Origin of the sequence: Paramylibacter kogurei (genome assembly GCF_002742285.1) — a bacterium.
GTDB classification, from domain to species: Bacteria; Pseudomonadota; Alphaproteobacteria; order Rhodobacterales; family Rhodobacteraceae; genus Amylibacter; species Amylibacter kogurei.
Genome location: NZ_MDGM01000003.1, coordinates 1 through 115343, shown reverse-complemented (window position 1 = coordinate 115343; position 115343 = coordinate 1). Strand labels below are relative to the sequence as shown.

At 47.9% G+C, this 115343-nt stretch carries 95 protein-coding genes and 1 tRNA gene (1 of these 96 running past the window's edge); 56 read left to right on the top strand and 40 right to left on the bottom strand.

Going from position 1 to position 115343, the window contains the following annotated elements; genetic code table 11:
- Nucleotides 1-589: the 3' portion of an L-aspartate oxidase gene (locus tag BFP76_RS01195; RefSeq protein ID WP_099591346.1), read on the top strand. Its footprint begins 962 nt before the window's first position; the window shows 589 of its 1551 coding nt (coding positions 963-1551); its start codon lies beyond the left edge, outside the window; the stop codon is at nt 587-589.
- Nucleotides 590-600: 11 nt separating this feature from the next.
- Entirely contained in the window at nt 601-1449 is an 849-nt protein-coding gene (gene nadC / locus BFP76_RS01190) for a carboxylating nicotinate-nucleotide diphosphorylase (RefSeq protein WP_099591345.1), read from the top strand.
- A 118-nt stretch (nt 1450-1567) separates the two neighbouring features.
- Here the strand turns inward: nadC and trxA are convergent, their stop codons facing one another.
- The 8 genes from trxA to regB form a co-directional block, all read right to left on the bottom strand.
- Nucleotides 1568-1897, bottom strand: a complete 330-nt coding sequence (gene trxA / locus BFP76_RS01185) for a thioredoxin (RefSeq protein ID WP_099591344.1) — start codon at nt 1895-1897, stop codon at nt 1568-1570.
- Nucleotides 1898-1941: 44 nt separating this feature from the next.
- A complete protein-coding gene (gene addA, locus BFP76_RS01180; RefSeq protein ID WP_099591343.1) occupies nt 1942-5331 on the bottom strand; it encodes a double-strand break repair helicase AddA in 3390 nt (1129 codons plus the stop codon).
- Nucleotides 5328-8267: a double-strand break repair protein AddB gene (gene addB, locus BFP76_RS01175; RefSeq protein ID WP_165775624.1), complete on the bottom strand. Its 2940-nt coding sequence runs from the start codon at nt 8265-8267 to the stop codon at nt 5328-5330. The genes addA and addB overlap by 4 nt, the downstream gene beginning before the upstream one ends.
- Nucleotides 8260-8958 (bottom strand): nucleotidyltransferase family protein, encoded by a 699-nt coding sequence (locus BFP76_RS01170; RefSeq protein ID WP_099591341.1) that lies wholly within the window; start codon nt 8956-8958, stop codon nt 8260-8262. Before BFP76_RS01170 ends, addB begins: the two co-directional genes overlap by 8 nt.
- Nucleotides 8948-9964, bottom strand: a complete 1017-nt coding sequence (locus BFP76_RS01165; protein ID WP_099591340.1) for an aminoglycoside phosphotransferase family protein — start codon at nt 9962-9964, stop codon at nt 8948-8950. Before BFP76_RS01165 ends, BFP76_RS01170 begins: the two co-directional genes overlap by 11 nt.
- On the bottom strand, nt 9957-10451 hold the full coding sequence (gene tsaE / locus BFP76_RS01160) for a tRNA (adenosine(37)-N6)-threonylcarbamoyltransferase complex ATPase subunit type 1 TsaE (protein ID WP_099591516.1): 495 nt from the start codon (nt 10449-10451) through the stop codon (nt 9957-9959). Before tsaE ends, BFP76_RS01165 begins: the two co-directional genes overlap by 8 nt.
- A 57-nt stretch (nt 10452-10508) precedes the next feature.
- Nucleotides 10509-11579: a PAS-domain containing protein gene (locus tag BFP76_RS01155; protein ID WP_165775623.1), complete on the bottom strand. Its 1071-nt coding sequence runs from the start codon at nt 11577-11579 to the stop codon at nt 10509-10511.
- Nucleotides 11580-11771: 192 nt separating this feature from the next.
- Entirely contained in the window at nt 11772-13187 is a 1416-nt protein-coding gene (gene regB, locus BFP76_RS01150) for a sensor histidine kinase RegB (protein ID WP_099591338.1), read from the bottom strand.
- Nucleotides 13188-13284: 97 nt separating this feature from the next.
- Here regB and BFP76_RS01145 point away from each other — a divergent pair, with 97 nt between their 5' ends.
- Nucleotides 13285-13890, top strand: coding sequence for an SCO family protein (locus BFP76_RS01145; RefSeq protein ID WP_099591337.1), 606 nt, complete (start codon nt 13285-13287; stop codon nt 13888-13890).
- 68 nt (nt 13891-13958) lie between these two features.
- A complete protein-coding gene (locus BFP76_RS01140; protein WP_099591336.1) occupies nt 13959-14513 on the top strand; it encodes an ActR/PrrA/RegA family redox response regulator transcription factor in 555 nt (184 codons plus the stop codon).
- Here the strand turns inward: BFP76_RS01140 and BFP76_RS01135 are convergent.
- The gene (locus BFP76_RS01135; RefSeq protein WP_099591335.1) at nt 14510-15397 is read right to left on the bottom strand and encodes a LysR family transcriptional regulator; all 888 of its coding nucleotides are present in this window, start codon (nt 15395-15397) and stop codon (nt 14510-14512) included. The genes BFP76_RS01140 and BFP76_RS01135 overlap by 4 nt on opposite strands.
- 97 nt (nt 15398-15494) lie before the next feature.
- Here BFP76_RS01135 and BFP76_RS14595 point away from each other — a divergent pair, with 97 nt between their 5' ends.
- On the top strand, nt 15495-15671 hold the full coding sequence (locus BFP76_RS14595) for a hypothetical protein (protein ID WP_165775622.1): 177 nt from the start codon (nt 15495-15497) through the stop codon (nt 15669-15671).
- A 13-nt stretch (nt 15672-15684) separates the two neighbouring features.
- Here BFP76_RS14595 and BFP76_RS01130 read toward each other — a convergent pair whose 3' ends face one another.
- A complete protein-coding gene (locus BFP76_RS01130; RefSeq protein ID WP_099591334.1) occupies nt 15685-16275 on the bottom strand; it encodes a YfbR-like 5'-deoxynucleotidase in 591 nt (196 codons plus the stop codon).
- Between the two features lie 225 nt (nt 16276-16500).
- Here BFP76_RS01130 and ahcY point away from each other — a divergent pair, with 225 nt between their 5' ends.
- Entirely contained in the window at nt 16501-17892 is a 1392-nt protein-coding gene (gene ahcY, locus BFP76_RS01125; RefSeq protein WP_099591333.1) for an adenosylhomocysteinase, read from the top strand.
- 21 nt (nt 17893-17913) lie between these two features.
- Here ahcY and BFP76_RS01120 read toward each other — a convergent pair whose 3' ends face one another.
- From BFP76_RS01120 to BFP76_RS01105, 4 genes are all read right to left on the bottom strand, one after another.
- Nucleotides 17914-19041: a hypothetical protein gene (locus BFP76_RS01120; protein ID WP_099591332.1), complete on the bottom strand. Its 1128-nt coding sequence runs from the start codon at nt 19039-19041 to the stop codon at nt 17914-17916.
- Nucleotides 19042-20001: an NAD-dependent epimerase/dehydratase family protein gene (locus BFP76_RS01115; RefSeq protein WP_099591331.1), complete on the bottom strand. Its 960-nt coding sequence runs from the start codon at nt 19999-20001 to the stop codon at nt 19042-19044.
- Nucleotides 19998-20564: a sugar transferase gene (locus tag BFP76_RS01110; RefSeq protein WP_099591330.1), complete on the bottom strand. Its 567-nt coding sequence runs from the start codon at nt 20562-20564 to the stop codon at nt 19998-20000. Before BFP76_RS01110 ends, BFP76_RS01115 begins: the two co-directional genes overlap by 4 nt.
- A gap of 411 nt (nt 20565-20975) precedes the next feature.
- The gene (locus tag BFP76_RS01105) at nt 20976-21845 is read right to left on the bottom strand and encodes a branched-chain amino acid aminotransferase (protein ID WP_099591329.1); all 870 of its coding nucleotides are present in this window, start codon (nt 21843-21845) and stop codon (nt 20976-20978) included.
- A gap of 154 nt (nt 21846-21999) precedes the next feature.
- On the opposite strand from BFP76_RS01105, the gene BFP76_RS01100 reads away from it, so the two are divergent.
- From BFP76_RS01100 to BFP76_RS01070, 7 genes are all read left to right on the top strand, one after another.
- A complete protein-coding gene (locus BFP76_RS01100) occupies nt 22000-22503 on the top strand; it encodes a MarR family winged helix-turn-helix transcriptional regulator (RefSeq protein ID WP_099591515.1) in 504 nt (167 codons plus the stop codon).
- Nucleotides 22504-22505: 2 nt separating this feature from the next.
- The gene (locus BFP76_RS01095; protein WP_099591514.1) at nt 22506-23207 is read left to right on the top strand and encodes a response regulator; all 702 of its coding nucleotides are present in this window, start codon (nt 22506-22508) and stop codon (nt 23205-23207) included.
- 3 nt (nt 23208-23210) lie between these two features.
- Nucleotides 23211-24146, top strand: a complete 936-nt coding sequence (locus BFP76_RS01090) for a histone deacetylase family protein (RefSeq protein ID WP_099591328.1) — start codon at nt 23211-23213, stop codon at nt 24144-24146.
- The gene (locus BFP76_RS01085; RefSeq protein WP_099591327.1) at nt 24143-24382 is read left to right on the top strand and encodes an exodeoxyribonuclease VII small subunit; all 240 of its coding nucleotides are present in this window, start codon (nt 24143-24145) and stop codon (nt 24380-24382) included. Before BFP76_RS01090 ends, BFP76_RS01085 begins: the two co-directional genes overlap by 4 nt.
- A 5-nt stretch (nt 24383-24387) precedes the next feature.
- Complete coding sequence (locus BFP76_RS01080; protein ID WP_338064484.1) at nt 24388-25263, top strand: polyprenyl synthetase family protein; 876 nt, start codon at nt 24388-24390, stop codon at nt 25261-25263.
- Nucleotides 25264-25291: 28 nt separating this feature from the next.
- Entirely contained in the window at nt 25292-27220 is a 1929-nt protein-coding gene (dxs, locus tag BFP76_RS01075) for a 1-deoxy-D-xylulose-5-phosphate synthase (protein WP_099591326.1), read from the top strand.
- 64 nt (nt 27221-27284) lie between these two features.
- The gene (locus tag BFP76_RS01070; protein ID WP_165775621.1) at nt 27285-27935 is read left to right on the top strand and encodes an androgen-induced gene 1 family protein; all 651 of its coding nucleotides are present in this window, start codon (nt 27285-27287) and stop codon (nt 27933-27935) included.
- Here BFP76_RS01070 and BFP76_RS01065 read toward each other — a convergent pair.
- From BFP76_RS01065 to hslO, 6 genes are read right to left on the bottom strand one after another with little or no spacing between them, the layout of a single operon-like run.
- Nucleotides 27922-29151 (bottom strand): class I SAM-dependent RNA methyltransferase, encoded by a 1230-nt coding sequence (locus BFP76_RS01065; protein WP_099591324.1) that lies wholly within the window; start codon nt 29149-29151, stop codon nt 27922-27924. The genes BFP76_RS01070 and BFP76_RS01065 overlap by 14 nt on opposite strands.
- Before the next feature lie 2 nt (nt 29152-29153).
- The gene (locus tag BFP76_RS01060) at nt 29154-29726 is read right to left on the bottom strand and encodes a LysE family translocator (RefSeq protein ID WP_099591323.1); all 573 of its coding nucleotides are present in this window, start codon (nt 29724-29726) and stop codon (nt 29154-29156) included.
- Nucleotides 29723-30331 (bottom strand): LysE family translocator, encoded by a 609-nt coding sequence (locus BFP76_RS01055; protein WP_099591322.1) that lies wholly within the window; start codon nt 30329-30331, stop codon nt 29723-29725. Before BFP76_RS01055 ends, BFP76_RS01060 begins: the two co-directional genes overlap by 4 nt.
- On the bottom strand, nt 30321-31469 hold the full coding sequence (locus BFP76_RS01050; RefSeq protein WP_099591321.1) for a CCA tRNA nucleotidyltransferase: 1149 nt from the start codon (nt 31467-31469) through the stop codon (nt 30321-30323). The genes BFP76_RS01055 and BFP76_RS01050 overlap by 11 nt, the downstream gene beginning before the upstream one ends.
- On the bottom strand, nt 31459-32079 hold the full coding sequence (locus BFP76_RS01045) for a CoA pyrophosphatase (RefSeq protein WP_420818645.1): 621 nt from the start codon (nt 32077-32079) through the stop codon (nt 31459-31461). Before BFP76_RS01045 ends, BFP76_RS01050 begins: the two co-directional genes overlap by 11 nt.
- Before the next feature lie 48 nt (nt 32080-32127).
- A complete protein-coding gene (gene hslO, locus BFP76_RS01040; protein WP_099591320.1) occupies nt 32128-33126 on the bottom strand; it encodes an Hsp33 family molecular chaperone HslO in 999 nt (332 codons plus the stop codon).
- A 96-nt stretch (nt 33127-33222) separates the two neighbouring features.
- Here hslO and BFP76_RS01035 point away from each other — a divergent pair, with 96 nt between their 5' ends.
- Nucleotides 33223-33663, top strand: a complete 441-nt coding sequence (locus BFP76_RS01035; protein ID WP_099591319.1) for an NUDIX hydrolase — start codon at nt 33223-33225, stop codon at nt 33661-33663.
- A 2-nt stretch (nt 33664-33665) separates the two neighbouring features.
- On the opposite strand, the gene BFP76_RS01030 is transcribed toward BFP76_RS01035, so the two are convergent.
- On the bottom strand, nt 33666-35255 hold the full coding sequence (locus BFP76_RS01030) for a peptidoglycan-binding protein (RefSeq protein WP_099591318.1): 1590 nt from the start codon (nt 35253-35255) through the stop codon (nt 33666-33668).
- Nucleotides 35252-36535, bottom strand: a complete 1284-nt coding sequence (locus tag BFP76_RS01025; protein WP_240513951.1) for a SpoIIE family protein phosphatase — start codon at nt 36533-36535, stop codon at nt 35252-35254. Before BFP76_RS01025 ends, BFP76_RS01030 begins: the two co-directional genes overlap by 4 nt.
- Nucleotides 36536-36758: 223 nt before the next feature.
- On the opposite strand from BFP76_RS01025, the gene BFP76_RS01020 reads away from it, so the two are divergent.
- From BFP76_RS01020 to BFP76_RS01010, 3 genes are read left to right on the top strand one after another with little or no spacing between them, the layout of a single operon-like run.
- Nucleotides 36759-38510 (top strand): glycosyltransferase family 2 protein, encoded by a 1752-nt coding sequence (locus BFP76_RS01020; protein WP_240513950.1) that lies wholly within the window; start codon nt 36759-36761, stop codon nt 38508-38510.
- Nucleotides 38510-39850 carry a DUF3131 domain-containing protein gene (locus BFP76_RS01015; protein ID WP_165775620.1) on the top strand — a complete coding sequence of 447 codons (1341 nt, stop codon included), beginning with the start codon at nt 38510-38512 and terminating at the stop codon, nt 39848-39850. The genes BFP76_RS01020 and BFP76_RS01015 overlap by 1 nt, the downstream gene beginning before the upstream one ends.
- Nucleotides 39847-40194 (top strand): Hpt domain-containing protein, encoded by a 348-nt coding sequence (locus BFP76_RS01010; protein ID WP_099591315.1) that lies wholly within the window; start codon nt 39847-39849, stop codon nt 40192-40194. The genes BFP76_RS01015 and BFP76_RS01010 overlap by 4 nt, the downstream gene beginning before the upstream one ends.
- On the opposite strand, the gene BFP76_RS01005 is transcribed toward BFP76_RS01010, so the two are convergent.
- Together BFP76_RS01005 and ilvA are read right to left on the bottom strand one after the other, a co-directional pair.
- Nucleotides 40170-40943, bottom strand: coding sequence for an alpha/beta fold hydrolase (locus BFP76_RS01005; RefSeq protein ID WP_099591314.1), 774 nt, complete (start codon nt 40941-40943; stop codon nt 40170-40172). The genes BFP76_RS01010 and BFP76_RS01005 overlap by 25 nt on opposite strands.
- A 6-nt stretch (nt 40944-40949) precedes the next feature.
- A complete protein-coding gene (gene ilvA, locus BFP76_RS01000; RefSeq protein WP_099591313.1) occupies nt 40950-42200 on the bottom strand; it encodes a threonine ammonia-lyase IlvA in 1251 nt (416 codons plus the stop codon).
- Between the two features lie 108 nt (nt 42201-42308).
- Between ilvA and BFP76_RS00995 the strand changes: the two genes are divergently transcribed.
- Nucleotides 42309-43385 carry a transporter substrate-binding domain-containing protein gene (locus BFP76_RS00995; protein WP_240513960.1) on the top strand — a complete coding sequence of 359 codons (1077 nt, stop codon included), beginning with the start codon at nt 42309-42311 and terminating at the stop codon, nt 43383-43385.
- A gap of 76 nt (nt 43386-43461) precedes the next feature.
- Nucleotides 43462-44685, top strand: a complete 1224-nt coding sequence (locus BFP76_RS00990) for an argininosuccinate synthase (protein ID WP_099591312.1) — start codon at nt 43462-43464, stop codon at nt 44683-44685.
- Here BFP76_RS00990 and BFP76_RS00985 read toward each other — a convergent pair.
- A complete protein-coding gene (locus tag BFP76_RS00985; RefSeq protein ID WP_099591311.1) occupies nt 44682-45398 on the bottom strand; it encodes a sulfotransferase-like domain-containing protein in 717 nt (238 codons plus the stop codon). The two genes, BFP76_RS00990 and BFP76_RS00985, sit on opposite strands and share 4 nt — an antisense overlap.
- Before the next feature lie 123 nt (nt 45399-45521).
- Here BFP76_RS00985 and msrA point away from each other — a divergent pair, with 123 nt between their 5' ends.
- Nucleotides 45522-46151: a peptide-methionine (S)-S-oxide reductase MsrA gene (gene msrA / locus BFP76_RS00980; RefSeq protein ID WP_240513949.1), complete on the top strand. Its 630-nt coding sequence runs from the start codon at nt 45522-45524 to the stop codon at nt 46149-46151.
- A gap of 56 nt (nt 46152-46207) precedes the next feature.
- Here msrA and BFP76_RS00975 read toward each other — a convergent pair whose 3' ends face one another.
- Entirely contained in the window at nt 46208-46486 is a 279-nt protein-coding gene (locus tag BFP76_RS00975) for a YggT family protein (protein WP_099591309.1), read from the bottom strand.
- Nucleotides 46487-46616: 130 nt separating this feature from the next.
- Here BFP76_RS00975 and BFP76_RS00970 point away from each other — a divergent pair, with 130 nt between their 5' ends.
- The 4 genes from BFP76_RS00970 to BFP76_RS00955 all read left to right on the top strand — a co-directional run bounded on the left by BFP76_RS00970 (nt 46617) and on the right by BFP76_RS00955 (nt 50315).
- Entirely contained in the window at nt 46617-47147 is a 531-nt protein-coding gene (locus BFP76_RS00970; protein ID WP_099591308.1) for an acyl-CoA thioesterase, read from the top strand.
- Nucleotides 47148-47225: 78 nt separating this feature from the next.
- Nucleotides 47226-48548: an MFS transporter gene (locus BFP76_RS00965; protein ID WP_099591307.1), complete on the top strand. Its 1323-nt coding sequence runs from the start codon at nt 47226-47228 to the stop codon at nt 48546-48548.
- A 4-nt stretch (nt 48549-48552) separates the two neighbouring features.
- Nucleotides 48553-49446, top strand: coding sequence for a penicillin-insensitive murein endopeptidase (gene mepA / locus BFP76_RS00960; protein WP_205661343.1), 894 nt, complete (start codon nt 48553-48555; stop codon nt 49444-49446).
- Nucleotides 49443-50315: an esterase-like activity of phytase family protein gene (locus BFP76_RS00955; protein WP_099591306.1), complete on the top strand. Its 873-nt coding sequence runs from the start codon at nt 49443-49445 to the stop codon at nt 50313-50315. The genes mepA and BFP76_RS00955 overlap by 4 nt, the downstream gene beginning before the upstream one ends.
- On the opposite strand, the gene BFP76_RS00950 is transcribed toward BFP76_RS00955, so the two are convergent.
- A complete protein-coding gene (locus BFP76_RS00950; protein WP_099591305.1) occupies nt 50312-51124 on the bottom strand; it encodes an LOG family protein in 813 nt (270 codons plus the stop codon). The two genes, BFP76_RS00955 and BFP76_RS00950, sit on opposite strands and share 4 nt — an antisense overlap.
- Before the next feature lie 122 nt (nt 51125-51246).
- Between BFP76_RS00950 and dapD the strand changes: the two genes are divergently transcribed.
- The 6 genes from dapD (at nt 51247) to BFP76_RS00920 (ending at nt 54976) form a co-directional block, all read left to right on the top strand.
- Nucleotides 51247-52074 (top strand): 2,3,4,5-tetrahydropyridine-2,6-dicarboxylate N-succinyltransferase, encoded by an 828-nt coding sequence (gene dapD / locus BFP76_RS00945; RefSeq protein WP_099591304.1) that lies wholly within the window; start codon nt 51247-51249, stop codon nt 52072-52074.
- Between the two features lie 5 nt (nt 52075-52079).
- Nucleotides 52080-52658 carry a hypothetical protein gene (locus BFP76_RS00940; protein ID WP_133117362.1) on the top strand — a complete coding sequence of 193 codons (579 nt, stop codon included), beginning with the start codon at nt 52080-52082 and terminating at the stop codon, nt 52656-52658.
- 86 nt (nt 52659-52744) lie between these two features.
- Nucleotides 52745-53458, top strand: a complete 714-nt coding sequence (locus BFP76_RS00935; RefSeq protein WP_099591302.1) for a cytochrome c biogenesis CcdA family protein — start codon at nt 52745-52747, stop codon at nt 53456-53458.
- An 18-nt stretch (nt 53459-53476) separates the two neighbouring features.
- Nucleotides 53477-53890 (top strand): thioredoxin family protein, encoded by a 414-nt coding sequence (locus BFP76_RS00930; protein WP_099591301.1) that lies wholly within the window; start codon nt 53477-53479, stop codon nt 53888-53890.
- Nucleotides 53891-53929: 39 nt separating this feature from the next.
- On the top strand, nt 53930-54295 hold the full coding sequence (locus BFP76_RS00925) for a hypothetical protein (protein ID WP_099591300.1): 366 nt from the start codon (nt 53930-53932) through the stop codon (nt 54293-54295).
- Between the two features lie 24 nt (nt 54296-54319).
- The gene (locus BFP76_RS00920; RefSeq protein WP_099591299.1) at nt 54320-54976 is read left to right on the top strand and encodes an HAD hydrolase-like protein; all 657 of its coding nucleotides are present in this window, start codon (nt 54320-54322) and stop codon (nt 54974-54976) included.
- A 67-nt stretch (nt 54977-55043) separates the two neighbouring features.
- Here the strand turns inward: BFP76_RS00920 and serA are convergent, their stop codons facing one another.
- Both serA and BFP76_RS00910 read right to left on the bottom strand, forming a co-directional pair.
- Nucleotides 55044-56633, bottom strand: coding sequence for a phosphoglycerate dehydrogenase (serA, locus tag BFP76_RS00915; protein WP_099591508.1), 1590 nt, complete (start codon nt 56631-56633; stop codon nt 55044-55046).
- 56 nt (nt 56634-56689) lie between these two features.
- Nucleotides 56690-57850, bottom strand: a complete 1161-nt coding sequence (locus BFP76_RS00910; RefSeq protein WP_099591298.1) for a phosphoserine transaminase — start codon at nt 57848-57850, stop codon at nt 56690-56692.
- A 165-nt stretch (nt 57851-58015) separates the two neighbouring features.
- Here BFP76_RS00910 and serB point away from each other — a divergent pair, with 165 nt between their 5' ends.
- From serB to BFP76_RS00870, 8 genes are all read left to right on the top strand, one after another.
- Complete coding sequence (gene serB / locus BFP76_RS00905) at nt 58016-58894, top strand: phosphoserine phosphatase SerB (protein WP_099591297.1); 879 nt, start codon at nt 58016-58018, stop codon at nt 58892-58894.
- A 121-nt stretch (nt 58895-59015) separates the two neighbouring features.
- Nucleotides 59016-60785, top strand: a complete 1770-nt coding sequence (gene xsc / locus BFP76_RS00900; RefSeq protein ID WP_099591296.1) for a sulfoacetaldehyde acetyltransferase — start codon at nt 59016-59018, stop codon at nt 60783-60785.
- A gap of 162 nt (nt 60786-60947) precedes the next feature.
- Nucleotides 60948-61040: transfer RNA gene (locus tag BFP76_RS00895), tRNA-Ser, on the top strand.
- A gap of 151 nt (nt 61041-61191) precedes the next feature.
- Nucleotides 61192-62379, top strand: a complete 1188-nt coding sequence (locus BFP76_RS00890) for a tyrosine-type recombinase/integrase (RefSeq protein ID WP_099591295.1) — start codon at nt 61192-61194, stop codon at nt 62377-62379.
- A gap of 7 nt (nt 62380-62386) precedes the next feature.
- Nucleotides 62387-63250, top strand: coding sequence for a hypothetical protein (locus BFP76_RS00885; protein ID WP_099591294.1), 864 nt, complete (start codon nt 62387-62389; stop codon nt 63248-63250).
- Nucleotides 63251-63373: 123 nt separating this feature from the next.
- Entirely contained in the window at nt 63374-63679 is a 306-nt protein-coding gene (locus tag BFP76_RS14705) for a hypothetical protein (RefSeq protein WP_240513948.1), read from the top strand.
- Nucleotides 63676-64068, top strand: coding sequence for a helix-turn-helix domain-containing protein (locus BFP76_RS00875; RefSeq protein WP_099591293.1), 393 nt, complete (start codon nt 63676-63678; stop codon nt 64066-64068). Before BFP76_RS14705 ends, BFP76_RS00875 begins: the two co-directional genes overlap by 4 nt.
- 64 nt (nt 64069-64132) lie before the next feature.
- Nucleotides 64133-65203 (top strand): tyrosine-type recombinase/integrase, encoded by a 1071-nt coding sequence (locus BFP76_RS00870; RefSeq protein WP_099591292.1) that lies wholly within the window; start codon nt 64133-64135, stop codon nt 65201-65203.
- Nucleotides 65204-65260: 57 nt separating this feature from the next.
- Here the strand turns inward: BFP76_RS00870 and BFP76_RS00865 are convergent, their stop codons facing one another.
- The gene (locus BFP76_RS00865; protein WP_099591291.1) at nt 65261-65914 is read right to left on the bottom strand and encodes a GntR family transcriptional regulator; all 654 of its coding nucleotides are present in this window, start codon (nt 65912-65914) and stop codon (nt 65261-65263) included.
- A gap of 40 nt (nt 65915-65954) precedes the next feature.
- Between BFP76_RS00865 and BFP76_RS00860 the strand changes: the two genes are divergently transcribed.
- The 11 genes from BFP76_RS00860 (at nt 65955) to BFP76_RS00810 (ending at nt 77500) form a co-directional block, all read left to right on the top strand.
- Nucleotides 65955-67049, top strand: a complete 1095-nt coding sequence (locus BFP76_RS00860; protein WP_240513947.1) for a TRAP transporter substrate-binding protein — start codon at nt 65955-65957, stop codon at nt 67047-67049.
- 64 nt (nt 67050-67113) lie between these two features.
- Nucleotides 67114-67677: a TRAP transporter small permease gene (locus tag BFP76_RS00855; RefSeq protein WP_099591289.1), complete on the top strand. Its 564-nt coding sequence runs from the start codon at nt 67114-67116 to the stop codon at nt 67675-67677.
- Nucleotides 67674-68954, top strand: a complete 1281-nt coding sequence (locus BFP76_RS00850; RefSeq protein WP_099591288.1) for a TRAP transporter large permease — start codon at nt 67674-67676, stop codon at nt 68952-68954. The genes BFP76_RS00855 and BFP76_RS00850 overlap by 4 nt, the downstream gene beginning before the upstream one ends.
- The gene (locus tag BFP76_RS00845; RefSeq protein WP_205661334.1) at nt 68951-69967 is read left to right on the top strand and encodes a 4-hydroxythreonine-4-phosphate dehydrogenase PdxA; all 1017 of its coding nucleotides are present in this window, start codon (nt 68951-68953) and stop codon (nt 69965-69967) included. Before BFP76_RS00850 ends, BFP76_RS00845 begins: the two co-directional genes overlap by 4 nt.
- Nucleotides 69968-69982: 15 nt before the next feature.
- Nucleotides 69983-71158, top strand: a complete 1176-nt coding sequence (locus BFP76_RS00840) for an L-rhamnonate dehydratase (RefSeq protein ID WP_099591287.1) — start codon at nt 69983-69985, stop codon at nt 71156-71158.
- A gap of 3 nt (nt 71159-71161) precedes the next feature.
- The gene (locus BFP76_RS00835) at nt 71162-72076 is read left to right on the top strand and encodes a dihydrodipicolinate synthase family protein (protein ID WP_099591286.1); all 915 of its coding nucleotides are present in this window, start codon (nt 71162-71164) and stop codon (nt 72074-72076) included.
- A 1-nt stretch (nt 72077) separates the two neighbouring features.
- On the top strand, nt 72078-73610 hold the full coding sequence (locus tag BFP76_RS00830) for an aldehyde dehydrogenase (NADP(+)) (RefSeq protein WP_099591285.1): 1533 nt from the start codon (nt 72078-72080) through the stop codon (nt 73608-73610).
- Nucleotides 73611-73670: 60 nt separating this feature from the next.
- Nucleotides 73671-74630: a tripartite tricarboxylate transporter substrate binding protein gene (locus BFP76_RS00825; protein ID WP_099591506.1), complete on the top strand. Its 960-nt coding sequence runs from the start codon at nt 73671-73673 to the stop codon at nt 74628-74630.
- Nucleotides 74631-74661: 31 nt separating this feature from the next.
- On the top strand, nt 74662-75138 hold the full coding sequence (locus BFP76_RS00820) for a tripartite tricarboxylate transporter TctB family protein (RefSeq protein ID WP_165775617.1): 477 nt from the start codon (nt 74662-74664) through the stop codon (nt 75136-75138).
- Nucleotides 75135-76625 carry a tripartite tricarboxylate transporter permease gene (locus BFP76_RS00815; RefSeq protein WP_099591283.1) on the top strand — a complete coding sequence of 497 codons (1491 nt, stop codon included), beginning with the start codon at nt 75135-75137 and terminating at the stop codon, nt 76623-76625. The genes BFP76_RS00820 and BFP76_RS00815 overlap by 4 nt, the downstream gene beginning before the upstream one ends.
- On the top strand, nt 76622-77500 hold the full coding sequence (locus BFP76_RS00810) for an amidohydrolase family protein (RefSeq protein ID WP_099591282.1): 879 nt from the start codon (nt 76622-76624) through the stop codon (nt 77498-77500). Before BFP76_RS00815 ends, BFP76_RS00810 begins: the two co-directional genes overlap by 4 nt.
- Nucleotides 77501-77644: 144 nt before the next feature.
- Here the strand turns inward: BFP76_RS00810 and BFP76_RS00805 are convergent, their stop codons facing one another.
- Both BFP76_RS00805 and BFP76_RS00800 read right to left on the bottom strand, forming a co-directional pair.
- Nucleotides 77645-79567 carry a bifunctional 5-dehydro-2-deoxygluconokinase/5-dehydro-2-deoxyphosphogluconate aldolase gene (locus tag BFP76_RS00805; protein WP_099591281.1) on the bottom strand — a complete coding sequence of 641 codons (1923 nt, stop codon included), beginning with the start codon at nt 79565-79567 and terminating at the stop codon, nt 77645-77647.
- Nucleotides 79568-79580: 13 nt separating this feature from the next.
- Nucleotides 79581-80426, bottom strand: coding sequence for a MurR/RpiR family transcriptional regulator (locus tag BFP76_RS00800; protein ID WP_099591280.1), 846 nt, complete (start codon nt 80424-80426; stop codon nt 79581-79583).
- A 129-nt stretch (nt 80427-80555) separates the two neighbouring features.
- Here BFP76_RS00800 and BFP76_RS00795 point away from each other — a divergent pair, with 129 nt between their 5' ends.
- From BFP76_RS00795 to BFP76_RS00775, 5 genes are read left to right on the top strand one after another with little or no spacing between them, the layout of a single operon-like run.
- A complete protein-coding gene (locus tag BFP76_RS00795) occupies nt 80556-81587 on the top strand; it encodes an L-idonate 5-dehydrogenase (RefSeq protein ID WP_099591279.1) in 1032 nt (343 codons plus the stop codon).
- On the top strand, nt 81584-83023 hold the full coding sequence (locus tag BFP76_RS00790) for a mannitol dehydrogenase family protein (RefSeq protein WP_099591278.1): 1440 nt from the start codon (nt 81584-81586) through the stop codon (nt 83021-83023). Before BFP76_RS00795 ends, BFP76_RS00790 begins: the two co-directional genes overlap by 4 nt.
- A 46-nt stretch (nt 83024-83069) precedes the next feature.
- Entirely contained in the window at nt 83070-83513 is a 444-nt protein-coding gene (locus tag BFP76_RS00785; protein ID WP_099591505.1) for a TRAP transporter small permease, read from the top strand.
- A 6-nt stretch (nt 83514-83519) separates the two neighbouring features.
- Entirely contained in the window at nt 83520-84812 is a 1293-nt protein-coding gene (locus BFP76_RS00780) for a TRAP transporter large permease (protein WP_099591277.1), read from the top strand.
- Nucleotides 84813-84833: 21 nt separating this feature from the next.
- On the top strand, nt 84834-85838 hold the full coding sequence (locus BFP76_RS00775; protein WP_099591276.1) for a TRAP transporter substrate-binding protein: 1005 nt from the start codon (nt 84834-84836) through the stop codon (nt 85836-85838).
- Between the two features lie 148 nt (nt 85839-85986).
- Here BFP76_RS00775 and BFP76_RS00770 read toward each other — a convergent pair whose 3' ends face one another.
- Entirely contained in the window at nt 85987-91017 is a 5031-nt protein-coding gene (locus tag BFP76_RS00770) for a RecQ family ATP-dependent DNA helicase (protein WP_165775633.1), read from the bottom strand.
- Nucleotides 91018-91634: 617 nt separating this feature from the next.
- Between BFP76_RS00770 and BFP76_RS00765 the strand changes: the two genes are divergently transcribed.
- Nucleotides 91635-92774 carry an SRA domain-containing endonuclease gene (locus BFP76_RS00765; protein ID WP_099591274.1) on the top strand — a complete coding sequence of 380 codons (1140 nt, stop codon included), beginning with the start codon at nt 91635-91637 and terminating at the stop codon, nt 92772-92774.
- A 304-nt stretch (nt 92775-93078) separates the two neighbouring features.
- Here BFP76_RS00765 and BFP76_RS00760 read toward each other — a convergent pair whose 3' ends face one another.
- The 7 genes from BFP76_RS00760 to BFP76_RS00730 form a co-directional block, all read right to left on the bottom strand.
- Nucleotides 93079-93681, bottom strand: coding sequence for an HNH endonuclease family protein (locus BFP76_RS00760; RefSeq protein ID WP_099591273.1), 603 nt, complete (start codon nt 93679-93681; stop codon nt 93079-93081).
- A complete protein-coding gene (locus BFP76_RS00755; RefSeq protein ID WP_099591272.1) occupies nt 93674-95245 on the bottom strand; it encodes an AAA family ATPase in 1572 nt (523 codons plus the stop codon). Before BFP76_RS00755 ends, BFP76_RS00760 begins: the two co-directional genes overlap by 8 nt.
- A 298-nt stretch (nt 95246-95543) precedes the next feature.
- Nucleotides 95544-98177, bottom strand: coding sequence for an AAA family ATPase (locus tag BFP76_RS00750; protein ID WP_099591271.1), 2634 nt, complete (start codon nt 98175-98177; stop codon nt 95544-95546).
- A gap of 440 nt (nt 98178-98617) precedes the next feature.
- Nucleotides 98618-100231: a carbamoyltransferase C-terminal domain-containing protein gene (locus tag BFP76_RS00745; protein WP_099591270.1), complete on the bottom strand. Its 1614-nt coding sequence runs from the start codon at nt 100229-100231 to the stop codon at nt 98618-98620.
- On the bottom strand, nt 100228-102456 hold the full coding sequence (locus BFP76_RS00740) for a family 16 glycosylhydrolase (RefSeq protein WP_099591269.1): 2229 nt from the start codon (nt 102454-102456) through the stop codon (nt 100228-100230). Before BFP76_RS00740 ends, BFP76_RS00745 begins: the two co-directional genes overlap by 4 nt.
- A complete protein-coding gene (locus BFP76_RS00735; RefSeq protein WP_099591268.1) occupies nt 102453-103325 on the bottom strand; it encodes a glycosyltransferase family 32 protein in 873 nt (290 codons plus the stop codon). Before BFP76_RS00735 ends, BFP76_RS00740 begins: the two co-directional genes overlap by 4 nt.
- A 614-nt stretch (nt 103326-103939) precedes the next feature.
- A complete protein-coding gene (locus BFP76_RS00730; RefSeq protein WP_133117361.1) occupies nt 103940-104377 on the bottom strand; it encodes a hypothetical protein in 438 nt (145 codons plus the stop codon).
- A 910-nt stretch (nt 104378-105287) separates the two neighbouring features.
- On the opposite strand from BFP76_RS00730, the gene BFP76_RS00725 reads away from it, so the two are divergent.
- The coding region (locus tag BFP76_RS00725; protein ID WP_165775616.1) for a beta strand repeat-containing protein at nt 105288-115343 on the top strand (10056 nt) is incomplete at its 3' end.

Here is a 115343-nt window from a genome sequence, read left to right as displayed (position 1 = left end):
TGACCCGACAAAACAGCCGATCCCAATCGTTCCTGCCGCGCATTATCATATGGGCGGCGTTTTCACGGATCAAACTGGTATGTCGTCAATTGATGGTCTTTGGGTTGCTGGCGAAGCCTCGTCAACGGGTCTGCACGGTGCTAACCGCCTCGCATCTAACGGTTTGCTGGAAGCGTTGGTTTACGCCGCGACATGTGCAACGGGTATGTTGAATAAACTTAATGATAACAAGGGCATGCAATATCACTCTAACCTTAAAATTCCAGAAATTGGGCATGCTTTGGTTGATGAGGACGCGGTGCTAAAGCTACGTGAAACTATGTCGGCCCATGTTGGTGTTATGCGTGATGAACAGGGTTTGGCCGCTGCGTTGCGCAAATTTAAAGAGCTGGATGCGCAATATGGTCATAAATCCACCAATTTCGATAATATGCTGGCCGCGGCCACGTTGATCGCTGCGGCCGCGTATAATCGCAAAGAATCACGCGGTGGTCATTATCGCACGGACTATCCCGAAAAAAATGACACGTTGCGCCATCGCACAGAAATCACGCTAACTGATGCAATTGCGCTGCGTAATAGCCTGTAAGGATTAGATAAATGGAACATCCCGCCGTCCCTGATTTTTTGCTGGAAGACTTGATTAAGCGCGCTTTGGACGAAGATCTTGGCGGTGCGGGTGATGTCACCAGCCGTGCGGTCATTCCCGATGGCACACAATATTCGGCGCGATTAAATGCCCGCGATCCAGGTGTGATCAGCGGCATGCAACTGGCGCGCATTGCTTTTCACACAGTGAATCGTGATCTTGAGGTTAAAACCTTTATCGCTGATGGACAGGTTGCCAAAAAAGGTGACGTTTGCATGACCATTGATGGCGATGCAAAATCGATCCTGATGGGTGAACGTGTAGCGCTGAACCTTGCGGGTCGTCTGTCCGGAATTGCCACGATGACTGCGGCATTTGTCGCCGAAACCAAAGGTCACAAAGCAAAAATCACATGCACACGCAAAACAACACCTGGCCTACGCCTGGTTGAAAAAGAGGCCGTACGTCACGGTGGTGGTTCAAACCATCGTTTTGGTCTTAACGATGCGATCATGATCAAGGATAACCACATCGCCGCCGCTGGTAGCATCAAAGATGTGCTTGAACGCGCACGTGAATTTGCATCACATATGCGCATGATTGAAATCGAAGTTGATAACCTGAAACAGCTTGAAACGGTGCTTAAGGTTGGCGGTGCAAATGTCGTACTGCTTGATAATATGTCCAACGCGGATATGAAAACCGCGGTTGATATGGTCAATGGTGCCCTCACTGTCGAGGCATCGGGGGGCATGCAGCTTGATCGTATTGCATCGGTTGCGGCGACAGGCGTTGATTATATTTCGGTTGGGGCGCTCACGCATACGGTAACAAACCTAGACTTGGGTCTTGATTTTTAACCAAGGCCCATCTCCATTTTGTTCAAATATCCAAAATGCAATTGTCGGCAAAAGCCTGTGCCATCGGCACAAAAAAGGGCGACAAATGCCGCCCTTTCGAAATCAAATTTGGATAAGTTTAAACGCTAACGCTTTCTTTGATCCAATCGGCAAGTGCGGCTTTTGGTGCGGCACCTGTTTTGTTTGATACGATTTGACCGTCTTTGAACATGAACAACGCTGGAATGCCGCGCACACCAAGCTGTGCTGGTGATTGTGGGTTTTCGTCCACGTTCACTTTTACGATCTTAACTTTGCCGTCATATTCTGCGGCCAATTCTTCCAAAGATGGGCCGATTTGTTTACATGGACCACACCATTCGGCCCAAAAATCCACCAATACAGGAATTGTGCTGTTGGTAACTTCTTCTTCGAATGTGTCGTCTGTTACTTTAACTGTTTCTGACATTTGGTCTGCCTCCTGACCTCAAGAATCTTTCTATCTCTATCAATCTAAGAACGCGTACCGACAGGGTCAAGATGTTGTGCGTCGTTCAGCGCATTCATCACGATATCGTGGTGTAAATTCATCAGTTTCGCGTTTCGTGTCCACAAAATCGCCAATTCAATTTCATGTTGTGGATAAATCTGTTTGATCGCCACCAAATACGCACCCATTTGCGCGAGTATCCCAGCAGGCGTTTGTTCGGGATGCGCGGGCACAATGGCATTGGTTTTATAGTCAATCACCCAAAGTTTTTCGGGCGTCACAACAAGGCGGTCAATAATCCCATCCATTATCAACCCGTGGGCCCCCATCAATGGTGCGGTGATATTTACCTCTGCCAAAGAATTGGGAGCAAATAAAAATTCCAGCTCTTGTGCGGATGTCACCGCGATGGCCTCTTGGCAAAGTTTGGTAATCTCACGTTCATGCAAATCGTCATAACGCGTACGTAACAAATTTTCGCCAAATGCAAATTGCTCTCCGCGTGGAACACGAGGCAAATGTTCCAATAATAAATGAATTTGAGTGCCACGTTCCATGGCCTGTTCAACGCTTAAACCGTCATTTTCACCCGATAGCGCCTTTGCACCCGGCAGGCTGCTTGGGCTGATGGGTTGTGCGGGGCGGGGTAATTTTTTGGCAGTGGTTTTTGCCCAGATTGGCGGATCAATCTGTTGATCGTCGCTGTTTTCATCCGCTGTGCCAACGCCGTGCCACGCTTCATTGCAAACAGATTTAATATCGCCAAGCACTGGATGCGCAATCGTTTCCACAGGCATATGTTCCATCCCGCTAGAGATAAGTTCATACCAAGTTTCACCTGATTTTCCCAAATCACCAGCACCACAAATGATCAGCCAACTTTCAGCGCGGGTCAGCGCCACATACAACAGGCGCATCCGTTCGCGTGTATCCAGCGATTTTTGTGTTTGGCTCGCCGCCATTTGTGCTTTGTTTGCGTCATTGCTCAGTGTCTTCCAGCTGATCAAGCCGTTTTCCAGTGTGATAAGCTGATTGCGATCGCGTTGTTTTTCTTGCGCCGTATCTGGCAAAATCACGATCGGCGCTTCCAAACCTTTGGCGCCGTGAACTGTCATCACCCGCACAGTATTTCCCGCGCTGTCCATTTGGCGTTTGATTTGCATTTCATCAGACGCAAACCAGTGCAAAAATCCTGTAAGTGTGGGCGCTTCTGTTTGTTCGTATTGCATCGCTTGGTACAAAAGCTCATCAATCCCATCTTCGGCCTCTGGGCCAAGACGCGCGATCAGGTTTTGACGTCCGTTGTGATCGATCAATATGCGTTCGATTAAATCATAAGGGCGTTCAAAATCTGCTTTGTTGCGAATATCGCTGACAATTTTATGCGCGTTTGCGAATTGATCTGATTTGGTACGCAATTCTTGCCAGAGATATCCTTTACGCCCGTGTGCCAGCGAAAATAATTCGCCCTCGCTGATCCCAATGATGGGTGATCGGAGCGATTCTGCCAAAGATAAATCATCCTCTGCGGTCGCAGCGAATTTCAGCAATGACATGATGTCTTGTACTGCTAATTCTGCGCCGACCTCAAAGCGATCCGCGCCTGCAACCGGCACCATTGCAGATTTTAACTCTTTGATAATTGCTTTGAATAACGCGCCACGACTACGCACAAGAATGAGAAAATCGCCTGCTTTGACGGGGCGGATTTTATTATCAACTTCGATCAACTGACCGCTTTTGATGATGGTGGATATTTCGTCGGCAATTTGGCGCGCCAACAAAATGCGCGGATCATCAGGTGCAGGTGAATTATTAGGCTGATACCACGGATTTTCCGCAGGTTTTTCACCCTTTTCAATCACCGGCCATAAATCGATACGCCCTGCCATTTCTGATTTAAAAGCAATATGTTGCACATCGTTTTGAAATCGATTTTCCGGCAAGTTTTGAAACACATTATCAACCAATCGCATAATCGGTGCGGCGGATCGGAATGAATACAGCAAATCTTGGGATGCGAGCGGATTGTTTACCTGCGCAAGCTGAGTAGAAAAATGGTTTTTGATATCGCCAAATATGCGCGGATCAGCGCCCTGAAATGAATAGATGGATTGCTTTTCATCGCCGACAATAAACAACGTGCGCTGCGCATCATTTGCAGATTCTCCGCTGGTAAATTCTGCATGCAACTGTTGAACCACATCCCATTGTTGGGCACTGGTGTCCTGTGCTTCGTCGACCAATATGTGATCAATACCGCCATCCAGACGATATAACACCCAAGATGCCATGCTTGATTGTGTTAACAATTGTCGTGCTCGGTTGATGAGATCATCATAATCCAACAGGCCGGTTTGCATTTTATATGCATCAAACTGTTCCAAGAAAATGCCCGCAAACCGATGAAGCGCCTTGGTGCGTTGAAAGGACAAAAGAGATAAGCGTTGATCACGAACTGCTTCAACCATGCGCATTAAATCATTGATTTCATTCCTGAATGGATCACCTTTTTTAAGCGCTGCTTGTCCTGGAACCTTGTCAATTTTTGCACTAAATGGTCCAGTTGTCTTTGCCCCAGCACCGGTAAGCAATACGCTTTCAAGTTTTTGTAAGGCGTTGTTGGTATCGCTTGTGCTCAGCGCGGCTAGGATCGTTGGGGCATTTTTTATGTCTGTGACTCCACCACTTTCCATCAATTCAGCCAACTTCGAAAGGATTGCGCGGTTTTGATCTGTGAAAACGGCCGCAGATATCATTTCTAATGTTTCATCGCCAGACAGACCAAAATCATGGGGTTTCGGCTTGCGATTAAAATCATCTCGATTTTTAACAATTTCCGCTAGAAGTTCATCACTATCCGCGCCTGTAAAAAATTGGGCGAATTCGTCAAAAACGTTTTGAAATTCGCCTGATGCCATATTTTCTAAAATATCTGCGCAAATCTGTGCTTTTTGGCGATCATTCATCATTTCAAATTGGGGTGAAACGCCGGATTCAACGGGGAATCGTCGCAACAACGCGTCGCAAAAACTGTGAATTGTTTGAATTTTTAGCCCACCAGGCGTTTCCAGCGCACTGGCAAACAAAGTCCGTGCAAGACGAAGCTTGTCATCCGTCAAAACTTCTTTCGGTTCACCCAGTTTTAACAACGCGTCGCGAAGGTCGGATTCTTCCATCATCGCCCATTCGCCAAGGCGTTGAAACAATCGAATTTGCATTTCAGCGGCGGCCGCTTTTGTATAGGTCAGACAGAGGATTTTTTGCGGATCTGTACCGTGTAATAGTAGTCTGGCAACGCGATCGGTTAATACACGCGTTTTCCCAGATCCCGCATTTGCAGATACCCACGTGGATTTTGCAGGATCAGCCGCGCGAATTTGGGCGAGCGTTGCATCATCAAATGCGATCATGGCACTTCCTTTGGATCAGGGTCATCGGTAAGTTCCCATTCACCCTTGCGCGATAAGTGATCATAATCAGAAAAATCGTTTTCTGATAATAGCTTATCACGCGCAGTGAAACCTGTTTTGGTCAGTTTGTAGTTTGAAATCAATTGGCGAAATTCTTCCCACACCTGATCGATCGGCGGGCTATCTATGGGGATTTCACGGGTTTCTTGATCTTGATGCATGCCAATATATTCAAGATGAACAACCTTTGCTGAACCAAGGTCATCAAATTTACCTTTGCCCGCGATTGCCGCTTCTAACTGTAACTGTTTGTCAAAATCGGCAATCGATTTCGCTGTGGGTGGTTTGCCCGCTTTGTAATCGTAAATCGCATAATTTCCTGCGTCGTTCATGTCGATACGGTCCGCTTGAACCGAAAGCGTAAAATCCAGTTCAGCATCATAAAATTTACCACGGCGTTCCTGTGCGATCACGGTGCCAAATTTTTGTCGATCAACCTCGCCCTCTACAAACCATTGCGCGACACGTTGCAATCGCGCCAACCAAAGACGCTGCATCGCGGGCCATGGGACCTCTTTCGCCAAAACGGATTCGGCAAGATTTATGAAATATTCTGAATTTAATTTTTCTTTGTTTTCAATTGCTTCTGAAACGTAGTTCTCCAGAAATGTGTGTATGGAAATACCGCGTACCAATGCATCTGGTTCGCGTCCAACATCATCCAATTTGCGTAAACCAAGAACATGTTTTGCATAAATTGCATATGGATCGCGCACCAGATTTTTGATTTCAGTTACGGATAGCCTGTCTGGGCGCGCGGATGCTGGTGGCATTGGCGAAGGTCGTGTTGCACGCGGTTCGGTGTTTTCAACCCGATCAATCGCATTGGCAATCGCGATCCAATGGTTGCCACGCGATTGCATTGATTGGAATTGCGCATTACTTTCATCATCTATGCCTTTGATAAGGTTTGATAACCTTATCATCCAGCGCGACGCAACAGTCGGGGATTCATTGTCCCGTATTGCACGGGATAACACCACATTGGGTGATCCGATCGCCAGTTGAAAATCATGTGCCGACAACCCGATTTGCCGATCAGGAAGCGCGAGCCCAATTTGCCCGCGCATATTGCGATTTAGCCAAGGGTCGGGCGATGGTGTTTTGGGCCAAATTCCCTCGTTCAAGCCACCGAGAATGACAAGCTCGCTGCCTTGAACGCGCGCCTCCATCGTTCCCCATATGGAAATGAGCGGGTGCGCTTGGGTTGCGCCGCGAATTTCACCTTTGGATAATACCAAGCGTAGCAATGCGCGATATTCGGTGATGTTTAATATGCCGCCATATTTGGATTCTGCACTGAACTCTTGCCAAATTTTGCCGGCTTCGATCCCTGCCTCTTTGTCCCATAACGCACCTGTGGCGTCTTTATCCGCACCCCTTGATAATGTCTGCGCTAGCGTTTGGTGATCATGAATCCACTGCGTCAAATCACGTGGGGCGGCATTTTCAACCGTTTTGAATGCTGATTCCAGCCATGCAACCCATTGGATGCTCGCAGGATCGTTAAGTTTTTGCGCCCAATTACGCATGGTGTCGAAATTCACCTCCGGATCGCCACCGCGTAAAATTTTAAGCTCGATTTCACTGATCCGACGCTGGTGTTCGCCGCGGTCACCACCGCTATGGGTTAGCGGGTGTTTCAAAATTGCAAGCAGACGCTGAGGTGAAAGTTTTTGTCCCATCACATCGGCGGCCAAACGCAAAAACACACCCGGTGGCGACAGATCAAGCGGCTGACCAGCGCTATCATCAGGGATAATTCCCCAACGCCCAAGCGCAGTTTCAACACGACGTGTAAGATTACGATCGGGTGTAATCAGAACGGATTGCACGCCGTCTTCGGCGGCCTTTCGCAAACGTACCGCGATTGCCAATGCTTCCTCTTTGGGTGATTTTGCCTCTATAAAATCAATATTTATTGTTGAATTATAAATATTTGGCGAAAGTTTTTTACCCTCTTTTCGCCATTGATCGGTAACCGGTGCGGGCCGCAGGGCGAGCGAAACAAGTTCATTTCGATCAATATTAAATGGCGCTTTGTCATGCCAATGATCAATATCGGCTGGGTTCACTTTCAATCGGGTAAGTAGTTTTGCAAAACCGGCCTGTGGGTGATCAAGGGCAGAGTTGGATTTGCATAGGGTTTGCCAAACGCCAGTTGGCATATCCTTGTCAAAACCAGGTAATACAATTGCACCTAATGGCAAATTGGCAACCGCTTCCATGAACAACGCTGTGTGCCCACGCGAACCGGTAGAACCCGCAACGATAATGGGGTGGTTTGGTGGATTTTCGCGCCAATAATCTGCGTATGCTTGTGCAACATGATGTTGTCGGTCATTGGGGTCGGTACGGGCGTTTTCTGTCCAATGTGTTGCGATAATTTGCAAAAACTTTAACGAACGATTCCAATGTTCTGATTGGTTTTCCAGAACAATACCTTCAAGAGCGGAAAGCGGCACCGCTTCGCCTTGGAATTCATCCATCAACGCGGCCAATGCATCGGCCAAATCATAAGCCGCCGATTGCGGCGCAAGCGATGGGTCCGATTTGATCAATGCCTGAACCAGCTGACCCAATTGTAAACGCCTGCGCAACGCTGGCACTGGTTTTGGAAGCGAGATCGGCGCAAGCGGATCATTCGCCAAATCGGTGATCAATCGAATGCGGGGCAATAAACAGGCACCAGATTCGATGAAAAGCTGTTTTAATCTGCGCGCCGCGCGGGTTGTGTTCACGAATATTTCGATTGTCGCCAAATATTCGGGCGGCTTATCCGATGTTCTTTCAAGAAGTCCCGCAACAAAAGCGTTAAAAAAGTCTACTCCAATTGATTGGGAAAATACTCTTGGGGTTTTTGTTGGCTTAAACATGTTTTGCCAATTCGTTTTCTGCGGTGATGATGCCGTTGGGATGGCCGACATCCACCCATCCACCATGATGAACAACGCCATGTAAGCGATTGTTTTTTAACATTTCATCCCAAAGGATATTCAATGAAAAGCTTGTCTTATTGATGGATTGCAACATATCTGTTTTGATAATTTGTGCGCCAGAAAAAACAAATGGGGCGGTTTTTGATGTTCCACGGCGGCGTAAGGACCCGTGTTGATCAAGGAAAAAATCACCGGCACCAGCGTATTCTTGGGCGTTTTCCAATGGGATCAGCGCCAAAAGACCATCCATCGTTTCGGGATTCCAATGATCACGCAAAAGCGTTAATGGGTTTGCCCCAGTCCAAACCGCATCGGAATTAAGTGTGAAAACTGGATCATTTCCCAATATTGGCAATGCGTTTTTCAATCCTCCGCCTGTTTCCAAGATATCAGGAGCTTCACGAAGCGTTTTTACCTGCGTATTTTCCAAATGACGTTCAATTTGTTCCGGTAAATAGTGAAGATTAACCACGGTTGTTTTCACATCTGCCGCGTTCACCAAATCCAAGGCGTAATCAATTAGTGGTTTGTTGGATATTTTTATCAACGGCTTGGGCGTTGATTTCGTAAGCGCGCCCATACGCGTGCCAAAACCCGCTGCAAATATCATCGCGGCATCAGGCTTCATGATGGTAATCCACAAGTTTTTTCATTACAGATTCATTTGGCTGGGGCAAATTTTCTGCGACCCAATTTGCCAAATCGTGCAATGCTGGATGGGAAAGATCATGCATTAAATGGTTCCAAACGCGTTCGATGAGTTCAAGATATTGCACCTTGCCATCACGCGCGGCAAGCCGGGTAAACAAGCCAATGATTTTCAAATTTCGTTGGGCGCCAAGCGTGTGATACGCTTGGTTAAACGTGGATTCATTGATCCCTGATTGAGCAATGAAATAAGACTTCATTTCGTTTTGTAATTCGGGTGATGTATCGCGCCGCGCATCTTCGAGCAATGACACCACATCGTATGCAGGATGACCTGCAAGCGCGTCTTGGTAATCAAGCAAACCGACACGTTTTACGCCGCTTCGTTGTGGCAACCAAAGCAAATTTTCCGCGTGAAAGTCGCGCAAAATTGTACATCTGTCGAAAGGTTCGAGTGCATCTGTTGTATCTTTGATCAATGCGCGCAGCGTTGAAAATTGAGCGTCTAGTGGTTGGTTTCCTATTGTCGCGGGATAATACCATTCCAGCGCAAGATCGGATTCGCGTTGATATGTAGCCAGATCATAAGGTGGCAATGATTCACAGGACGCGTTTTTTTGAACCTGAAGCAATACGTCAATTGCGGCGCGGTACAGATCCATTTCCATTTCCGGATTTGTGCGGCACAAATTTGCAAATAAGTCATTTCCGAAATCTTCGATCAATAAAAAGCCACGATCAAAATTTGCCTTAAAAATTTTGGGAACCGAAACACCCGCATTGTGCAAAAGCGTGGTGACATCAGCGAAAATTTTAACCGGCAGATTTGTTTCAGGCGGTGCATCCATTAATATAGAAATGTCAGCATTATTTTCGATCCGCTCATACCTGCGAAAGGATGCATCAGCCACCAATGATGTGCGTGTCGCAGCACCCATTCCATTTGATTTCAAAAATGCGATAATTTCGGTTTCACGATTATGCATCAATTGGGTTTTCCAGTGTTTTTATTACATCGTGTAACATGTCATCCCATTTTTGATGTTGCCATTCCAGAACAACATTTCGCGTATTTTCATCACAGGTTTCAAGATGAACTTGCAATGCATGCGCTGCCAAATTTTCTTGGATTTTTTCGGGCCATTCGATCAAACAAATTGCATCACCGATGGAGTCTTCAAGACCAAGCTCGTCAATTTCATCAATTGATGTCAGGCGATAAAGATCGGCATGCCAAATTTCGCCCTGTGTCGTTTCATATGTTTGTACCAAAGTGAAAGTAGGCGAGGGAATATCTTCGTTTATTCCATCAACGGCCAGTCGCGTGGAAATTATTTGTCGTGCGAAATGCGTTTTGCCCGCACCAACATCGCCATATAACAAAATCGTATCGCCATTTTGCAATCGGCTCGCCAATTTTTGCGCAAGCGCAGTTGTCGCATCAACAGAATCCAAAAATAGCTTAATTTGCAATGTGACTGCCTCGTTACCCTTTGGGGTTACGATAACTGTGTGCAATGCGACGTGCAATCACGCTTTGGCAATAGATTTTTCATGCGTTTCGAAAACAGGGGGCTGTGCGCCATAAGCCTTGCGTTGAAATACGCAAAAGGTTTGGCCATTGATCAACGGGGTAAATGTTGCCTCTAACGCCTCGCCGGTTTTCAATGTTAAATCAGCAGTCCAAGTTTCTTTGTCATCCAGTTGAAAAACAAAATCACGCAAATCGCCAAAGGTTGGCGATGGCATACATTGTTCGGACCAAAATCGGCTTACGGCGATGATATCTGGGACAACCACAGAGCGGGAAAATTCCTTGCCCCATAATTTATCAAATTCTTGATTAGCGAATGCCATTTCGCCAGAGCGTTCAAACATAATCACCGCACAATCAAGTGCATCAAACGCGTTATAAAGATTATCAAGATGTGATCGATATTCACGTTCGACCAAGACCCGCCCCGATATATCTTCAAAATAGAAAGTCACGGCACCATTGGAATTGGGATAGGCGGAAACATTGTAAATGGAACCATTGGGCATGTTCCAATCATCTTGATATTGGAAATCTGGATCGTTGAGATCGCTGATAAATTCGGTGCGCCATTTGTTGAAATCGCGCGGTTCTGGCATTGCGCCGTGATAACGAAGTTTGCTTAAAAAATCTTCAATACTGGGCGAACTGGCAAGCCAACTGGGCGGGATATCCAACAGCTTTGTCAAAGCGGGGTTAAACATTGATAACCCGTGTTGTTGGTCGAATACGGCAATTCCAGTGGGTGAATTTGCAAAACTTTCAGAGATGTTTTCAACAAATCGTTGACGCTCGATCCTGGCATTTTGTACTGAATCTGCGGTGAGCGCAAAATAAAATTCTCGCCCTTCGTATTCAAATAGACAAATTTCATAGTCCCGCGCATCTGGTTGTGTGGGAATCGAGAGAGTTGCGCCAACACTTGGCCCGTTCAGAACAATCGGCGCATGTAAATTGAACGCATCAATGGTGAATTGATCCTTGCCCGACTGTTTCCACAGAGACAGATGATTTTCGTTCGCCCAAAAAACTTTACCATCCAGCTCGCACCAAATGGAAATGGGCAATTTATCCGCAAGTTTGGTAATATTGTCAGACTGCGTTGATTGATTTTGACGAATTAGAATCGCACACATACTCGCAATAAGTGCCAGTGTCGCCAACAACGAAAGATTGGAAATTGTCAGATCGGAAAGAATTTTAGGTCCTCTGTGCGTTTTTCATTCATTAACTGATGAAATATTAACGAACAGTTAACCTTATATCTCAAACCGTTGATTTTCACCCAAAACCTTGGATTGTGTTTCAATATTGGCACGTGCCCATCGGACGGTCACGATTGCACCTACGGCGTCTTTCATCAAAGCCAAATTTGGCGGTGTTTCGGGGGTGTTATTTGTTTCGTTACGCGCATTCGAAAACGTAAGTTCCGCACCCGATCGTTCCAAGAGTGTTTTTGCAATGAACAATCCCAATCCCATGCCTTCGTATTCCGGGCGTTTTTGTGCATTTTGTTTTTTACGTGAACGTGATCCCAAAAATGGATCACCGATACGGTGGATCAGTTCGGCTGAATAACCTTTGCCATCATCACCGACCAAAATGCGAATGGAATTTTCGGTCCATATGGTGTGTACCCAAACCTTGGATTGTGCAAAATCCACGGCGTTTTGCACCAAATTCCGCAGGCCGTGAATCACCTCTGGATGGCGTTGTACCAAGGGAACGCCGAACAAATTTCCTTGTTCAATTGTGCCATTGGACAGATAAATAATCTCTTTGCCGCGGCCTTCGTGTGGTTCTGCGGCTTCGCGCAATATGCTGGTGACGGGGGCTGATTTAAGATGCAAATCATCCTTACCCGTGCGACCCATGTCCTTTAGGATTGTGCTGAGCCGATCTGCTTGGCTATGAATGAGTTGCATATCTTCTAGCATATCAGGTGAATCTGACAGCTCGGATTGCAATTCGGATGACACCAATTTGATTGTTGCAAGGGGTGTGCCCATTTCATGTGCCGCTGCGGCCACAACACCACCAAGCATCGACAATTTATATTCGCGATCCAGCGCCATTTGCGTTGCGGCCAACGCTTGTGACATGGAAAATGTTTCCATTGTCACGCGCCGCGCATATGCCGCCAAAAACACGATACCAATCACAAGTGCTGTCCAATTTCCCCAGTGGAACAAATCGGGCAAGGTAACAAATTCGCCGCTGTTGGTCATTAATGGAACATATGCAATTGTTATGGTTGTAATCGACAATACCGCCAATGTGCCAATGGCAATCGTGGCTCGTAACGAAAGCGCAGTGGCGGAAATGGTTACGGGTGCCAAAATGAGCAGGGCAAACGGATTGTTGATCCCGCCCGTGAGGTACAACAATATCACAAGCTGACACAGGTCAAAAACCAGGGTCAGCAGGGTTTCGCGTTCTGAAAGCCGTTTATTCGCAGGCAGAACGAATAACGAAATCAGGTTCAACAAAACAGATGACCCAATCGCCAATGCGCAAAGCCCGACATTCAACGATAGATCTAACAAAAACACAGCAACGATCATTGCCAGTGTTTGACCCGTAATTGCCAGCCAACGTAAAATGATCAATGTGCGCAATCGCACCCATTCGCTTCTGGCGGAACGATTGAACAAATCAGGTTGTTTAACTGGCATCATGTCCCCTAACGCGATTGTGACGATATGGCCGCTTGCGCTTTGTCGTCAAACGCTAGATCAAATTCACAGGATTTGCCAGAAAGAGAGAGACGTTATGTCAAAGAATTATGCGATATTGGCCGCATCGGTTGTCACCATTGGTTTGGCGGCGGGGGCTGGGTTTGTGTTGCTCGGTAAATCTGGTGATCAATGTTCCGACTCTGCAATTGCGGGGGGTGCGGCTGCGATTGGCGGGCCGTTTACATTGGTAAATCAGGCCGGTGAACAGGTCACAGAAAAAGATGTCATCAAAGATTATAGCCTGATCTATTTTGGCTACACATATTGCCCTGATATTTGTCCGTTGGACACGGCACGCAATTTGGAGGCCGTGGATATATTGGATGCACGGGGGATTAAAATCGACCCTGTGTTCATTACCATTGATCCCGCGCGTGACACGCCACAGGTTCTGGCAGACTATGCCGAAATCATGCACCCACGTTTGATTGCCTTAACAGGGTCAGAGGAACAAATTTCCGCAGCGTCCAAAACCTATAAAACCTATCGCGCCAAAAATGGCGAAGGTGATGCGGATTATCTGATGGATCATTCAACATTTACGTATTTAATGTCGCCATCTGGTTTTGTTGACTTTTTCCGTCGCGAGGCAACACCCGAAGACATGGCAGACAAGATTGCATGCTATACCAAAGGATAGCGATGATCTATTTGACCAATGTGATGCTTGCACTTAAAAAGGTGCGACAGCCACATTAGGACATAGCAATGACGGATCGTGAATTGACAGATATTGGGCCTGATACATCCCTGCTCATTTTGGATGATGACGAACCGTTTCGCCGCCGTTTGGCACGCGCCATGGAAAAACGAGGTTTTACTCCAACCGCACTTGAAAGCGTCGCCGCTGGGCGTGCGTTTTGCACTGCAACGCCACCTGCCTATGCGGTTGTTGATCTGCGACTCGAAGATGGCAATGGCTTGGATGTGGTCGAAGTGTTGCGTGAAAAACGACCGGAGGCAAAGGTCATTGTGCTTACGGGATATGGTGCGATTGCCACCGCGGTTGCGGCAGTGAAAATCGGGGCGACGGATTATCTTTCAAAACCTGCCGATGCCAATGATGTAACAAATGCATTGCTGGCCACTCCAGGGGACCGCCCGCCGCCACCTGAAAATCCGATGTCTGCGGATCGGGTGCGCTGGGAACATATTCAACGTGTGTTTGAACTTTGTGATCGCAATGTTTCGGAAACGGCGCGTCGTTTGAATATGCATCGGCGAACACTGCAACGTATCTTGGCCAAGCGTAGCCCGCGTTAATCGCGGTTAGATTCCACCGCCGCGCGGCGCAGCCATTTTTGAAACACACGTAGCGCCGGCGTTTCCCGCCCAGAACGCGTGACCATATAATATCCCAACCCATCATCACGCAGGGCACATATTTTTGCCAGCTCACCCGATTGAATTGCGGGTGTAACCAACGCTTGAGGTTGAAGCGACATCCCCAAACCAGAACGCGTTGCAGCGAGTACAAGTTCGCTTGTGTTCAACATGCTGACCTTACAGTCACGCAAATCGATCCCTTCGTTTTCGACCAAGGCTTTGCGCTCTAACATATGGCTTTCAAATAACCAGGTCAGATCACAGACATCATGCAAGGTTTTGATTTTTCGCCCCGCCACCAGATCGGCACGGGCGACAACGATGATATTGCCACTGGTTAAATGTTCGGATTCCAACCCTGCCCAATCGCCATTGCCAAATCGAATACCCATATCAAAACCATCTTTTGCCAAATCCACCAATTGCGTTGTCGGGCTGAGATTCACCGTAATGTCTGGATGCGCCGCCCAAAATTCCCCGATGCGCGGCATAAGCCAACTTGCGGCAAAGGCAGGTGTGATCGAGATATTCAGCGGGCGCTGTGTATTATGGCTGTGCAATGTTTCCACCCCATCCGCGATAAGCGAAAAGCCATTTGCCAAACTATCGGCAAGCGCGCGCCCCTCTGCGGTTGCCACCATGCCCCGTCCGCGCCGCATCACCAATGTTTGCGCGAAATAGTTTTCTAAGGCACGCACATTTTGCGCAATCGCTGCATGGGTCACGTTAAGCTCTTGTGCAGCGCTTGAAAAACTGCCGAGCCTTGCAGTGGCTTCAAATGCGCGCAACCAAGATAACGATGGTATCGTTGCCCAATCCATATGTTAGTTTTCCTTACATATTGAAAATCTTATAAACTCGATCCAACCCTTAAATCGTGTCACAAATGATTCAACGAAACAAGGAAAGGAAAATAAAATGTTAGGAATTTTTTCAAACGCGTTCAGAATTGCAAGCCGCACAGAACCACAAAATTCGCAAAATAAAACCGAAGACTACTATTCACAAATGCGTCGTTACCGAAACGCAGAAAAGGCGGAACGCGATCAGGCACGCCGCCGGTTGGATCGCGCATATTTGCAAACATTCTGGTAAAATCGCCGGGCGCTTAAACGCTGTCGATTAAATCATGAAATACTTCTAAAAATTGTCCCTTCACCTCCATCGGGGGGTGGGGGCGCAAATTGCGATTGGGTAAATCTTTCAGCACGGGTTTGCCGAATAATTTGTCGGCCTCATCGCTGCTAAACCCTGCCAATTGCACGGCTTCAAGCCATGCCGAAAGCGTATCCGCGCGTTTGATTTGGCGCTTGATCAAATCAGGAATTTTTGCAGGCAGCCCAAATTTTTGATGGATGGCGGCGGTGAGGCGATCATCCATCTCTTTATAGGCGGGGCCAACCGCGCTTTTGACGGGGCTGATCATATCGCCGATAACATATTCTGGCGCATCGTGCAGCAACGCAGCCAATCGCCATTTGCGGTCTATACGTGGATTCAATCGGGTGAATAACTCGGTCACAAAAACCGAATGCTCTGCAACCGAATATGGATAATCGCCGTGTGTTTGCCCATTCCAACGCGCCACAAACGAAAGCCCATGCGCGATATCTTCGATTTCAATATCCAGCGGGGATGGATGCAATAAATCCAAACGCCGCCCAGATAACATGCGCTGCCATGCGCGTTTACTTGTCATAATCAAATGTCTCGTAGTCGTTAAAGTGTTTCTTTAAATTTGGACAAATGCTCCGCTGGGCATTTCGAAACGATGATTTAAGCGCCGCTTGAACTTGTTTTTGCCGTTTAAATTCCATGTTTCGCGCTTCAAGCCTTTGTCGATAATTCTTGCCCTACTTGCCGATTGACTATCCTAGTGATAGGCAGCAAGCAAGATTGTTAATCCCCATATACGGTAGAGACCATGACACAAGATTACATTGTAAAAGATATTTCTTTGGCGGAATTTGGCCGCAAAGAATTGGATATCGCAGAAACAGAAATGCCAGGCTTGATGGCGTTGCGTGATGAATACGGCGAAAGCAAACCATTAAAAGGTGCGCGCATTGTTGGCTCATTGCACATGACAATTCAAACCGCAGTGTTGATTGAAACGCTGGTGGCACTGGGCGCGGATGTGCGCTGGGCATCTTGTAATATCTTTTCAACCCAAGACCACGCAGCGGCATCCATTGCGGCGGCTGGTATTCCTGTGTTTGCAATCAAAGGGCAAACATTGGTTGAACATTGGGATTATTTGGATCGTTCATTCATGTTCCCAGATGGTGCGAATTTGATCCTAGATGATGGTGGTGATGCGACATTATATGTGCTGCTTGGCGCACGTGTGGAAGCAGGCGAAAATGATTTGATCGAGGTCCCAACATCCGAAGAAGAAGAAGCAATTTTTGCGCAAATCAAGAAACGTATGGCGGCCAGCCCCGGTTGGTTCACCAAAACACGCGACGCGATCCAAGGTGTTTCAGAGGAAACAACAACAGGCGTTCACCGTCTGTATGATCTTTTCAAAAAGGGTCAATTGCCGTTCCCTGCAATTAACGTGAATGATTCCGTGACCAAGTCGAAATTTGATAACAAATACGGTTGTAAGGAATCGCTGGTTGATGGCATTCGCCGCGCAACCGATACGATGATGGCGGGTAAAACTGCTGTGGTGTGCGGGTACGGTGATGTGGGCAAAGGTTCGGCCGCATCTTTGCGCGGTGCAGGTGCACGCGTCAAGGTGACAGAGGTTGATCCAATCTGCGCGCTACAAGCGGCAATGGATGGTTTCGAGGTGGTCACATTGGAAGACGCCGTATCCACCGCCGATATTTTCATCACCACCACTGGCAATAAAGATGTCATTCGTATCGAGCATATGCGCGAAATGAAGGATATGGCGATCGTGGGCAACATCGGCCATTTTGACAATGAAATCCAAGTGGCTGCGTTGAAAAATCACAAATGGACCAATATCAAAGATCAGGTCGATATGATCGAAATGCCATCTGGCAACCGTATGATCCTGTTGTCGCAGGGGCGTTTGTTAAACCTTGGCAATGCGACGGGTCATCCGTCTTTTGTGATGTCTGCATCATTTACGAACCAAGTTTTGGCACAGATCGAATTGTGGACTAAAGGCGATGAATATAAAAACGAAGTGTATATTTTGCCCAAACATCTGGACGAAAAAGTTGCACGCCTGCATCTGGATCGCATTGGTGTGAAGCTGACCGAGCTGTCCAAAGAACAGGCCGATTACATCGGTGTCACACCTGTTGGCCCATTCAAGCCAGAACATTATCGTTATTAATAAATTGAATTGCTTTAACGCTTAAAAGGCGCCCGCGATTTGCGAGGCGCCTTTTGTATTTTGAGTGGACAATTCGTACGCTGGCACAGTTACGAACCGGTGCATCAAGGGCAAGCTGAGCAGCAGATATAGATATGGCGTGCTGATCGAAATATTTGTCACTGCGAAATACGCAATTGCGGCAATCAAAAACAAGCGAGCCTTTGCGATTAATATATACGCAGCGATAAGTGGAAAACTTGTAACCCCAAAGACATAAATCATTACCGTTGCAAGGCTGGATAGTCGTTCGATTTCTGTGTCTGCTGTTGCCGATAGAAATTCGAAATTTACATCTATGTCACCAGGTGTGGGGAATGCGTGGGGTAAGAAACCTGATTGCCAAGCGCTGGCAATCGGAGCCAAGGCGCGCGCAATTCGGTTTGAAAAACTTTGGTCCTGCCAAATTAAATCGAAATCACGTGATACATCGCGCAACAACACGCCCATGCGTGTGTCTGTTTGAATAATCGCAAAATAAAAAACAGCTACGCCCAACAGGGTAATCGCCACAATATGGATTTGATCTTGGCGCAAATTTGCCAATACCAAGATCACCACAAGCGGTGCAATTGCGGTTAATGACCCCGAAGCAAGTGCCAGTAAACACGACAATATCACCCAGAAATATGACTGATGAAAATGCAGCAACGCAACGACAAAAGCCAAAGCAATCAAGCCAAGATACGAGGGTTCAGACGTAAACGATGTCATCCCACGCGCAAAGCTGCTGCGCTGGTTGGAAACAATATTGTGAAGCGTGTTTGGGACGATGATTTCCAAACACAAACCAATCAGATAAATGATGATGGCACATTTGATAGCCCACAGAAACGAGCCACGATCCTGTCGGGCAAAGAATGCGATCGCAATTGGAAATGTAAACAATGCCAAGGTGTTTACCCCTGCACCAAGCGCGATACCTGCACCGCCAGTGATTATCGCAACGAAGAGCACGCTACCAGAAAACGGCATTACCCCGTCATCCAAAATTTTAAACGCGATATACCCCGCCAATGCGATATAAAAATGTGGCTGAATATCCGAACCAAGCGGACTTGTTTGAATATAGGGTAGTAACGCGGCAAGAATTACAAATCGTGCAAACATCTATGGATTTTGTTGATGGGTTTCGCTTGCGGCCATCAAATCCAATTCGTCCTGAACGCTGAACCGGGGTGTCCAATCACAATTGTCACGCAAATATTGATCATTAATGCGAAGATCATCACAAAGACGCTGCACTGCCTTTCCAATAATCGGAAGTTTTGCAGCAATCTGAAACACTGGCCTTGGAACATTGATCAATCGCGGCGCAACCCCATAGGCATTTGCGATTTTTTTAACAAGATCGGGTGTTGAAACAGGTTCACGATCACAGACCAGAACAGGATTGTGCCACTGTTTAGTATTCAACGCCAAGGCAACAAGCACATCGCAAAAATTTCGCAGACCAATCATATCGCGCATGTTGGTTATGGTGCCAAATGGCAATGGCCTTTGCGATTTAATGTGGTCCACCAATTGGCGAAATTTGCCACCCACGTTTTGCCCGTAAATAATCGGAGGCCGCACGATTATCAATTGAATACCTAGCTGTTTTGCACGGGCGCGCAGCGCAGTTTCAGCGTTGTATTTCGACGTTGCATATGCGCTTGCAGGGTTTGGTTTATCATCCCATGAAAATGGCGATTGACCTGATGTAATGCCATTGATCCCAAGTGTTGAAACAAAGATCATTTTTTGACCGCCCGCAATGGCAAACCCGTTCAGCGCAGACACCGCCGCCGCACAGTTTGCAATATTATATTCATCGTCAGAGTATGATTGTGTTTGGTTACCAAATGGTAAATAGGCCGCTAAGTGAATGTAAACCTGCGCACCCTTTAGGGCATGATGCCAATCGGCATCGGTGCAATTCATCAAATCTGGGCATTGCCGTTCTCCATCTGCGCCAACGCGCGACAACGCAAGTGGTGTCGCGTCTTTGTGTTGTTCCAATGCTTGTGAAAGCCCAATTCCAACCATGCCGTTTGCACCAGAAAATGCGATTGGAACGGAATTGCTCATTTGTCAGAGAACGCGTTTATCGTCGGGGCTTTGGTGCGCACAAAAGTTGAAAAAATGATTTGAAGATCTAACAGAGCATCGCGGCGTTGAATATATTCTTGATCAGCGATGGCCAGTTTTTCATGCGTTGACATATCAATGCCATTGACCTGTGCCAGACCGGTTATGCCAGGTGCCACATCAAATATGTGATTTTCGCGTCGCACCGCCGCCAATGTATTTTGGCTCGGCAATCCGGGGCGCGGCCCAACCAATGACATTTCGCCGCGAATAACATTTCCAAGCTGGGGTATTTCATCAAATTTGGTTCGCCGCAACACCTTGCCAATTTTGGTGATATTCTCACCACCAACAACATGGGTTGGATGATCACCCGTTCCCACATACATCGTACGAATTTTATAGAGCGAAAACGGTTTTTCATTTTTGCCCAAACGCGTTTGACGAAAAATCGGAGCACCACGCGATTCCAATGAAACCGCGATGCAAATCAAAACAATGATTGGTAAAGCGATCAAAAACAGCGGCACGGATACCGCCAAATCAAAAACACGCTTTTTCACTCAATTCACCTCTCGCTGGTCGGGCAGATTATTAGCATTGTTTTGACTGCCAAAGGTAATATAGGCGTTAATTTCTGAATGTAAAATACTGATAAATTCAACACAAAAAATCCGTGGGTCAGGCTCATAAAAACCGTGGCTGGTGATATGATTTTGTTGCCCGTTTTGCGTCATTCAAACCTGTATGCGTCTTTTGTAAGTGACGGTTTTAACTTTTGCTGAATTGAACACGCATGTTCCAAATTCGGGGAATTACAAAAAACTTCCGCTCAAATTTTATGCAAAATACATGCCCGACGAATGTCCGCCATTTGTCCCACGCGTGCCACACGGATGTCATACACTGAGATTCGCATAAAAAAACGGCGCAAATTTTGCGCCGCTTCTTGTCCGTCATCCTGAAAAAATGCGTTATGTGCGCACGAGTTTTTCATAGGATTCTGCGATGTCACGCGCCATTGCGCCGACTTCAAAATTGTAATCACCGATTTGCCCAACAGGGGTGACTTCGGCGGCTGTCCCTGTCAGCCAGCATTGTTCAAACCCTTCTAATTCTTCGGGCATGATGTGGCGCACATGGGTTTTGATGCCTTTTTCTTTCAGCATATCAATCACCGTTTGGCGCGTTAATCCGTTCAGGAAACAATCGGGGTCAGGCGTGTGGACCTCGCCGTTTTTCACAAAGAAAAGGTTTGCACCCGTTGCCTCTGCGACGTAACCGCGATGATCGAACATCATGGCATCAGAACAACCCTTTGCCTCGGCCTGATGTTTGGCCATGGTACAGATCATATAAAGGCCGGAAGCCTTTGCAAAACAAGGAATTGTTTCGGGGCTTGGGCGTTTCCATTTGGAAATATCCAGCTTCGCACCCTTCATTTTTGCATCACCATAATATGCGCCCCATTCCCACGCGGCCACGGCCATGCGCACAGGGTTTGCTTGGGATGCGACACCCATATCGTTACCTGATCCACGCCAGGCCAAAACGCGCACATATGCATCGGTTAAACCATTGGCCTGCATCACTTCGTATTTTGCGGCTTCGATTTCATCAACAGTGTATGGAATTGGCACATCAATATATTCGCCAGATTTCAACAGGCGTTCGGAATGAAGACGGCTTTTAAAGATTTTACCGTTATACGCACGTTCACCCTCAAACACAGATGATGCATAGTGCATCGCATGGGTCAGCAAGTGCACATTTGCATCGCGCCAATTCACCAGTTTTCCGTCCATCCAAATTTTACCGTCACGATCATCATAAGCACCGGCCATGGTATCCTCCTAACAAGATAACTTTATAAATATTTCGCAATTAGGGCCGCTTCGGTCATAATATTGCGCAAAATCAAGAATCAGCTAGCATTTGATTCTTGGAATGTCAACAATACTGACATAAAGTGATGAAAAACAGGGCAGGATGAAAACGATGCAAGATGGCAATGTTACCAGCGGCAACCACGGCGAGGATCTTTTGTTCCTTACGGATGATAATCTGTTGCAGGGGATCGAGCTGATGTTTTTCGCATACAAGGGTTTTACATCCGATCCTGATCGAATTTTACAAAATTATACTTATGGTCGCGCACATCATCGTGCGGTACATTTTATTAACCGCAAGCGCGGTATCACCGTGAATAATTTGCTGGATATTTTGGGCGTCACGAAACAGTCATTGAACAGGGTCTTGCGCCAACTCGTAGATGATGGTCTGGTAGAAAGCCGTGTTGGTACAAACGATCGACGCCAACGTAATTTATACCTGACCCAAAAGGGTAAGGATTTGGAACAAGAATTGTCCGATGCGCAGCGCGTGCGTATGCGTGCGGCATTTCGTGATGCTGGCCCTGATGCGGTGCGCGGGTTTCGCGCTGTGTTGGAAAATATGATAGACCCTGAAATGCGCAAACGTGTGCAAGGTTTGAAAGGATAATGATGGATCAACCAGATGCACATATTTTGATTGTTGACGATGACGAACGCATTCGTGGGTTATTGCAAAAATTCTTGGCGCGACATGGATATTGGGTCAGTGCGGCGCGCGACGCAGCACATGCGCGTCGATTACTGGAAGGGTTGGAATTTGATCTGATCGTGATGGATGTCATGATGCCAGGCGAGGATGGTGTAACCCTGACGCGAAGCCTGCGCGAAACGCTGACCACTCCAATTTTGTTGCTGACTGCCAAAGGTGAAACAAGTGAACGGATCATGGGATTGGAAGCAGGGGCAGATGATTATTTGACCAAACCGTTTGAACCCAAGGAATTGGTGTTACGGATCAACGCAATCTTGCGCCGAATGCCCGCAGATGAACAACGCGATGAACCGCCAAAGACGCTTCATATGGGTGAAATTCGTTATGATATTTCGCGCGGTGAATTGTGGCAGGGTGAAACGCTTGTACGCCTGACTGCAACAGAGGGTGCGTTAATGCGGATTTTTTCCGCTATGCCTCACAGCCCTGTCAGCCGCAACAAATTGGTCGAAGATTTGGCGCGCGATGGCGTCACCAGCCAAGAGCGCGCGGTGGACGTACAAATCACACGTCTGCGCCGTAAAATAGAGGCCGATCCAAAAGCGCCGCGATATCTGCAAACCGTGCGTGGGGCCGGTTATATGCTAGCACCCGATTAAATCATGACAACGGCATTGATCACCCATCCTGATGGATTGAAACATGAAACGCCACAGGGTCATCCCGAACAGGTGGCGCGGTTGCAAGCGATTTTTGATACGCTGGGTGCGGCAGAATTTGATGGGCTGTTGCGATGTGACGCTGAAATGGGAACGGATGAACAGGTGTTGTTGGCGCATCCTTCCACGCATTTGAATGCGATCAAATCTGCGTCGCCACAAACAGGTACGATTTCGCTTGATGCGGATACGCATATGTCCGCGGGAAGCTTGACCGCCGCCATGCGCGGTGTCGGTGGGATTTGCCAAGCTGTGGATATGGTCATGTCAGGTGATGCTGGCAATGCATTTTGCGCCATGCGCCCACCAGGGCACCATGCAGAAAAAACAACGCCAATGGGGTTTTGCTTATTTGGCAATGTTGCAATTGGCGCAAAATATGCGTTGGAAAACTACGGCTTGAAGCGCGTGGCAATTGTCGATTTTGATGTGCATCACGGCAATGGCACACAGGATTTGATCTGGGATGACGAACGCATTTTGTTTGTATCAACCCATCAAATGCCGCTCTACCCCGGTACGGGTTATGCCCATGAAACAGGTGCGCATGGAAATGTGCTGAATATTCCAATTGATACGGGTGCAACGGGTGCGGCGCTTCTTGGGGCAATGAACGATCAGATATTGCCTGCATTGATCGCGCATCAACCAGAAATCTTGTTCATTTCGGCTGGGTTTGATGCGCATCGCGATGATCCATTGGCGGGTTTAAACTTTGAAACAGAAGACTTTGCCATTGCAACGGGAAGCCTGTGTGATTTTGCACGCGATCACTGTTCGGGTCGCCTTGTATCAACATTGGAAGGCGGGTATGATCTGCGCGCATTGGCACAGTCTTGTGCCGCACATATTCGTGTTTTGATGGAGTACAGTAAATGACACAAACACCCGTCGCAGAAATGTCGTTTGAACAGGCGATGCAAGAACTGGAAACATTGGTGACACAGCTTGAAGGCAGCCAAGTCGCACTGGACGATTCTATCAAACTGTATGAACGCGGTGCGGAATTGAAAAAACATTGTGAAGAAAAACTTAAATCCGCCGAGGAAAAAGTCGCAAAAATCACCTTTGGTGCGGATGGTAAACCAAACGGCCTTACCGCCGCGGACGAGTAATCAACGTGTCAGAAGAATTCATCGCCAAGTTAAAAGAAACCGCGCAACAAGTTGAATTGGAATTGGATCGTATCCTGCCAACGCCTGATGGCAATCCATTGGGTGAACCCATGCGCCATGCGGTTTTGAATGGTGGTAAACGATTGCGTGCCTATTTGGTGATGGAAAGTGCCAAAATGTTTGGCGTGGATAATAAAAAGGCGGTCGCCGTCGCATCTGCGATTGAATGCATGCATGCCTATTCATTGGTGCATGATGATTTGCCCTGTATGGATGATGATGATCTGCGCCGTGGACAACCCACCGTTCACGTGAAATGGGATCAGGCAACCGCCGTTTTGGTGGGCGATGCATTACAAACATTCGCATTTGAAATTCTGGGTGGTTTGAACACCAGCGCCGAGGTGCGCGTAACCTTGATGACTACCTTGGCCAAGGCCGCAGGCGCAAATGGCATGGTCTTGGGACAGGTTCAGGACATCGCCGCAGAAACCGCACGTAAAAAATTGAACCTTGAGCAAATTGCACAATTGCAAGCCAATAAAACCGGTGCATTGATCGAATGGTCGGCCACCGCGGGTGCGATGATCGGGCGCCAATATATTGGCCCGTTGGTTGAATATGCTGCCGCATTGGGGCAGGCATTTCAAATTGTTGATGATATTTTGGATGTTGAGGGTGATGCAAGCACCGCAGGCAAGCGATTGAAAAAAGACGCCGCCGCGGGCAAAGCCACGTTCGTGTCACTGTTGGGGCTGGACGGCGCCAAATCCCGCGCCGCCGAATTGATTGAAACGGCGAACGGTGCACTTGCCCCATATGGTGCATCTGCAGATCCGCTGCGTCACGTCGCCCAATTCGTTTTACATCGCGACATGTGATAGTATCCGCAAAACCAAAGGTAACCGTATGACCGCAAACGGATTGAATACACCTCTGCTTGATCAGGTGAATACGCCCGAAGACATGAAAAAGTTTTCGGACGCACAGCTGCGCCAATTGGCAGATGAATTGCGCCAAGAAACCATTTCTGTTGTGTCGCAAACAGGTGGGCATTTGGGCGCTGGGCTGGGGGTGGTTGAATTAACCACGGCAATTCATGCGGTGTTTGATACGCCCAAGGATCGATTGATCTGGGATGTTAGCCATCAATGCTATCCTCATAAAATTCTGACAGGGCGACGTGATCTGATGTTAACCTTGCGTCAGGCCGGCGGGCTATCAGGTTTTACAAAACGCAGCGAAAGCGCGTTTGATCCATTTGGCGCGGCGCATAGTTCAACATCAATTTCCGCAGCACTTGGGTTTTCGGTGGCGCGTGATTTGGGCGGTGCGCCTGAACATGGGTTGGGTGATGCGATTGCTGTAATTGGTGATGGTGCACTATCCGCTGGCATGGCCTATGAGGCGATGAATAACGCGGGGCATTTGGGCAAACGTTTGATCGTGATTTTGAACGATAATGAAATGTCGATTGCGCCACCCGTTGGGGCGATGTCGTCCTATTTGTCTAAACTATATGCTGGTGAACCGTTTCAAGAATTGAAAGCGGCGGCCAAAGGTGCGGTTTCACTGTTGCCCCATCCATTCCAAGATGGTGCCAAACGTGCCAAAGATATGTTGAAACACATGACCGTTGGCGGCACGTTGTTTGAACAGCTTGGCTTTTCTTATGTTGGGCCGATTGATGGGCATGACATGGATCAGCTGTTGAATGTCTTGCGAACGGTCAAAGACCGCGCAACTGGCCCGATGTTGATCCATGCAATAACGCAAAAGGGCAAGGGTTACGCCCCTGCCGAAGCATCGGATGATAAATATCACGGTGTCGCAAAATTTGATGTGATTTCTGGCAAACAGAAAAAAACACCATCGAATGCGCCAAGCTACACCAAAGTGTTTGCGCAAAGTTTGATTAAACACGCCGAACAAGACGACAAGGTCGTCGCGGTTACCGCCGCGATGCCCGATGGAACAGGCCTAGATTTATTCGCTGAACGGTTTCCTTCGCGCACTTTTGATGTGGGCATTGCCGAACAACATGCGGTGACGTTTTGTGCGGGCATGGCCGCGGGCGGATTGAAACCTGTTTGCGCATTATATTCCACATTTTTGCAACGTGGTTACGATCAGGTTGTGCATGATGTGGCGCTGCAACGTTTGCCCGTGCGTTTTGCAATTGATCGCGCTGGATTGGTGGGTGCCGATGGTGCAACCCATGCGGGCAGCTTTGATATTGCATTCCTTGCCAACCTGCCCGATATGGTGGTGATGGCCGCCGCGGACGAGGCGGAATTGGTGCATATGGTGGCAACATCCCTGTCAATCAATGATCGCCCATCGGCGTTTCGTTTCCCACGCGGTGCCGGTGTTGGTATCGATTTACCTGAAACGGGTGAAGTTTTGGAAATCGGCAAAGGCCGCATTGTGCAGTCGGGTGCACGCGTTGCAATCCTGTCCTTTGGTGCACGTCTGCAAGAGGTGCAAAAAGCGGCGGAAAAATTGGAATCACGCGGGCTTCGCCCCACCATTGCCGATGCACGTTTTGCCAAACCATTGGACCGCGATATGATTTTGGATTTGGCTGCAAACCACGAAGCCTTGATCACAATCGAAGAAGGTTCCGTTGGCGGATTTGGCAGCCATGTCATGCAATTTTTGGCGGATGAGGGCGCATTGGATCGCGGGCTGAAAATCCGATCCATGGTTTTTCCAGATACGTTTATCGACCAAGATACGCCCGAAAAAATGTATGCATCCGCTGGCATGTGCGCCCCGCAAATCGAAACCAAAGTGTTGGAAACGCTTGGCATCAGCCAAATCGCCAAACGCGGGTGACGCAGGGTTTGTCTTTCTTTTGAATCGCGAATGAATAGCATTTGCGCAAAAAAGGGGAGAGATCTTGGAAAAGAGTAAATTTGTCATCAGCTATCGCTGGATCATTTTCGCGCTTGCTGGGTTTTATTTCTTGATTGCATTTGACGATGCCATTCCATCCGAATTTGGCTGGCAATATCGGTTTTTAACCGAATGGGCACTGGTGATGAGCCTGATTTCAGCCGCGTTTATGTTGCGTCGCTCTCTTGAGCAAACCACAAAACGTCACGATGTTTGGGCATCGGCAACGGTTGTTCTGAACATCATGGTGGTGTTTTTGTATTGGAAAATTTATTTCGAAGACCCAAGCCAGTTTTATGTCGATGGTGTGCGTACAATTCCACTTTGGAAAGAATACTATCTGCATCTCTTGGGGCCAATTTTGCAATGGATTGATGCGTTCTTTATCCTCGGCGCATTTCGCCCGTTGAAACGAATTTTGGCATTATCTGTGACTGTAAATATTTTGTATATCGCATGGATCGAATGGATTGTTTCGCCGATGAACGCGGAACCTGCGGGCAGTGTTACATCTGGTCTGCCATATCGGTTTTTAAACGATATGGAATTGGCGGATCGCATGGGATTTTATGTAACCAACACGATTTCTGCGATTGTGTTGGTTGGTCTTTGCTGGTTGATTGCCAAAGGTCTGTATCGCATCAGGAACGTGTAAACTGGGCCACCAATTCCACATGCGATGACCAGCGGAATTGATCCACCACTTGCACCCAATCCAATCGAAACCCAGCGCGGCACAATAATTTTGCGTCGCGTGAAAATGTGGCGGGATTACACGAAACGAATGCCACATGGTTGATGTTTGATTTCGCCAATTCTTGGGTTTGCGAAAGTGCACCCGCACGTGGAGGATCAATGATTGCGGCGTCAAACTTGTTCAATTCGTCTGGTAAATAGGGGCGCGCATATAAATCACGCACCTCTGAAGTGACGGTTTTTAAACCCGCCGCGCCGCGCCATCCAGCATCTAAAGCGTGGATCATGCTGGCAGAACCTTCGACGGCGTGAACCTCTGCGATTTTTGCGGCGTTGAGCGCGAATGTGCCACAACCAGAAAACAAATCAATAACCCGTTTTGCGGGGCCAATTGCCAAAAGCGCGGCATCCACCAGTGTTTTTTCACCGTGATGAGTTGCCTGTAAAAACGCATCACTGGGCGGGATCACTGTGGCAGCGCCAAATGTTTGTACGGGTGGTGCGGATTGTACCACGACCTCGCCATTCCATGTGATACGGGCAAAGCCGTGGGTGTCAGCGATGCCGCCCAATGCGGCAGATTGTTCAACGGTTAAATCTTTGCCCTCGGTTACATCAATGTCCAACCCGTTTTTGGTGTTGGTTGTGGCAATGCGTAATGGGATTTTACGCGACGCACCAATCATCACCAATTCTTTCATGCCCGCAAATCCAGCCAGCAATGCAGGTTCGACCAAATGGCATTCGGTTATTTCAATTAATGTGTCTGAACCCCGCGCATAAAAACCGATCATTGCCCCCTTTTTCCCGCGCCGACCTGTGAATGTCGCGCGGCGGCGACTGGCGGTGGGGGAGGTTGCGATGGGGCGAAAATCTGGTGATAAGCCTTCTAATTCCAGAACGGTTTGCACTTGTTGCTGTTTCCATTTTGCGACGAATGCATCACTGGCATGTTGCAACGCACAGCCACCACAGGTTTTGAAGTGGCGACAGGGGGCTTTGACGCGTGTTTCAACGGGTTCCAATATGCGCGCTTTGGCAATTTCATCGCCGTCAATTTCACCTTCGACCAATTCACCGGGCAGGCTGTATGGTACAAAAATGTCCATACCATGCAGGCTGGAAACACCGTTTCCTTGGTGGCCAAGTTTTTCAATGCGCAAAGTCTGTACCATGTTCAGCCCAATATTAACAAAATTGTTGCCGCCAAAAGCACGGCCATGACGATGCGAAATACAAACCACGCTTCGTCGGTTTTCAACAGGCGCGATAAAAGATCGCCCGAATATGTCCAGAATAAACACACACCCAGATTGATCCCCGAAAATGCCAAGCCAAGAGTGATTGCCTGTGAATTGGGTGCCAGATGGGTGACGTATGCCGCCCCTGCGATGGCAACCGCCCAAACCTTGGGGTTGACCCATTGGAACAAAACCGCCTGCGCAAAGGTAAATGGTTTTTCGGATTCAGGTGTGTGATGTTTGGCGCTGCGCAACAACGCAAAGGCCATCCACAAGATCCAGCCAGATGCGATGAGTTTCAGTGCAAATTCCAATTGCGGCGCCGCTTGCAAAATTGTGCCCAAGCCAAGCCCCGTGACGCCACCAATTATGCCAACACCCAACACCACACCAAACAGATGCGGCAAGGTTTTGCGCATCCCAAAATTTGCACCCGATGCGGTAAGCATGATCACATTTGGCCCTGGGCTAAACAAACCCAAAAAGATGAATATGAATAGCGCGGTCATGATCCAAGCTTTGCCTTGGCGATCAAAATGACCGAAAACACCAACAGTGCCGCCATTGTGTAATTGAAAATATTCACACGTGTATCATTGGTTAACCAGCGTTGCATGGCGGTGCCAAATAATGTCCACCCGCTTGCTGATGTGAAACCAACAAACACAAAAACGCTGGCGATTGTGAATGCGCTGATCAATGAGTTTTGGGGTGCGATAAATTGGCTGGTGATGCTAATCGCCATGACCCAACCTTTGGGGTTGATCCATTGAAATGCTGCGCTTTGAAAAAACGTGAATGGTTTATCTGCGGATTTGGTTGGATCAGGTTTGCCCGCGGTTGCGACTTTGTACGCAAACCACAATAAAACGATAATACCAATGGCACGCAGACCTTCGCGCAACACCGCGCTTTGCTGAAACAACGCGCCCAACCCAAAAGCGATGCAAAACACCATGAACGGGAAACCGATACCAATACCCGCGATATGAGGCATGGTTTTTGCAAATCCAAATCGTGCAGCGGAATTTGCAACCAATGTATTGTTGGGCCCAGGTGTCCAGCCCGCAACCATTGCGATGGTGAATAATGATACCAATGATTCAAAGCTCATTTAACAATTCCTGTTTGGTCATTGTGAATTGCGACTGAATCCATCTGCTTTCCAATTTGCGAAGCGCATTGCCTAATGATTTCCCTTGAAGTTGATCTGATAAATCAACGGATTTCACAGGAAATTCCACCCCATCGGCCAAGGCAATATTGTTAGACAAATCAGAGGGCGGTGTGGTTTCCAAAGACGCTGCAAGAATAAGTGCAGCATAATACGCAAGATTGGCGCCATAGCGGTATGCGGCCACATGTGCAGGCGGATTATCATCCAACAACTTTACCAAGTTAACGCGCAGGTTTTCATCTTTGCGCGCAAGACGCAAATCTTGGGGTTCGCGCGTTAAACACACCAGCCGCGCAATCCAATTTGGGGCAACGTCAAACTGTTGTTCCAAATGCACGAATGGCGCCAAAAATTGATGCTGTGCCCCCAAAAGCGTTTGCGCCAAAATGCCAGTTTGCGCCATTGCGCCAATCACAGGTGCGGGATTTGCTGCGCTGAGCAATTTTGAAACTTCGCTACCAACGCGTTCGCGAGACAGGGTTTTCAATCCATCCATTCCACGTGCGCACGCAGCCAACCCATCAGCATCAATTCCGTTTTGGGTATCGCCATACCATGCGGTGAATCGGAAAAATCGCAAAATGCGTAGATAATCCTCTGCGATGCGTTGATTAGGGTCGTCAATAAATCGCACACGGCGTGCCAGTAAATCTGGCAATCCATCAAGAGGGTCGAAAATTTTTCCAAACCGATCTGCATAGATTGCATTCATTGTAAAATCGCGCCGCTTTGCATCGTCGATAATGTTGTCGGCAAATGCGATTGTTGCACGACGCCCATCGGTTGCGATGTCTTTGCGAAACGTGGTGATTTCGTATGCATCCCCTGCAATCACAATGGTGACGGTGCCATGATCTATCCCTGTTGGGATGGATTTCATCCCCGCGTGCTTGGCAATTTTCATGACCGTTTCGGGATGGGCATTTGTGGAAATATCGATGTCGGTTGCAGATTCCTTCAACAATGCATTGCGCACACAGCCACCAACAAAATAGGCTTCATACCCCGCATCGTTTAACAGCGACATCACGGCCTGTGTGTTATCATGTTGCAACCATTCGGATTCAATTTGCATCGGATTGCTCCATCACATGGGCCAACATCCGCAACATTCGCGCCGTTGCACCCCAAATGTAATAGGGGCCGTATGGAACCGTAAAATATTTTCGATCTTGTCCGTTCCAACGACGCCCTTGAATTTGAAAGCTGTTGGTATCAAGCAAATGTTTCAATGGAACCGTGAATATTTCAGCAACTTCGCCGATTTCTCGGCGGGGTTCAAATGGATCAGTGATCAGCCCAACATAAGGCGTAACCATAAACGAGGTGATGGTTTGATGTTGTGGCAACGCGCCGAGAATTTCAACGGACCCAAGGGGTAGGCCGATTTCTTCGTTCGCTTCGCGCAAGGCGGCATTTAACGTGGTGCCGTCGGATTTATCCACTTTGCCGCCTGGAAATGCAATTTGTCCCGGGTGATGTTTGAGCGCGGATGACCGTTTGGTCAATATCACCGACCAGCCATCATTTTCGCGTTGGATGGGAACCAGAACAGCGGCATCGCGCAGCTTGGGATTTGATGGGCGCAATTCTGGATGTAAATCAAAATCAGTAGTCAACGCGATTGGCGCAGCTTTTCCCAAAGCAGCGCGCAATTTCATTTCGGTTGTTTGCAAGTGATCCATTACCCAAAATTCATGGCGCAGCGTTGCGCCGCACGCAAGCCTGAATCGTTACTTTTTGGTTGCTTCGAACCCCAAAGTTTCTGGGTCCAACTCATAATGCGCGCCGCAAAACTGACAATCGGCTGTGACCACACCGTCATCCGTTGTCATCGTTTTGATGTCTTTCGCGGAATAGATCGACATGGCCTGCACGACCTTTTCAGAACCACAGGTACAGCCGAATTTCACCCGCTGTGGATCAAAAACACGTGGTTTTTCTTCGTGAAACAAACGGTGCAACAAGGTAGGTGGTGAAACCAAGGGCCCCACCAATTCAGTTTCTTCAACCGTGTCCAGCAAAATATTAATACGGTTCCAATTGTCCGAGGCATCATCACTCAACAAATCTTTTGCAGATGTCAGGTCGTCTTGTCCGCTTGGATCTTGGTCTGGTTTCGCCATCAAGGGTGATGCATCGGGAATGTGTTGCACCATTACCCCACCTGCACGCCATGCGTTGCCTTCATCGGCGGTTGTTGATTGGCCAACTGTGATTTCAAATCGTGTAGGGAGCTGTTCAGATTGTGCGAAATATGTTTCTGCACATTTGGTGAGCGACCCACCTGTTAACGGTGTGATGCCCTGAAACGGAGCCATATCAGAACCCTGATCAATCAAAACCGCAAACATGCCCGATCCAATTTTTTCGAACGGTGTCGCATTTGTTTCGTCCAATCGATCTTGGTCAAAACTAGCATATGCGCGAATTTTTGCAGGCTCGCCTTCGGCTGTTGGGCCATAATAATCAGTTGCGATAATACGAATTGGACCATCGCCACGAATTTGCAACGACAGTTTCCAACGCAATTTTATTGTTTGCCCGATGAGCGCAGTTAAGGTCGCGGCCTCTGCCACCAAAGATGCGACCTCTAACGGATAGTCGTGTTGGCGCAAGACATCCTCTAACACTGAATCCAACCGTGCGATACGCCCACGAATGTTGGCATCATCCAATTGAAAAGGTAAAACCAGTTCATCCCAGTTTTCAATTTTGTCCATCAAATCCATACGACTCATCCTTTGGGTTTCGGGTCAGATAGTGGTTCTTTGCGCAAAGCGCAATTCTCTGCTGTGTTTTTCAAGAAAACTTGATATGCGAAACATATGAGACGTTATGGTGAACCAAAAATTCCAGGAATTGAATATGTGACCCGACCGGGCGCATATGGGATATTGATCCGTGATGATGATGTATTGTTGACCCATCAAGCAAAACCGTTTTCTGAAATTCAGTTACCCGGCGGTGGTATTGATCCTGGTGAAACCGCGGTGCAAGCATTGCATCGTGAAGTGATCGAGGAAACCGGTTGGCGCATTGATGTGTTTCGCCGTTTGGGCGCGTATCAACGTTACACTTTCATGCCCGATTACGATATTTGGGCGCGTAAAGTTTGCCATATTTACTTGTGCCGCCCTAGCCGCCAAATTTGCGAACCGATTGAGCCACATCACAGTTCGATATGGATTCATCGCAATGATGCCGCAAATATGCTGAGCAATACGGGCGATGCCGATTTTGTTCAACAATTGTTGCGCCGATTTTAACCCTAGGGTGATTGAGCGGATATAATCCGAAGCTCGGCACGAGGGTTCTTTCGCTGATATGCTCGCAATAACGCATCGAATCCTGTGACATTTGCAATCATTAGCCCATTTTCATTTTGCGTTTGATCGATATTTGGATCAAGCGGAGATACATCAAAGACGCATCCAATTTTTTCAATATCACCTTTGGTTTCAAATATAATTTGAACTGGTGAATTTTTAGCCGGAATGAAGAGTTCTGCTGACGGAATCATACGTGCGGTTTGCCCCGATTTTATTGGGAAAATCTGCGTAATTTCCCCCTGATTTTGCTGATGATAACAAATCAAATATCCGGTCGTGTGGGAATTTGCACGCACAGCAAATGCACCACCACGCTTGTTTTGTGAATGACCTTTTTTCAGGAATAGATATTGAACAGTTTGCACTTTTTCCTTGGTCGTGGTTTTCGTGTTGGGCGAAATTTTTCCAAGTTTCCCAACTCCCGCCTCTGCTAAAGTTGGGTAACCTTCTGCGCGTTCCTTCAGGCGCTCGAACAAATCGAAATCAACTTCGCCAGTTGCGATTAATTTTTGATCCGCTTGGAATTTGGAAACAGCAATGCGCGTTTTGCGATCCAACATGCCAGTGTTTTTACCAGCATAATATCCAAGGCGCCGTAGATAATCTTGAACTTGGTTCATTAATACAGGGCGGGGTTTGGCGTGAAATCCCGATTCATGCAGGTTCGTTCGTTTTTGATGTGTTGTGCGCAAATTTAAGCAATCCCAATAGGGAACCTTTGCATGCCGGCCCAACAATTCCAACACGCCCAATTCGATCAAGTTTCGCACGGCTTGCCCTTGGCTTTCGATGCGGTTCATTTGTATGGACACATCAAAACCTGTTAGCTTGATTAACCCGCTCGCGCCTGCACCATAACCCCGCCCTGTGACCACCATTGAATTGGACACTGACGCACCTGGAATGACGCGCCGTGAGGGGTATGCAACCAAATGCAAATCTACGGTCACAACTGATAATGTTTTACTGTTCCCGCCATTTGATTTGCGCAAATTTCCACCATTGATCGTCGGCGGGTTTGGCGCGTTTAAAAGATCAATCGATCCCGATACAGAATCGTTTAAGACCGCCTTGTCCAATTGTGAAATCGACCCGCGGATATAATATTGCGGGTCTAGCGCAAGTTTTTCTTTTTTGTATTCATGTGTGCGGATGGCAAGCTGTCCGCCATCCTTTTCCAAAGATTGATCGACAAAAACATACGCTTGGCTTTTTAAATTCATATGATTGATTGCGTTGACCAGCATATCATCTGCGCCGACCTTTATTCCTCCGGTGAGGTCAGGAATACCCGATGATGAAACCAAGATTGATCGTCGCTTGGGTGTTGCGAACAGTTGATCCATACAGCGCAGCGATGTTGAAAACGATGTGAAATTTCGCGCGACTGGCGTATTTGGCAGTGCAATTCGCGGGGCAAGCGTGGGTGAAATATTGGCACAAGCAGACAAGATCAGCGCACCGATCAATGTGAAGAGACACCACCGAAACCTTACCTGCAAAATGAACCTTTGAATGCGCAATATCATTTTGTATCCCGTGAAAATTCCAACATGATTGCGGAGACGTCATCACCAAAATTTTCGCCGTGCGCGTGATCTGCCAAATCCCACAAGATATCGTTCAATAACTCGGGCCCATTTGATTTTGCATGGCGCATCAGAATTTTGGACAAACCATCTTCGTCCAACAGCGCACCATCTGGATTTTCGCATTCGGTAAGCCCATCAGAGTGCAATAACAATTTATCATTGGGAACCAATCGATGGTAAAATGTTTCGTAAACCATCCCGTCAATCATACCAATTGGTGGACCACCAGACCCCAAAAAAGTAATGCCATTCGAGGCGTTAAAAATCAGTGGGTGGGGATGCCCCGCTTGCACGATTGCGCATTCACCGTTGCGCAAATTCACATCCGCATAGGCAAGGGTAAAGTACAGCTCCGTTGACATGTCGCGTAGCATAAGTTCATTCAGATGAAGTGCAATTTCTGCGGGTTCTCGGACAAGAAATTCACCCGCATTTGATTTGTAAAATGCGATATTCTGCTCTTTGTTAAATGGGCTAAGGTATCCCGCCAATCGAATGGTTAAAAGCGCGGATGATACACCGTGACCAGACACATCAAGCGAATAGATTCCAATACGATCTTGGTCGATTTTAAAATGTCCGACCAAATCACCACCCACATGACCGCTGGATTTGAAGATGTTGGAAAGTTCCACATTGTCGAGCTGGGTATAATTTTCAGGGATAAGGGATCGTTGAAGCTTTTCTGCCTCTAACAAATCCTTGTTCAATTCGCCGTAAACCCGTTGCAATTCTGCCAGTGCCTCTGTCGTTTTGGCGTTTTGCGCGTGCACCTGTTTTTCCATATCCAAGACACGTTGACCCGCCTGAATACGGGAACGCAATTCGGTTGAATTCACTGGTTTTGACAAAAAATCATCCGCACCGACATCCAACCCTTGGGCAATATCATCTTTTTCAGATTTAGAAGTCAGGAGGATAAAATACCCGTATCGCTCGCGCGGGAGTGCCCTAAACTTTTCACAAAATGCTAAACCAGACATTTCAGGCATGACCCAGTCACTGATCACCAGATCAATGGTTTGTTGAGCACAAATTTCAAGCGCAGATTTTCCTGAATCCGCCTCGAAAATTTCAAATCCCCATTTCTTTAACAGCGCGATCACAAGTTTGCGTTGCATTTTACTGTCATCAACCACCAACACCCGTGTCGGGGTGTTGGATTGGCTTCCAATGTTCAATTCAGTTGCGCTCAATTCCAATGTTGATTCCGCCAAATATAAAATCCTCGTCGCAACCTGCGGCGAATGTTTTAATTTTCAGTGAAGCAACGGAAAATTAAACCACCGCAATGTAACGAAAAATTTAGAGATCATTGCCAAGGTCGAGGAAATTTTATGACCAAGGCAAAAAATGAATCGCAACAAAGAATTCTATTTTTCACAATATGAAAATCGAAAACCTGACCCCCCTGTCCCGCATAATGTTTGGATAGAATTCTTGTGGCAAATAACGGCCGTGGCAGCGGTGACATTGGGTGGCTGGTATTTGTTTTGGCGTTGGACGGAGTCCTTGAATTACGATGCGCTTTGGTTTGCAATTCCGGTGGTGTGCGCGGAAAGCTGTGCGTTTCTTGGGATGGTTTTGTTTTTTAATAACTTGTGGTCAATGCGTGATGTTGCACCGCAGTCTGCACCAATAACATTGAGCGAAGTCATCGTTGATGGGGGTGATCAACCAATTAGTGTTGATATCTTTATCCCAACCTATACCGAAGATCCGGAGTTAACGCGTTATTCCATACAAGACGCAAAAAAGATTACGTATCCTTATGCGATTGATATCAATATTTATGTATTGGATGACGGCAATCGCGCACGAATGCGTAAAATCGCAGCACAAGAAAACGTACATTACATTACGCGAGAATCCAATATTGGATACAAGGCGGGTAATTTGCGCAACGCGTTGGAACATTCATCAGGTGATTTTGTAGTGATTCTTGATTCAGATACCCGGCCATTTCCAACAATTTTAGAAAATACCTTGGGCTATTTTAAAGACAAAGATGTTGCTTGGGTCCAAACCCCGCAGTGGTTTTATGACGTGCCCGAGGGGATCACGCTGGACATTTATCTGGAACAACGCATCGGATTGATTGGGAAATCTGTTGGGCGGTTTGTTCAAATCTTTTTGGGGCCTGTTTCGATTGGAAAAGACCCGTTTGTAAGTGACCCCAAGCTGTTTTATGACGTGATTTTGCGCCGCCGAAATCGTGCGAATGCTTCGTTTTGTTGTGGCGCTGGATCGATCCACCGCCGCGATGCGGTTATGGAGGCAGCGCTCAAGGCTTATGCAACACAGATTCAACAGACTGTGACTGCATATAGTTGCAATGAAACGGATCACAGCATTTCAAACACATTAAAGCGCGAATTTAGCGTTTCGACAGAAATCACACCGTACAAGTTCCATGTATCAGAGGACATTTACACATCAATTATTTTGCAATCAGATACCGAACGAAACTGGAAATCGGTTTTACATCCACATGTCGAAAGCAAAATGTTGTCACCACTGGATATGCATAGCTGGGCCATGCAACGCTATAAATATGCCGGTGGCACATTGGACATTTTGCGCAATGACAATCCGTTGTTTCGATCGGGTATGACATTTCAACAAAAACTGATGTACGCCATGACCTTTTGGTCATATTTGGCACCGCTTTGGAATTGCATTTTTATCGCCGCACCATTGATGGCGTTGTTCACAGGAATTTCGCCGATATCGTCATATTCCAAAGAATTCTTTTTGCACCTTATCCCGTTTTTGGTGATGCATGAATGTGCCAGTGCATTTGGGACTTGGGGGATTGATAATCGCAAAGGGAGAACGCTGAATCTTGCGTTTTTTTCGTTTAATCTTCGCGCGATCTGGGCCGTTTTGTGTGGGCGAGAAATACAATTTCATGTCACGCCAAAACAGCGGCGATCGGGGAATTTTTTATATCTCGTTTGGCCACAAATATGTGTGGTGGTCTTGACGATTATCGCGATGTTTTGGGCGATAACTTTACAAGTTATTAGCCCTGATCCACGCCAAACTGCGGCATTGGTGGTGAATGGTTTTTGGGCCGCGACAAATGCATATGCAATGACAGTTTTGATTGGTGCTGCATTATGGAAACCCAGCAATGATTCATTAATCAGAATCGATGTAAAAAACCGTCGTTGGTTTAGGAGAGCATGATGTCGACAATCGACAACATCATAAAGGCGCGTAGCCATATCGCATTTATTTTCGGTCTATGTATTGCCGCTGCGATTGCCTATTCCGTGGAAACCGGTGTTTCGAAAACGCTACATGGAAGCACTAAATTCGCATTGATCGAAATTAGTGATCGTCAGACTGTTTTGGCGAAACCGGTGACGCTCAACAACGATGATTTGATCATGGCAAAGGCGGCGTGGCGCTATTTTGAACGCAACACTCAGGAAACGGGTTTGGTTAATGCTGCTGATAATTTTCCATCCACGACAATTTGGGATCAGGCATCATATTTATTGGGGCTTATTTCTGCGCATAAAATGGGTGTCGTTTCTGATGCCAAATTTGATGCACGATTGGCATCGGCTTTAACGTCGCTGCGTGAATTGCCGTTATTTGATTCTCAATTACCAAATAAGGTGTATGACACGCGATACTTAACCATGACAAATTACAAAAATGATCCCGTTGCGCGCGGCGTGGGTTGGTCCGCGCTTGATGTGGCGCGAATGATTGTTCCCCTGACATTCATCATGCAAAACTATCCAACCCATGCGAATGACGCGTTCGAAATATTGCAACAATGGGATTTTTCCAAAATGATTGATGGCGGCGTTTTACATGGTGCGCGTGTCACAACCAATAATACCACCGAAATTGTGCAAGAAGGGCGGCTTGGTTACGAAGAATATGCCGCGCGCGCGATTTCTTTGATTGGATTGGATGCGCTTCGCGCCGCAAAATTTGATGACTATTTAAGGTTTGAAAAAGTATCCAAACAGTTGATCGCAGTGGATAGTCGATCATTCGCAGAATTTGACGCACATAACTATGTGGTCAGCGAGCCTTATATTTTAACCGCACTTGAATTCGGGTTTGATAGTGAAAGCCAAGAGTTAGCGCATCGCATTTATTCCGCTCAGGAAAACCGATACAAAGAACATGGAATTTTGACCGCGGTGAGCGAAGATAACATCGATCAGGAACCGTATTTTTTATATAATACCGTTTTTGCAAATGGCGTGGCATGGAATACATTGGCCGAAAATGGTGATCAATTCCAACATCTTCGAACCGTTAGCACAAAGGCGGCGATTGGATGGGATGTATTATATAATACAACTTACACCAATGCGCTGGTGAAACATGTTGATCAAACCAGAGATCAAAACATTGGTTGGTATTCTGGTGTTTACGAAAACGATGGAACGGTAAATAAAATTGCGACCGCAAACACCAATGCGATCATTTTGCAGGCGATTTATTACAAACAATTTGGGCCGCTGTTAACGCAATCGTACTTGAAGCAAGGATCATCATGATAGATTGGGCACAAATTCAACAGTTGGAACAAGATGTTGGTACAGAAGATCTCGCAGAAGTGACGGAGGTTTTTCTTGAGGAGGTTGACCAAGCAATTGATGCACTGCGCGGGGTTGCAAGCTTGCCAAATTCAGACATGGCATCGGCGCTACATTTTCTAAAAGGTAGTGCTGCAAATCTTGGCTTTGTGCAATTTGCGAACCTGTGTTCAGATGGCGAACAATTGGCGAATAACGGTGCCAGTGATGCGGTGAAACTGGAAGAGATCATCGCGACATATGATCAATCAAAGCATCAATTCATAAGCCAAGCATCAAATCATTGTGGATTGGATTTCAAATAATCTGAAACCACACCAATGAATGCGCGTTGTGCTTCTGCATGTACCCAATGACCGGCCCCATCGATGGTGTGGATTTTTGCATTTGGAAAATGATGAAATAATGCTTCGTGGTGTTGAGGCAAAATATACGCAGATAACGCACCGCGAATAAACAAACAGGGTGGCGTAAATTGAGCGTCAATTTTGGGAAACCCAACAATATCATTCATATTTGTTGCGAGTGCGGCAAGGTTCAAAACCCAACTATTTTGGGTTTCACCAATGGTCAGACTTTGCAATAAAAACGCGCGTACCATATCCTCTGAAATGTAATCGGCCATGAATTTATCGGCATCTGAACGTCTGGATATTTGATCCAGCGGAATTGATTGCATGACCTGCACGTTTGAAATTTGCGAGTGGTCATATGTTACCGGTGCAATATCAACGACGATGAGTTTGTTGACCAGCTTGGGATGCTGTAACGCGGTAAGCATCGCCGCTTTTCCGCCCATCGAATGACCAATGATATCAACAGGTGAATCGAGCGTTTGTATGACGGTTGCCAAATCTTCGGCCATGTCAAAATAGGTATGGCTGTCATCCCAAAAACTATCGCCATGATTGCGCATGTCCACGGTGATGACACGACGATCTGCGGACAAGCGTTTTGCAATTGCGCGCCAATTCCGACCAGACCCAAACAGACCATGGACAATTAACAATGTTGGTTTGTCACTGGCTTCGCCAAATTCTTGGAAATGTAACATGTGCCCTCAGATTAAAAACTGTGCCAAAATTTCGTCGTTGGTGATGTCTTGGTAGGTGAAACCTTCATCATCCATACGTTTGCATAACGCATCAAATCCGTCGCTGGAACGCGTTTCGATCCCCAGTAAAACTGATCCAAAATTGCGTGCCGATTTTTTCAGGTATTCAAATCGAGCGATGTCATCATTGGGACCAAGGAGTGCCAAGAAATCTTTGAGTGCACCTGGGCGTTGTGGCATGCGCAAAATGAAATATTTTTTCAATCCCTCAAAACGCAATGCGCGTTCTTTGATATCAGGCAAACGTTCGAAATCAAAATTTCCACCAGAGGCAATGCAAACCACGCGCTTGCCTTTGATTTCATTTTTCAAATCCTTCAACGCATCAATTGCAAGTGCACCAGCAGGTTCCAAAACGATGCCCTCGATATTCAACAACTCTTGAATGCTGGTGCAAAGTCTATCTTCGGGGATTCCCAAAACACGCATAGGATCGATGTGTTGTAGCGTTTCAAAATTTGCATCACCAATGCGTGCCACCGCCGCGCCATCAACAAAATTATCTACACGATCCAGCGTGACAAGTTTTCCGGAGTTCAAAGCGCTGTGTAAACTGCGAGCGCCACAGGGTTCCGCAAACCAAAATTCAGTTTTTGCATTGAGCTGTGAAAAATATTTCACCAATGCAGAGGATAATCCGCCGCCGCCAACTGGTGTGATAATAATATCGGGTGGAATACGTCCTAATTGTTCCAACAATTCCACGCCAACGGATGCCTGTCCTTCGATCACGTCAACGTCGTCAAAGGGTGGCAAAAACTTCGCACCATTTTGTGTCGCGAAATTTTGGGCGGCGATAAGTGTTTCGTCGAAATAGTCGCCCTCCAAAACAATTTCGATTGCGTCACCACCAAATACTTGGGTTTTCAAAATCTTTTGTTTTGGTGTTGTGACGGGCATGAATATTTTGCCTTGAACGCCAAAATGTTTACAGGCAAATGCAACACCCTGTGCGTGATTGCCAGCAGATGCACATGCAAATAATCGCATGTTGGTATCTGTTTCCAGCGCCTTTTGCATCGCGTTCATTGCACCGCGAATTTTATAGCTTCTGACGGGCGACAGATCTTCGCGTTTCAGATATATTTCGGCACCAAATTTATGCGAAAGATACGCATTATTTTGAAGCGGAGTTTGTGCAAACAGGTCGCGCATTACCAGCGTTGCCTGTTCTGCTGCTTTGCAAAAATCATCCATGCTTCTGCTTTTCCCAAACGTCACATGAATGCAAGTGTTATTTGGCTTTATTTGTCGTGCATTGAAATGTACAACAGCGACCAAGAAAAGAGCTGGGGAGTGTCTTTAATGTGGGTTTTGCGTTTTGCGCGGGGGTTTGCCTGTGTTGTGTTGTGGTTGGTTGTTTCGCTTGCGCCCTTAACTGCGCAACCTGAATTGAATCTAAAAATCGCAACGATTGAGCGTAAACCATTCGCGTTCAAAGAAAACGGTGAGTGGACTGGATTTTCGATTCAGCTTTGGCAACAAATTGCGGAAAATTTGGGTGCGAAAACTGAAATCATCGAAACCACATCGTTTTCCGAGATGCTCCAAATGGTCGAAGAGGCCAAGGTCGATCTTGCCGCTGCAAATATTTCAGTGACCGCTGCACGCGAAGAAGTGATGGATTTTTCGCGACCCATTTTTGATTCTGGATTGTTGGTATTGGCAAAATCAGATCAAACGCCATCAGTATTTACCGCATTTATGAACCCTGAATTGTGGATTTGGCTGGTCGGTGCGATTTTGCTTTTCTTGTTTGCGGGCCTGTTGATTGCAATCGCGGAACGCGGGCACGAACATTTCAAGGGTCGCGATAAATTGGACACTTGGCGCGAAGGTATCTGGTGGGCTGTCAGCGTTGTAACCAATGCAAGTTTTACAATTTTCACTCCACATTCCAAAATTGGTCGCGGCATATCCTATGCGTTGATCCTTGCTGGTTTGTTTGTCGTGTCGGCCTTTGTTGCCCAAATCACGGCATCACTTACGGTGGAGGGATTGCGGACGCAAATTTCTGGCATAAACGATATTCGCGACAAACGTGTGGGAACAACACAAGCATCTACATCTTCGCGTTTCTTGACCAATCAAGCGATCAATCATGAAACATTTGTATCGCTGGACGAAATGTTTGACGCATTGCAAGAGGGCAAAGTTGACGCGTTGGTTCATGATGCACCAATTTTAGCCTACTACGCCAAAACGCAGGGAAATGGTGTTTTCCAAACACAGGGCAACGTATTTAATCCTGAAAAATATGGTTTTGCGTTTCCACAACGCTCATCACAAACCGAACGTGTCAATCAGGAAATTTTGCGTTTGAAAGAAACCGGAGCCTACAGCACTTTGGTGCGCAATTGGTTTGGTTCGGACTATCAATAACGCACGGCTTGCCCATCGCAGCGAAACGCAATAAACCGCCAGAAATAGAATCCCTAATCTTTCGGAGCGTTTCGTTATGTCTGCACCTAAAAAAGTTGTTCTTGCCTATTCTGGCGGTCTTGACACATCTATCATTTTGAAGTGGCTGCAAACTGAATATGGCTGTGAGGTTGTCACCTTTACCGCCGATTTGGGACAGGGCGAAGAGCTGGAACCAGCGCGCAAAAAAGCAGAGCTTTTGGGGATCAAACCAGAAAACATTCATATCGAAGATGTGCGCGAAGAATTCGTGCGCGATTTCGTTTTCCCAATGTTCCGCGCGAATGCGGTTTACGAAGGGTTGTATTTGTTGGGCACATCCATTGCGCGCCCATTGATTTCAAAACGTCTCGTTGAAATTGCCGCGGAATGTGGTGCGGATGCGGTGGCACATGGTGCCACAGGCAAGGGAAACGATCAGGTACGGTTTGAATTGTCCGCATATGCGTTGAACCCAGATATCAAGGTTGTTGCACCGTGGCGCGAATGGGATTTGTCATCGCGGACAAAATTGTTGGCATTTGCCGAGGAAAATCAGATTCCGATCGCCAAAGATAAACGCGGCGAAGCACCGTTTTCTGTTGATGCGAACCTGTTGCACACATCTTCAGAAGGCAAAGTTTTGGAAGATCCCGCGGTCGAAGCACCAGATTACGTTTACCAGCGTACAGTGAATCCAGAAGATGCGCCAAATACACCAGAATTTGTTGAGATCACATATGCCAAGGGCGATCCCGTTGCCTTGAATGGCAAAGAATTGACGCCTGCGGAAATGTTGACAGCATTGAACGAATTAGGTGGCAAGCACGGTGTTGGCCGTTTGGATCTGGTTGAAGGTCGCTTTGTCGGTATGAAATCGCGTGGGATTTATGAAACCCCAGGTGGTACAATCATGTTAGAGGCACACCGCGGCATCGAAAGCATCACGCTTGATCGTGGTGCGGCACATCTAAAAGATGAACTTATGCCAAAATATGCCGAGCTGATTTACAACGGTTTCTGGTACAGCCCCGAACGTGAAATGCTGCAAGCATTGATCGATGAGAGCCAAAAATTTGTGAACGGAACAGTGCGCGTGAAATTGTATAAAGGTGCCGTAACCACCGTTGGCCGCTGGTCAGACGACAGTCTTTATTCAGAAGAGCACGTCACATTCGAAGATGACCAAGGTGCATATGATCAAAAAGATGCGGCTGGTTTCATCAAAATCAACGCCTTGCGTTTGCGTCTTTTGGCGATGCGCAACAAACGCAAAAGCTAAATTTTGAATTTGGCCATGTCTTCATAATAGGGCATGGCCTGTTCGCATACCGTGGCCAATTCATCGCTTAATGATGGAAGCGGCCCTTCGACCCCTGCAAAGCCTGTGGAATTATGGACGGCGGGATACCAATGTGGTGCCCAAGGTCCATCGTCTTTGTGTCCACCTTTGGGCCAGGACAGCATGGCAGGTTCAAAATTTAATCCGATCGCGTCGCATAATTTGCGTAACATTTTTTCAGGATTTTCGCGGATATCAAAACTGTCGATCACGACTGGTGGCGTGTCTTGGGTATCACAAAGCTGTTTGAATAATTCGCCCTGTTGGCGAAACCCGATATCATCCAAACTGGGGTTTTCGCGTTTGGCTGCATAGCTTGCCAATACACGCGCTGGATGGCGGATCAAAAATACATTGGTCATGCCCGCAATCCAAGTGCGATCAAATTTCGGAATCATGTGATGGCACATGTGTTTTTGATAAAAGACGGATTTGTGATCGGGAATTTCACCCAAACACCGTGTGGAAATATCATTTGAGTCCAGCGACCATTGTGCCATGATTTCCGCGCCCATCGGGTGTTCCAATCCCGTTTCGTGCAAATATGCGCCGTAATAGGGTTCATCCCAAACTGCGCAATCGGAACGCGCACCAAATGAATACAACATTGCCGTCGAAAGATTTCGCGGCCCAGACCACATCGCGATACGCATGTTCATTTCCCTTAGATACAATTGACGATCTGCGTCGTCCAAATGCTACATTTTCTCACTTCATTGTTAATTGCAAGTGAAGTTCATTCGTCGTTGAAAGGTTGCATGAAAAGGGGAGAGAACATGAAAAAACTTTTACTATCTGCCGTGGTTTTTGCTGCATCGACAATCGGTGCATACGCCGCTGGCACCAAAACGGCTGTATTTGCAGGCGGGTGTTTTTGGTGCGTTGAATCTGATTTTGAATCGCTTAAAGGCGTGAAGGAAGTTGTTTCAGGTTACACTGGCGGTAAAAACGCCAACCCTACATATAAAACAATTGGATCACATATTGAGGCTGTGAAAATTTTTTATGACCCAAGTGTGATCAGCTATGAAACATTGGTCGATAAATTTTTCCGATCAGTTGATCCAACTGATGCCGGTGGTCAATTTTGTGATCGTGGCAATAGTTATACAACCGCAATTTTTGCAAACGGGGCATCAGAACGTGCGATTGCAGAAAAGGCAATCGCGGCGATCAACGCATCAGGAAAGCTTCCTAAAAAAGTTGTAACACCTGTGCGTAATGCATCCAAATTTTACGATGCCGAAGATTACCACCAAGATTATTACAAACAAACAAGCAAGGTATTAACCCGCTTTGGCCGTATTACAAAAGCATCTGCGTATAAAAAATACCGCAAAGGCTGTGGGCGTGATGAACGTGTGAAACAGCTTTGGGGTTCAGATGCTGCATTTGTTGGCGGTTAGATTTCCCCTATCTAACCTAAACAGACGAAAGCCTGCGTTCGCGCAGGCTTTTTGTTTTAGTAAACGTTATTTGAAACAACGATCCGCAAGGCTTGAATTGCAAAAAACAAAACAATGGGCGTGAAATCAATACCGCCCATCGGTGGCAAAAACCGACGGATCGGCGCGTAAATAGGTTCAAGCAATCGATTCAAACCAAACCAAATTTGCGCAACAATGGGTTGGCGCAGATTGAGAACCTGAAAGTTGATTAGAAAGCTCATGATCACATGTGCAATCACAATAAAATACGCGATGTCGAGTGCCATCAATAAAATTTGGCGAAGAGAGTCCATTATTCAAACCTTTTCTTGTTTGGTTATACCTAATCGCTCTTTTCAAATCCTACAAGGTGTGCATATGACCCTACGTTCACCTTGATGAATTCATTTTGGTGTTCAATAAATTTACAAAAAGAGGCACCAAATGTATCCGTTCATACGCTTTACCAAAGTGATGGCATTGGCGAGTTTTCAAAAACCGCTCGCGATTGATGATGTTCACGTCAGCAAACATATTTGTTGGCCTTGGGATTTGGACATTTGGATGGAAATGAACAATGGTATCACGCTCAGCCTGTATGATTTAGGCCGCATACCATTTGCCAAACGTACAGGTTTGGTCAAAGCGTTGCGCAAAAACAAATGGGCGCTTGCCATTGCAGGGACCAGTATTCGTTACCGCCGCCGCGTTCACATGTTTCAGCGTTACGAAATGCGCACACGTGTAATCGGGCGCGATGATCGTTTCATCTATCTGCAACAGAGCATGTGGCGGGGTGGCGAGGCAACGTCATCCGCGCTTTACCGAAGTGCACTGACAGATAAAAACGGGATCGTGCCAACGCAAAAGTTGGCAGACTATTTTGATCGTTCCGATTGGAACCCTCCATTGCCAGGATGGGTGCGAAATTGGATCGAAGCGGAAAGCACACGCATCTGGCCGCCAGAATACTAAACGTCACAAACGGCGTTTTTTCTTGCTTGCTGGTTGGCAAAGTGTTCAATTATTCCAAAACAGGCGAGAAATATAAAAATGACAGATAAATCAAAGAAAATTTGGGGCTGGATGATGTATGATTGGGCCGCACAGCCCTATAATACATTGTTAATTACATTTATTTTTGCTCCTTATTTTACAGGTGCAGTTGTGGGCGATCCAGTCCAAGGTCAGGCTCTTTGGGGTTTGATGATGGGGATTGTTGGCGTTTGTTTGGCGCTAGGTGCACCAATATTGGGCGCGATTTCAGATCATATCGGCCCACGGCGCCCGTGGTTGTTATTCTTTTCCTTGCTTTATGTTGTTGGATCGTTCGGATTGTGGTGGGCGGTGCCGAACATGGACAGTGTGACTATGATTTTAATCCTGTTTGGGATTGGTGTTTTGGGCATGGAATGGTCGCAAGTATTTGCAAATTCAATGTTGCCTGAAATGGGTGATGCAGAAGAGCTTGGCCGTATTTCTGGCAACGGTTGGGCGTGGGGTTATGCAGGTGGAATTATTTCGCTGGTCATAATGTTATTGCTGTTGGCCGAAAACGAAGAAGGCAAAACTTTGCTGGGTCGTGCACCATTGTTCGGATTGGATACCGAAACCCGCCAAGGCACACGTATGGTTGGACCGCTAACCGCGATTTGGTATGCGGTATTTATGATCCCGTTCTTTATGTGGGTGCCCGATCGGGTACGTCGTCAAAACGTAACAGGTGGCATTGCTGCGGGGTTAAGCAGTTTGTGGGAAACCATTAAAACACTGCCCAATAACATTAGTTTGTCTGCCTATCTGGCGTCATCAATGTTTTATCGCGATGCGTTGGTTGGTGTTTTTGCATTTGGTGGTATCTACGCCGAAGGCGTGTTGGGCTGGTCCATCATTCAAATCGGAATTTTTGGAATTGTTGCTGCGTTTGGCGCGATGGTATTCACTTATTTGGGTGGATTTATCGATAAACGCATCGGCCCAAAACGCACGATTGCGCTGTCGATTGTTGTGTTAATCACGGTGTGTACCGTCATTATTGGCATCGGGCGTGATTCATTTTTTGGTGTTCCATTGGCCGAAGGTTCAACGCTTCCTGACAAAGTGTTTATGTTTTGTGGGGCAATTCTGGGTGGTTTTGGCGGTGTGATTCAGGCATCATCGCGCCATATGATGGTTCATCAGGCATCACCAGAGCGTATGACCGAAGCATTTGGTTTGTACGGTTTAGCAGGCAAAGCCACGTCATTCATCGCCCCGTCATCAATTGGGTTGGTGACGCATATCACGCAAAACCAGCGTTTGGGCATGGTACCAGTTGTGATCCTGTTTTTGATCGGATTGTGTTTGTTGTTCTGGGTTGAAACAAGAGAGGAATAATCTCGTGCGCATTTCTTGGTTTGTATCACTGGTTGCTGTGGCGATAAGCGTTGGTTTGTCGTCACAGGTTCATGCACAGCCAAAGGCAAATCAATTGCTGGGGGCAAAATCCAAAGCATCTTTACAAACACCCCAAGCACACGGATTTTATTCCAAGGGCTGTGTGGCGGGAGCGGAACAGCTTGCGCAAACGGGTCCAACTTGGCAGGCGATGCGACTAAGCCGTAATCGTAACTGGGGACATCCTGATATGATTGCCTATCTGAAACGGGTGTCGGCCAAGGTGGCACAGCTTTCGGATTGGAAGGGCTTATATATAGGCGATATTTCACAACCTCGCGGTGGCCCGATGACATCTGGCCATGCGTCGCACCAGATGGGATTGGATGCAGATATATGGATGTATCCACCAAAACGATTGAATTTGTCGCGCAGCGAACGTGAAAGCCTTTCTTCAATTTCCGTGCGGTCCAAAGATCAACGCAGTGTCAGCAAAAATTGGCGTGAAAGCCATATGCAAGTGATGAAAATTGCAGCCAGTGATCCCGCAGTTGATCGTATTTTTGTGACGGCACCAGTAAAGATTTGGATGTGTAACCGCGCCAAAGGAAACAAAGATTGGTTGCAAAAAATCCGCCCGTTCTGGGGACACCATTATCATTTTCATGTGCGCTTAAAATGCCCAAAAGGTTCAACAAACTGTAAAACCCAAACACCAACGGTTGCTCAGTTGTCAAAGGGTGGGAATGGTTGTGATGAAACGTTGAATTGGTGGGTGACTGATGCGCTAAAACCTGCGGATCCAAACGCGCCAAAGCCGCCCAAACGGCGCCATCCACGCGAATACACAATGGCGGATTTACCGCAACAATGCACAGGCGTTTTGAAATCTAGATGATACGTTTTTTGACGTTAATATTGTTCTTGGCGTTTCCGTCATTCGCACAAGATGTGCGTTTGGTTGCATCAATCGGTTTTGATCTGGATGATGCGCGTTTTGGCGGATGGTCTGGATTATATATCACCGACGATGGCAAAGGTTTGGTTTCGGTTTCAGATCGTGGTTATTTAATGACGGGCGACATTACACGCGGTGTGGATCGATTATCCGCCGTCACGGTCACCTCGATTTCGCGGCTTCGCCAAATTGATGGCAAACCCGTTTCAGGACGCAATTCAAATTCAGAAGGAATGGCCGTTGGGAAAAACGGCGTATACTATTTTTCTTTTGAGGGATTTCACCGTGTTCGCGCACATGCCACTTTAAGCAGCCGTGCAACGCATATCCCACCGCATCCTGATTTTAAATTCATGCAGAATAATTCGTCATTAGAGGCATTGGCAATTGATGACACTGGTGCGCTTTATACCATGCCCGAACGATCAGGTGTGATTGACAGGCCATTTCCCGTGTATCGATTTAAAAATGGTGAATGGACCATTTTTGGCCATTTGCCACGCAGCGGTGAATTTTTGGCCGTTGGCGCGGATGTCGGCCCTGATGGGCGGTTTTATTTGTTGGAACGTGCATTTACGTGGCTGGGCGGGTTTTCAACCCGTGTGCGCAGTTTTCGCATTGGCACAGATGGATTTGAGGATGAGCTCACCTTGGTTGAAACAACACCCGGTGTTCATGATAATTTAGAAGGAATAAGCGTTTGGCGTGATGCGGCGGATCGTATCCGCATCACGATGATTTCCGATGATAATTTTCAGATTTTCCAGCGCACTGAATTGGTGGAATATGTGGTCGCGGATGATAATTAACTTTCGTCCCATTCATTCAAAATTTTCATCGCCTGATCTGCGGTTTCAACAAACTGAAACAATTCCAGATCGTCGGCACCAATGGTTCCCGCATCTGCCAAAACCTCCCAATTGATAACAGAACGCCAGAACTCTTCGCCGAATAGCAAGATCGGAACGCGTTTCATGCGTTTGGTTTGGATTAATGTTAAAGCCTCGAACAATTCATCGAATGTTCCGAATCCACCAGGGAATGCTGTGATTGCTTTGGCGCGGATCAGAAAATGAATTTTGCGCGTTGCGAAATAGTGGAAATTGAAACACAGCTCAGGTGTGCAATATTCGTTTGGTGCTTGTTCAAATGGCAACACGATGTTCAACGCGATGGATGAACCACCTGCTTCTGCTGCGCCGCGGTTGCCAGCCTCCATGACACCGGGGCCACCACCAGTGACGATGACATCATGGTGGCCATAGCTTTCCATGCTTTTGGCGGTCACAAGACGGGCGAATTTGCGCGCCTCGGTATAATATTTTGATAGGTTTGAAAGCGTTTCAGTACGCGCTTTGTCTTTGTTGACAGGGTCAGGGATGCGTGCACCGCCAAACATTACAACTGTGCTTTCGATACCGCGTTCGGCCATGACCATTTCGGGTTTTAACATTTCAAGATGCATTCGCATCCCACGCAATTCATCGCGACACAAAAATTCATCATCGGCAAATGCCAACCGATACGCGGGGGCGCGGGTTTGCGCCGTGTCTGCGATTTTTGATGTAATTTCAATATCGGTTTCTGCATTTGGAAATGCTTCTTGTTTACGCGCCATATGATTTATTCCTCACCACTATTTCTGATACAGACAAAAGAAGGGGTCTTTGTTGCACCTGTCTTATGTTCAAACTATAGGTTGCTGTGATAAATCTATCCAGACTTGAAATGGAGAAACTCATGTCTAACGCACAATTGGAAACCGCCCTCGAAGCAGCATGGGAAATTCGCGACACAATCACACCCGCAACAAAGGGTGAAGCACGCGATGCGATTGAAGAAACACTGAATGCATTGGACAGCGGTTCACTGCGCGTTGCGGAACCAACCGAAAGCGGTAAATGGCATGTGAACCAATGGGCCAAAAAGGCAGTATTGCTTGGCTTTCGCGTTAAAGACATGGAAATCCAAAACGGTGGCCCACAGGATGGCACATGGTGGGATAAGGTTGATTCAAAATTCAAAGGCTGGGGCGCTGATGAATTTACCAGCGCTGGTTTTCGCGCTGTGCCAAATTGCGTTGTGCGCCGCTCGGCCTATATCGCGCCAGGTGTGGTATTGATGCCATCTTTTGTGAATTTGGGCGCATATGTCGACAGCGGCACAATGGTTGATACATGGGCAACAGTTGGATCATGCGCACAAATCGGCAAGAATGTTCACCTGTCTGGTGGCGTTGGAATTGGTGGCGTATTGGAACCAATGCAAGCTGGGCCAACCATTATCGAAGACAACTGTTTCATCGGTGCGCGTTCCGAGGTTGTTGAGGGTTGTATCGTGCGCGAAGGTTCGGTTTTGGGCATGGGTGTGTTCATCGGCCAATCAACAAAAATCCTTGATCGTGAAACAGGCGAAGTCACCTATGGCGAAGTTCCCGCAGGTTCCGTTGTGGTTGCCGGTTCAATGCCATCAAAAGGTGGCGTGCATTTGTACTGTGCCGTGATTGTGAAAAAAGTAGATGCAAAAACACGATCAAAAACCAGCATTAATGAATTGCTGCGTGATTGATCTTGATGCAAGATAAAAACCAATCAAATATTAACGGTGGCGGCCTCCTTGAATGGATGTCGCCATTTGGCGTTATAACGAACGGTGAATTTATTTCTCGGCTCGTTACTTTGGTAATGGTGTTGGTGGCACCTGTTGCGCTGATTGCTGTTGGGTCTGGCCAACAATCAGAAGTGATTGCAATGGCCTCCATGGGGTTGTTATTTTTTGTTCCATTCGCACTCTGGATGGTTTTGGCCACAGTGACAAAACAATATCGAACCAAAGGCGTATTTGCCCCATTCTTTTTCGCACTATTTACACCGATTTTGCCGATTATGTTTTTTCTAACTTGGTTTTTTTCGTCTCGTGAAAATCGCGAAACCAATCAAGCTTTGGCAAAAGTTCAACGTGAACATCGTAAAAATCGAGCGGCGAAAATACCCCGAACCACGATAAAGATTTCAACAAAATCTGAACTTGAAAAACGCCCCATTCGGGATGAAAAAAACGCAAAAACCGCGTTGCGGGTATCGATTAATAAAACGCAGCGCAAAAATAAGAAACCGACCGATCCAACCCCAACCGTGCGGCGCATGCGCTAATTCTTGAAACATTGCTGACGGGCAAGTGATTTTAGAAATTAAAATCGTTAATTGTTTCGCGCCGTTGCAAATCGTAATCATATGATATGGAATTGATTTTCGCATACATCGCAGGGATGCTCACCCTGATTAACCCATGTGTTTTGCCCGTGCTTCCCATTGTTTTGGCGACGGCATTGAATGCGGACAAGCGTGGGCCGCTTGCGCTTGCCCTTGGCATGTCGCTTGCGTTTGTCGGGTTTGGAATGTTTGTCGCAACCCTTGGGCGTAGCGTTGGATTAACACCAGATCGTTTGGCGCAAATTGGCGCCGTGATGATGGTCTTGTTTGGTTTGATAATTTTAACCCCTGCATTGAATTTACGATTTGAACGCGCCATGGCGGGTGTTTCCACTGGTGCGGATCATGCGATTGACACTGTTGGGAGCGCTGGATTGCGTGGACAGTTTATCGGGGGCTTGTTGCTGGGTGCGGTTTGGTCACCTTGTATCGGGCCAACGCTTGGTGGGGCAATTGCGCTGGCCAGCCAAGGTGAGAGCCTATTTTGGGCCTTTTTGATAATGGTGTTTTTCGCCTTGGGTGTTTCAACATTAATCATTGGAATTGGCATTGGTGGGCAAAACCTGATGCGCAAGCGTGCGCAATCATTGCGCGGACTGGCCGAAAAATCCAAACCGATTTTGGGTGTGGTTTTCATCCTTGTTGGCCTGATGTTATTTTTCAAAATTCATCACATTATTGAGCGTTGGGCGCTCAATGTCTTGCCATATTGGCTCCAGGATTTATCTATTGCTCTATAACCACCGAAAGGGATTATCATGAATCGCCGACATTTTCTTGTGACAACTGCCGCCGTAACAGCACTACCTTTGGCGGGGTTCGCCAGCGAGTTTATTGCCTATCAAGATGGATTGATAAAACAGGCATTGGCGGACGGAAAAACCGTATTCGTGGATTATGCGACAGATTGGTGTTCAACCTGTGCCGCCCAAGAGCGAATGATTGAACGTATTCGCTCGGAAAACCCCGAATATGATAAACACATTATGTTTGTGCGGGTGGATTATGATCAATTTGCAAATGCCCCTGTTTCCACGGATCGTGGTATTCCGCGTCGTTCAACATTGATCGTATTGAAGGGTGATGATGAACTTGGCCGCGTGGTTGCCGCTGCATCGCATCGTATGATCAAGGCTTTGATGGATGCAGGATTAGCCGCCGCAACATCATAGCACTTCACACTGTTTGATTGCTTGGCTATACCGAGCAATATGACAGATAAAAAACCCAAAAAAGCGAAACGCCCCCAACTGGTTTTTACCTTGCTGGTTGAGGTTGGGCGCAACGAAAACGATGGCCTGCCCAAGGGCGCGACGGGCGGTGCGTTGATGTGCTTTGCCTCTGGTGTGGACGAAGCAGAGGCTGTACGTGAAACCGTGGCTGTTTTGAAACAGGCAGATCTGGCACCACTTGATGTGACGGGTTATGGCACATTGGATGAACGCCTTGAAATGGGGCACGATATTAACGACGAAGAACGCGAATTGATGCAACAGGCATTGGATCAAAATTCGGTTGTTGTTTATCAACTGACCCCATTTTTTGAAGGTCAGTCCATGGATACCGTGACCCACTGATCGCCCACGGGCAGAGGAAATGACATGTTCACAATGTTCTTTGATTTGGACGGCACGTTGATTGATCCCAAGGTTGGGATTACCAGTTCCATCCAATACGCCCTGACCGAAGTCGGTGCTGAGGTACCAACAGCCGATGAACTGGAATGGTGCATCGGCCCGCCATTACACGAAAGTTTCCATTTGTTGCTGGGTGAAGGTGGCAATGTTGGCCATGCGATGGAATTATACCGCGAAAAATATACCGCCGATGGCATGTATGATGCGGAACCTTATGATGGCATTGGCGAAATGTTTGATGCGCTGCACCGCGTTGATGTGACCATTCATATGGCGACATCCAAACCACATGTGTTTGCCCAAGAGATCATCGAACATTTTGGAATTCACGCACATATCGAACGTTTGTTTGGATCAGAGCTTGACGGGTCGATGTCCGATAAAACGCAACTATTGCAATATGCGCTGGATGAAACCGGTGCAGATCCTGCGCGTTGTGTCATGGTTGGCGATCGGCGCCACGATGTGTTTGGTGCAAAAAACAATGACATACCTGTAATCGGCGCATTGTGGGGTTACGGTGAAGAGGGCGAATTGCATATGGCAGAGGCTGATATGCTGGCAGGCCATCCAGAAGAAATTCCCGAAATCGCGTTTGAACTTATGGGTGTTTCTGAATAATTCAATAAATTGTAAGAAACGAAAAAGGCAGCCAATTGGCTGCCTTTTGTTTATTTATATGTATCGTTTAGATATCGAATTTCAGCGGGCTGATGGATTGGAATAGACCAGTTGCCTTTAACTTGGCCAAGGCTGTTTCATTTGGTGCTTCGTCCAAATAAAGCAACGCAATGGCATCTTCGCCAACGTTTGAACGGCCAAGAGTAAAGTTTGCGATATTCACCCCATTTTCACCCATTGTTTGACCCAATGTCCCGATGATGCCCGGTACGTCTTTGTTGGTTGTGTAAAGCATGTGCGAACCAACTTCGGCGTCGATATTGATGCCTTTGATCTGAATGAAACGTGGTTTGCCGTCGCTGAACACAGTACCCGCGATTGAACGCTCGCGATCTGCGGTTTTCACGGTCAGTTTGATATAGCTGTCAAAAACACCAGATTTTTCTTGTGTGGTGGATGACACCTGAATGCCGCGATCAGCTGCGATCACGGGTGCGGACACCATGTTCACATCTGGGTTTTGTGCGCTCATCACACCGGCGATTGCAGCAGAGCCAAGCGCCTTGGTGTTCATCTCTGCAACTTTACCATCATAGGTGATGTTGATGGATTCAATTGGATCGGTTGTCATTTGACCAACGAATGCACCAAGATGGCTTGCCAATTTCACGAATGGGCCCAAGATTGGTGCCTCTTCCGCAGTGATTGATGGCATGTTTATCGCATTGGTCACTGCGCCATTGTTCAAATAATCGCTGATCTGTTCGGCGACTTGCAAGGCCACGTTTTCCTGTGCCTCTGTTGTGGCGGCACCCAAATGCGGCGTGACTACAACGTTTGGCAGGTTGAACAATGGGCTTTCGGTTGCGGGTTCAACGGCAAACACGTCAAACGCAGCGCCAGCAACGTGGCCTGATTTCAACGCTTCTGCCAAGGCGTCCTCGTCAACCAAACCACCACGCGCACAGTTAATGATGCGCACACCTGGTTTCATTTTTGCGATCGCTTCGGCGGTGATCATATTTGCGGTTTGTTCGGTTTTTGGAACGTGTAGCGTGATAAAATCCGCCTTGCCCAGCAATTCATCCAATTCAACCTTGGTCACGCCCATTTCTTTGGCGCGATCTTCTGACAAAAACGGATCATATGCCAAGACTTTCATCTTGAGGCCAAGCGCACGTGATGCAACGATTGAACCAATGTTACCCGCACCAACAAGACCCAAGGTTTTATTGGTCAGCTCAACACCCATAAATTTAGACTTTTCCCATTTACCAGCATGTGTTGATGCGGATGCTTCTGGGATTTGACGTGCAACGGCGAACATCATCGCGATGGCGTGTTCTGCGGTTGTGATCATGTTACCAAATGGCGTGTTCATCACGATCACACCTTTTTGCGATGCAGCTTTCAAATCAACATTGTCCACACCAATACCAGCGCGACCAATGACCTTTAGGTTTGTTGCAGCGGCCAATAATTTGTCGGTTACTTTGGTTGCGGAACGAATGGCAAGACCATCATATTCGCCGATTTTGGCCAAGAGGGCGTCTTTGTCTTTGCCCAGTGCCGGTTCGAAATCAACTTCGATTCCATTGTCACGGAAAATTTGAACGGCGGTTTCAGACAGTTTGTCAGATACGAGTACTTTAGGCATTTCAGCCTCCTTTGAATGATATATCGGGAAGCTGGCCAATTCGGCCAGCAAAAGAATTAAAGAGTTGCGATTTGCGTTTCAAACGCCCAGTTCAACCAAGGTGTCAGCGCGACAAGATCGGAATTTTCCACGGTGCCACCTGTCCAGATACGCAAACCAGCCGGCGCATCGCGGTATGAACCAATGTCATATGCAACACCTTCGGTTTCCAAAAGTTTTGCCAAACCTTTGGCAAATGCGGCCTGTGCATCAGCGTCCAACGCAGCAACGCGTGGATCGGTGATTTTCAAACAAACAGACGTGTTTGAAACCGTGTCTGCATCATCTGCCAAAAAATCAATCCAATCATTTTTGGCGACGAAATCGGCAAGCACTTGCAAATTCGCATCCGCGCGTTTGATCAGGCCAGCGTTACCACCAATGGATTTTGCCCAATCAAGTGCGAATAAATAATCCTCTACCGCCAGCATTGATGGCGTGTTGATTGTGGCACCTTTGAAAATACCATCGATCAATTTACCAGCTTTGGTCAGGCGGAAAATTTTTGGCAATGGCCAAGCGGGCGCATATGTTTCCAGACGTACAACTGCGCGTGGAGACAGGATAATCATTCCATGCGCCGCTTCGCCGCCCAGAACCTTTTGCCAGCTAAAAGTTGTTACGTCCAATTTATCCCAAGGCAATTCTTGGGCGAATGCAGCGGAGGTTGCATCGCAGATTGTAAGGCCATCACGATTGGCTGGTATGAAATCACCGTTTGGCACACGCACACCTGATGTTGTGCCGTTCCATGTGAATACAACATCATTGTCAAAATTGATGGTGTTTAGATCGGGAAGTTGACCGTAATCCGCATGCAGATGGTTCACATTGTCGAGTTTAAGCTGTTTTACAACATCTGTAACCCAACCAGAACCAAAGCTTTCCCATGATAGCATATCAACACCGCGCGCACCCAACAGGTTCCACATCGCCATTTCAACCGCACCTGTATCAGATGCAGGAACGATACCGATTTTATAATCGGTAGGAATGTTTAATACTTCGCGTGTGGTTTCGATGGCGGCTAACAATTTGTCTTTGCCAACGGCGGCGCGATGTGATCGGCCAAGTGCCGCATCAGATAGCGCATCCAAGGTCCAAGTGGACGGTTTGGTGCATGGACCAGAAGAAAATTGGGGATTGTTCGGACGGATGTCCGGTTTTGTATTTGTCATTATGTGTATCCTTACAGATAAAATGCCCTTCGTTGGGGAAGGGTGTCCCGCTGTCGGAAATATGGGGAAAACTGCCGCTATGCAATCATCAACTCTGGCGTTTTGCTGAAAATTCCGCATAACAATGCTGAATTCTGTGCATCATGTTTACGATAGGAAATTTAAATGACGTTTGTTGCCACGCTGATCGCTCATCCAGAGGATAAACATCTAACGGGTGGAATCGCCGCAGATATTGCGCATGCATTGGGTGGCGAACACTTTGAATGGTTGGCCGCTGGTATTGCCGCCGATATCCCATTGAACGCAGAACCAGATGATTTTGATGATGCTTGGGAATTGGCGCAGAGCAATCGCGCCGATCTGGTGATCCAACCAGCAACAGGACGGCGCAAAAAGGTTTTGTTGGCGGATATGGACAGCACCATGATCGAACAGGAATGTATCGATGAACTCGCCGATGTTGCGGGCGTCGGTGAACGGGTGGTTGAAATAACTGCCCGCGCAATGAACGGCGAATTGGATTTCGAAGATGCGCTTCGTGAACGTGTTGGATTGCTCAAGGGTTTGGATGCAACGGTCATTCAACAGGTTTTGAAGGAACGCATTACATTGACATCCGGTGGGCATGAATTGCTCGCAACCATGCGTGCCAATGGGGGGTATGCCGCGCTGGTATCAGGTGGGTTTACCGATTTCACATCTGCGGTTGCACAAACGCTTGGCTTTGATGAAAACCGTGCGAATACGCTGATCCAAAAGGATGGCAAGTTGACGGGTGAAACGGGGACGCCAATATTAGGGCGCGAGGCAAAGGTGGATGCGTTAAATGATATCACCAAACGCCTTGGATTAACTCCAGATGATGTGATCGCCGTGGGCGATGGTGCCAATGATTTGGGCATGTTGAAATTGGCAGGGCGCGGTGTGGCACTTCATGCAAAGCCTGCCGTTGCTGCACAATGCAACACGCGCCTCAATTTCGCGGATCTGACGGGGTTATTATATGTCCAAGGATATTCTCGCGCAATGTTCGCCCAGTAGCCCGTTCACATTTCCAAAATCTGTCTTCGACAAATTGAAACGATGCACGTCGCGCTAGACGCCGTGCCATCTGCGCGATTATCTATGCGCAACGCTATTCATGGCCAAAGGGAGTCGCCACATGAAAATGACCACAGAAGAAGCCTTTGTTAAGGTTCTGCAAATGCACGGCATCGATAATGCTTTTGGGATTATTGGTTCTGCAATGATGCCAATTTCGGATTTGTTCCCAAAGGCAGGGATTAAATTTTGGGATGTGGCGCATGAATGTAACGGCGGCATGATGGCGGATGGTTACACGCGCGCATCTGGCAAAATGTCGATGATGGTTGCGCAAAACGGCCCAGGTATCACCAATTTTGTGACACCCGTGAAAACCGCATATTGGAACCACACCCCATTGTTGTTGGTCACACCGCAAGCAGCGAATAAAACGATCGGGCAAGGTGGTTTCCAAGAGGTCGAGCAAATGAAACTGTTCGAAGACATGGTTGCCTATCAAGAAGAAGTGCGCGATCCAACACGTATCGCAGAGGTGTTGAACCGTGTGATCTTGCAAGCGAAACGTGCATCCGCACCCGCGCAAATTAACGTGCCACGTGATTATTGGACGCAAGTTATCGATATTGATCTACCTGCTATCGTTGAATTTGAACGCCCTGCTGGGGGTGCTGCGGCAGTGGCCGAAGCGGCAAATTTGCTCTCTGGTGCTAAAAACCCTGTGATCCTAAATGGGGCGGGGGTTGTGTTGGCTGGTGCTATTCCTGATTCAATGGCATTGGCAGAACGGCTCGATGCGCCGGTATGTTGTGGTTATCAACACAATGATGCGTTCCCAGGCTCACACCCGTTGTTCGCAGGGCCATTGGGTTACAATGGTTCAAAGGCGGGTATGGAATTGATTTCACAGGCTGATGTTGTTTTGGCGCTGGGCACACGTTTGAACCCGTTTTCAACGCTGCCGGGTTATGGGATTGATTACTGGCCAACAAAGGCGAAAATCATTCAGGTTGATTTGAATCCTGATCGCATTGGCCTGACCAAACCCGTCACAGTTGGTATTGTTGGTGATGCGAAAAAGGTTGCCCAAGATATCTTGGCACAGCTTTCGGATGATGCCGGCGACGCAGGGCGCGATGAGCGCAAAGCAACAATTGCAAAAACGAAATCAGCCTGGGCGCAAGAGCTGACATCAATGGATCACGAAGACGATGATCCAGGCACCACATGGAACGAGCGCGCGCGCGCCGATAAACCTGATCACATGTCCCCGCGCATGGCGTGGCGTGCAATCCAAAAAGCGCTGCCAAAGGATGCGATCATTTCATCCGACATTGGCAACAACTGTGCGATCGGTAATGCCTATCCTTCATTCGAAGAAGGGCGTAAATATCTGGCCCCAGGATTGTTTGGCCCTTGTGGATATGGATTTCCTGCTATTGCGGGTGCAAAAATTGCTTGCCCAGATACGCCCGTTGTTGGGTTCGCAGGCGATGGCGCATTTGGCATTTCAATGAATGAAATGACGGCCGTGGGTCGCGGTGATTGGCCTGCAATCACCATGGTCATTTTCCGCAATTATCAATGGGGCGCGGAAAAACGCAACACGACCTTGTGGTACGCAGATAACTTCGTTGGTACCGAGCTGGACGAAAGCGTGTCATATGCCGCCATCGCTCAGGCATGCGGATTGGTTGGTGTGCAGGCATCATCAATGGATGATCTAACGGATAAATTGGATCAAGCCATCAAAGATCAAAAGGCAGGTAAAACCACATTTATCGAAGTGCTATTGAATAAAGAGCTTGGTGAACCATTCCGTCGCGATGCGATGAAAGCGCCGGTTGTTGTGGCTGGCATCGATGCTGCAGATATGCGGCCGCAAAAATAGTTTGTTGCCAGTATATTAAATTTGGAAAACGGCGTAGGAACCTTCTGCGCCGTTTTTTATTTTTTGCGATGAAATTTTCAAGGCCAACTGCGCGTCAAAGTTTTTTGACACCCCTCGATTTTGCCCTTGTTTTCCCACACACAGGCCGATAAACCCACCAGCGGAGACGTGGCCGAGTGGTCGAAGGCGCTCCCCTGCTAAGGGAGTAGGCGGTTTGTAGCTGTCTCGAGGGTTCGAATCCCTTCGTCTCCGCCACCATACCTTTTTCATCAGTTTCGAAACATTGCTTTGGGTGGCTTTGGGCCCTTTAAAATATAGCTATTATTGCAATTTATCTTTTTACTGGCTTTTGTTCAGTTATGCTCATATCGTTACCTTGGGTGGTATAGAATGTGGTATGTTTTGAATGGCGATATCAGGAAAACTTACAAAGAAGCTGGTGGAGAATCTTGGCGCTGGGCGTCATGGTGATGGCAATGGGCTTTATCTTGTGGTTGATGCCTCTGGGGCGCGGCGCTGGATTGTGCGTGTTGTCGTAAAGGGGCAAAAGGGCAAGACAGGTGCACCGCTTCGCACGGATTTTGGTTTGGGTGGTGCGGATATTGTCACGCTGAATCAAGCCAGAGAACGCGCATTGGAATATCGGCGCATGGCAAAGCAGGGGTTAAACCCACGTTTCAATGCCAAACGCGAAATACCGACATTCGCAGAAATCGCCCAGCAAGTGCATATTGACCGTTTGCCAACATGGAAAAACCCCAAACACGGGCAGCAATGGATTAACACCTTGCGCGATTATGCCTTTCCCAAGATCGGGAGGATGCCTGTTGATAGCATTGGACAGCCAGAGGTGTTGATGTGCCTTGCCCCAATCTGGACAGAGAAACACGAAACCGCCAAACGATTAGCCCAGCGTATGAAGGTTGTTTTGGATGTGGCAAAATCCAAAGGGTTCCGCGATGGGGAAAATCCGATCACAGCAATTAAAGACGCACAAGTCTTGCCCAAGGTAAAAGCCAAGCCCAAACATCACAAGGCAATGGCATGGCAGGACGTACCCGCGTTTTATGCCGATCTAAGAAGTCGCAGCGCTATGGCAGCCAACGCGTTGATGTTTACTTGCCTCACAGGGTCGCGCACGTCAGAGGTTTTGGGGATGCGCTGGGCAGAGATTGATTTAGAGGCAAAGCTTTGGACTTGCCCCGCTGAACGGATGAAAACAGGCGAAGAACACCGCGTTCCGCTCACAGATGAAATGCTGAAAATCATTGAACCGTTGCAAGCGATGCAGTCGGAATATGTGTTTGAGGGGCAGAAGCGAAACAAGCCGTTATCAAACATGTCTATGTTGATGCTGTTACGGCGCATGAAGATCGAGGGCGTCACCGTCCACGGGTTCCGTTCCACATTCCGTGATTGGGCGTCAGAGGTTGCAAATGCACCCAGAGAGGTTGCGGAAATGTCATTGGCGCATAAAGTAGGCTCAGATGTTGAACGTGCCTATGCCCGATCTGATCTTTTGGAACGGCGCAGGGTGTTGATGGGAGAATGGTCGCAGTTCGTCTCATCTGATTGCAAATCAAAGAAGGAATAAAGAGCAGATGTTTTGTCCCGTTGGTTATGTTACGATTGCAGAGCTTTGGAATGAATTTTCTCAAAAACATCGTGCGACGCTTATTCAATTTATACTTGATGAAGCGCAAACAGGAAGACTCACGATCGCAGAAGTCTATGGTTCGCCTGATGACTATTGCGAAGATGTTTTCCTTGCATCGTTTAAGTCTTTTTCTGCAAGTGTCGCGGATACAAACGGACAGGTTGCAAACCTGTTGATCGAAGTTGATCAGGGACATTCAAACATTTTTACAAAAATGAGTGCAATTGAAAGTTACTTTGTTGCTATGGATCCCACTGAAGCGGGTGAAGATGGGTACTGGTTGCACAAAATGGGTTCAAATAATTTTGTTAAGATTGATCCGCTTGATTCAAAGGCTTGGAATGAAGGTATTTGGGAGCGAAAATATCCAAAAGGGAACAATTTTGCCGCCGCTTCATATGCATATCACACGCTTCCTTTTGCGTTCGAACGTGGTCGCTATATTATTCCGGATACGCTCCCACCTTGGCATATAGATGTAATGGATGAACATTATTTGTCCAAGATTGTTGAAACATTTGGCGGCCGTTCGCTTTGCCTTTCGGAGGAAGATGCGGATGTATGGCGCGGGCGTGTGCTAAAAGATAGTACGTTCATTCATAAAGTTAAGGGCGAAAAACTTAAGATGGGTCGTCCCTCTAAGATTGAGAGTGCATTGCGCGATTTTAACATTGTTTTTCCAAACGGGCGCGAGGATGCTGGCTGGAAAACCGTTCTTAGCGAAATTGAAAAAGTGACTGGGAACAACTACTCAGATCGCACCATAAGACGTGCGCTTCAGTTGCAAAAAATCATTCTTAAGGGGTGATTTAGACGATATTTCTTCGGTCAAAACTCCCAATTTGGGTTTTGACCGTTTTGCCAGTCTGGTGCTGACTTAAAATTCTGATTGAACCTCCACTCACCGAAATGAACGTGGAGGCATCGCAGAATGACCAATCTATTTGAAGACAATCGAAACTATGTGCTGGGTGATCCCGAGCTTGAATTAATCGGCGATCGCGACAAGCTTGCGCAATGGCGCCACAAAAATATGGGCCCGGCATTTTATAAACTTGGGCGCAAAATCATATATCGTGGAACCGATCTGAACGCTTGGGCGAATGCTTGCCGTATTGATCCAGAACGTCAAAATCTGGAAGAGTTTGGTGCAAGAAGTGCTGCATCGCAAAAAGTATCAACCCAATCCGACGTGTCCGAAATTTCGCCAACCAAACACTTGGGAGGCGTGAAATGACCAAAAATTTCAAAATCCGTCAAATCAAAGAGCGGCACTCATATACTTATGAAGAGGCGAGCCGTGTCATTCAAGCGAACAAAAATTCGGTTCGTCGCTGGGTGGCAGAAGATGGCCTCCCGCTTATAACCAAAGAACCGCAGCATTTGATTCTTGGCGCAGATCTAAAGAGATTCCTTATTGAAAAACGCGCAAAGAAACGTGTGCATGTCCCAAAAGGCTACGTGTATTGTCTAAGGTGTAAATGCGCGGTGAAACCCGTTGAAGGCTCTCTCTCGCTCCATGACACCAAGACTGGTGTGAAACTCCTGCATGCAAACTGCTCGAGCTGCGGTGGGGAACTTCGAAAAAGCCTGAACGCACAGCTGATGAAAGACTACGGCTTTTAATGCCGATGGTTAGAATCCGTTGAATCAAACGAACTAACATTTACTTACCTAGAAGGAACTAAGAATGGCATCTTATCCGCGAATTTCAAACAATACGCCACCGGCCTCGACAAGCTTTGTCGAAATACATCAATTAAAGCGCAAATATGAATGCCACCTGCGCCGTGCACAAGGCCTCAGCACTACAACGATTGATCGTCGCTTGGCGAACATTGACAAGCTAGCCGATTTCCTCGGGAAGGCTTCCATTAAGACCTTCTCGGCATCCGTTGCGATCAAATATGTTGATCAAGCATTGGCTTACAAAAATGCGCGAACGGGAAAGCAACGAGCATTAACCACGGTTGTAAGTGAATTAAACCATCTGAAAAAATTCCTGATCTGGCTTCATTCTCAGCCAGGATATAAGAGCCGTATTCGCATAACAGATATTCAGTATCTGAGCGTGAACCGAAAAGATCTACGCGCAGCGCGGGCAAAGCTTAAAAAGGGTCAGCCATCGATCATTGAGTGTCGCGTTGCTTTTGATCGCATGCCAAAGGAAACAGAAGCACAGATGCGTGATCGTGCAATGTTTGCGATGCTGATGCTTACAGGTGCGCGCATCGATGCACTTGTCACATTGCAAATTCGGCATTTAAACTTGGCGGGTGGCTTTGTTATGCAATGCGGTTCAGACAGCAGAACTAAAAATTCGAAAACTTTCATATCTGGTTTTTTTCCAATCGACAAAATTTATGAGAAAGAAATCAAGGCATGGCGGAAATACCTATTACGGGAAAAAGAATTTAATGACGCGGATCCGCTTTTCCCGACAACCAAAGCATCGAAGTATTTCTCTAAAGGTAAATGGGAAATTATTTCAAACGAGTTCTACAAAGGGCCTGGGCAACCTAGTCGGGTAATTTCCAACGCGTTTACATTGGCAATTGGTGAGAGCCATGGCCCACATAGTATTCGCCGTACAATCACAAAATGGGTTGCCGAGAATACGCAACGACAAGACCAGTTAAAGGCAGCATCTCTTAATTTAGGTCATACAGAAATAAAGACCACAACAAGTTCGTACCTTCACTTAACGCCAGAGCAGCAAATTCAATTAGTGCATGAGATAGGGCGGAAAAAGAAGAACTGAACTAGACTGTAAAATGGAAAATTTAGATTTGTGTACGTATAACTTTGCAGCCATTTTCTATATACCGTCTTTTACGCGATCCCATGTCTTCTTCAGATGGGCGACCATTGCTTTGCCCAATCGTGTGGCATCTCTACCTTTTAGCGCAAGGATCATCTCTTCGTGGTCAGCGACTGCGCCAGCCCAAGATTCGGGTGTCTGACTTCCAATATAGCGAATGCGTTTCAGCCTAGCCTGAATGTTAGACTGCATTTCTTGAAGAGTTTCATTTTTTGAAAGCTCCGCTAACCGAGAGTGAAATTCCTGATTCATTTTGTAGTAAGGCATTCGATCTTGGGTGCGGTAACACTCCATCATGCTCTCGTGCAACTGAACCATAGCTTCGACTTCTTTGTCACTTGCTCGCTCACAAGCGAGTTCGCCCGCAAGTTTTTCAAGGCTTCCAAGTACCTCAAGCATTGAAAATACGTCTTCTTGGGTAAGCTTTCGAACAATGCTTCCTTTCGAGGGTCTAACGATTACCAAGCCTTCCGCGGCAAGAGTGCGAAGCGCTTCTCGGAAGGGGGTGCGCGATACACCTAATTCTTCGAGCATTTGCAATTCGTCGATTCGGCTCCCCGGCTCTAAACTTCCCTCAATAATGAGGTCGCGTATACGGCTCGCCACTTGGTCGTGCAGTGAGCGGTTAATAATCGCGATAGATGATCCCATTGATAACTCTCTTTGTTTTTCGGACTTTTAGGTAGTCAGTTTGGCTTTTGAATACAATATCCAAAATTTTCTTGATAGTCGATATTTTGCTGTGTATACAAAATACATGATGCAAATATACAAAATGTTATTTGCAAAAGGGAGAGAGGAAAATATTATGAAAACTATTCGCAATGGCGTCTTCGCTAGTCTGTCGACACTTGTGCTTGCCGCTGCGCCAGTGGCCGCAGAAACTTATATTGTTGCTGTTGGGGCTGCTTCAAACAGCCTTCAGGGACGCAGTGCTTCCAAGTTCGCAGAAGATCTCCAGGCCAAGCTTGGTGATGCGCACACCGTGGAGTTTTATGCAGACGGGCAGTTGGGTGATGAAAAGGAACTGCTGCAAAAGCTGCGCCTTGGTACTGTGCAGTTTACTTTGGTTTCATCGATCATGACAAATGTAGCGCCAGAATTTGCGTTGTTTGACATGCCGTTCCTTGTGCAAGATCGCAAACATCTTAAGGCGATCGACGCTGAAATCGTACAAAGCGATCTTGCGCCAAAAGCTGAAACTGCTGGTTTGAAAGTTTTATCGACGTGGGAAAATGGATTTCGTCAAATTACCAACAACACGCGGCCGATCAATACGCCTGCTGATTTGGAGGGGCTGAAAATCCGAACGCCGTCTTCTGAGTGGCGTGTGTCTATGTTTAAGGAGTGGGGTGCTAACCCGACGCCGATGTCATTTTCAGAAGTTTTTGTTGCTTTGCAGACAGGTACAATGGACGGACAGGAAAATCCGTTGACCAACATTACGGGGGCAAACTTTCAAGAAGTGCAGAAATACCTCAGCTTAACAGGACATGTTTATTCGCCGACCTATTTGACGAGCGGTTTGAATGACTGGAATGAACTACCAGAGGATGTTCAATCTTCTGCGATCGATGTCGCGGCCTCTATTCAAGATTGGTCTCTGGCTCAGGGTGAAGCTGCTGACAATGATCTTGTAGAGAAGGTCAAGGCCGCAGGTGTTGAAGTTAACCAGGCTGACAAAAAGGCCTTCATCGAAGCATCCGCGCCCATCTATGCGGCATTTGCCGAAGCAGTTGAGGGTAGCGAAGCCTTAGTGAAACGCGCCCAAGAGTTGGCCGAATAGGTCATCGTAGATGTGTTGGCCGGCTAACGCCGGCCGCATTTTCCAATAGTAGGGAGGTTTTGCAGTGATTGCGAAAATTGAAAAAGGGCTGTTGTGGTTCATAGAGACGATATGTCTTGCACTTCTGATCGCATTGGCGCTGTCTGTCGTTTACGCAACGACCATGCGTTATTTGGGGGCGTCACCGTCATGGTATGATGAAATCGCGAGCGTATTGCTTGCATGGCTGACTTATTTTGGTGCAACTTATGCGCTTTTCTTGCGCCAGCATATGAGCTTTGGTGGCATTGTAACTGCGCTCCCCAAACGTGCTGCAGTTGCGTTAGCTATATTTTCTGAATTTTTGGTCATCGCTTTTCTGGCAGTTGTTGCATGGTATGGAAACGCGGTGCTGGCAGTGGCCAAATGGGACTCTCTGTTAAGCATTCGTTGGATGAGCTTGGACATCGTCCAATCCGTTATTCCAATAACTGCAGTGCTCATGATTATCGGTACCTTTCTGACTATGCCCCGCGCATTGCGCAACGCAGCTGCGGGGATAGATGTCGATCATGCGGAGATTGAACAAGCCATCGCAGATGCTGAACGTGAAAACGTAGCCGCGACGTCAAAGGACGAACCAAAATGATATTACTATTTACGACTTTGGCTTTGATAGGATTAATTTTGATCAACGTGCCCATCGCAGTTGCAATCGGGATCGTTGCCATGGGTGGCCTTTTGCTCACACCAGGCGGTGCGACGCTCTATGATATGGCGATTGCTTTATATTCTGGATCAACCTCGTTTCCACTGATCGCAATTCCGCTGTTTATTCTTGCAGGTAATCTGATGAATACATCGGGTATATCTGTGCGCCTGATTAATTTTGTTACTGCGCTGATCGGTTTTGTACGCGGTGGGCTTGGTATGGTAAATATCGGTGTTTCTATGGTTTTTGCCGAAATTTCCGGCTCTGCAGTGGCGGATGTTGCTGCGACAGGTACCGTTTTAATTCCTGAGATGAAGAAGCGTGGATATTCACGCACACTGGCGGCCGCGATTACTTCTTCATCGGCGTCACTTGCAATTATTATACCGCCATCTATCCCTATGATCCTTTATGGTGCGATTGCCGAAGTTTCTGTGCTCAAGCTGTTCATCGCGGGTATTGTACCTGGCGTGTTGGGGGGCGTGTTGCTTATGGCGGTCACCTACATGCTTGCTGTTCGCTATGATCTGCCGCGTGCTGAAGGTTTTGATCTTTGCCATATTTGGCGTTCTTTCAAGGAAGCTATCTGGGCGTTAATGATGCCAGTTATCATTCTTGGTGGTATTTTTTCTGGTGTTGTTACCGCGACTGAAGGTGCTGGTTTGGCTGTGCTTGCTGCACTCGTTATCGGTATATTCATCTATCGCGACCTCGATGTATCGCGACTGCGCAAGGTAATGTTGGAAGGTGTCAGCCAAACGGGTGTCGTCATGTTGCTTGTGGCGACATCTGCCGCGCTGGGCTTATTCCTTACTCAGGCACAGGTGCCACAGCAGTTGGCGCAGCAAATCACTGAACTAACTACAAACCCATTAATTGTACTCGCACTTTTGAATTTGCTTTTGTTGGTTTTGGGGATGTTCCTTCATGGGGCAGCTGCAATCATCTTGGTCGTACCTGTCGTGATGCCGTTGGTAAATGCAGTTGGGATCGATCCAATCCATTTTGGCATTATGGTTACGCTCAACCTTGCGATTGGCCAACAAACACCGCCGGTTGCATCGGTTCTGATCACATCTTGCTCGATTGCTAAAGCTGGCATTTGGGAAACGTCTCGCACCAACTTGCCATTCATCGGTGTTCTCGCTTTTATTCTCTTGCTGGTTACCTACGTACCTCAAGTTTCACTCGCACTAACAGGGTACTTCCAATGACAAAATTGAAACCACGCATCGCAATTATTCCAGGGGATCCATCGGGGATTGGACCAGAGTTAATTGCTAAGTTGTTAAACGAAGAAGGTGTTTGTGAAGCTGCTGATATCGTTTTGATCGGAGATGCACATATATGGGAACAAGGCGCAAGTCAGGCTGACTTGAATGTTGATCTTTCACAAATTGAAGAGGCCGACGTGGGCAAGTCATCTGGTCTGTCGTGGCTTTCGATGGACACGATTGATCCCATAGATGTTAAAATATCCGAGGTTACCGTCGCAGGTGGAACATCGAGTTTACGCTGCTTAGATAAAGCGCTTGATCTTGCGATGGCTGGTGACGTTGATGGTGTGTTGTTTGGACCGTTCAACAAGGCTGCCTTGACCAGCGCTGGATTGAATGCCGAAGATGAACATCGCTATATGGCGCGCTATTTGAACTTCGAAGGTTATCATAGCGAAATTAATGTTTTGGATGACCTTATGACCACGCGCGTGACCAGTCATATTGGTCTACGTGATGTAGCAGAAAAAATCACTGGGGAAGGCGTGGAGCGGGCTATAGGGCTTGCCGAAGAAACGCTTAAACGGGCTGGTAAAATGCGACCACATATTGCTGTTGCCGCACTTAATCCACATGCAGGAGACAACGGTAAATTCGGGCGCGAAGAAATTGATATTCTACAACCTGTTATCGAGTCCGTGCGCGCAAAACAAAAAAATGTCTCCGGTCCTTGGCCTTCTGACACAGTTTTTTTAAAGGCGCAGCGCGGAGAAGTGGATGCTGTTGTCACAATGTACCATGACCAAGGACAGATTGCGATTAAACTCATGGGTTTTGATCGTGGCGTTACGGTTGCTGGTGGCCTCCCGATCCCCGTAGCCACACCAGCGCATGGCACTGCTTTCGACATTGCGGGACTTAACAAAGCCAACGTGGGCGCCACATTACAAGCGTTTAATCTTCTTGTCCGTATGGCTCAAAATCATCGCGCTGAACGTGCTGCAAATTAAAAAAGGAATAAATGAATGACCAAGATTAAATCGGTACGCACGCGCGTTTGGAATTGGAAGGGGCCAACGGTTCCGCCTACGGGGAATTTTTGCACAAATGCGTCTGATACGCTTTGGACCAAGGGCGATGCGATGTCATCATTTCGGTTTCACCAATGGTTGACCGTTGAAATTGAAACCGATGATGGCACAATTGGGATCGGTAATGCCGCCCTTGCGCCATCCGTTGTGAAAAAGGCGATTGATGATTGGTATGCGCCCCTTGTGATTGGCGAAGACCCGTTTGATTATGCCTATCTTTGGGAAAAAATGTATCGTCGTACCCACGCTTGGGGGCGCAAAGGGATTGGCATGACCGCCATTTCCGCCATTGATCTGGCGATCTGGGATTTGATGGGCAAACTGGTTGATAAACCCGTGTTCAAATTGCTGGGTGGGCGTACCAAAGAAAAAATCCCTGTCTATTATTCTAAGCTTTACGCAGGTTCGATTGAATCCATGCAAGCCGAAGCAGAAGAAGCCAAGAAAAACGGTTACCAAGGGTATAAAACGCGTTTTGGTTATGGCCCCAAGGATGGCATGAAAGGCATGCGCGAAAACCTCAAGCGTGTCGAAGCGATGCGCGAAGTGTTGGGCTATGATGTTGATCTGATGCTTGAATGCTACATGGGTTGGAATTTGGATTACACCAAACGCATGTTGCCCAAATTGGAAAAATTCGAACCGCGCTGGTTAGAAGAGCCCGTGATCGCCGATGATGTTGCAGGTTACGCCGAATTGAACGCGATGGGCAGCGTACCAATTTCGGGTGGCGAACATGAATTTTCGATCATCGGTTGCAAAGAGCTGATCGAGAAAAAAGCTGTCAGCGTTTTGCAATATGACACCAATCGTGTTGGCGGCATTACTGCGGCACAAAAAATCAATGCGATTGCAGAGGCGCATCAAATCCCCGTCATTCCCCACGCAGGCCAGATGCACAATTACCATCTGACCATGGCGAATGCGAATTGCCCAATCAGCGAATATTTCCCTGTGTTCGATGTCGAGGTCGGTAACGAGCTGTTCTACTATATCTTTGAAGGCGACCCAGAGGCCGTGGATGGCTTCCTTGATCTGGATGACAACATCCCAGGTTTGGGCATCACCATCAGCGATAAACACCTCCATAACTTTGACATCGAGGAATAGATCATGAATCCAATGTACCAAGGTATTTGGCCCGTTGCGCCAACGCCATTTAACCCCGATGGCACGCTTGATCTGGATGGGATGAAACGTGTTCTGGATTGTTTGATTGATCAGGGTGCAGATGGTATCTGTATTCTGGCCAATTTTTCCGAACAGTTTTTGATCTCTGATGCGGAGCGCGAAATCTTGACACGTTTGTGTCTTGAACATGTTGCTGGACGCGTGAAAATGATTGTCACGGTCAGCCATTTCGCCACACAAATCGCCGTGGAACGCGCGCAACTGGCCAAGGATCTGGGCGCGGATATCGTGATGATTATGCCTCCCTATCATGGGGCAACATTGCGCGGCAATCCAACCCAAACCTATGAACAGTTCGCTGCGGTGGGGGCTGTTGGTATTCCGATCATGATCCAAGATGCGCCAATGTCTGGCGTTGATCTGCCTGTGCCGTTATTGGTGAAAATGGCGCGCGAAATTGAAATGGTGAAACTGTTCAAAATCGAATGCCCATTTGCGGCCAATAAATTGCGTGCACTCATCGCAGAAGGTGGTGATGCAATCGAGGGCCCATTTGACGGTGAAGAAGGCATTACATTGCTGGCCGATTTGGATGCAGGTGCTACGGGTGCGATGACATCTGGGATGATCGTTGATCAAATCAAACCAGTGATCGATTTGCACCGCGCGGGTGATATGCAGGGTGCAACGGCGGCTTATGGGCGCGTTGCCATGGCGATCAATCACGAAAACCGCCAATGCCTGTGGCGTTCCTGCAAGGCGGCAATGGTCGAAGGTGGCGTGATTAAATCCGAATTCTGTCGCCACCCAATGGAACCGCTTCATCCTGATACGCGCTCACGGTTGATAACCCTTTTACAACCACTTGATCCACTTGTCTTGAAATGGGGAAAATAATATGACTTTGACTGGGAAAGGCACATCATTCAAACCCCACGGAAAACATCTGATTGCAGGCGAATGGGTAGCTGGAGAGGCCATGTTTTTATCGGAGCCCGCACATGGTGAAGCGCATTCTTTTTCTGTAGGTACTCCAGAACATATTGAAAGTGCGTGTGTCGCGGCAGAGGAGGCGTTTTGGACCTTCGGTTATTCAAGCCGTGTCGAACGTGCTGCATTTTTGAATGCGATTGCAGATGAAATCGAGAAGCGCGCCAATGAAATTACTGAAATTGGCACACGAGAAACAGGTCTACCAGAGGGTCGCTTGCAAGGTGAGCGCGGGCGTACGACTGGTCAGTTGCGAATGTTCGCCGAACACATTTTAAAAGGCGATTACCTTGATCAACGTCACGATGTGGCACTACCTGATCGTCAACCAATGCCACGTCCCGATATGAAAATGATCCAGCGGCCGATTGGTCCTGTCGCGGTGTTTGGTGCGTCGAACTTTCCATTAGCGTTTTCCACTGCTGGTGGCGATACAGCGGCCGCTTTTGCGGCCGGTTGCCCTGTGGTTGTAAAGGGGCATGGTGCACATCCTGGTACGGGCGAAATCATCGCAGAGGCAATTCACGCAGCAATCAAATCATGCGATTTGCATCCAGGTACGTTTTCACTGGTTCAAGGCGGCACACTTGAAGCAGGTCAAGCTTTGGTTCAGCACCCGCTTATCAAAGCTGTTGGATTTACAGGATCATTGGCAGGTGGGCGTGCGTTGTTTGATCTTTGTGCACAGCGTCCAGAACCTATTCCATTTTTCGGTGAGCTTGGTTCTGTTAATCCAATGTTCTTGTTGCCAATGGCGTTGTCCACCCGTGGCGAAGCGCTGGCAAAAGGTTGGGCTGGATCGCTAACAATGGGAGCGGGTCAATTTTGCACTAACCCCGGGATAGCTGTTGTGATTGATAGCGATGGTGCTGACTCTTTCATTTCTGAATCTGTGTCCGCGCTAAACGGTGTTGATGCGCAGACCATGCTCACCGACGGGATCGCGGTCGCATACGAAAAGGGTAGGGACCGTGTCGCGGGATCGTCAGAAGTGCAAACGCTGTTGAGCACCGCGTCAGCTAAGCGTAGTGCTAAACCAAATCTTTATGCAACAACAGGTAAGGCGTGGTTAGCAAATACAGAGCTTGGCGAAGAGGTTTTCGGCCCACTTGGACTAGTAGTTCGCGTCGCAGATGAAGATGAAATGATAGCCGTCGCAAAAAGCCTTGAGGGGCAATTGACCTGTACGCTGCACCTCGATGACGCAGATGCTGACCTTGGTCGATGTCTGATGCCTATACTTGAGCGAAAAGCAGGACGCATATTGGCCAATAATTTCCCAACGGGTGTCGAGGTTTGTGACACGATGGTTCATGGCGGACCGTATCCAGCATCAACAAACTTTGGTGCAACATCAGTTGGGACGATGGCGATCAGACGGTTTTTACGTCCAGTCTGTTTTCAAAACATTCCAAATGCTTTGATGCCTAGCACGACTTAACAAATGGCGACGCAGGGGAAATCTTTGCGTCGCAAAAAATTTACCTTGGAGGAGGAAATCATGAAACTATCAACGCTAACACTTTCCGCTGTCGCTGCGTTTGCAGCATTTGGGACAAACCCTGTATTGGCTGAATACCCCGAACGTCCTGTCACGGTCATTGTGCCGTGGGGGGCAGGTGGCGGTACCGATACTATTATACGTATATTCGCAGTTGGTTTTGAGGAGGCTTTGGGGCAACCGATAAACGTGGTTAATCGTACAGGTGGCTCTGGTGTTGTGGGGCATTCAGCGATTACACATTCACGTGCTGATGGTTATACGTTGGGAGCGTGTACTTCTGAAATAACCTATTTTGACACGATTGGCCTTGCTCCGATCACACCTGAAAGCTTTGATTTGGTATCACGGCTTGCGGAAATTCCAGCAGGTGTAACTGTTTCTGCGGATAGTCCATATAATTCCGTTCAAGAAGTCGTTGATGCGGCGAAAAAAGGGGGGTTAAGTGCTTCTGGTTCAGGTCTCGGTGGGCCATGGCATATGGCGATTGCGGGCATGATGAAATCCGCTGGTGGTGATGTAAATACAGTGCAGTTTATCCCGTCACAAGGGGGTGCTCCTGCACTTCAGGATCTTGTTGCTGATGGCATTTCGATATTCAGTGGATCACCGATCGAGGCGCGCGCGCTAGCAAGCGCAGGCGAGGTCAAAATGCTCGCAATTATGGCCGATGAACGCTCGCCGGCGTTTCCAGATTTGCCAACATTAAAAGAAAGTGGGGTTGATTGGTCTATGAGCAATTGGTTCTCTTTGTGTGCACCTGCTGGTCTGCCCGAAGACATCAAAGTTAAAATTGAAACCGCTGCCAAAAAAGCTCATGCATCAACGGCTGTGCAAGAAGCGCTGGCGCAAAGAGGCATTACCCCAGTTTTTGATGGTTCAGAAAACTTCACCACTTTTGCCAAGGGGTTTGCATCTGAGGCCAAATCGCTTCTGACTGATCTTGGTTTGGCAAAGTAAAGGGAGGGGTGCCAAAGTATATCATTATGGTTTGGCGCTCATTATTCTTATGAAAATAAATGACCGCATTATTGGTGGGCTTACCATCCTAGGTGGGCTAGGCGTGATTGCCGGAACTCTTGAATTTCGAGAAATTCCCGGGCAACAGTTTGGCTCTGCTTTCTTTCCGCGCATTCTCGGCGTCGCGTTGATTTTGACAGGGTTCGTACAAACGGTGACTGGGGCCAATGGTGCATTGTTTCAAGTGAATGAAATTTTAAAGGGTCGTTCTGGTTTGCAGGTACTTGCGGCATTAGCAGCCATCGTAATTTGGGTGATTATATCACCAGCACTCGGCTTTATCTTGACAACAGCATGTTTAATCGCGGCGCTGGCAATGCTCGCCGAAGGGCGACTCTGGCCTTCTATTGCCACTGGGGTCGTGATGTCGTTCATCTTGTTCTTTGTATTTGGCAAGCTTTTGCGCGTGCCTCTTTCCTATGGTCTTATTGAAAGTGTACTGACATGAGCGCGATAGCCGAAGCGTTCGTACTCGTAACGCAACCAGAGGTGATCGTAACAATCGTTGTTGCTAGCTTTCTGGGAATTATCATTGGCGCGATCCCAGGGCTCACCGCTGTTATGGGGGTGGCTCTTTTGGTTCCGATTACGTTTTTTATGGATCCAGTTCCCGCTATATCTGCGATCGCGGCTCTGGCTGCCATGGCGATATTTTCTGGTGACATACCCGGCACACTTTTGCGCATACCAGGTACCCCTGCGTCTGCCGCTTATGTGGATGATGGGCATGCTATATCCAAGTCTGGTCGCCCTGAGTATGCATTGGGACTAAGTATGATATCGGCGTGTGTCGGGGGCGTAATCGGTGTTTTGCTGTTGATGACAGCTGCGCCAATTTTAGCGCGGTTTGCCACTAACTTCTCTTCAGTTGAGTATTTTTGGTTGGCTTTATTAGGGCTGAGTTGCGCGGCGATCATTTCAGCGGGCTCGAAGATCAAAGGCGTCTTGTCGCTCTTGTTCGGTCTCTGGGTTGCCACTATTGGAATCGATGCGGTCGCGGGGCAACCACGATTTACATTTGGATCAATCGAGCTGACAGGTGGCGTCAGTTTTATCCCGGCGATGATCGGTATGTTCGCTTTACCTGAGGTTTTGCGAAACATCACTGCGCGCGCTACAAAGCAAGAGCCCCCAACCATGGGGCCTGTGTTTCGCGGACTTGGGACTGCAATGCGTAAGCGTTGGCGCAATCTCTTGCGAGGTGGTTTAACCGGCTCGGTGATTGGCGCTCTACCCGGCGCAGGAGCTGACATTGCAGCTTGGGTTGCCTACGCGATCGCGAAGCGACGCTCGAAAACGCCAGAAAAATTTGGAAAAGGACATGATGAAGGATTGATAGAGGCGGGCGCTGCGAACAATGGAGCGTTATCGGGAGCTTGGGTTCCAACATTAGTATTTGGAATTCCGGGTGATAGTATCACGGCTATAGTGATCGGTGTCTTGTATCTCAAAGGTCTTGAGCCTGGTCCAATCATTTTTGTTAAAACGCCTGAGTTGGTTTATGCAATCTTCTTCGCATTTTTGATGGCTAATTTATTGTTAATCCCATTCGGTTGGGCAATCATCAAGGCATCTCGTCACTTGTTACGTATTCCACCAGCCTATTTCGCCCCTGTTGTCTTGGCCTGCTGTATTGTGGGAAGTTATGCGATCAATAACACTGCGTTCGGAGTGCTCACGATGCTTGTGTTCGGTATTGTTGGTTGGCTGTTTGAAGAAAACGAAATCCCAATAGCCCCAGCAATTTTAGGCTTAGTTTTGGGAGGGATGTTAGAATTTAATTTTGTGACATCAATGCTGAAATCGCAAGGAGATATTGCGATATTTTTCTCTCGCCCCGTCGCAGCTTTTCTGGGAGTATGCGTTTTGTTTGTTTGGATATTTCCGGTGTTTGGTGTTTGGCGACGTCGTAAAATTAAAGGGGTGCGAACATGAAAATTATTGATGCACATCATCATTACTGGGATCCGAGCGCAAATTATCATCCGTGGTTAAGGGATAAGCCGATGATCCCTTTTCGCTATGGCGACTATTCATCCATTTGCGATAAGTTTATGAATTCTGAATATGACGTCGTTACCCAAGATTGGGACGTTGTCGCGACAGTGACCATGGAAGGTGAATGGGATCCAGCGGATCCAACGGGTGAGGCAATTTGGATGCAACGACAACATGACGAGACTGGGCGACCAGCGGCGCATGTTGCACAAGCTTGGTTGGATAGCGACAATATTGTTGAGTTGTTAGCAGCCTATCAAGCCCTGCCTATCGTGCGTTCGGTGAGGCACAAGCCAAGGTTTAATGACAGGCCGGGTGGTGCTGTGGGCGGTATGATGGACAAGGCGTTTCGCGAAGGTTTTTGTCGTCTCGCGGATAGCGGATTGATTTTTGACCTGCAGACACCTTGGTGGCATCTGAACGAAGCCATTGATATGGCACAACTCGCACCCGAAACCAAAATCGTTTTAAATCATGCGGGATTACCGTCTGATCGTTCCGCAGAGGGTCTTGCTGGTTGGCGTGCCGCCATGACTGAGTTTGCTGCGTTACCCCAAACCTATGTGAAGATATCAGGACTTGGATTACCCGAGCGTGCGTGGTCCATCGCCGACAATAAAGACATTATTCGGTTTTGCATAAATACATTTGGCCCTGAGCGCGCGATGTTTGCGTCAAATTTCCCTGTAGATGGTCTTTGCGGTTCTTTTGATACTATTTACTCTGGTTTTATGGATGTGACATCTGCTGACGCTGAAGGCGACAGAGATCAACTGTTCTATAAAACCGCTAAGCAAGTATACGGGCTTTGATCGGTTTGTAGCAAGCAAATGAAAAATTTGTGCTTTTGAAAGCTAAAGCCATTTGTTCGAGAAGCGCTTGGTCGTCGATCATTTTACACCTATCAAAGTGATCTCGATGACCTTCGTTTGATAGGTGCTTGTTTGGTGCAATTATTACGCTGCTAGTGTTTGACGGGCCTGTACCCAGCTTTGGATTAGTATATCGAAATTTTTCTTCATCAACGCTTGGGCGGCAAGGTCATCAATTTCATTCGCCAGCCAAGCACGCGCAGCCTCGCCAAAAATAGTCCGACCAACTGCAAACCCACGTACGAAAGGCTGCTGGCTGGCACGTGAGATGCTATCGACTACCGTATCTATTGGTGCATCAAGGCCTAACATTAGAACACCACGACACCACTGGTCGTTGTCTCGAATTACTTTCCCGACGTCTTCCCAGCCAGAATTTGTTTGATCTGGTAGTTTCCACCAATCTGGGCGCAAGCCGTCATCGTACATTTGCTGCATAGCTATCGAAGTTGCAGTGTCTCCCATTTTTCCAGTCTCAGTGTGGATTATTTCAATCAAATACTCGTGGCGAGACAGGCGCGCCGCTGATGCAAGGCGGTGCAATTGGTCAAGCTGTGTGCGGCGTAAATCGAGCGGATCGTCTGGGTTGTAAAATACCAGACACTTGATGACATGATCATCTGGCCAAGAATTAACCTCTGCACCGAGTGATGCCGCACCTTCGAACACGAGTGGGAGGGAACCAGGTTTTTCAACCGGCCGCCCAATCCAAAGCCCTTCTTTTTCCGCGCGAAATAATGCCTGGCGTCCATATGTCGTATCAAGGAGCGTGCCGAGCATCATACCTTCGCTGCGTGACGAAATCATTGTGTCCAGCGCGAGGTTTTTGAATTCTTCTATACGAGATGGGTCAGCACCCGCGTCGCTCGCCATTGCTTCAAGTTGCATTCTGTGATCGATCGCGAAGGCGCAGACGTTATCCCAGTGACCTCGACGATTGGTCGCCCAATGAACGTGTTCGAGATCTGCATCTTCACGAAGCCGTGGATTGACTACTCCACGTTCAAGGAAGAACTCTAATTCTTCCCAACTTGGATATGCGGGAGCGCAGCCATGGCGTGATACCGCCAGGGCACCGCAAGCATTGGCGATTCGACAGCATTCTTCGAGTGGTAGGTCCCGTACATAACCGCGTAGAAACCCCGCCATGAAACCGTCACCCGCACCGAGAACGTTGAACACTTCTACTGGGAATCCTTGAGAGGAAATACCATCGTCCAAATTTTCTGGAATTTCACTTGGGAACACAAGACAACCTTTGGGACCTGTTTTCAAAACGATCATGGCGTCGGAAACTTTTCGAATGTTTACCAAGGCCTCACGTGTGTCAGTTGAGCCACCGGCGATATGCACTTCTTCATCAGTTCCCACGATGACATCACAGTGCGGAAGGATTGTTTGGACGCGTTTGGTGACGGCTTCATTCGCGACAAATCTTACATCGCCTTCTCCCGCGCCTAACAAACCCCAAAGATTGGGGCGATAATCGATATCAAAAACGATTTTGGAGCCAGCATCTTTCCCAATGTTAATTGCTTTGAAGCTTGCTGCTTCGAGATGAGGTTGGGAAAAATGTGTGCCAGTGACAACAATAGCTTTTGCAGATTTGATAAATTCTGGATTGATGTCGTCTTCACTAAGTGCGGAATCTGCGCAGTCCGTACGCACAAACAGCAAAGGGAAGTTTCGATCATCTTCTATTCCCAAAAATGCGAGCGCGGTCAGTCGATCGGGGTCAATTGCAAGGCCTTTAGTCTCAACACCTTCAGCTATCAGCGTTTCGGTGACAAAGCGCCCAATTTGATCGTCTCCAACACGACTGAGAAGCGCAGTTTTAAGACCAAGGCGTGCTCCTCCTACGGCGATATTTGTCGGGCACCCACCAATATATTTGGAAAAACTACGCGCATCTTCCATGCGACAACCAACTTGGTCAGCGTAAAGGTCCGCACAGGTCCGTCCGATGGTAATAATGTCGTATTTTTTGGGGTTTTGTTGGTTTGTCATTTATTGTCTCAGTCTAGTTTTGTGTATTTTCTGCGCAAATTGTTCCCGCACGAATTGCGAGAATGAGCGCAAGCGAAATTGTTGCGTTGAGTGAGCGAAAGCCATCGACGCTTGCTTCTGAAATTTGAAACCAACTGTCGGCGTTGGTAAACGGCGCACGCGCAAGATCAGTAATTGCAATGGTTCTTGCACCCGTTGCGCGCGCGCGTTCAAAAGCGGTTATTGTCTCTTCGGCGCTGGGATTGAATGAAATCGCGACCACTGTATCTTCTGGACCAACGAGCGTCATTTGTTGTTCAAGCGTGCCACCCGCGCCGTCAAGAAGGTTAGCAGGAACATCCAGGCGCGAGAGATTATACGTAAGATAGGTAGCCGCTGTGAATGTTCGTTTTTGCGCCAGCACATGCACGATGCGCGCATCCGCAAGTAACTGAGCAGCTTTTTCTATTTTCTCTACCGGGGCGGAATGTTGCAATTCGCGAAGTGACGCGATGCCTGCGTCAACGAATCTCTCGGTCATTTCTGAGGTTCCACATGCGGCTCCGTGTTTCTCAAGGTTTTTAATTCGATCTTGATACGACGATGAGCTTGCTTGCAGCTCTGCGCGAAAAATAGCCTGCATTTCTGAGAAACCAGAAAAGCGAAAATGTTTTGCGAAACGAATAATTGCAGAAGGAGCGACGCCAATGTCTTCCCCTAATTCAGCAGTGGTGCGAAGGGCGAAACTTGAAGGATCGCGAAGTGCAAAGTCGGCGATAAGTTCCAACCGATTGCTTAAATCGTTGTACGACGTGGCAATCTCTTCGCGCAATGCCGCGAAGTCAGCTGCAGGCGCAGAAATTTCTTTCTCGTTTTCCACTTATGAACCTCCCTTTCATCGGTGCAATCTGATTTAGAATTAATATTCCATCTTGACTGCATCTTGAAATGTATGTTCTAAAACGACAAACATCAAGTGTTAAGTTCATGCACTACGGGAGGATGTAACTTGAAAGCATGTGTTATTCATGGGGCTGGACAAGTCCGTGTTGAAGACGTTGAAACGCCTGTTCCGCAGGCGGGTCAAGTAGCGTTATCGTTCGCCTATGGTGGCGTGTGCGGTTCCGACATTCATTATTTTCAACATGGGCGCGTGGGGGATTCGATCCTACGCGAACCGATGATTTTGGGACATGAATTTTCTGCGGCGATTGCAGGTTTGGGTGATGGTGTTGAGGGTTTTGCGCTTGGTGATAAGGTTGCCGTGACACCGGCATTGCCATGCCTTGAATGCGAATACTGTCAGCGTGATCTAACCAATTTATGTACCGATATGTCATTCATGGGCAGCGCTGCACATTTCCCTCATTGCAACGGTGGGTTTGCGAGTGAGCTCGTTGTCGAGGCGCGGCAATGTATCAAGCTTCCAAGCGATGCAGATTTGCGCCATGTCGCGATGGCTGAACCATACGCCGTTGCTCTTCATGCTGTGGCAATGGCAGGTGAAGTGAAGGGCGCCACAGTTCTTGTCACTGGTGCCGGTGTGATTGGTCAAATGTGTGCAGTTGCGGCTCGTGCAGCGGGAGCAGAGCGGATATTCATTTCTGATATTGCACCTGAGGCACTTGAACGATCCAAGGGTCTTGGTGCTGACGCGGTTTACAATGCTGCAGACATCGATGAGATGCGCAAATTAACCGATACCCCTATTTGCGATGTTGTATTCGAAGCATCCGGTGCACCGTCCGCTTTAAATTCAGCGATTGCGGCGACTAAACCTCGTGGGACTGTCGTGCAGGTTGGTTTTTTACCTCCTCAAGCTCCTGTTGATTTGAATAAGCTTTTAACACGCGAAATCACCTTGCACGGAACTTATCGGTTTATCGATGAGTTTGCGGAGGCAGTTCGTCAAATTACGACAGGTGAAGTTGACCTGCGCCCTATGATCTCTGCGGATATGAATATTGCAGATCCAGACGCTGTTTTTGCCCGTGCGTTAGAAAAATCCGAAACGTTGAAGGTCATGGTGCATTTCGAATGAATTCGAAGATTTCATATGATCGCGCCCAACTTGAGCTACGCGCCGCCCATATCGGGGTAGGCGCGTTTCATCGCGCACACCAACAGGTATATTATGATGATCTGGCACGATTAAACTCTGAAGACAGTAAAAATTGGGGTGTTGTTGGCATCAACTTAACGCCGCCTAACATTTCAGAATTACATGAAGCACAAGGCGCAAGTTATTCTGTACTGACGGATGATGGAAATCTGGCATCTTGTCGAGAAGTTGGGACGTTGATGCGTGTTCTTGATGCAGATAGTGCCGCAGGTTTTGATTGGTCGGACATTGACTTTGCAACATTGACGATAACCGAAAAAGGGTACTGTCATCGCGCAGGAAGCACAGAATTAGACCCTGACAAAGTAAGTGCAGACATCGCATTCCCAACCAACCCAAAAACAGCGATTGGATATCTTGCCTTAATGTTGGATCAGCGGCGTCGGGCATATGGAAATCCCATAACCCTCGCGAGCTGCGACAACGTTGCGGACAATGGTATTTTGCTCGGTTCTGTTGTGCGCGCCTATATGGAACAAGTATTTCCAGATTCATTGGCTTGGCTTGATGACAGCGTTACATTTCCAACGTCGATGGTGGATCGTATTGTTCCTGCAATGTCAGATACGAGCCGTGTGAAACTTGAAAAGGCTTGTGGAGGCAAAGACGCGCTGGGCGTCGTGGCTGAGCCATTTCGCCAATGGGTGATGGAAAACAAGTTTGCGTCGAACCGACCAGGTTTTGAGCTAGCAGGTGCGCAGATCGTGGATAATTTAGCGCCATACGAACATATGAAACACCGCATGTTAAACGGACTTCAGTCTGCCTATGCGGAGCTTGGCCGCTTATGTGGATTTAATAGTTCTGACGGTGCATCGAATAACAAAGATCTGCAAATTTGGGCTGATGTATTTTTGGAATCACAGGCGTCGACATTGATATGTCCGAATGGTGAAAACCTTGAAAAATACGGACGCATTAGTTTGAAGCGTTTGCAAAATCCAACCATCCATCATCCTCTCAACCAAATCGCAAGTGACGCGAGTTTTAAGCTGCCACAACGAATTGGTGCACCTGCAGCGGATTTGTTGAACAGCGGTCACAATGCGGAAGCCCAAGCAATGGTCATCGCGGGGTGGGCTATTATGGCGGGTGATACGTCTGCCGATGAAAACGGCGTCGTAACGACCGACCCGATGGCAAGCCAACTAGCGATGCTGCGAAAGCGCCACGAATCCAGTCACTCTGATCTCGCAAATGCATTTCTTGCATTGCCGATTTGGCCTGAGCGCGTACGCGAAGATGCTAATTTCGCTGCCTTGACGACAAAATGGGTAAATATCTTTTCTGGTGCGACAGCGGTAGAGCGCTTGGCGCAGATCCGAAAATTCTCAAAGGAGCATGTAAATGCGTAAATATCTAGGAGGTCGCACGCCAGAAGAATGGCTTGGTGCAATCCTTATGACAATTGTGGTCGCATTACTTGGATTTCAAGTGATTGCGCGTTTTGGAATGGGGCGCTCTTTCAGCTGGCTCGAAGAGGTGAGCCGCTTTGCTTTTGTTTGGGCTGTGTACTTTGGTTTTATCATTGCCGCAGAAAGCGATCGCCACATACGCGTGTCTCTTCATTTGGATCTCCTTCCCAAAAAAGCACGATTGTTAATGCTGACGCTTGCCGATTTTTTATGGCTTGTCTTCAATGCTGTGGTGATCTGGCATGGCTACCATTTCACCGTATCGATGTTTGAATTCCCATACATTTCGCAAACGACAGGTATCAATTTGGTTTGGGTGCAAATGATTGTGCCTCTGGGTTTCGCGTTTATGTCATTTCGGATTATCCAAGTAATGGTGCGCCGTTGGCAAACGGGCGAAGGCCCCGTCGACACTCGGATCGGGGAGTAATACCAAATGGATCCAACACTATTAATGGCGCTATCTTTTGTGGTCTTGCTTCTAATTGGAGTACCAGTTGGTATTTCCATTGGATTGGCTGCAGTATTGTCGATGACTGCTGCAAATATGCCAATGTCCTATCTTGTCCAAACTGCTTATTCAGCAGTCGATGAATTCACAATTATTGCCGTCCCAATGTTTATTTTGGCCGGCACGTTGATGGAAAAAGGCGGGCTTACCCATCGCTTGATTGGATTCAGCCGCGCGATTGTGGGCCCGGCGCCTGGTGGCCTTGCAACTGTGACAATTGTGGCATGTACGTTTTTCGCGGCAATTTCAGGCTCAGGGCCTGCGACCACTGCGGCGATTGGGTCAATCATGATTCCTGCCATGATTAAAGATGGTTACGACAAGGGATTTGGCGCAGCCATCACTTCGTCTGCGGGTGGCATTGGGGTGGTTATCCCGCCATCAATTCCGATGATTATTTATGGTATTACGTCTGAAACATCGATTAGTGCTTTGTTCGTAGCCGGTGTTATTCCGGGGCTTTTGTTAGCGGTTGCTTTGTGGGGGACAAGTCGTTTAATTTCGGTGCGCCGAGGCTACACATCTGGCGATGTGAAGGAACGCAACCTTACACATATCAAAAAAGCCGCATGGGAAGCCAAATGGGCACTCGCTGCGCCCATCATTATCCTTGGCGGTATCTATACGGGCGTATTTACAGTGACTGAAGCGTCAGTAGTAGCCGTTCTTTATGCGCTGTTTGTTGGAATATTCATCTATCGCGAAATTCGCGTTGGGTTATTCATTGATGCGGTTGTCTATGCCGTTCGTATCACAGGTACAGTTATGCTTGTTCTTGTTACGGGGCGTATCATTGGACGTATGTTATCGATGTTTCAGATACCACAAGCCGTGTCGGGTTATCTGATCGATGCTATTTCAGATCCAACAATGTTGATCTTGCTGGTCCTGTTAATGTTGGTTTTTATTGGCATGTGGATGGAGACGTTGACGCAGATTATTATTCTGACACCGCTTCTTTTGCCTGTTGTTGTAAATGTTGGGATCGATCCCATTCAGTTCGGCATTATTTTTGTTATTGCCTGCGAGATTGGCTATTCAACGCCACCGCTCGGGGTCAATCTATTTGTTGCTTCAGAGATCGGAGAAACCACCGTCGAAAAGGTTTCCAAGGCCTCGATCCCATTTCTTTGTGCTGAGATTGCGGTGATGGTGCTTGTCGCCTTTGTACCCGCGCTCACGCTTTGGTTGCCCAGAATGATGGGCTTCATCAATTAGTTTTAATCGGAGGAAACCACTATGAAACTATTCACGAAAACACTTACCACTGCAGCGATCGCATTGAGCGTCGCATTGCCGGTCGCAGCGGCGGATTTCACAATGCGCCTAAGCCACGGTGACAATGAAAATAACCCAACACACAAGGGTGCGCTAAAATTTGAAGAGCTCGTTGAAAAATACTCTGATGGCCGTATCGATGTTCAGATTTTCCCATCGAACCAGCTGGGTTCTGAACAAGAAGTTGCACAATCGTTGCGCATGGGTTCAATTGAATCTGAAATTCTATATACAGGTAACCTTGTGCCTCTTGCGCCTTCGGTTGGTGTAATGATGCTCCCTTATGCATTTACGTCAAACGAAGATGCACACGCTGCGATGGATGCATTGAAAGAGCCGTTGAACGAACGTCTTCCAGGTGAGGCTGGCGTGCGTGTTTTGGGTTATTTTGAGAAAGGCTTTCGCGTACTTACCAATGGTGAGCGTGAAGTAAAAACACTAGAAGATCTGCAAGGCTTGAAGGTTCGTGTCTCCAAGAACAACATTGCTATCGAGACGTTTAAATCTTGGGGTTTAGATCCTATCCCAATGGCTTGGGCTGAGGTGTTTCCTGCGTTACAGCAAGGCGTTATTGATGGTCAGGAAAACCCATATACGACCGCTATTTCTTCTAAGTTCTACGAAGTTCAGAAATACATTACAGAAGTACACTACCTGATTTGGTCTGGCCCAATCATTGTGTCCGAGCGGTTTTATCAAGGCTTGCCAGAAGACTTGCAAGCCGCCTTGAACAAAGCTGGTGAAGAGGCTGCGATGTATGAACGCGAAGTTTCAGCAGCAGAAACAGAGGCTGCCAAAGTAAAACTTGTCGAGCTTGGCATGACGCTAAGCGGTGCTCCAGAAGATGAAGCAAAATGGCAAGAAGCGGCAAAAGCCCTGTGGCCAAGTTTTGCAGCCGATATTGGTGGTGCAGAATGGCTTGAAGAAGCAACAGAAATTATGAATGCTGCGATTGCTGCTAAATAAACGAAATGGCAATTTCGTTGCAACAAAGAGGCCAAGTGAAAGCTTGGCCTCTTTTAGATTCTCCTACCTTCGACAAATAAATTTATAATTTATATGACAACGAAGAGAGCCAGAACTGTGTAGATGTTACAATCCCGTCAGTGTGACATTAGCACAGCCCGTGCTTACGGAATACAAGTTCGGGCAGGATCGTTTCCCATTCGTCTCGTTTGATATAGCGATGGTAACGCTCGTCATTATCGGTCTTTCTCCACCTAACAATTGCGCCAATCTTACCCGATACCAATGATGAGCTATCGGGGGGACTCCAGTTTTTAGCCATGCGACAAAGGGGGCGACGGTTTTGATCCATGACCAACCATTTCCCGTCACGTCGTTCTAGCGTTACAGGATCATCGATTTTAGCATTGGATATGGCAGCATGAGTTGGATTATCCGCAGGCAAACGGCCAGCGTAGGACAGGTCGACCGTCGCCAAGTCGGGCACTTGATACCAATCGGGGTTAGGCAGATCCATGCGGCTGGGCATTTCGACCTTTCGCAGCATTTCGCTTTCAGAGTCAGCAAGTACGAATGCGTGTTCGCCTCTCGTGACCACCGATAGGCTCAGGCGCGCACGTGTCATTGCGACATAGAAGAGGCGACGTGGCGCTTCGCCGTCCTCACCCTCCGAAAGGGCTTCCCAACCTCCATCAAGGATCACCACATGGTCAAACTCGAGCCCCTTGGAGCGGTGCGCAGTGAGCAGAAGTAGCCCCCTTTGCACGCGTCGCACATCTTTCGACCATTCCGCAAGCCACTCTATGGCGTCGAGCGCTGGAATAGATTTTTTCCCTAAATCTCTTGCAAGGTCAGCAATCCCCTCGGCAAGAATATCTACCCAACGGCTAGAGTTTTGTTCATTGAGAACATCCAGAATGTCTTGGATTGTTAGCATCGCAACGGGGCGTTTGCGTAAGCCTGCAACAAGTTGTTGCATCTCACGTAAGCGCCAGACACTAGGGAGTTTCTCGTTAGCCATTTCAACTGGAAGCTCAAGCTCTTCGGCGTAGGCACGCACAGCGCTAAGTCTGCGCCAATCACGTGAAATGATTGCTGTACGAGACCATGAAAAATTGGGATCTAGTCGCGACATCCTTACGAGCTCATCAACAGCGATTACAGCTTGCGCTACCTCGTCATCTGGGCCGTCAAGAAACTGTACGCGCCCTTGGCCAACCGGATCATATTGCGCCATTGCACCACCACCAGGATCGAGACTACGCAGTTTGTCCACGGTGATCTCATGCCCTGCTTTCATGCGGCCTTTAGAAGCTTCGATGACTTGATTGGATGCATCAATAATGAAGCGGGTCGAACGATAGTTCTCGACCAGAAACTTAGGCTTAGCGCGGTAGTCTGCTTCAAACTGGCGAATGAAAGAGATCGAAGCGCCCGCAAAGGCATAGATGTTCTGGTCATCGTCGCCCACCGCAAAAAGGCTTAGCCGTTGGTCCGGATCATCTAACGAGCGTCCCGCCACCGCTGCGATCAATGCGTATTCCTCAGGGCCAATGTCTTGGTATTCATCTACAAGAATCCAGCGGTATCCCTGAATGAGAGCTTCACGCTGCGCCTCCGCCTCAGAACGGCTTAAGCCGTCGCCGTTAATCTGGTGGACTGCATCCATGATAATGCCATCAAAGTCGCGTTCTTCGGACACGGCACCAGAAAAACTCGCGCCGACTAAGCGCATCGCTAGGGCATGACAAGTTGAGACGGTCACGCGAGATGCATCCTCACCGACAAGATGACGCAGACGGGCACGGATCTCTGCCGCGGCATGGCGATTATAAGTGAGGACGAGGATGTCGCGAGGATCCTCACGTTTTACGCGCAGTAGGTAGGCTATACGGTGCACAAGGATCCGTGTTTTTCCAGAACCTGGCCCCGCAAGAACGAGAACATTGGTCTCTTCGCGCTCATCTGCAACGATCTCTTGTTGAACGGGGTTACCCAAATCCTCTACAATCTTTTTCCAAGCTTTTCCTGTGGTTTGGCGGCGCATTTCAACGCTGCGTCCGGGCATCCAACGTTGCAAAAACCGATCTTGATCCAGCGTGAAGTAGTCCTCAGAAAGGCGCTTTGCCTCTTCGATATGCTCAAGACCTCTTTCGGCATAGGCTGACATCACATGAGTTTGGATCGTTTGCTCGCGGTAGTGTTCCTCTAAAGGTAAGAAATCTTTTTTAGTAAATCCACTACGGCCAGATTTCAGATAGATGGTCATAGCCGAGCGGAATACGGATAAACCCTTCCCCAGTGTTACCACTTTTTGTTCATGAAGCCACAAAAGCGAGCGTTCCATGAGTTTTGTCATGTCTTTCACGCCGGATGATTTTATAATTGTATCGCCCCTCAGCACAGCCAAGAGTTCGCCAACAGTTGTGTCGACCTGAATGTCTTTACCGCGGGCGCCAGAGGGTGCGTTGTCGATCAATACTTCGAGAAGCTTTTCAGCCGCCAACCAACGAATAGAGGCAGTATGCTCTACAATCCGCCACGAACGCTGCAGTACTACTTCAAGCGTTTTGTTCGATAGTTTTCGTAGGCGAATATTGCCCCTGCCACCATCACTGTCGCGCCCATCCCTTTCGATGCTGCGTAAAACACGATCAAGGACATGGGGGATTGCATCTCCATGACCTTCGTCGCGCAACACTTGGCTAGCGGCTGACAAATCCAATGAAGCAGCATCACCGATTTCTGCTTCTGGGGCGAATTCACGCAGCTTGGCAATGAGTGCCTTTTCAAGTTGTATAGCGCGCTTGATGCGATCGCGCGATTGGTTTTCCACACCGATGTGCACGGAAACCGTTATGGCAATGTCGTTTCGCGCAACATTAAATGTCTCAAGGTCCGCCATCGCTTTGCTAAGCTCGCGATGCGATAGCCCACTTATGCCGGTCAACTCGTCAGTAGAAATGCCCTGATCGGGCTGTGTGTTCATGATATGACGCACAATATTCAAAAGCTGATTGCGTCGTGTTTGTGTTATCTCCGCCCCGTTCAAGCGTTGTGCGGCGTCGTCAATGGTGCGCACCATGAGCGATGACGGGAACACCTGAACGCGATTTTCTTCACGCGAGACGAGGGTTGCCTCCTCTAGCCATGATACTGCCGTTTTTACACGTGTGTCGTCGGTCGCGCTGTCTCGAACAAACTCACGGTCTTTCTCTTCGAGCACAATCTCGCCCGGCGTTGCGACTACTGTTCCGCTGTTTCGCGTGTGTTCGTCCATGCGTCTAAGCGCTTTTAAGATAGCTCCTATTTCGTGGCGATCGAGACGGGAGCGTGCACAGAGGTTGAACTGGCGTTCTACGTCGTCAGTGTGATACAGCAACACACATTCAGCGGGTGCCCGATCACGACCAGCTCGCCCTGCTTCTTGTAAGTAGTTTTCCAACGAGCCAGGAATGTCCGCATGAATAACCAGTCGAATATCAGGCTTGTCTATGCCCATTCCAAAGGCGTTGGTGGCCGCAATTACCCTTAGCTCTCCGACACGAAACCGTTCTTGCACAATGTGCTTGTCATCTGCCGTTAATCCAGCATGGAAATGTTCTGCCGCGAGCCCCTGGTGTTTCAGAAATACGGCGACACGTTCGGTTTCCTTTCGGGTCGCGCAGTAAATTACAGCCCCAGACGTGTCACCCGCAGGAAGGTGCTCTTGAATCGCTGTCAGAATGTCCGCAAGCTTGCTTTCCTTGCCTGTTGGTTGCACGGTAAATGTCAGGTTAGTTCTCGTTGCCCCACCATCGAACAGGCCAAGCTCTACCCCCAGTCGTTCACGGAAATGCTTCGTGATGTCATGCACGACTTCGGGCTTGGCCGTGGCTGTTAAGCACATCACTGGCGCAGGTGCTATATTGCCCGAAAATTCACGGATAAAGCGCCCTATGTAGCGATAGTCAGGACGAAAATCGTGCCCCCATTTCGAGACACAGTGCGCCTCGTCCAATACCCAAATCCCAACTTCGCGCTGCGCCAAAACTGATCGGATGGAAAGGCTGCGTAACTGCTCAGGGGAGATCAAAAGAATGGCCGCTTGCCCCATCCGAACCCGATTTAGGGCCTCTTGTCGTTCCGGCATTGAGAGCATTCCATTGATCGTTACAGCAGAGGAAATTCCTGCACGTTCCATCCCTTGGACCTGGTCGGCCATGAGCGCCACTAAAGGGGAAATAACCACCGTAAGTGCTCCAGTCTTCTCATAAAGGCTCAGCGCCGGAATTTGATAACAAACGGACTTTCCTGTGCCAGTGGGCAAAATACCCAACACATTTGCGTGGTTCATCGCCTCAGAAACGATGACCTCTTGCAGCGAGTTACCGTCGCTGTTGACCGGTTGGGGACGGAAACTTTCAAAGCCGAACCATTTCTTAAGAGCGCTGACTGGGTTATTCATATTGGCACACCAATTGCAGGCGCTGTTACCGCATTTGGTGTCTCGCAGTTCACGTACGAGCATGGCAGATTCTGGGAAGGATGTTCGAACCCACGGTGGCATCACGGACTCTCCACCCGACACCGAAATCCAGGAAATCGCGTAGGCCAGCGGCCAAGCCATCCGCGGATCAGTTAGCTTATCGAGAACCCCTGGTACCTGCTTTTCGCAAGCTTGCCCTTTCAAAAGCGATGTGATTGCAGCGAATGCATCAACGCGACTGGGATTGGTTGCTTGGCGAACTTCTCTGAACACGGCATCAAATCCATCTGCTCGATCTATTCGGGTCCCTAGATAATGATATGCAAGGAGCATATCAGGTGATTGCACATTTAGTTCAGTCAGCGCTTCGATTTGGTTTTCTAGGATCTGAAACACCAGCCTTGCATCAAGCTCGGGATCGTTCACATGCCCTGACTGCAAGCGCCCATCATGGTAGTGCTTTACGAGGTGATGGTAAGGGTTGCGGGGGAAAGCCAGCGGATTGAGCCAGAGCGTATCGATGGGTGCGACCATTTTCGCAGCTAGGCGCGGGCGCGCGGCTAACAGGTGTTCGATATCATGTCGCAGAATATTATGGCCTATGACGTGGAGCGTTTTCCCCAACTCTTTCTCGAGTTGGTCAAGTGATTGCTTAAGTACGCCCTTCGGGGTTACGACAGCAGTGTCGTCGCCAAACCGCACCGCAGCCATGTCAAAGATTTCTGAGGTTTTGGGATTCACTTCGAGATCAACGGAGAGACATCTTTCAAGCAGAGGTCTTATGTTTTCGTTCTTTGATCTTAAGGGGTTGAAAAGCGCCATAAACACTGTCTTTTACTATTATTTGTCCCGAGCTTAAGACCTCTTTGGTTGCACAGCAAGGGAACAAAGTGGGGCTTAATTCGGGGTCGAATCTGATAATGTCTTCAGTAATAAATAACGCGCGCGCAAAGTGCTGTTTTTAATGGTGCCTATGATATTTGTGCACATATTAGTTTGTCGATAGTGCGGGTTTTGCGCTTAATCTCTTTAACATGTTTATCAGCCGATCCATTCGGCCCTGTTCTCGTTCTCATCTTATATCCTTCCTTGGATTACGATGAACCAAAAACTCTAGCTTAGCAAAACATTACCTGTTGTCTCATAGTGCTGACGGCACACATCTCGTAACGCATGGCTGGTATGCCAAAGGCAGAAGTTGGCGGCAGAAGCGAAGCTAAGCAGTATTATATCAGGCTGATTGGTTCAAATTCGATCATTTATTGACAGCTTGTGAAGCAACATGTTTGCTGGTGGTTATTGACTTATTCTATTGAAAGCACTGATTTATGTCGACGATACAAACGAACCTTGAAAAGCTGATTGCAACTTTAACTAAAGGTAGTCTTGAAGATGAGATAGAATCGTATTTTGAGATAACACCAAAAAAGTACCCGGCCTATGCTAACCGAATTCTTCAAGCCAAAACCGGTGAGGGTACGAAAGGGGCGCGAAGCTATTTTATCAAGGTAGGCGATGAGCATTTACCAATGAAGGCAGTAGCGAGAATGGCTCAAATTAGAGCTGGCATCTCGAACTTTAATCCCAAATCACTTACTTTTGCTCCTGCGATGGAGCATTTTGGATATGAAATTGTGCATATCAATAAGTTGGCTAATTTCGAAATCGGTCAGAATTACTCCCGCCAGGATGACATTCACCGAATATTCGGAGGACAGCAACAGGGCGGGATATCGACCCCGGCAAACCAGCCTTATGTTTTCATTTTTACAGGCAAATCGGGCGCTGAGTTTGGTTACGAGGATGGGTGGCAAGACAATGGTGTTTTTCTGTATACTGGTGAAGGGCAGGTGGGCGATATGGAAATGTCCGGTGGTAATAAGGCTATTCTTGAGCACACCGAACAAGGCAAAGAGATTTTACTTTTTGAAGCTACTGGAAAAGGTAAGCCCTATATATTTCGTGGAAAGCTAGCTTGCCAATCTTGGGATGAGGTTGAAGGTCCGGATCGGGACGGAGCCACTCGGAAAATTGTACGGTTTCATTTGGTTCCGAAAGAGAACGCACATGTTTCAGAATTTGGTGCTGTTGAGTATGTGCCTCCCAAAGGGAAAACTCTGGAGGAGTTGAAACAGAAAGCTATTCAGGCGGGTAAAGCCACCAATAAAAGTTCATGGAAATCAGCTCCAAAGGAGTACAGAAAACGTAGTAAGGCCGTTAAGGATTACGTTTTTGCTAGAGCAAATGGCGTATGTGAACTCACCGGCAAACCTGCTCCCTTCAAACGCAAAGATGGCTCACCATATCTCGAAGCACATCATACCAGACAAATGTCTGATAATGGGCCTGACCATCCTAGGTGGGTAGGTGCAATATGTCCTAGTGTTCATAGAGAAATTCATTTTGGCGAGAATGGCGAAAAGCTTAATGAAAAACTAAAGAAAATTCTTCATGAGCTTGAAGGGTGATAACGGCCCAAACCGGACACTCGTTGGAGTGTTCAAATTCTGCAGTTGTGACCTGCATAGCAGACATTGCAGCGCGTCCTTAGCTTTTAACTACTCGTTAACAGAACCATTTCACAAGCTCGAGCAAAGGCTTTAGCTCGGTTATGGCTACGCACTATAATCAGGGCAGGAACTTCGTGCGCGCAGACCATCATGGCAACGTTAATCCAGGCATACGTGGGTGAACGAGCACTCGGCGTGGGGCTAAATCACGGAAGGTACAATCCGCTAGTGAGCAGAAGTCGGACTACACATTCTCAAGTTGCTAAAGTAGACTCGCCATCGCTTGGTTAATTAGTTCTCGTTGATCATTCGATAAGCCATTGTCTTCCAATATTCTATCAAACGCTCTACGCGCCGTGGCGGCCGTACCATCAAGTTGAAGGTTTTTTATGGTCCAACAACCCTTAACCGAAAGACCGACCATTACAACTTTCTTTTCCTCTTGAACAAATTCAATGTGTTCTACAGGATTGTCTAAATAAGGGTGAACAACCCGAAAATCACATTCCTCATAGTTGGGTGCTTCGACCGCAATAGTGTCGAGATCGGATTTGACCGTGAAACCATTGCAAGCCTCACAAGCGACCGCAATGTTGGCGGGCAGAAAGGTCCACTTCCTATAGTGTTCTTTGGGCGCGATATGATCTCGATGTGCGCTACGCCTCGCCTCCAAACCAAGCTTTGACTCGCACCACACGCACTTGCTGTCCTGTTCAGCCATTCCATGATCCATGACCGCTTTTTTGAATGCTTTTACGGAATTGGTTTGCCGGGACCATTCAGCTTTCTTAGCGTCGTCATCAACGGCCTGTAGTTCATCCAGGACATTCAAATCTACTGTTGCGCAAGCTTGAAGGTTAAGCATCAGTTTCCCTTTCAAGATAGACCTTGATTGAACCCAAAATTTCGCGAAGCGCCGCATTATCGTGTGAAGCCAATGGTCGAAGCCGTTCGTTGATCTCTCGGAGTCTATCCAAGTCCGCATCTTCTGTTCCGGAGATCATCTTCAGGGCTGTTGCGAGATCATGTTCAACGTAGCGGTTGCCGGCTGATCCTAGGCCAAACACCCTGTAGAGAATATTGTCTGCAGATCGACCAAAAACATCTCCATCAAACGAATCGAAGTGACCCATATTTGCATTCGCAACTGTCAGCGACCCGGTTGTTTCCTCAACATCTGAAACCAGAAAGTGGGAATGCGTGGCGATGACAGCGTGAGTTTCTGGGCTTTCCGTGAACGTGTTGAGGAGCGAGGGAATGTATTGGCGTTGCCAATCAGGGTGCAGACTTATCTCCGGCTCATCAATGAGGACAACGGAGCGTTCGCCCAAATTGGCAAGCAATTGCGATGTGGTGCTCAAGATATGTTGCTCCCCAGAACTCAAATCATCGAAAGCCACGATCTCATCACCTTTGGTAAAAAGAAGGCGCATTTGTCCGAACAGCTGTAGCTTTCGTCCAAGGAGCAAATATCGCGCAATTTCTGAATAAGACACATCCATGCCAAGAACTGGCGGCGTGATCGGAACAAGATGCTCTCCCTTGCGCCCTCTCGTCGTTTCTCCAAACTGAAGGATGGGTCTAATAGCTTTTACAAAGGGCCAGAGTTCAACCAGCTGATCATGCCAATCTTGATTCGCACTAGTAACCCTAAACCGCGCTGAACCTTGCCGTCGTTCCAGATAATCGAGACCAATTTTGAGGAATTCCCCTTCTTGGCTCGCTTTAAGAAGTTCTGACATTCGAAAATCAAGGCCTATGTAAAACGGCGAAGCCAGTTCAAGGCGTTCCAGCCAATCAACTCTGAAACTGTTCCAGCTTGGCCTATCCATGGCCTCAAGAAAACTTATCAGCGCTTGCGTAGAGAGGGCACCGGTCGTTGTCATGTTGTTAGATTGGCGAAGACCGAGATATCTGTAGAATTGTTCGTCTGCTCTTTGAGCAAATCTGAACTTGTCTAATGGCAAATGGGCGAGTGCCAACACACGGTCGGCAAACTGTAGGTTCTCAAGCCCAACCGAGCGTTCGTTCAAACGGACTTTGATCTCTCGGCCATATCTGCTCACTTCCCAAACATCGCCGTCCAATGCGTACATAATGCGCGCATCGACATCAGCCTCGTTAAGCGCCTCTTTATTTTCATGCGGGAAAAGACCGGGCAGCTCGTCCTGAGTTTCCAGAATACGCAACCGTTTTGATGGCTTTGGCCCGTCGGGTTCGCGGTACTTGTTTCTGTAGATGCGATGAATATTGGTCAACTCGTTTGCGAGGGCGGCAAGGGCATGGCTTTTACCCGATCCGTTTGGCCCAATTATTACCGACGCCTTTGCTCCAGGCTCGAAATCTTCGTTTGTAAATAACGGTATGTGGGTGGACTTTGTCTGAAAGGAAATCAGATGAAAGCCAGTCTTTCGCTGTTCGTGTTGCAATCGTGTGTCTCAGTTCTCGTTGATAAAAATTCTTTAGGGCCTAATTCTACTTATCATGGTCACTAGTAACCCGTCGTCGAAAAACATACCTCAATTTTGTCGACGCATATCTTAGGCGCTTGCGGGTATTCGCATAATGTACGTCCCGGACCCGACCTGGTCTGCTTGTCGCCACTCCTCGGCGCGGATTTACACAACCGGCCATTCGCTCATCCCACAGCATACTTTCGGTATAAAATCGAATGTGCGGCAACCAAATACCGTAGTCGTCTTCCCGACAGTACTTGCAAGTGTGGTTTCAAGTGGCCCCATTCATCTTACTCCTTAATTCTGCAGACCAGTCTTTCAACAACATAATGTCGGCCATGACTTCGAATGGCTCCGGTGGTTCGGGATCATGGCCACGGGAAGGATCATGTGCATCGACGAAGTCACAGCACTTTTTGAACCCATTTTGGAAAGTTTGCACATCGGACTTTTCTAAAGCTGTGACACGTTTCAAATTTTTGGTGTCAATGTAATCGCGATGACGCATTACAACATTGGCAAATACGGTGTCCTCTAGCGCCCGTTCCCAAGTCGCCCGCAATCGACTGTAGAGCGATGATACTGCGATTTTGTAGCCCTCGTCGTCATTCTCCTCGAACAAGCGCTTTGCGGCACGGGCTTCTTTTTCAAGTTTGTCAATCCGGTCTCGAATACTAGAGGCAGTCCACGGCAAATCCTTGTTAACGATGCCGACGACATCCTGTCCGCGTGTGAGATGCGCCAGCGTAGTCGGCGTATTTCGCTCCGCAGCCAGCTGTGCCAGATCGTTTACGAAGATCATGTCATGCGTGAACACGATAACCTGCCGCACGCCGGCTTCCTTTGCCAGGCGCTTGGCTACTTTTGAGCGCCAGCGATGATCGAGTGATGAAACCGGATCATCGAACACAAGCGCCGATGTATGCGATGCATTTGCTAGTTCGGTAAGGTATGAGGCCAACGCCACACACGTCTGCTCGCCCTCGCTGAGCACATCATGGACCTTGGCCTTGGGGTTGGCATAGAGCTTCACCTCGTATTGCGGTGAACCGAATTTGCCCCCCGAGCGCACGACCTCGACCCGAACGCGATTACCAGCCAGCGCGACGATCTCTTGTTGAAACCGGTCGCGCATACGAGGCGTGATCAGATTGTCGGCAATTTCGTTCCCGAGACGCGTGATCGCCGTGGTGGCGGTGTCGCGCAAGCAGTCTTCAATGAGCTTTAGCTCTGCGAGCCTCGCGATCTCTGTTTTCGCAATATCCAGCAGCTCGTGACTTTGTTTCCGATCCTGCAAATCGGCCTGTTCGTTCAGCACGGCTTCCCGTGCTTCGCCGCCGGATGCATCATCGAGAGAAGCCGCATATGCGCGGGTCTGCGCGGCTTCGGTGTTTACGGCCTCCGCGACAGATTCAGGCAAAGCCAACAAGTTTGGAACCTCTTGGCCGGAGAGCTGTGCAAGCGTCTGTACCTGCACACCGCGCGCGAGCGCGATGAATCTCAGCACTTGCCTAGCGAGCGTAAAGTTACCAGCTTTCAAACTCCGATAGGCGGCAGAGACCTTGTTGACGTGGATAGCAACAGCGCGGATTTTTTGCTCTACTTCCTTGAAGACGCGTTCGGCCTCTGCCGCCTTGGTTTCTGTGTCCTTCTTGATGAAGTCTTCAAAGCCAAGCATCCGCGCGGCGGTGGGCTCGTCGATCTCTTGATGGCACAGAACACAGATATCCCCTTGCGGTGGTGGAAACGCCGCCCCAGCTTCCTTCGCCACTCGCGAATATGACCTTGCGGATTCCCAGAGGGTCCGCCAGACGGTTTCACCAACGCCCTCACACGCCAACCCGGAAAACGCCTCATGCGCTGCCGTGTTGGCGGCCGTCCGCATGTCGTCAGCACTCTTCTTTGTAGAATGAAGCGCCTGAATGGCCTCGTCATTTAGCGTCTGCTCGATCCGCTTCAAATAGGATTTTAGTTGATCGAGCTGGATCGCGTAGTCGCGCTGAGCTTTAGCCGCCACAGCGGGGTCTTGAGCGAGATCGGCTTGGAGCTTAGTCAGGCGCGCTTCGTCCGCATCCGAAAAGGGTGTCTTGGGCTTTATGGCCGCGATATCGGTATCATGACGAAGCGAAGAAAGGGCTTTGCCGAGCGCAGAGCGGCTCGACCAGATTGGATTGGCGAAAACGGAGTTGCGCTTTTTTTCCAATGTTTCTTTTTCGGTCGTCAGGCGTGCTCTGATTTCCTGACACACACCGGCTAGGTCATCCGGAATATCGAGGCCGAAGGGTCGAAACCAAACCTCATTCTTCTTCTGAACATGTACCGAAGCCGCCTCGCGGTCAAAGACAGTGATGGCCGAAAGCGCCTCGGCAGCTTCGTAGCCATCTTCCCACGCGAGGGTTTCCAATGAGCCATCGGTACGAGTGATTTTCAGTGCGGCTTTTGCTGTTCCCATTGGGGAAGAGCTGTAAACATCGGGCATGATCGCCCCAGCATGGCGTGAGCGGCAAGCATTCTTGAGAATCCTCGTATAGCCGGATTTTCCAGTGCCGTTCTGTCCGTAAAGAATGGTCAGGCCAGCCTCCTCAAAATTCAGCGTCTGGCCGGTTGCAAGCTGGTTTACACCCGAAACACCTGAGATGCTGGACAAAGAAATAGACTCGCCCGCACCGGGATCAACCGGCAGATGCTCCTTCGTAAGTGGGTTAGCCACCTGCACAACCATCGGATCGCCATGCTCTTTTTTGCAGAGCGCCAGTAACTCCGCTATCGCCTCTTCGTCCGGATAACCGTTCTGGACAATGCCGCGCAGCGCATCGCGTTGCCATAGCGGACGGCTCTCTGACCAAGCTAAGATACGTTTAGGGACAGTATCGTCGCTGCTTTCTATACTCGCGCTGTCCGACATCACAGTGTTAATCTCTCTTGCAAATATGGTTTCCAAAATTGATAGGCTACAAGTATCGGGTTAATAACGGAAGCTTTTTCATCTGTTAGCTGTTGAAATTACTAAATGCACATAAAGCCCTTGTGTGAGGGTACATGCCCGAAGCCAATGTCCGCTTGCGCTGGTGGCCGCTCGATAGCTTGCGAGTGCAGCGAACTTCCGCTTTCCGCCCTTTGTGTCAGCCGCAGCGAACGGCCCTTACCTGCCGTTCCGGGCACGACCTTCGTGTCTTGCCAATTGCCCGAAACTGGACATTCGGAAAATCCCATTAGCTGACATTAAGAACGGCAACTTCTCACCCTTTCTTCTCAATCAACGAGCCTGGACACCATACTCGAAGTTCGAGAGCAGTTTTGAAATTGTTGCGTGGGAGCGCAGAAGCCAACCTACCGAGAGCGACTTCAACGTTGTCGACAGTGTTCACGTAAGTATGTCTGGTATCGCGATGACTTTTTCCGCAAGTGTATCCGCCCATCGATCACGAACCCATCAAGTTGATGCTGTAATGTGTATGTCGAAAGATCTGACATCGTGTTGATGAAACCTTTAGTTTTGAAATTCAAAGAAGTGTTACACAGCACTCCATATCCCGTTAGGTCTTTAAACGCAGTCAGTAACTCGTACATACGAACGTTACATCGCTTTGATACCGTTTGAATTCGAGCAGTCTGATTCACGTGAGTAACCGCTGAAAGCTCAGTTGTTGAGGACCGGTAGGTAAAAAGCATGAAAGGACTCGGCTGAGAACAACCAAACCATTTTTTAGCATCGTCTTCCAAGCAAATGGGAGCAATCGGTCGAAACTGCTCCCTCTGCTTAATAACGTTCAGTCTCTCTTTCGTACTGGCGCTAAATGGTGCTGCTAAGATGGACCGGTTGCCAAGAGCGCGTGGACCAATTTCGTAACGACCGTTTACCCATCCCAGAATCAAATCATTGGCCAATAGCTCAGCAACCGTCGCAACATTCGGCTCCAATACATCAAATTCAGCACTATCCGCTCCATCTTCCAAAACAAAATGTTGTCCAGAGTATACGTCCCACTCAATCTTTGGTTCACCGGTGAGGTGGAACTGGGCGTCAATGGCGGTGCCAATTGCAGAACCCGCATCATTGGCGACCGGAGGGACGAAAATATGGCTAAAAAGTCCTGAGTCTTTCCACTTGGTGTTCCAATCGCAGTTAAGCCCACAACCTCCCACGATTAACAACGGCATTCCTCTCTTCAAATTGTTCTCTGCGAACTGTGCAAAACGGTCGAACAGACGATCACTGAATATGCCCGCAAAACTTCGAAACTCTTGATCCTCCAACCCTACATTATAGTGACGCAGTGTTTTCAGAGCTTCACAGTCCCGGACCTTTAGATGCTCACAGTCCTGAAACAAGAACGACAAAATTCTCTCTTCCTCGCTCGTCGGTCGATTTCTCTTCGAAAAGGAAGCAAGCGCCATCAGTTTTCCTGCGTCGGACAAGCGGGAGTACTCAGCGGTGCTCTTGTCGAAAGTTGGGTCCGCTAATGCATAAAGCAGCGCATAGCGATGGCCAGGCTCTGGTAACACTTCTGATATCTTTGTAATATTAAGTTCGGCATCGATCTCATAGAATGCTCCGATTACGCCTTCCCAAAGCAAGGCATAACACGGTGTTCCTTTGGGTAGGTCGGACATCCCAAACGCGCATAAGAGATGTGATCGCTCATGGGACGAAGAAAAGAAGTCGATGGTCTTTCCCAAAAAACGTTTTTTACTCAAACTTACTGTCCCGTAATCGCTTTCTCGATAGCCTGCGACAACCTCCTTTTCTCGTAGAGAGTCACTAGGCCACCAGCCTCCTTGACAAAGAACGTCAGGAGCTTCTTCAAGCTCGGCAAGGGCGTCGAAAGCATCTGGCACAGATACTATCGAATGACGGTATTTGGAGTTTTTTTCAGCTTCGATCGAGAAGATCAAGCAGCCGTTTTTGATGTATGCAAATGCGCCATCGTGGCCTGGGTTGTAAGATAAGATTTTCATTTTGAGGCTCCACAGTTAGCTGAAAGAGTAGAGTTTTTGAGAGTCTCGGTCTCTTTTTTTAATAATATTTGCCGGCACTGGTGGACTTGGATCGAGAGTACCGAGGTCTTGGTAGGAAGCCGTTGTAGGGCGAGCTGTCCTGCAAGTTTAGGCGACCGAGTAGGCCAAGTGTTGCAATGTAATTTCATAGGCAAATGGGGAATCGGGGTTGGATTCCAAAGCACACGTCGATGTACTAGCCGATCATCAACCGTCCACAGAATCTCATGCGGGGTCCATTCGATAGCATAATGGTGCATCCCTTTGGAAGCGTCGAACCCAAGTTCGATATGCCTTGGAGAACCCCGGTATCCGTAATCAAACTTGGCACCGTCATCTCCTGGATTGTAAAAGACATTGACAATAAGGCGATTGGGCGCATTGCCAGCAATTTCGATGTCAATTTCTTGATGTGGCGAGTTACGGTGAAGAAAGAACCCTGTGATTACTCCCGGAACGTCAGAAGCCTGAAAAGTTGCTTCGAACTTCCCATAAAGATATTCAGCATCACTGGTTATCGCTCCTGCACTGTATTCTCGAACACGCAACTCTTCTCGTTTGACTTGTAACGTTACGCCTTCGACACCAAGGCGGGTAACGTTTTCAGGGCGGAACAAGGCCAAATTTCCGGTAAATGTGTCTGACCGCGGTGACCAAGTTGTCAGGTTGAACTGATCAGAACTATCATCAATAGAAGCGTTGTCTTTTTTGCCTGTTTCGGTCTGTGGATCGATCTGAATACCTGACCATCTGCGGGAATCATTTTCAACAACCCAGGGCGATGAATCCCACTTGGGTAGTGCTTGTTCATGAGAGACAGATGGTTCATTTCCTGCTTCAACTAAGTGCCTTTTGCCCAGATCTTCCAATCTTGGGAATGCACAAAATGGTGGGACACACCTGAGGTGCTCACAGAGAATCCGCCATGCATTGACGTTTTCGGTGTCAAACTCGATCACGTCCGCGCCATCGAGATTAGCTAAAATGTCTTGTATGCTTCGCCCACTACGGCTGTTGCGACAGACCGTTATTATGAACTTGGCGTCGGGATACTTCATGCGGAGATCCCCGACCATTGGTTCGAGGCACCCAATGTTGACGTACGCGTCAAATACTCGATCCGAACTCCCACTACAAAGTTGTTTCATCTCTTCGTTTGGAAGCGCGTCGAGATCGCTACAACATCGATACCCAAGCATTGACAAAGCCATTGCCAAGGACGAAATGCCAGAGTTGGCTGGGCCAAATGAAAAAACAGGCACTTGACTAGGAAACGCACTAAATAAGGCTGCGCCCTCGCTGTTGATCGCGCCGATCTTAGTGAGGGACGGAAGGACAGAGTATGAATTAGTTGAAGCAGTATCTGTTCGTTGGCGAACAATGGGGCATTTTGTAGCGTATACCTTCATCTCACCGAACTGGTGATTTATCCAAAGATCGACTGGACCACGACAAGGTAGTAATCCAAGAAGTTTTTTTGCCCCTTGCCGAGAGAGAACATACCCTGACAAGTACCAAAGTCCGCGCTCAGGCTTGAAAACGTTTTCCGAAACAAAGGACTTTGGAGCACCATTCGTCGCTTCCATGTATGAAACATAAAGTATGTCGAAGCCGTTGTATCTTTCGCTATTGGTAAGAATGTCATTCCAAGCTTGATCAAAATGACGGGCGAAACTTGTGTGAAACCATACGTCGTCCTCCAGGATGAGAACATGCTCTTCCTCGCCTTGCGCAATTCGTCTCCAAACGTCGATGTGTGATCTGGCAACAGCTACCTCTGCACGGCTCATTCGGATAGGCGCTTCAAGCTCAAAATTTGTTGGTAGTGTCATAGGCTGAGGCTCGACAAAAAGTTGCTCTGCCAACGTGTAAAAAGGGTCAACATCCCCACTTTTGGTCGGATCTTGCAGGAAGTCCCTCGCATCGACAGCAGTACATCTTTCCGAAAGACTTAAAAGATCGTAGCCGAAGGCATCTTGAATTCGCCGAAGCTCTTTCTTCATGCGAGACCATCGACCTGGCTCTCTATTAAGATTGATTATGTAGATTTTTTCAACAGTCTTTACCGCCAAAGACCGCTGGTGTCCGAAAGCTCTTGCCCTTTGCTTAGGTAAAAATTTACGAAAGCCGTGTCCTAAGCGAATTGCCAAGCGTAGGATAGCCAGCTGTTTGCGTGCAAGATTCATTGCGCGTCGGTCGGTGAGGATGCCTTATACACCTGCTGATTGGAGAGCCTCCAATTCCTCGAGTCGTTGCGGTAACTAAGTGGCCACTGACTTGTAGATATTTGTTCCCAATCATGCAAAACCATTAGAGTATCAGATGGGCAACCTGCACCAATCACTTCGAAAATCGATCTAGTTAGGTTTCCCGGTCCAGTTGCAGCTTGAACTTCAGGTAAGCCATCCGATTTATCGGCTTCCAAAGATACAGTCGCGTTCAAAAGCGCTCTTTCAACTATAGGATGATTTGGAGGCGCGATAAGTGGCGTCGTATTGAAATAGAATATCCATTCTGGCCGATTAGCTCCTGGTTCTGTAAAAACCGTTGCTGGAACCATCTGAGCCTTTATTAAATCGTAGCAGAAGGGTTGGAGCTTCAGGCGTCCGTCTTCAAAAAGATTGTCAATTGGCTTACCGTGGTACACATCGTCTGCATCAATATAAAAGCCTCCTTTGACGAGCACGTACGAATATCGAAAGTAGTCTGACATCATCGAAGGGTGGTAGCACTGGTTGAAAGCGTCTACATGACGCGCCCCAAGGTGCGTTCGGATAAAAGTGCTTGCAGCGTTTCTATCGAATATTTCAATTTCAAATCCCTCTTGCTCGAGTTGCCTCCAAGAGTTCATACAAGCTTTTACATCGTCAGGTAATTGCTGCATGTCGTCCCAAAATTGCACAATATGTTTTGGTGTAGAGGCTGGCCACGCCGACGAAGCATCTGTTGAGAGTTCGTGCCGCTGCACAATATCGCGCACGAAGTTTGAGCGTTCTCGTTCTGAGGACTCAAGTGGGTCGGGTTCATCTGCATTGTTTACAATTGCATTTTTCATTTGAGACTTCTCTTTTTTGCGGCATCCACGATTGTGATATACAACTTGGAAGCCAACTTATGATTTTTTGGGAGATGGATTCTGCCCACTTTTAATAATTCTGGTTCAAATAATAATTCTGGTTCAAATGGACTTTAAATTTTTAAGCCATATCCTGAAAGTGACTCAATTGTTTTTGATCCGCAAGGCTATTTCCTTGATCACGAAATGAAAAATGTTGTTGCGAGTATGATATTGAAGAATGTAGGTATGGCTGTGATTGGTTGAAGCGACCCTTTGGTCTCGCGGTAAAGCAGGAAACACATTTCTGATGGAATTAGCAGCTCACGAATTGGAGTAATTCTCGACAGAAAAATCAAAGTAATTTGAAAATTAAGAAGCTTCGAATGCAAGCACCCTGCCATTCGATATCTGGCATGCCAAAGAATCTTCATTCAAACTTTACTCTTTTGAAGCCACTCTGACTATGTTTTAGAAATGCCCAAAGTCCGCTCTCTGCCTATAAGGTGTCATACTCCCTTGCCGCGAATGACCGCTTCCCGCCCAAATTCGCCATTAACTTGTCATTCGAAGCTTCGCATAATGCCGCAATGTTACCCAAATTTCTCATTCATCTATTTCAAAAATTCGTTTGCCATCTCAATTTTCGCTTCATCAGACAAATTCAACGGTGGACTGATTTGGTCTTCCTGCACCTCTTCAAGTAGCTCAAAGCGGCGGTCATCTGATAGTTTTCCGTAATATTGCTCCGTGATCGTTTCGTTATCATGTCCAATATTTTCAGACCAGGCTTTGCGTTGTTCGTGGCTTAACCGACGCCGGTCGCGCTCGGCGGCGATTGAATGCTTGGCGGAATGCGGTGTGATTTTTTCTGGGCTATTGCGACATGCCATTGCAAAAGCTTTGGTCACTGCATGCGTGGTGGCCATAACTGGGATTGAGACACCAACATTTTCTCGAAACGCCTTCTTATTCACCATGTGTCTATTGCTCGGGAATGACACATCATCATCTTTAAACCCTAAATCTGTTAGCGTTGCAGCCCATTCCAAAATAACCTCGTGGAAAATATCATAGAGGCACTGGAAAACAAGTTCGCCGCGTTGCAGGTCGAAATGCTACGAAAGTAACGCTTTCAATTATTGAAAACCTTAGATCGACCAGGCTTGCTGAAATCGACTAGGCAAGTAATCAATCTTGTGAGGTATAAATAGTGGTATAGAAATAATTTTTAAAAATTTAGTTTAATAATAACAGTATTTTATATAGATAGTTTGGCGGACTTCGTCTCCGCCATCACCTCATGAGAACCTGTAACAAATTGACAATTTTGGGCGAACATTCTACCCAACAGGTTCTTGCAATCAAAGCGGACTGGGAGGCTTTTTTCTGGCCTCTAAAATCTACTGTAAATTGGTAGCCCTCAGTATGTCATATTATTCAGAAACACCCCAATATCACCCCGATTCCCAGAACAATTTGGCGAACGGAATTGGTGTTAAATATTGTGTAAAAGTGCTCGACCGATAGAGTTTTTGAAACACGCGTCATTACCGACCATGCCTACGATCAATAATCGTAAAAATGTCATACGGTTTATTAATATTTTTGTGAGTAACCAAAAAATGCCACAATTGATTCAAATTTGTAGTAGTCAGTTACTATCGGTAGGGTTGTAATGTGCATTGCTTCGAGGGGAACCGGAGCATTGTGCAATGTATCAAGGGGATTGATGTGTTTTTAGCAGTTTGTTTGATTGCGTTTGGCGTTTTGTTGATAAGTTCATCACGGTGCGAACACCGACATTTTTGGATGGTTTTATCAAAATTTTTCGCGACATTTTTATTCTTGTTGGCGGTGTCTTCAACAAATCAGGTGCGCGCGCAAACGCCAGTTACCCTGAATCAACCAAGCCTGATAACAGATGGGATACGGCTGTGTGATATTACTGGGCTGTACTGTTTGGATATTACGACTAATCCTGCAAGTGACGAAGTTGTTCGATATACAACAGCGCCGCGCATTGGGGATATTAATAGTGTTCAAAATGATGAGCTGATTATCTTAGATTACGATACAGCAAACTCCCCAACACCGTTTTCATTTGATGCTGTTAGCATTGCCGATATCAATAGTTTGACCCCTGGTGGGGGCCCGAACGCCGTTCGCGATGCATATTCGTGGGGGGCGCCAGGGACTTGGACACTGACAGGTTCGCCAGTTGGGGCTGTGGTGTCGATTGATCGCTCTGCGCCTGATGATGTTGGAAATTTCATAAGTACGGATCCAAACGGAAACAATACTATTGGTAATATTGGCCAATTTACGCTTTTGCCGGCTGATGCTGGTGACGTTTTGCTAAATATGCGCGGAAGTTCCAACGGGCATAATGCGACATACGCGTTTACGGGACCGCTTTCATCTGTACAGCTTTATGTATTTAACTCTGGCGGCGGTAATATGCGTTGGAATTATATTCCTTCGATGACCGTTGATACCTATGCGCCGCAAATGACACTGGTGAAGTCAACGGCATCAACTCCCACCGTTGCGGGTGAAACGCTTACTTATGATTTCGTGGTTGAAAACATCGGTGACACGGTCATTACATCGTTGCTTTTGAGCGATGACAAATGTGCGGCACCACCTGATCAGATCACGGGTGATGCGATTTTGTTGTTGAACGATACGCATACATTTACCTGTGAATCGATCCCTGTCACACAAGACGAAGTAGACGCGGGACAGGTTGATAATACCGCCAGTTTGATTGGTACACCAACAGGTGGATTGCTTCCTCCTGTTGAAGATACCGTATCCGTACCCATCGCGGCCGATCCACAAGCAGTTTTGACCAAAGAGGTTGATATCGGGTTAGTGTCAGCAACAGGTTTGTTAACCTATACCATCACAGTGGAGAACACCGGTAATGTATCGTTAACCTCGCCAAGTTTAACGGATGTCGTTACACAATCTGCGAACACCCTGTCACTGACATCTGGCCCAACATTGGTGTCAGGTGATGATGGAGACGGTGAAATTGATCCCAATGAAACGTGGGAATATACGGCGACGTATAATGTCACCGCGGCCAATATTGATGATGGCGGTGATATCGTAAACACAGTGGATTTCGATAGCGACCAATTGCCGACGCAGTCTGATGATGCAACCACCGAAATCCAAGCAACACCAAGCGCCACCATTACCAAAGACGTGGATAGCGCGAGCATTGATGCAACTGGTACGCTTACCTATACGATTATTGTCGAAAATACTGGCGATGTAACGCTGACATCACCCAGGCTCACCGACACAGTGTCACAATCTGCTGGCACATTTGCATTGTCATCTGGCCCGACATTGGTGTCAGGCGATGATGGTAACGGCGACATCGACCCAAGTGAAACATGGGAATACACAGCAACCTATGTGGTGACGCAGGATAACATTGATGACGGTGGCGATATCGTCAACGCTGTTGATTTTGATAGTGACCAATTGCCGACACTGTCCGACGATGCCACGACCACAATTGATCAAACGCCCAATGCGGTTGTCACCAAAGATGTGGATAGCGCGAGCATTGATGCCGAAGGAACGTTAACCTACACCATCACGGTTGAAAACACAGGTAACGTAACACTGACAACGCCTGTATTGTCAGACACATTGACCCAATCCGCCACGACATATGCGTTGGCTTCTGGTCCGACATTAGTGTCGGGTGATGATGGCAATGGTGATATCGACCCAAGTGAAACATGGGAATACACCGCGACCTATGTGGTGACGCAGGATAACATTGATGACGGTGGCGATATCGTCAACGTCGCTGATTTTGATAGTGATCAATTGCCGACACTGTCCGACGATGCCACGACCACAATCGATCAAACCCCCAATGCGGTTGTCACCAAAGATGTGGATAGCGCGAGCATTGATGCCGAAGGAACACTGACCTACACCATTACGGTTGAAAACACAGGTAACGTCACACTGACAACGCCAGTGCTGTCTGACACATTGACACAATCTGCCACGACCTATGCGTTGGCTTCTGGTCCGACATTGGTGTCGGGTGATGATGGCAACGGTGACATTGATATCGATGAAACGTGGGAATACACCGCGACCTATGTGGTGACGCAGGACAATATTGATGACGGTGGCAATATCAGCAACCTTGCATCATTTGACAGCGACCAATTGCCAACAATTTCTGATGCGGCGACGACAACGATTACGCAAAACGCGGATGCAATGATTGATAAAGCTGTTGATATTGCCAGCATATCGGCACCCGGTACGCTGACCTATACCATCACGATTGAAAATACGGGGAATGTCTCGTTGATTGACCCCACAATTGGGGATGATTTGGTGCAGGATGGCAATGCGCTGACACTTACGAGTGGTCCAACGCTAACCTCTGGTGATGATGATTCTGACAATGAAATTGATGTGAATGAAACATGGGAATACAGCGTTACCTATGCCGTGACCCAAGACGAAATTGATAATGGTGCTGACATTATTAATAACGCGACTTTTTCCAGCCGCGACACCGCGGAAATTTCGAATGATGCAACGACAACAATTTCCCAATCACCTGATTTGACTATCGACAAAGTGGTTGATGTTACTGCAACTGCTAATCAGGAAACGCTGACCTATACTATCACCATTGAAAACACGGGGAATACATCACTTACAAATCCGATCCTTGCAGATGACCTTACGCAAGGTGGCAATGGGCTTACATTATCCAGTGGCCCAACTTTATCCGGTGGTGACACGAATAATGATGGCGTGATCGATGTTGGTGAAACATGGGAATATACCGCGACGTTTAATCTGACGCTTGTGGAATTTGATGCCGCCAGTGATGTTGTGAATACGGCGACAATCACCACGGATCAAACGCCCGCAGCATCCGCTAATGCATCCACCACATTAACGGCAGAGCCATCCATTAGTCTTGATAAACGGTTTATTGAAGTAACGGGCGGTGCATCATCGTTTACCGCTGTGGGCGATGAGCTGAACTATGAATTTGAAATTACCAACACGGGTAATGTGACCTTGGCTGGGCCGTTCAGTGTGGCGGACACGATCACATCTGGTGCGGGTGGCGCGATCAGCGTTGTTTGTCCTGCGGGTGATGTGGCGCCCGATGCTAGCGTTATTTGTACGGGCACATATGCGGTAACGCAGGATGATCTGGATGCAGGTTCGGTGGATAATTCCGCCACCGCGTCAGAGCCAACCGTAACCGAAGATGCCGATGATACGGATACAGAATCCGTGCCTGCCATTCAAAACCCATCAATGGCGTTTGAAAAAACGGCACAATTTATCGACCCTGCGGATTTCGTGGTTGGAGCAACGGTGACCTATGATTATGTCGTTACCAACGATGGCAACCAAACCATCGTCGATCCAATTATTGTTACTGATAATCGTATTGATCCTGCGGATATGAATTGTGACCCATTCCCAGCCACAGGAATTGCACCAACACAAACTTACACTTGTACCGCAGATTACATTGTTACGTCTGACGATGCGATTATTGGATCGGTTACAAATATTGCAAGCGCAAGCGATGGCACAACCGATAGCCCGTCAGACAGCGCAACCGTGCCTTCTGGTGCTGAGCCTGCATTGACTACAGAAAAATCATCACCTGATACAACATTCGCACAAGAAGGCGATGTTCTGAACTACGAATTTACGGTGACCAATTCGGGCAATGCGACATTTGGCAGGGAAATTGAAATCGTTGATGACAAAATCGGAACGATTACATGCTGGACACCGACCGCATCCGATCCTGATCTGCGCCCTGAATCTTCTGATGGAACGATTCCTGCGGAATTCGTGACCTGTACCGCCCCATACACGGTAACACAGGATGATCTGGACGCGGGTTCTGTCACCAACGAAGCCTATTCACAAACCACATATGGCGATCCCAACAATCCAACGGATGTTGTGTCTCCCGTGGTTGATCTGACCATCGATGCCGATGCTGACCCATCGCTTGATTTGGTGAAATCTGCAGCATTACCAGCGGGTAAGGCAACCGCCGATTTGGTTGTAGGTGATTTGATCACATATACATTTAGCGTGGAAAACACAGGCAACCAAACGATCACAAATGTGACCGTGACCGATCCGTTGATCGCTGGGTTCAGCTGTACCATTGCAACGCTGCCCGTGGAAGCCACGGATACAAGTTGTAGCGATACATACGCCATCACGCAGGATGATATCGACGCTGGCGTGATCAACAACACCGCCGATGCGGCGGGATCTGATCCAACGGGTGCCACGATTGATGACACGGATACCATCGCAACGGATATGCCCGATGCAAATCCATCAATGGATCTGATCAAAACAGCGAGCCCAAGCCCGTTTGGTGCAGTTGGCAGCACGATCACCTATTCGTTCAGCGTGGAAAACACAGGTAATGTGACGCTGACAGATGTGACCGTGACCGACCCGTTGATCCCAACGTTTAGCTGTGTGATCCCAACCCTTGCGGTTGGTGCAACAGATACGGTGACATGTTCAACCCCATACACAGTCACCCAAGACGATGTTGATGCAGGTGAATTAACCAACACCGCCGATGTTGACGCCATCGATCCGTTTGACACGCCCGTTAATGCAACAGACAGCATCACAACCGATGGGCCGGAACAGACGCCTTCTTGGACAGTTGATAAGGCAACCAGCTCGGTTCCAACGGCAGAGGGTGATACACTTGATTACACATTCGATGTTGAAAATACGGGCAATGTTTCGATTTCAACGGTGAGCCTGACAGATGCCAAATGTTCAACTGGGCCCAATTTGATCCCAAGCAGTGACATTGATGGTGACGGGGTTTTATCACCCAATGAAGTTTGGAATTACACATGTACATCTATTCCCGTTACTCAAGCAGAGGTCGATGCAGGCCAAGTGGACAATAGCGCCACGGCATCTGGTACACCTGCTGGTGGAACTTTGGACGATGCAATCGGTACGAATTCGACAGAAGTTGTTGCCGATCCATCATGGACGGTTGATAAATCATCCACATCAACACCGATGGCTGCGGGTGATACGCTTGATTATTCATTTGATGTTGAAAACACGGGTAATGTTTCCATTACTGCCGTAAATTTGACAGACGTAAAATGTGCGGCACCACCAGTTTTGACCAACAGCACCGATGTAAATGCCGATGGTATTTTGTCACCTGAAGAAATCTGGACCTATACATGTACGTCGATTCCGGTGACCCAAGCCGAAGCAGACGCAGGCGTTGTGGAAAATGATGTGACCGCATCTGGTACACCTGCCGGTGGCGATTTGGACGATGCAGCGGGAAGTGACACAACCGCATTGCCATCGAACCCAAGTTTGGAAGCGCAAAAAACCATCACATCTTCAACCGTTGCAGTTGGCGAAACAGTTACTTTTGAAATCACTGTTGAAAATACAGGCAACGTGACGCTTTCTGGGGCGAGTTTAACCGATACGTTAACCCGCGCGGATGGGACTGTTTTAACACTCAATAGCGGGCCAAACTTTGTTTCCGCTGATGCTGGTTCGGGACCTGGAACTATACAGGTCGGTGAAACCGCAACATATGCCGCGTCATATATTCTGACTCAGGATGATGTTGACGCAGGTGGGATTGCGAACACAGCAACCGCAACTGCAAGCCCACCATTAGGAAGCCCGGTTTCAGATGTGTCTGATGATGGCGATGGTTTGGGCGATGATGACCCAACGGTATTGGTTATTCCTGCAGAGCCATCGATTAGCCTTGATAAACGGTTTATCGAGGTAACGGGCGGTGCTTCATCTTTCACTGCCGTGGCTGATGAGCTGAACTACGAATTTGAAATTACCAACACGGGTAATGTGACATTGGTGGGGCCGTTCAGTGTGGCGGATACGATCACATCTGGTGCGGGTGGCGCAATCAGCGTTGTTTGCCCAGCGGGTGATGTGGCACCCGATGCCAGCGTTATTTGTACGGGCACATATGCCGTAACACAGGATGATCTGGATGCAGGTTCGGTGGATAATTCCGCCACCGCGTCAGAGCCAACCGTAACCGAAGATGCCGATGATACGGATACAGAATCCGTGCCTGCCATTCAAAACCCATCTATGGCGTTTGAAAAAACGGCCCGTGAAATTGCGCCAGAGGATTTCGTTGTGGGCGCGACGGTAACATATGATTACTTGGTTACGAATGACGGTAATGTCACCATTACAGAACCGATCACGATCAGCGATAACTTGATTGACCCAAGCGGTATCACGTGTGATGCATTCCCAACGGATGGTGTTGCCCCAACGCAAACATATGCCTGTGTGGGTATCTATACCGTTACATCTGATGATGTGGAATTGGGTTCCGCGACAAACGTCGCAGGTGCAAGCGATGGCACAACCGACAGCCCGTCAGACAGCGCAACAGTACCATCGGGTGCCGCGCCTGCGTTGACCACAGAAAAGATTTCACCAGATACAACATTCGCATCCGCTGGTGATGTACTGAATTATGAATTCACGATTACGAATACGGGTAACGCGGCATTCGTGAATGATATCGTCATTGTGGACAACAAGATTGGAACGATCACATGTTGGACAGCAACCGACGATGATCCTGATTTCCGCGCAGCTTCGTCTGATGGATCAATTCCAGCCGATACAATTACCTGTACCGCGCCATACACAGTGACACAGGATGATTTGGATGCGGGGTTTGTGACCAACGAAGCCTATTCACAAACCACATATGGTGATCCAAACAACCCAACGGATGTTGTGTCTCCCGTGGTAGATCTGACCATCGATGCCGATGCTGACCCGTCGCTTGATTTGGTGAAATCTGCGGCATTGCCAGCGGGTAAGGCAACCGCCGATTTGGTTGTGGGTGATTTGATCACATATACATTTAGCGTGGAAAACACAGGCAACCAAACGATCACAAATGTGACCGTGACCGATCCGTTGATCGCTGGGTTTAGCTGTACCATTGCAACGCTGCCCGTGGAAACCACGGATACAAGCTGTAGCGATACATACGCCATCACGCAGGATGATATCGACGCTGGCGTGATCAACAACACCGCCGATGCCGCGGGGTCTGATCCAACGGGTGCCACGATTGATGATACTGACACGATCGCAACGGATATGCCCGATGCTGATCCATCAATGGAGCTGATCAAAACAGCGAGCCCAAGCCCGTTTGGCGCGGTTGGCAGCACGATCACCTATTCGTTCAGTGTGGAAAACACAGGTAATGTGACGTTGACAGATGTAACCGTGACCGACCCGTTAATCCCAACGTTTAACTGTGTGATCCCAACCCTCGCGGTTGGTGCAACAGATACGGTGACATGTTCAACCCCATACGCAGTCACCCAAGACGATGTTGATGCAGGTGAATTAACCAACACCGCCGACGTTGACGCCACCGATCCGTTTGACACGCCCGTGAATGCAACCGACAGCATCACAACCGACGGGCCAGAACAGGAACCTGCATTAGAGGTGACAAAAACACTGTCATCCACTGGTGCATCAGTAGGTGATGTTTTGACCTATTCCATCACGGTGGAAAATACAGGCAACGTCACGCTTGATAACGTTGTCATGTCAGATGTGATGACACGTAGCGACGGGAGCTCTACCGCGCTTGATGCGCCTGGGTTGCAATATGTTTCGGGTGATAGCGATACGCCAGATGCGATAGACGTCGGTGAAACATGGACGTTTAGCGCGAATTACACGCTGACGCAGGATGATCTGAATGCGGGGGGTATTTCCAACAAAGCCACCGCAACAGCGGATGATCCCAACGGTGCACCGGTGAGCGATGAATCAGATAACGGTGATGATTCCGATGGCAATACAACGGATGATCCAACTGAATTTGTGATCCCCGCAGGACCCGCGATAAACATCGAAAAAACCGTAACGAATGTAACGGGTGGTGCGGCTGGTGACATTGTGACCTTTGGCTTTACTGTGAATAACGTGGGCAATGTGGATCTGGATACGATCACATTGGTTGATACATTAACCAACAGTGATGGTGATGCGTTAACACTTACCACTGGCCCTGTTTTGGACAGCGGTGATGTGGACAATGCTGGGGTTTTGGATGTGACCGAAACTTGGGTCTATTCCGCGACATATGAATTAACCCAAGATGATATTGATGCGGGCGGTATTTCAAATACAGCCACCGCATCAGGTACCGATCCAAATGGCACGACCGTTTCCGATGTGTCAGATAATGGCGATGATGGTGATGGTAATCCCAATGATGATCCAACACTATTGGTGATCGATGCCGTTCCGTCGATGGAGCTTGATAAAGTTGCGACAAGTGTTGGCGGGGCTGCGGGCGAACTGGTAGAATTTGAATTCACACTTGAGAACACAGGTAACGTGACACTTTCAAACATTGTGCTGACGGATAATTTAACCCGTGCAGATGGCACACCACTTGCGCTTGATGCCACGCCTGCGTTTGTTTCAGCAACGCAAGATTCACCCAACGGCACGTTGGCGGTGGGCGAAATCGCAACATATACCGCGCAATACACACTGCAACTTGCCGATATTGACGCGGGGGGTATTTCCAACAGTGCCACCGCACAAGGCGAAGCGCCAAATGGCGTGAGCGTTTCGGATGTTTCTGATGATGGTGATGATACCGATGGTAACACCACCGATGATGCAACAGTTGTTCCGTTGGAACGCGCACCTGCATTGGAATTATCAAAAGCGGCCGTGCTTGATGATGGTGGCGATGGAATTTACCAAGTCGGTGATACGATCACCTATACTTACGTGGTTACAAACACCGGTAATGCAACAGTTTTCGATCTGTCTATCTTGGAAAACAGTGCAAACTTTAGCGGTACAGGAACGCTTCCTGTTCCTGCCTATGTTTCTGGTGGCGACGATCTGGATGGCGACGCAGATTTAACCGATCTGGAACCCGAACAATCCGCAACATTTAGCGCGGTTTATGAATTAACACAGGCCGATATCGACAGCACATCCGTTTCCAACAAAGCGGATGCAAATGGTACAGATGCATCCGGTGTTGGTGTAAATGATAGTTCGGATGATCCTAACCAACCAGGTGAAGATGACCCGACAATTGCCGCCATTCCATTGCAAGATCCCGATGCAGTTGTCGCTACAAAATCGGCAACACCGGGTGATGTGAAAATTGGCGATACGGTGACATATACATTGACGTTCGCAGGTGGTGCCAACGGTGGTTCGGTGACAGATGGTCAGGCACGTGATATTTTGCCAACTGGCATTATCTATCGCCCGAACACCGCAACGTTGAATGGCACAGCGACGGAACCTGAACAATCGGGGCAATCGTTGACGTGGTCGGGCCTATACCTTGCACCAAATCAAACGATCACGATTGTTTATCAAGGTGTGGTGTCGCCAAACGCGCCACTGGGTGAAATGACGAACCGCGCCTGGTTCGCCGATGCGAATGGCAATGTGTTGTCGAATGTGGCGCGTGCCACCGTAAAACGCACACCAGAACATGTGTTTGATTGTTCCGATGTTATCGGCAAAGTGTTCGATGATCGAAACGGCAATGGTTATCAAGATGGCCCAAGTGGCGGCGTAACCAACCAAGATTACGACCCATCGGGGAAATACGGCGATCTGCCCGCAACAAACCAAGGCGAGCCAGGCTTGGCTGGCGTTCGGATTGTTACGGTTGGTGGTGTATTGATTACGACGGATGAGTTTGGTCGTTATCATGTTCCTTGTGCTGCTTTGCCTGACAAGCATGGTTCGAACTTTATATTGAAACTTGACGAGCGTAGTTTGCCAAGCGGGTATCGTATGACCACGGAAAATCCGCGTGTGATGCGTCTGACGCCTGGTAAATTTGCCAAGATGAATTTTGGCGCTGCAATTTCCAATGTTATTCGGATTGATCTG

Excerpts from the sequence above, each read along its gene's own strand:
- addB (WP_165775624.1), bottom strand. The coding sequence starts at position 8,267 with ATGTTTAAGCCAACAAAAACCCCAAGAGTATTTTCCCAATCAATTGGA.
- msrA (WP_240513949.1), top strand. The coding sequence starts at position 45,522 with ATGAAAAAACTTTTACTATCTGCCGTGGTTTTTGCTGCATCGACAATC.
- BFP76_RS00770 (WP_165775633.1), bottom strand. The coding sequence starts at position 91,017 with ATGGCTGCGGTGCGGTTTGGCGACGACACTGCTGTCGTAACCCCGAAG.
- BFP76_RS00935 (WP_099591302.1), top strand. The coding sequence starts at position 52,745 with ATGGAATTGATTTTCGCATACATCGCAGGGATGCTCACCCTGATTAAC.
- BFP76_RS00790 (WP_099591278.1), top strand. The coding sequence starts at position 81,584 with ATGAATTCGAAGATTTCATATGATCGCGCCCAACTTGAGCTACGCGCC.
- trxA (WP_099591344.1), bottom strand. The coding sequence starts at position 1,897 with ATGTCAGAAACAGTTAAAGTAACAGACGACACATTCGAAGAAGAAGTT.
- BFP76_RS00750 (WP_099591271.1), bottom strand. The coding sequence starts at position 98,177 with ATGTCGGACAGCGCGAGTATAGAAAGCAGCGACGATACTGTCCCTAAA.
- BFP76_RS00740 (WP_099591269.1), bottom strand. The coding sequence starts at position 102,456 with ATGAATCTTGCACGCAAACAGCTGGCTATCCTACGCTTGGCAATTCGC.
- BFP76_RS00810 (WP_099591282.1), top strand. The coding sequence starts at position 76,622 with ATGAAAATTATTGATGCACATCATCATTACTGGGATCCGAGCGCAAAT.
- ilvA (WP_099591313.1), bottom strand. The coding sequence starts at position 42,200 with ATGGATGATTTTTGCAAAGCAGCAGAACAGGCAACGCTGGTAATGCGC.
- BFP76_RS01135 (WP_099591335.1), bottom strand. The coding sequence starts at position 15,397 with ATGGATTGGGCAACGATACCATCGTTATCTTGGTTGCGCGCATTTGAA.
- dapD (WP_099591304.1), top strand. The coding sequence starts at position 51,247 with ATGTCTAACGCACAATTGGAAACCGCCCTCGAAGCAGCATGGGAAATT.
- BFP76_RS01130 (WP_099591334.1), bottom strand. The coding sequence starts at position 16,275 with ATGACAAGTAAACGCGCATGGCAGCGCATGTTATCTGGGCGGCGTTTG.
- BFP76_RS00850 (WP_099591288.1), top strand. The coding sequence starts at position 67,674 with ATGATATTACTATTTACGACTTTGGCTTTGATAGGATTAATTTTGATC.
- BFP76_RS00930 (WP_099591301.1), top strand. The coding sequence starts at position 53,477 with ATGAATCGCCGACATTTTCTTGTGACAACTGCCGCCGTAACAGCACTA.
- BFP76_RS14595 (WP_165775622.1), top strand. The coding sequence starts at position 15,495 with ATGTTAGGAATTTTTTCAAACGCGTTCAGAATTGCAAGCCGCACAGAA.
- BFP76_RS00830 (WP_099591285.1), top strand. The coding sequence starts at position 72,078 with ATGACTTTGACTGGGAAAGGCACATCATTCAAACCCCACGGAAAACAT.
- BFP76_RS00825 (WP_099591506.1), top strand. The coding sequence starts at position 73,671 with ATGAAACTATCAACGCTAACACTTTCCGCTGTCGCTGCGTTTGCAGCA.
- BFP76_RS00950 (WP_099591305.1), bottom strand. The coding sequence starts at position 51,124 with ATGGCGCGTAAACAAGAAGCATTTCCAAATGCAGAAACCGATATTGAA.
- BFP76_RS00805 (WP_099591281.1), bottom strand. The coding sequence starts at position 79,567 with ATGACAAACCAACAAAACCCCAAAAAATACGACATTATTACCATCGGA.
- BFP76_RS01090 (WP_099591328.1), top strand. The coding sequence starts at position 23,211 with ATGACAACGGCATTGATCACCCATCCTGATGGATTGAAACATGAAACG.
- BFP76_RS01140 (WP_099591336.1), top strand. The coding sequence starts at position 13,959 with ATGACGGATCGTGAATTGACAGATATTGGGCCTGATACATCCCTGCTC.
- BFP76_RS00845 (WP_205661334.1), top strand. The coding sequence starts at position 68,951 with ATGACAAAATTGAAACCACGCATCGCAATTATTCCAGGGGATCCATCG.
- BFP76_RS00765 (WP_099591274.1), top strand. The coding sequence starts at position 91,635 with ATGTCGACGATACAAACGAACCTTGAAAAGCTGATTGCAACTTTAACT.
- BFP76_RS00865 (WP_099591291.1), bottom strand. The coding sequence starts at position 65,914 with ATGGGATCATCTATCGCGATTATTAACCGCTCACTGCACGACCAAGTG.
- nadC (WP_099591345.1), top strand. The coding sequence starts at position 601 with ATGGAACATCCCGCCGTCCCTGATTTTTTGCTGGAAGACTTGATTAAG.
- BFP76_RS00870 (WP_099591292.1), top strand. The coding sequence starts at position 64,133 with ATGGCATCTTATCCGCGAATTTCAAACAATACGCCACCGGCCTCGACA.
- BFP76_RS00780 (WP_099591277.1), top strand. The coding sequence starts at position 83,520 with ATGGATCCAACACTATTAATGGCGCTATCTTTTGTGGTCTTGCTTCTA.
- BFP76_RS01035 (WP_099591319.1), top strand. The coding sequence starts at position 33,223 with ATGAGACGTTATGGTGAACCAAAAATTCCAGGAATTGAATATGTGACC.
- BFP76_RS14705 (WP_240513948.1), top strand. The coding sequence starts at position 63,374 with ATGACCAATCTATTTGAAGACAATCGAAACTATGTGCTGGGTGATCCC.
- BFP76_RS01045 (WP_420818645.1), bottom strand. The coding sequence starts at position 32,079 with ATGGATCACTTGCAAACAACCGAAATGAAATTGCGCGCTGCTTTGGGA.
- BFP76_RS00965 (WP_099591307.1), top strand. The coding sequence starts at position 47,226 with ATGACAGATAAATCAAAGAAAATTTGGGGCTGGATGATGTATGATTGG.
- BFP76_RS01030 (WP_099591318.1), bottom strand. The coding sequence starts at position 35,255 with ATGATATTGCGCATTCAAAGGTTCATTTTGCAGGTAAGGTTTCGGTGG.
- BFP76_RS00925 (WP_099591300.1), top strand. The coding sequence starts at position 53,930 with ATGACAGATAAAAAACCCAAAAAAGCGAAACGCCCCCAACTGGTTTTT.
- BFP76_RS00840 (WP_099591287.1), top strand. The coding sequence starts at position 69,983 with ATGACCAAGATTAAATCGGTACGCACGCGCGTTTGGAATTGGAAGGGG.
- BFP76_RS00760 (WP_099591273.1), bottom strand. The coding sequence starts at position 93,681 with ATGCTTAACCTTCAAGCTTGCGCAACAGTAGATTTGAATGTCCTGGAT.
- addA (WP_099591343.1), bottom strand. The coding sequence starts at position 5,331 with ATGATCGCATTTGATGATGCAACGCTCGCCCAAATTCGCGCGGCTGAT.
- BFP76_RS01055 (WP_099591322.1), bottom strand. The coding sequence starts at position 30,331 with ATGAGCTTTGAATCATTGGTATCATTATTCACCATCGCAATGGTTGCG.
- BFP76_RS01120 (WP_099591332.1), bottom strand. The coding sequence starts at position 19,041 with ATGTTTGCACGATTTGTAATTCTTGCCGCGTTACTACCCTATATTCAA.
- BFP76_RS00835 (WP_099591286.1), top strand. The coding sequence starts at position 71,162 with ATGAATCCAATGTACCAAGGTATTTGGCCCGTTGCGCCAACGCCATTT.
- BFP76_RS00975 (WP_099591309.1), bottom strand. The coding sequence starts at position 46,486 with ATGGACTCTCTTCGCCAAATTTTATTGATGGCACTCGACATCGCGTAT.
- dxs (WP_099591326.1), top strand. The coding sequence starts at position 25,292 with ATGACCGCAAACGGATTGAATACACCTCTGCTTGATCAGGTGAATACG.
- BFP76_RS01065 (WP_099591324.1), bottom strand. The coding sequence starts at position 29,151 with ATGGTACAGACTTTGCGCATTGAAAAACTTGGCCACCAAGGAAACGGT.
- BFP76_RS00990 (WP_099591312.1), top strand. The coding sequence starts at position 43,462 with ATGTCTGCACCTAAAAAAGTTGTTCTTGCCTATTCTGGCGGTCTTGAC.
- xsc (WP_099591296.1), top strand. The coding sequence starts at position 59,016 with ATGAAAATGACCACAGAAGAAGCCTTTGTTAAGGTTCTGCAAATGCAC.
- BFP76_RS00955 (WP_099591306.1), top strand. The coding sequence starts at position 49,443 with ATGATACGTTTTTTGACGTTAATATTGTTCTTGGCGTTTCCGTCATTC.
- BFP76_RS00735 (WP_099591268.1), bottom strand. The coding sequence starts at position 103,325 with ATGAAAAATGCAATTGTAAACAATGCAGATGAACCCGACCCACTTGAG.
- BFP76_RS01010 (WP_099591315.1), top strand. The coding sequence starts at position 39,847 with ATGATAGATTGGGCACAAATTCAACAGTTGGAACAAGATGTTGGTACA.
- BFP76_RS01005 (WP_099591314.1), bottom strand. The coding sequence starts at position 40,943 with ATGTTACATTTCCAAGAATTTGGCGAAGCCAGTGACAAACCAACATTG.
- BFP76_RS00885 (WP_099591294.1), top strand. The coding sequence starts at position 62,387 with ATGTTTTGTCCCGTTGGTTATGTTACGATTGCAGAGCTTTGGAATGAA.
- BFP76_RS01015 (WP_165775620.1), top strand. The coding sequence starts at position 38,510 with ATGTCGACAATCGACAACATCATAAAGGCGCGTAGCCATATCGCATTT.
- BFP76_RS01165 (WP_099591340.1), bottom strand. The coding sequence starts at position 9,964 with ATGCATAATCGTGAAACCGAAATTATCGCATTTTTGAAATCAAATGGA.
- serB (WP_099591297.1), top strand. The coding sequence starts at position 58,016 with ATGACGTTTGTTGCCACGCTGATCGCTCATCCAGAGGATAAACATCTA.
- BFP76_RS01105 (WP_099591329.1), bottom strand. The coding sequence starts at position 21,845 with ATGGCCGGTGCTTATGATGATCGTGACGGTAAAATTTGGATGGACGGA.
- BFP76_RS00995 (WP_240513960.1), top strand. The coding sequence starts at position 42,309 with ATGTGGGTTTTGCGTTTTGCGCGGGGGTTTGCCTGTGTTGTGTTGTGG.
- BFP76_RS00815 (WP_099591283.1), top strand. The coding sequence starts at position 75,135 with ATGAGCGCGATAGCCGAAGCGTTCGTACTCGTAACGCAACCAGAGGTG.
- BFP76_RS01100 (WP_099591515.1), top strand. The coding sequence starts at position 22,000 with ATGCAAGATGGCAATGTTACCAGCGGCAACCACGGCGAGGATCTTTTG.
- BFP76_RS01145 (WP_099591337.1), top strand. The coding sequence starts at position 13,285 with ATGTCAAAGAATTATGCGATATTGGCCGCATCGGTTGTCACCATTGGT.
- BFP76_RS00985 (WP_099591311.1), bottom strand. The coding sequence starts at position 45,398 with ATGCGTATCGCGATGTGGTCTGGGCCGCGAAATCTTTCGACGGCAATG.
- serA (WP_099591508.1), bottom strand. The coding sequence starts at position 56,633 with ATGCCTAAAGTACTCGTATCTGACAAACTGTCTGAAACCGCCGTTCAA.
- ahcY (WP_099591333.1), top strand. The coding sequence starts at position 16,501 with ATGACACAAGATTACATTGTAAAAGATATTTCTTTGGCGGAATTTGGC.
- regB (WP_099591338.1), bottom strand. The coding sequence starts at position 13,187 with ATGCCAGTTAAACAACCTGATTTGTTCAATCGTTCCGCCAGAAGCGAA.
- BFP76_RS00890 (WP_099591295.1), top strand. The coding sequence starts at position 61,192 with ATGGCGATATCAGGAAAACTTACAAAGAAGCTGGTGGAGAATCTTGGC.
- BFP76_RS01115 (WP_099591331.1), bottom strand. The coding sequence starts at position 20,001 with ATGAGCAATTCCGTTCCAATCGCATTTTCTGGTGCAAACGGCATGGTT.
- BFP76_RS00920 (WP_099591299.1), top strand. The coding sequence starts at position 54,320 with ATGTTCACAATGTTCTTTGATTTGGACGGCACGTTGATTGATCCCAAG.
- BFP76_RS01170 (WP_099591341.1), bottom strand. The coding sequence starts at position 8,958 with ATGAAGCCTGATGCCGCGATGATATTTGCAGCGGGTTTTGGCACGCGT.
- BFP76_RS00970 (WP_099591308.1), top strand. The coding sequence starts at position 46,617 with ATGTATCCGTTCATACGCTTTACCAAAGTGATGGCATTGGCGAGTTTT.
- BFP76_RS01060 (WP_099591323.1), bottom strand. The coding sequence starts at position 29,726 with ATGACCGCGCTATTCATATTCATCTTTTTGGGTTTGTTTAGCCCAGGG.
- BFP76_RS01085 (WP_099591327.1), top strand. The coding sequence starts at position 24,143 with ATGACACAAACACCCGTCGCAGAAATGTCGTTTGAACAGGCGATGCAA.
- BFP76_RS00785 (WP_099591505.1), top strand. The coding sequence starts at position 83,070 with ATGACAATTGTGGTCGCATTACTTGGATTTCAAGTGATTGCGCGTTTT.
- BFP76_RS01050 (WP_099591321.1), bottom strand. The coding sequence starts at position 31,469 with ATGCAAATTGAATCCGAATGGTTGCAACATGATAACACACAGGCCGTG.
- BFP76_RS01095 (WP_099591514.1), top strand. The coding sequence starts at position 22,506 with ATGGATCAACCAGATGCACATATTTTGATTGTTGACGATGACGAACGC.
- BFP76_RS00775 (WP_099591276.1), top strand. The coding sequence starts at position 84,834 with ATGAAACTATTCACGAAAACACTTACCACTGCAGCGATCGCATTGAGC.
- BFP76_RS00940 (WP_133117362.1), top strand. The coding sequence starts at position 52,080 with ATGCAAGATAAAAACCAATCAAATATTAACGGTGGCGGCCTCCTTGAA.
- hslO (WP_099591320.1), bottom strand. The coding sequence starts at position 33,126 with ATGGATTTGATGGACAAAATTGAAAACTGGGATGAACTGGTTTTACCT.
- BFP76_RS00745 (WP_099591270.1), bottom strand. The coding sequence starts at position 100,231 with ATGAAAATCTTATCTTACAACCCAGGCCACGATGGCGCATTTGCATAC.
- BFP76_RS00875 (WP_099591293.1), top strand. The coding sequence starts at position 63,676 with ATGACCAAAAATTTCAAAATCCGTCAAATCAAAGAGCGGCACTCATAT.
- BFP76_RS00910 (WP_099591298.1), bottom strand. The coding sequence starts at position 57,850 with ATGACAAATACAAAACCGGACATCCGTCCGAACAATCCCCAATTTTCT.